The sequence below is a fragment of the Gemmatimonadaceae bacterium genome (genome assembly GCA_035533015.1).
In the GTDB taxonomy this organism is placed as follows: domain Bacteria; phylum Gemmatimonadota; class Gemmatimonadetes; order Gemmatimonadales; family Gemmatimonadaceae; genus JAGWRI01.
In genome coordinates, this window is sequence record DATLUQ010000044.1 from 56,820 (window position 1) to 140,877 (window position 84,058).

Annotated in this window: 85 protein-coding genes and 2 tRNA genes (1 of these 87 running past the window's edge); 53 read left to right on the forward strand and 34 right to left on the reverse strand. The window is 68.8% G+C overall.

The annotated features are described in order from the left end of the window. Positions 1-2,023, forward strand: partial view of a PBP1A family penicillin-binding protein gene (locus VNF92_08245; protein ID HVA57866.1) — the 3' portion only. It extends 26 nt beyond the left edge of the window; 2,023 of the gene's 2,049 nt are visible here — the last part of the coding sequence; its start codon lies beyond the left edge, outside the window; it ends in the stop codon at positions 2,021-2,023. Between the two features lie 52 nt (positions 2,024-2,075). Here the strand turns inward: VNF92_08245 and lon are convergent, their stop codons facing one another. Then, the gene (gene lon / locus VNF92_08250) at positions 2,076-4,667 is read right to left on the reverse strand and encodes an endopeptidase La (protein ID HVA57867.1); all 2,592 of its coding nucleotides are present in this window, start codon (positions 4,665-4,667) and stop codon (positions 2,076-2,078) included. Between the two features lie 305 nt (positions 4,668-4,972). Here lon and VNF92_08255 point away from each other — a divergent pair, with 305 nt between their 5' ends. From VNF92_08255 to VNF92_08265, 3 genes are all read left to right on the forward strand, one after another. Then, positions 4,973-6,949, forward strand: a complete 1,977-nt coding sequence (locus VNF92_08255) for a serine/threonine-protein kinase (protein ID HVA57868.1) — start codon at positions 4,973-4,975, stop codon at positions 6,947-6,949. Beyond that, a complete protein-coding gene (locus VNF92_08260) occupies positions 6,946-8,931 on the forward strand; it encodes a protein kinase (protein ID HVA57869.1) in 1,986 nt (661 codons plus the stop codon). The genes VNF92_08255 and VNF92_08260 overlap by 4 nt, the downstream gene beginning before the upstream one ends. Positions 8,932-9,182: 251 nt before the next feature. After that, positions 9,183-10,199, forward strand: a complete 1,017-nt coding sequence (locus VNF92_08265; GenBank protein ID HVA57870.1) for a putative glycoside hydrolase — start codon at positions 9,183-9,185, stop codon at positions 10,197-10,199. Here the strand turns inward: VNF92_08265 and VNF92_08270 are convergent. Together VNF92_08270 and VNF92_08275 are read right to left on the reverse strand one after the other, a co-directional pair. Then, a complete protein-coding gene (locus VNF92_08270; GenBank protein HVA57871.1) occupies positions 10,196-11,020 on the reverse strand; it encodes an alpha/beta hydrolase in 825 nt (274 codons plus the stop codon). The two genes, VNF92_08265 and VNF92_08270, sit on opposite strands and share 4 nt — an antisense overlap. 146 nt (positions 11,021-11,166) lie before the next feature. After that, entirely contained in the window at positions 11,167-11,562 is a 396-nt protein-coding gene (locus tag VNF92_08275) for a hypothetical protein (GenBank protein HVA57872.1), read from the reverse strand. A 255-nt stretch (positions 11,563-11,817) separates the two neighbouring features. Between VNF92_08275 and VNF92_08280 the strand changes: the two genes are divergently transcribed. From VNF92_08280 to VNF92_08290, 3 genes are read left to right on the forward strand one after another with little or no spacing between them, the layout of a single operon-like run. After that, positions 11,818-12,891 (forward strand): hypothetical protein, encoded by a 1,074-nt coding sequence (locus tag VNF92_08280; protein ID HVA57873.1) that lies wholly within the window; start codon positions 11,818-11,820, stop codon positions 12,889-12,891. Positions 12,892-12,935: 44 nt separating this feature from the next. After that, the gene (locus tag VNF92_08285) at positions 12,936-13,745 is read left to right on the forward strand and encodes an alpha/beta hydrolase (protein HVA57874.1); all 810 of its coding nucleotides are present in this window, start codon (positions 12,936-12,938) and stop codon (positions 13,743-13,745) included. Between the two features lie 36 nt (positions 13,746-13,781). Next, on the forward strand, positions 13,782-14,951 hold the full coding sequence (locus tag VNF92_08290; protein ID HVA57875.1) for a DEAD/DEAH box helicase: 1,170 nt from the start codon (positions 13,782-13,784) through the stop codon (positions 14,949-14,951). A gap of 126 nt (positions 14,952-15,077) precedes the next feature. On the opposite strand, the gene VNF92_08295 is transcribed toward VNF92_08290, so the two are convergent. The 5 genes from VNF92_08295 to VNF92_08315 form a co-directional block, all read right to left on the reverse strand. Then, a complete protein-coding gene (locus VNF92_08295) occupies positions 15,078-16,283 on the reverse strand; it encodes a glycogen-binding domain-containing protein (protein HVA57876.1) in 1,206 nt (401 codons plus the stop codon). Positions 16,284-16,320: 37 nt separating this feature from the next. After that, on the reverse strand, positions 16,321-16,944 hold the full coding sequence (locus VNF92_08300) for a hypothetical protein (GenBank protein HVA57877.1): 624 nt from the start codon (positions 16,942-16,944) through the stop codon (positions 16,321-16,323). After that, positions 16,941-17,552 carry an isoamylase early set domain-containing protein gene (locus VNF92_08305; GenBank protein ID HVA57878.1) on the reverse strand — a complete coding sequence of 204 codons (612 nt, stop codon included), beginning with the start codon at positions 17,550-17,552 and terminating at the stop codon, positions 16,941-16,943. The genes VNF92_08300 and VNF92_08305 overlap by 4 nt, the downstream gene beginning before the upstream one ends. After that, positions 17,545-18,087, reverse strand: coding sequence for an RNA polymerase sigma factor (locus tag VNF92_08310; GenBank protein HVA57879.1), 543 nt, complete (start codon positions 18,085-18,087; stop codon positions 17,545-17,547). Before VNF92_08310 ends, VNF92_08305 begins: the two co-directional genes overlap by 8 nt. A 163-nt stretch (positions 18,088-18,250) precedes the next feature. Beyond that, positions 18,251-18,673, reverse strand: a complete 423-nt coding sequence (locus VNF92_08315; GenBank protein ID HVA57880.1) for a GspH/FimT family pseudopilin — start codon at positions 18,671-18,673, stop codon at positions 18,251-18,253. A 140-nt stretch (positions 18,674-18,813) separates the two neighbouring features. Here VNF92_08315 and VNF92_08320 point away from each other — a divergent pair, with 140 nt between their 5' ends. The 5 genes from VNF92_08320 (at position 18,814) to VNF92_08340 (ending at position 23,813) form a co-directional block, all read left to right on the forward strand. Next, positions 18,814-19,065 (forward strand): hypothetical protein, encoded by a 252-nt coding sequence (locus tag VNF92_08320; protein HVA57881.1) that lies wholly within the window; start codon positions 18,814-18,816, stop codon positions 19,063-19,065. Positions 19,066-19,101: 36 nt separating this feature from the next. Continuing rightward, positions 19,102-19,326, forward strand: a complete 225-nt coding sequence (locus VNF92_08325) for a SelT/SelW/SelH family (seleno)protein (protein HVA57882.1) — start codon at positions 19,102-19,104, stop codon at positions 19,324-19,326. A gap of 37 nt (positions 19,327-19,363) precedes the next feature. Continuing rightward, positions 19,364-20,443 (forward strand): ATP-dependent 6-phosphofructokinase, encoded by a 1,080-nt coding sequence (locus tag VNF92_08330; protein HVA57883.1) that lies wholly within the window; start codon positions 19,364-19,366, stop codon positions 20,441-20,443. A 153-nt stretch (positions 20,444-20,596) separates the two neighbouring features. After that, on the forward strand, positions 20,597-21,082 hold the full coding sequence (locus VNF92_08335) for a hypothetical protein (GenBank protein HVA57884.1): 486 nt from the start codon (positions 20,597-20,599) through the stop codon (positions 21,080-21,082). A 49-nt stretch (positions 21,083-21,131) separates the two neighbouring features. Further along, complete coding sequence (locus VNF92_08340; GenBank protein HVA57885.1) at positions 21,132-23,813, forward strand: DEAD/DEAH box helicase; 2,682 nt, start codon at positions 21,132-21,134, stop codon at positions 23,811-23,813. Here the strand turns inward: VNF92_08340 and VNF92_08345 are convergent. Both VNF92_08345 and VNF92_08350 read right to left on the reverse strand, forming a co-directional pair. Continuing rightward, the gene (locus VNF92_08345) at positions 23,810-24,454 is read right to left on the reverse strand and encodes an ABATE domain-containing protein (protein ID HVA57886.1); all 645 of its coding nucleotides are present in this window, start codon (positions 24,452-24,454) and stop codon (positions 23,810-23,812) included. The two genes, VNF92_08340 and VNF92_08345, sit on opposite strands and share 4 nt — an antisense overlap. 101 nt (positions 24,455-24,555) lie before the next feature. Beyond that, complete coding sequence (locus tag VNF92_08350; GenBank protein ID HVA57887.1) at positions 24,556-24,771, reverse strand: hypothetical protein; 216 nt, start codon at positions 24,769-24,771, stop codon at positions 24,556-24,558. Between the two features lie 155 nt (positions 24,772-24,926). On the opposite strand from VNF92_08350, the gene yjjX reads away from it, so the two are divergent. The 6 genes from yjjX to VNF92_08380 all read left to right on the forward strand — a co-directional run bounded on the left by yjjX (position 24,927) and on the right by VNF92_08380 (position 29,682). Next, a complete protein-coding gene (gene yjjX, locus VNF92_08355) occupies positions 24,927-25,496 on the forward strand; it encodes an inosine/xanthosine triphosphatase (GenBank protein ID HVA57888.1) in 570 nt (189 codons plus the stop codon). Positions 25,497-25,637: 141 nt separating this feature from the next. Further along, a complete protein-coding gene (locus VNF92_08360) occupies positions 25,638-26,849 on the forward strand; it encodes a 4-hydroxy-3-methylbut-2-enyl diphosphate reductase (protein HVA57889.1) in 1,212 nt (403 codons plus the stop codon). Between the two features lie 37 nt (positions 26,850-26,886). After that, positions 26,887-27,651 carry a GDSL-type esterase/lipase family protein gene (locus VNF92_08365; protein HVA57890.1) on the forward strand — a complete coding sequence of 255 codons (765 nt, stop codon included), beginning with the start codon at positions 26,887-26,889 and terminating at the stop codon, positions 27,649-27,651. Further along, positions 27,648-28,703, forward strand: coding sequence for an XdhC family protein (locus VNF92_08370; GenBank protein HVA57891.1), 1,056 nt, complete (start codon positions 27,648-27,650; stop codon positions 28,701-28,703). The genes VNF92_08365 and VNF92_08370 overlap by 4 nt, the downstream gene beginning before the upstream one ends. Beyond that, entirely contained in the window at positions 28,700-29,278 is a 579-nt protein-coding gene (locus VNF92_08375) for a nucleotidyltransferase family protein (GenBank protein HVA57892.1), read from the forward strand. The genes VNF92_08370 and VNF92_08375 overlap by 4 nt, the downstream gene beginning before the upstream one ends. Positions 29,279-29,358: 80 nt before the next feature. Next, positions 29,359-29,682: a hypothetical protein gene (locus VNF92_08380; protein HVA57893.1), complete on the forward strand. Its 324-nt coding sequence runs from the start codon at positions 29,359-29,361 to the stop codon at positions 29,680-29,682. Positions 29,683-29,757: 75 nt separating this feature from the next. On the opposite strand, the gene VNF92_08385 is transcribed toward VNF92_08380, so the two are convergent. Continuing rightward, positions 29,758-30,168, reverse strand: a complete 411-nt coding sequence (locus tag VNF92_08385) for a DUF3792 family protein (GenBank protein HVA57894.1) — start codon at positions 30,166-30,168, stop codon at positions 29,758-29,760. A gap of 139 nt (positions 30,169-30,307) precedes the next feature. Between VNF92_08385 and VNF92_08390 the strand changes: the two genes are divergently transcribed. Next, positions 30,308-31,384 (forward strand): ion channel, encoded by a 1,077-nt coding sequence (locus VNF92_08390; protein HVA57895.1) that lies wholly within the window; start codon positions 30,308-30,310, stop codon positions 31,382-31,384. 4 nt (positions 31,385-31,388) lie between these two features. Here VNF92_08390 and VNF92_08395 read toward each other — a convergent pair whose 3' ends face one another. Next, the gene (locus VNF92_08395; GenBank protein ID HVA57896.1) at positions 31,389-31,790 is read right to left on the reverse strand and encodes a hypothetical protein; all 402 of its coding nucleotides are present in this window, start codon (positions 31,788-31,790) and stop codon (positions 31,389-31,391) included. A gap of 111 nt (positions 31,791-31,901) precedes the next feature. Between VNF92_08395 and VNF92_08400 the strand changes: the two genes are divergently transcribed. From VNF92_08400 to VNF92_08415, 4 genes are all read left to right on the forward strand, one after another. Continuing rightward, positions 31,902-33,467, forward strand: coding sequence for a family 10 glycosylhydrolase (locus tag VNF92_08400; GenBank protein ID HVA57897.1), 1,566 nt, complete (start codon positions 31,902-31,904; stop codon positions 33,465-33,467). A gap of 52 nt (positions 33,468-33,519) precedes the next feature. Next, positions 33,520-34,041, forward strand: coding sequence for a DinB family protein (locus VNF92_08405; GenBank protein HVA57898.1), 522 nt, complete (start codon positions 33,520-33,522; stop codon positions 34,039-34,041). Positions 34,042-34,188: 147 nt separating this feature from the next. Continuing rightward, a complete protein-coding gene (locus tag VNF92_08410) occupies positions 34,189-34,890 on the forward strand; it encodes a hypothetical protein (protein HVA57899.1) in 702 nt (233 codons plus the stop codon). Between the two features lie 32 nt (positions 34,891-34,922). Next, complete coding sequence (locus tag VNF92_08415; protein HVA57900.1) at positions 34,923-35,303, forward strand: hypothetical protein; 381 nt, start codon at positions 34,923-34,925, stop codon at positions 35,301-35,303. Here VNF92_08415 and VNF92_08420 read toward each other — a convergent pair. After that, positions 35,267-36,355, reverse strand: a complete 1,089-nt coding sequence (locus tag VNF92_08420) for a radical SAM protein (GenBank protein ID HVA57901.1) — start codon at positions 36,353-36,355, stop codon at positions 35,267-35,269. The genes VNF92_08415 and VNF92_08420 overlap by 37 nt on opposite strands. Before the next feature lie 96 nt (positions 36,356-36,451). On the opposite strand from VNF92_08420, the gene VNF92_08425 reads away from it, so the two are divergent. Together VNF92_08425 and VNF92_08430 are read left to right on the forward strand one after the other, a co-directional pair. After that, positions 36,452-38,038: a hypothetical protein gene (locus VNF92_08425; protein ID HVA57902.1), complete on the forward strand. Its 1,587-nt coding sequence runs from the start codon at positions 36,452-36,454 to the stop codon at positions 38,036-38,038. 139 nt (positions 38,039-38,177) lie between these two features. Beyond that, positions 38,178-38,456, forward strand: a complete 279-nt coding sequence (locus tag VNF92_08430; GenBank protein ID HVA57903.1) for a 4a-hydroxytetrahydrobiopterin dehydratase — start codon at positions 38,178-38,180, stop codon at positions 38,454-38,456. Between the two features lie 48 nt (positions 38,457-38,504). Here the strand turns inward: VNF92_08430 and VNF92_08435 are convergent, their stop codons facing one another. From VNF92_08435 to VNF92_08475, 9 genes are all read right to left on the reverse strand, one after another. Continuing rightward, positions 38,505-39,197 (reverse strand): Bax inhibitor-1/YccA family protein, encoded by a 693-nt coding sequence (locus tag VNF92_08435; GenBank protein ID HVA57904.1) that lies wholly within the window; start codon positions 39,195-39,197, stop codon positions 38,505-38,507. A 108-nt stretch (positions 39,198-39,305) separates the two neighbouring features. Beyond that, entirely contained in the window at positions 39,306-40,106 is an 801-nt protein-coding gene (locus VNF92_08440) for a DUF4097 family beta strand repeat-containing protein (GenBank protein ID HVA57905.1), read from the reverse strand. A gap of 32 nt (positions 40,107-40,138) precedes the next feature. After that, on the reverse strand, positions 40,139-40,912 hold the full coding sequence (locus VNF92_08445) for a DUF4097 family beta strand repeat-containing protein (GenBank protein HVA57906.1): 774 nt from the start codon (positions 40,910-40,912) through the stop codon (positions 40,139-40,141). A gap of 41 nt (positions 40,913-40,953) precedes the next feature. Continuing rightward, positions 40,954-41,871 (reverse strand): DUF4097 family beta strand repeat-containing protein, encoded by a 918-nt coding sequence (locus VNF92_08450; GenBank protein HVA57907.1) that lies wholly within the window; start codon positions 41,869-41,871, stop codon positions 40,954-40,956. An 18-nt stretch (positions 41,872-41,889) separates the two neighbouring features. After that, positions 41,890-42,657, reverse strand: coding sequence for a zf-HC2 domain-containing protein (locus VNF92_08455; protein ID HVA57908.1), 768 nt, complete (start codon positions 42,655-42,657; stop codon positions 41,890-41,892). Further along, positions 42,654-43,223 carry an RNA polymerase sigma factor gene (locus VNF92_08460; protein HVA57909.1) on the reverse strand — a complete coding sequence of 190 codons (570 nt, stop codon included), beginning with the start codon at positions 43,221-43,223 and terminating at the stop codon, positions 42,654-42,656. Before VNF92_08460 ends, VNF92_08455 begins: the two co-directional genes overlap by 4 nt. A gap of 119 nt (positions 43,224-43,342) precedes the next feature. Further along, positions 43,343-44,011 (reverse strand): HAD-IA family hydrolase, encoded by a 669-nt coding sequence (locus VNF92_08465; protein ID HVA57910.1) that lies wholly within the window; start codon positions 44,009-44,011, stop codon positions 43,343-43,345. A gap of 87 nt (positions 44,012-44,098) precedes the next feature. Further along, on the reverse strand, positions 44,099-44,311 hold the full coding sequence (locus VNF92_08470) for a cold-shock protein (protein ID HVA57911.1): 213 nt from the start codon (positions 44,309-44,311) through the stop codon (positions 44,099-44,101). 283 nt (positions 44,312-44,594) lie between these two features. Further along, positions 44,595-44,873, reverse strand: coding sequence for a hypothetical protein (locus VNF92_08475; protein ID HVA57912.1), 279 nt, complete (start codon positions 44,871-44,873; stop codon positions 44,595-44,597). A gap of 209 nt (positions 44,874-45,082) precedes the next feature. Here VNF92_08475 and VNF92_08480 point away from each other — a divergent pair, with 209 nt between their 5' ends. The 10 genes from VNF92_08480 (at position 45,083) to VNF92_08525 (ending at position 53,758) form a co-directional block, all read left to right on the forward strand. Then, positions 45,083-45,469: a hypothetical protein gene (locus VNF92_08480; protein ID HVA57913.1), complete on the forward strand. Its 387-nt coding sequence runs from the start codon at positions 45,083-45,085 to the stop codon at positions 45,467-45,469. A gap of 7 nt (positions 45,470-45,476) precedes the next feature. Continuing rightward, a complete protein-coding gene (locus VNF92_08485; protein HVA57914.1) occupies positions 45,477-46,571 on the forward strand; it encodes a DUF2156 domain-containing protein in 1,095 nt (364 codons plus the stop codon). A 42-nt stretch (positions 46,572-46,613) separates the two neighbouring features. Next, entirely contained in the window at positions 46,614-48,497 is a 1,884-nt protein-coding gene (locus VNF92_08490) for a sodium:solute symporter family protein (GenBank protein ID HVA57915.1), read from the forward strand. Next, a complete protein-coding gene (locus tag VNF92_08495; GenBank protein ID HVA57916.1) occupies positions 48,494-49,324 on the forward strand; it encodes a sugar phosphate nucleotidyltransferase in 831 nt (276 codons plus the stop codon). The genes VNF92_08490 and VNF92_08495 overlap by 4 nt, the downstream gene beginning before the upstream one ends. Beyond that, positions 49,321-50,679 carry a galactokinase family protein gene (locus VNF92_08500; GenBank protein ID HVA57917.1) on the forward strand — a complete coding sequence of 453 codons (1,359 nt, stop codon included), beginning with the start codon at positions 49,321-49,323 and terminating at the stop codon, positions 50,677-50,679. Before VNF92_08495 ends, VNF92_08500 begins: the two co-directional genes overlap by 4 nt. A 219-nt stretch (positions 50,680-50,898) precedes the next feature. Further along, entirely contained in the window at positions 50,899-51,249 is a 351-nt protein-coding gene (locus VNF92_08505) for an MGMT family protein (protein ID HVA57918.1), read from the forward strand. 55 nt (positions 51,250-51,304) lie between these two features. After that, the gene (locus VNF92_08510; protein HVA57919.1) at positions 51,305-51,784 is read left to right on the forward strand and encodes a DinB family protein; all 480 of its coding nucleotides are present in this window, start codon (positions 51,305-51,307) and stop codon (positions 51,782-51,784) included. Positions 51,785-51,947: 163 nt separating this feature from the next. After that, positions 51,948-52,241: a hypothetical protein gene (locus VNF92_08515; protein ID HVA57920.1), complete on the forward strand. Its 294-nt coding sequence runs from the start codon at positions 51,948-51,950 to the stop codon at positions 52,239-52,241. Positions 52,242-52,447: 206 nt separating this feature from the next. Further along, entirely contained in the window at positions 52,448-53,209 is a 762-nt protein-coding gene (locus tag VNF92_08520; GenBank protein ID HVA57921.1) for a phenylalanine 4-monooxygenase, read from the forward strand. A gap of 33 nt (positions 53,210-53,242) precedes the next feature. Next, the gene (locus VNF92_08525) at positions 53,243-53,758 is read left to right on the forward strand and encodes a hypothetical protein (protein ID HVA57922.1); all 516 of its coding nucleotides are present in this window, start codon (positions 53,243-53,245) and stop codon (positions 53,756-53,758) included. Here VNF92_08525 and VNF92_08530 read toward each other — a convergent pair. From VNF92_08530 to VNF92_08545, 4 genes are all read right to left on the reverse strand, one after another. Then, positions 53,718-55,949 (reverse strand): DEAD/DEAH box helicase, encoded by a 2,232-nt coding sequence (locus VNF92_08530; GenBank protein ID HVA57923.1) that lies wholly within the window; start codon positions 55,947-55,949, stop codon positions 53,718-53,720. The two genes, VNF92_08525 and VNF92_08530, sit on opposite strands and share 41 nt — an antisense overlap. Continuing rightward, on the reverse strand, positions 55,946-59,158 hold the full coding sequence (locus tag VNF92_08535; protein ID HVA57924.1) for a DNA methyltransferase: 3,213 nt from the start codon (positions 59,156-59,158) through the stop codon (positions 55,946-55,948). The genes VNF92_08530 and VNF92_08535 overlap by 4 nt, the downstream gene beginning before the upstream one ends. Before the next feature lie 114 nt (positions 59,159-59,272). Further along, positions 59,273-61,390, reverse strand: a complete 2,118-nt coding sequence (locus VNF92_08540; GenBank protein ID HVA57925.1) for a TonB-dependent receptor — start codon at positions 61,388-61,390, stop codon at positions 59,273-59,275. Positions 61,391-61,466: 76 nt separating this feature from the next. Continuing rightward, positions 61,467-62,624, reverse strand: coding sequence for a glycosyltransferase family 2 protein (locus tag VNF92_08545; protein HVA57926.1), 1,158 nt, complete (start codon positions 62,622-62,624; stop codon positions 61,467-61,469). Positions 62,625-62,845: 221 nt separating this feature from the next. On the opposite strand from VNF92_08545, the gene VNF92_08550 reads away from it, so the two are divergent. The 3 genes from VNF92_08550 (at position 62,846) to VNF92_08560 (ending at position 64,890) form a co-directional block, all read left to right on the forward strand. After that, positions 62,846-63,745, forward strand: a complete 900-nt coding sequence (locus VNF92_08550; protein HVA57927.1) for an LD-carboxypeptidase — start codon at positions 62,846-62,848, stop codon at positions 63,743-63,745. Between the two features lie 143 nt (positions 63,746-63,888). After that, positions 63,889-64,245: a rhodanese-like domain-containing protein gene (locus VNF92_08555; GenBank protein HVA57928.1), complete on the forward strand. Its 357-nt coding sequence runs from the start codon at positions 63,889-63,891 to the stop codon at positions 64,243-64,245. An 18-nt stretch (positions 64,246-64,263) separates the two neighbouring features. After that, on the forward strand, positions 64,264-64,890 hold the full coding sequence (locus VNF92_08560) for a CoA pyrophosphatase (protein HVA57929.1): 627 nt from the start codon (positions 64,264-64,266) through the stop codon (positions 64,888-64,890). Here the strand turns inward: VNF92_08560 and VNF92_08565 are convergent. Beyond that, positions 64,887-65,276: a VOC family protein gene (locus VNF92_08565; protein HVA57930.1), complete on the reverse strand. Its 390-nt coding sequence runs from the start codon at positions 65,274-65,276 to the stop codon at positions 64,887-64,889. The genes VNF92_08560 and VNF92_08565 overlap by 4 nt on opposite strands. 197 nt (positions 65,277-65,473) lie before the next feature. Between VNF92_08565 and VNF92_08570 the strand changes: the two genes are divergently transcribed. The 7 genes from VNF92_08570 to VNF92_08600 all read left to right on the forward strand — a co-directional run bounded on the left by VNF92_08570 (position 65,474) and on the right by VNF92_08600 (position 73,216). After that, complete coding sequence (locus tag VNF92_08570; GenBank protein HVA57931.1) at positions 65,474-66,322, forward strand: ABC transporter permease; 849 nt, start codon at positions 65,474-65,476, stop codon at positions 66,320-66,322. A 4-nt stretch (positions 66,323-66,326) separates the two neighbouring features. Further along, a complete protein-coding gene (locus VNF92_08575; GenBank protein ID HVA57932.1) occupies positions 66,327-67,511 on the forward strand; it encodes an FtsX-like permease family protein in 1,185 nt (394 codons plus the stop codon). Further along, complete coding sequence (locus VNF92_08580) at positions 67,508-68,203, forward strand: ABC transporter ATP-binding protein (GenBank protein HVA57933.1); 696 nt, start codon at positions 67,508-67,510, stop codon at positions 68,201-68,203. Before VNF92_08575 ends, VNF92_08580 begins: the two co-directional genes overlap by 4 nt. Positions 68,204-68,206: 3 nt before the next feature. Continuing rightward, positions 68,207-69,700, forward strand: coding sequence for an ABC transporter permease (locus VNF92_08585; GenBank protein HVA57934.1), 1,494 nt, complete (start codon positions 68,207-68,209; stop codon positions 69,698-69,700). After that, a complete protein-coding gene (locus VNF92_08590; GenBank protein ID HVA57935.1) occupies positions 69,697-70,548 on the forward strand; it encodes a DUF72 domain-containing protein in 852 nt (283 codons plus the stop codon). Before VNF92_08585 ends, VNF92_08590 begins: the two co-directional genes overlap by 4 nt. 75 nt (positions 70,549-70,623) lie before the next feature. Further along, positions 70,624-71,355, forward strand: a complete 732-nt coding sequence (locus VNF92_08595) for an SURF1 family protein (protein ID HVA57936.1) — start codon at positions 70,624-70,626, stop codon at positions 71,353-71,355. Position 71,356: 1 nt separating this feature from the next. Next, a complete protein-coding gene (locus tag VNF92_08600; protein HVA57937.1) occupies positions 71,357-73,216 on the forward strand; it encodes an acyl-CoA dehydrogenase family protein in 1,860 nt (619 codons plus the stop codon). Between the two features lie 112 nt (positions 73,217-73,328). Here the strand turns inward: VNF92_08600 and VNF92_08605 are convergent, their stop codons facing one another. The 4 genes from VNF92_08605 to VNF92_08620 all read right to left on the reverse strand — a co-directional run bounded on the left by VNF92_08605 (position 73,329) and on the right by VNF92_08620 (position 75,325). After that, positions 73,329-73,535: a cation transporter gene (locus VNF92_08605; GenBank protein HVA57938.1), complete on the reverse strand. Its 207-nt coding sequence runs from the start codon at positions 73,533-73,535 to the stop codon at positions 73,329-73,331. 80 nt (positions 73,536-73,615) lie between these two features. Next, positions 73,616-74,521, reverse strand: a complete 906-nt coding sequence (locus tag VNF92_08610) for a DMT family transporter (protein HVA57939.1) — start codon at positions 74,519-74,521, stop codon at positions 73,616-73,618. Between the two features lie 28 nt (positions 74,522-74,549). After that, positions 74,550-74,690: a hypothetical protein gene (locus tag VNF92_08615; protein ID HVA57940.1), complete on the reverse strand. Its 141-nt coding sequence runs from the start codon at positions 74,688-74,690 to the stop codon at positions 74,550-74,552. A 410-nt stretch (positions 74,691-75,100) separates the two neighbouring features. Continuing rightward, positions 75,101-75,325, reverse strand: a complete 225-nt coding sequence (locus VNF92_08620; GenBank protein HVA57941.1) for a heavy-metal-associated domain-containing protein — start codon at positions 75,323-75,325, stop codon at positions 75,101-75,103. A gap of 82 nt (positions 75,326-75,407) precedes the next feature. Here VNF92_08620 and VNF92_08625 point away from each other — a divergent pair, with 82 nt between their 5' ends. From VNF92_08625 to VNF92_08650, 6 genes are read left to right on the forward strand one after another with little or no spacing between them, the layout of a single operon-like run. Further along, positions 75,408-76,298, forward strand: coding sequence for an NAD(P)-dependent oxidoreductase (locus VNF92_08625; protein ID HVA57942.1), 891 nt, complete (start codon positions 75,408-75,410; stop codon positions 76,296-76,298). Next, a complete protein-coding gene (locus VNF92_08630; protein ID HVA57943.1) occupies positions 76,295-77,512 on the forward strand; it encodes a cysteine desulfurase-like protein in 1,218 nt (405 codons plus the stop codon). The genes VNF92_08625 and VNF92_08630 overlap by 4 nt, the downstream gene beginning before the upstream one ends. A gap of 33 nt (positions 77,513-77,545) precedes the next feature. Beyond that, positions 77,546-78,775, forward strand: coding sequence for a hypothetical protein (locus VNF92_08635; GenBank protein ID HVA57944.1), 1,230 nt, complete (start codon positions 77,546-77,548; stop codon positions 78,773-78,775). Then, positions 78,772-79,284 carry an acyl-CoA thioesterase gene (locus tag VNF92_08640; protein ID HVA57945.1) on the forward strand — a complete coding sequence of 171 codons (513 nt, stop codon included), beginning with the start codon at positions 78,772-78,774 and terminating at the stop codon, positions 79,282-79,284. The genes VNF92_08635 and VNF92_08640 overlap by 4 nt, the downstream gene beginning before the upstream one ends. A 53-nt stretch (positions 79,285-79,337) precedes the next feature. Then, on the forward strand, positions 79,338-79,739 hold the full coding sequence (locus VNF92_08645) for a DUF2203 domain-containing protein (protein ID HVA57946.1): 402 nt from the start codon (positions 79,338-79,340) through the stop codon (positions 79,737-79,739). A 29-nt stretch (positions 79,740-79,768) separates the two neighbouring features. After that, complete coding sequence (locus tag VNF92_08650; protein ID HVA57947.1) at positions 79,769-80,077, forward strand: hypothetical protein; 309 nt, start codon at positions 79,769-79,771, stop codon at positions 80,075-80,077. Here the strand turns inward: VNF92_08650 and rnz are convergent. Both rnz and VNF92_08660 read right to left on the reverse strand, forming a co-directional pair. After that, positions 80,057-81,007 carry a ribonuclease Z gene (rnz, locus tag VNF92_08655; GenBank protein ID HVA57948.1) on the reverse strand — a complete coding sequence of 317 codons (951 nt, stop codon included), beginning with the start codon at positions 81,005-81,007 and terminating at the stop codon, positions 80,057-80,059. The two genes, VNF92_08650 and rnz, sit on opposite strands and share 21 nt — an antisense overlap. A gap of 98 nt (positions 81,008-81,105) precedes the next feature. Then, positions 81,106-82,065, reverse strand: a complete 960-nt coding sequence (locus tag VNF92_08660; GenBank protein HVA57949.1) for a pyridoxal-phosphate dependent enzyme — start codon at positions 82,063-82,065, stop codon at positions 81,106-81,108. A 249-nt stretch (positions 82,066-82,314) separates the two neighbouring features. Between VNF92_08660 and VNF92_08665 the strand changes: the two genes are divergently transcribed. After that, a tRNA-Ala gene (locus tag VNF92_08665) sits at positions 82,315-82,387 on the forward strand. A gap of 163 nt (positions 82,388-82,550) precedes the next feature. Here the strand turns inward: VNF92_08665 and VNF92_08670 are convergent. Beyond that, positions 82,551-83,882 (reverse strand): hypothetical protein, encoded by a 1,332-nt coding sequence (locus VNF92_08670; GenBank protein HVA57950.1) that lies wholly within the window; start codon positions 83,880-83,882, stop codon positions 82,551-82,553. A 103-nt stretch (positions 83,883-83,985) separates the two neighbouring features. Between VNF92_08670 and VNF92_08675 the strand changes: the two genes are divergently transcribed. Next, positions 83,986-84,058 (forward strand) — tRNA-Gln (locus VNF92_08675).

Here is an 84,058-nt window from a genome sequence, read left to right on the forward strand (position 1 = left end):
GGTCGGCGCGATGATGTTCGTGGCCGGCTCGGCGCGCGCCCAACAGAGCGAGTCGATCGCTTGCGCCCCGCGCCTGGGTCCCACGCCCGGCGAGGCCTGGCAGATCGTGCCGTTACCACAATCGTCGCTCGTGTTCGCGCGCGACGGCTCCCTGATTGGCGAGATCGGCACCGACTGGCGCACCAGCATCGCGCTCTCCACGCTGCCCAAGTACGTCCCCGAAGCGTTCATCGCCGTGGAGGACAAGCGGTTCTACGAGCACAACGGCGTGGACCTCGTGGGAATCGCCGGCGCGCTCAAGGACGTCGTTACCGAAGGGGATGTGCGTGGCGCCAGCACGATCACCCAGCTCGTCGTCGGCAACATGCACCCCAATCTCATCAACCGGCGCGATCGCAGTATCTCGCGCAAGCTTCACGAGCAGGCGGCGGCCCGCGAGATGGAGAAGCACTACAACAAAGCGCAGATTCTCGAGGCCTTTCTCAACAGCATCAACTTCGGGCATCGGTGGTGCGGCATCGAAGAGGCGGCCCGCCACTACTTCGGCAAAGACGCTTCGCAGCTCACCCTGCCCGAGGCGGCTTCGCTGGCCGCGCTGCCCAAGTCGCCGGCCGGTTATGATCCGGCGCGCCATCCCGATCGCAACAAGGATCGGCGCGATCTGATCCTCGGCCTGATGGCTGACCAGGGGTACATCACGCGGCAGGCCGCCGACCAGGCCAGAGCCACGCCGCTCGTCACCGTGCCTGACGCGGGATTCTCGGTGCGCGCCCCGTACTTCGTGGACGCCGTGGAGGAGGCCGCGAGGGCCGCCGGGGTCCCGCTGGCCAGCGGTGGCCTGCGCATCTACACCACCGACAATCCGGCGCTGCAGCGCGACGCGGAGCGGGCACTCGCGGACGGCGCCGCCAAGGTCGAAGCCCGGCCTGGTTACAAGCATCCAAAGTTCGATCCGGCGCATCCTACGCGCACGAACTATCTGCAGGGCATGGTGGTGGCCGTCGATCCCTACACCGGCGATGTCGAAGCGCTCGTCGGCGGACGGGATTACGCGGCGTCGCCGTACGATCGGGCGGTGAATGCCCAGCGCCAGCCGGGCTCGTCGTTCAAGCCGTTCGTGTATGCCAAGGCGCTGGAGGACGGAATCACCGCGAATACGATCGTGCCCGACACGGCGCTCTCCATCACGCTGCCCAATGGCGACGTATACGAGCCCAAGGACGACGACGGGAAGTTCCTGGGTGCGATGACGATCCGCGAGGCGCTGGTCCACTCGCGCAACTCGGTGGCGATCCAGCTCGGTCAGATGATCGGCATGGATTCGGTGGCTGCGCTCGCGCACCGCATGGGAATCGAAACACCCATCGCCGTCGTGCCGTCGAGCGCGATCGGCGCATCGGTGGTGCGGCCGCTCGACTTCGTCACGGCGTATTCGGCCTTCGCGAACAACGGGCTCGCCGTCACCCCGCGGCTGGTGACCCATATCGATGACCGCTACGGCCGCACCGTGTATGCGGCGCCCGACAGCACGCCGGTGCGCGTGCTCGACCCGGCCGTGGCTTACATCGTACGCGACATGATGAAGGATGTCACGGAGCGGGGCACGGGACGCGTGGCCCGCCAGATGGTCCCCGACAATATTCCGATCGCCGGCAAGACGGGCACCACGAACGACAACGTTGACGTATGGTTCGTCGGCATGACGCCGCGCTTGGTGGCCGGTGTGTGGCTGGGCTTCGACCAGAATGAGCCCATCGCGCTCGGCGTGGCCGGTGGGTCGCTTGCCGCGCCGGTGTGGGGCGAGTTGATCAGCGATTACTACGCGGGGAGGAGCGCCGGCCAGTTCCCGCCCGCGCCGGATCTGGTGTTCGCCGACTACAACCGTGCCACTGGACAGCCGGCTGACGATCTCACGCCGCCCGACGACCTCTATACGGAGTTCTTTGTGCCCGGCACCGGGCCCACCGCCACGCGCGACGACCCATGGAAGGTCCCACAGTGGGGGGCGCTCCTCATCCATTGACGGCGCCGCGACTCCGCCGCGCCGCCGTGTGAGGCACGGGCCGGCGGGAGGGTCAGCCCTGCCCGGCCCCTACCATCTCGTCGGCCAGATCTTCCATCGCGTGCACGCTCTCGGCCCCGCCGCCGGCCGGCAGCAGGGCGATCGCGAATACCTCGTCCAGCGTCGTCACCGCGTGGAACGTCATCTGCTCCCGAACATCGGCCGGGATATCCTCGAGATCCGCCTCGTTGTCCTTGGGCAGAATGACGTGCGTGATCCCGGCCCGATGCGCGCCGAGCACCTTCTCCTTGAGCCCGCCGATGGGCATCACCCGGCCGCGCAACGAAGTCTCTCCTGTCATCGCGACGTCCTTGCGCACCGGGCGGTTGGACATGGCGCTCACCAGCGCCGTGGCCATCGTCACGCCGGCCGATGGGCCGTCCTTCGGAATGGCGCCGGCCGGCACGTGGATGTGGACCTCGATCGACCCCAGCTTATCGGCCGGAATGTTGAGCAAGTCGGCGTGCGTGGCGGCGTACGTGAGCGCGGCACGCGCGCTCTCCTTCATGACGTCGCCCAGTTGCCCGGTGAGAATGAGCGACAGGCTGCCCCATCCGCTCACCTGGGTGCGGGCGTCCTCCGGCTGCGCAGGTCCCGCCCCGTACAAGCGGCGGATGGCGGCTTCGACGAACATGATGTCGCCCCCTGCGGGGGTATAGTACATGCCCGTCGCCACCCCGATCTCGCTCTCCTCGGCTGCGTGTTCCGGGTGCACCCGCGGGCGGCCGAGGAGCTGCCGCACCTCGTCGGCATCGATGAGATTGTCGTCGATCAGCGCGGTATCGCCCGCCGCCACGCGGCGGGCCACCTTCCGCGCCACGGCGCCGATCTGCCGCTCCAACTGGCGCACGCCGCTCTCCCGGGTGTACTTGCTGACCACGGCCATCACGGCGTCATCGCTGAACGTGATCCCCTTCTCGCCCAAGCCATTCTCCTCGAGCTGGCGCGGAATGAGGTACTTCTTGGCGATTTCGGCCTTCTCGCGCTCCGTATATCCGGCAAACTCGACCACTTCCATGCGGTCGAGCAGCGGACCCGGAATGTTCTGGATCAGGTTCGCCGTGGCGACGAACAGCACTTCACTCAGGTCGAACGGAATGCCCAAGTAGTGGTCGGTGAACGTGTCGTTCTGCGCCGGATCGAGTACCTCGAGCAACGCGCTCGCCGGATCGCCCTGGAAGCTCACGCCCAGCTTGTCGACTTCGTCTAGTAGGAACACGGGATTCTTGGTGCCGGCCTGCTTCATCCCCTGGACGATACGACCAGGCATGGCGCCCACGTAGGTGCGCCGGTGGCCACGGATGTCGGCCTCATCCCGCGCTCCGCCCAGCGCCGCCCGCACGTATTTGCGGCCGAGCGCGCGCGCGATCGACTTGGCAATCGACGTCTTGCCCACGCCTGGCGGGCCCACGAACAACAGAATTGGGCCCTTGGCCATGGCCCGGGCTTTGGCTTCCTTGGCGTCGGTGATCGTGCGTTCGTCGTCGCCCTTGGCAAGCGACGGGGTCGCGTCTTCCTTGACGGCCTGGATCTTCACGATCGGCATCTCGCCGGTCTTCTTCAGTTCGTCGGCGATCTGCTGCGCGCGCAACTGGCGCACGGCCAGGAACTCGAGCACCCGGTCCTTCACGTCGGGCAGTCCGTAATGGTCCTCTTCGAGGATCGTCGAGGCGTTCTTGAGGTCGAGGTCGTCGTCGGACCGTGCGTTCCATGGCAATTCGGCGATCCACTCGAGATACGTGCGGATGACTTGTGCTTCCATGGACTCGCGACCCGCACGCTCCAAGCGCCCCAGCTCGCGCTCGACCTCGGCCCGCGCTTCCTTGGGTAGCTCGAGTTTGTTCAGCTTCCCGCGCAGTTCCTCGATTTCCTTCGAGGCATCATCGTCGCCCAGTTCCTTCTGGATGGCCTTCATCTGCTCGCGCAGGAACATCTCCCGCTGGCGCTCCCCCAACTCCTCCTGGACCTGCGACTTGATCTCCTCCTGCATCTCGATCATCCCGATCTGCTTCTGCACGTGCACGAGCACGCGGCGCAGCCGCTCCTCGACGCTCAGGATTTCGAGCAGCCCCTGCTTCTCCGCGGTGGGAAGATCGATGTAGCCAGCCACGAGGTCGGCGAACCGGCCCGGATCGGTGACCGAGTCGAGCACCTGATGCACGACCTCTTCCGGAAGTCCGCGTCGTTCGCCGAGTTCACCGGCGCGTTCCCGGATCTCTTTGTACAGTGCGACGAATGCCGGATCTTCTTCGTTCGCCGGCTTCATTTCCTCCACGTCCACGACGACGGCGCTCAGATAGCCCTCGTTGGAACTGTACTGGAGCGCCGTGGCGCGCTGCTCGCCGTTGAGCAGCAATTGCACGCCGCCCAATCCACGCTGGATCTGGCCGATGCGAGCCACCACGCCCATCGCGTACAGAATTTCCGGAGCCGGCTCGTCCGTGTTGTCGCGCTGGGCGACCGCGAACACCAGTCGATCAGCCTTCAAGGCTGCTTCGATCGCCCGTAGCGTCCCTGGCCGGCCGGCGGCGATCGGCGCCGTTAGCCCCGGGAAGATCACGGTCCCGCGAAGCGGCAGAACCGGCAGAGTATGGCGTTGAGCCATGCGAATCACATGCTCCGAGAAGAGGGTAGCGACACTACCAATGATCACTACCGAGTCAATGCACGGTCCGTTCCAGAATTCTGGCGACACGACCTAAGTGAGTGCGGACATGCACTTAGTCACCATTGGCCGCGAGTCCGTCGCCCCACTGTGGGGGCCCGTCCTGTGGAGTTACGACACCCTGGCGGGATTTGCAACTTCGACCCGCTACTCTGACGTAGTGACACTGCCGAACCGGCGCGTCCTTTCCAGAAGTACCCAGTCGTGCTAAGATGCCGTATTCCGCCCTAAAACGAGCTCGCCGAGTGTCTGACCCCGTCCTCCCGTCTGGGGACTCCGAGATGCGTGCGCTCGTGGAGCGCGCCCTGAGCGCCCACTACGAGCTCGATGCCGAAATCGGGCGCGGGGGGATGGGCATCGTGTATCGGGCGCGCGATCGCCGGCTCAAGCGTATGGTTGCGATCAAGGTGCTCCCGCCAGAGCTCGCCTTTCGCAGCGACATCAAGACGCGGTTTCTGCGCGAGGCCGAGACCGCCGCCCAACTCAACCATCCGAACATCGTTCCCATCTACACGGTGGACGAGGTGCATGGGCTGGTCTTCTTCGAGATGGCGTATGTGAGTGGCGACAATCTGGCCAAGCGCCTGCACGACCGCGGCGTGCTGCCGGTGGACGAGGTGCGCCACATTCTCCGCGACGTGGCCGACGCACTTGCCTACGCCCACGAACGCGGGGTGGTGCACCGCGACATCAAACCCGACAACATCCTGCTCGATGCGGAGACTGGCCGTCCCATGGTCACCGACTTCGGCATCGCGCGTGCCGTGAGCGACGGAGACTCGCGACTCACCGCGACGGGCATGGCCATCGGCACGCCGGCGTACATGTCACCGGAGCAGGCGGCGGGCGAGCGCGTGATCGACGGGCGCAGCGACATCTACGCGCTCGGCATCGTGGCCTACCAGATGCTGGCCGGTGAGCCGCCGTTCTCGGCGGGCAGCACGCCCGCCATGCTGGTCAAGCATATCTCGGAAATTCCGGTCCCCGTGGAGCAGCGGCGGGCCGACGTGCCGCCCGACCTGGCGCGCGCCGTGTCGCTCATGCTCCAGAAGGATCCAGCCAATCGCTTTCCATCGGCGGGCGACCTGGTGAAGGCGCTCGACGGCGGCGTGATGCCGCTCCCGCCGTCGAACATCGTGCCGGGGGTCGTAGGGTTACCATCGGCCGCGGCCAGCGCCGCGATTGCGACAGCCATCGGTGGTGTGCCGTCGCATCAGGGCGCTGGCTTCGACCCCGGCCTGTACGTGCCCACCGCCGATGAACTGCGCCGCTGGGACGCGCCGCAGGTGCAGGCATTCCGTCGGCGGGTGTGGCCGTATCTGTACGTGAACGGCGTCATCGTGCTGATGTCGATTCTGTTCCGCTCGAACTTCACATTCTTCACGGTTATCTGGAGCATCTGGCTGGCGTTCAAGTACGCCAAGTTGTGGAGCGACGGCTACGATTGGCGCGACGTGTTCCAGCAGCCGCGCGATCGCACGCTCATGGAAGTATTCGACGATTTCATGGAGCACGTTCGGGCGCTGTCGAGTTCTCAGAAGCGGCGCGCGCTGCTGGACGCGCGCCGCCAGCGCCGGGTGGCTCGGCGCGCGGGCGGTGTGCCGGCCGCGGGCGCCTTTCCCGGCCCGCGGCTGGACGATGGCACGCTGGCGCAATCCGCCGGCCCGTACGCCAATACCGTTCGCCAGGCGATCGGCGACCGTGACGAGATCGTGCGCCTCATCGAGTCCCTGCCACCCGCCGATCGGTCTCGCGTGCCCGACGTGGTGCGCTCCGCGGTCGCCCTCCATGAAAAGGTGCAGGGGCTTGCGATCGGGCTCGCCGACCTCGACAGGCAGACACCTCCCGGGGGGCTCACCGCTTACGAGGCCGAGATTGCGCGATTGGAGAACGAGGCCAACCCACTGGATCACCGCGGGAGCGAGGAGCGAGTGCACCGGCTGGCATACCTCAAGCGCCAGCGCCGCGCGATCATGGACGGCGAGTCCAAGCGCGCCGCCACCGCCGCCCGCCTCGAGACCTGCGCTCTGGCGTTGCGCAACATGAAACTCGACGTGCTGCGCCTGCGAGCCGGCATGCAGACGCACCAGCACATCACCACGCTTGCCATGAACGCGCTCAACCTGGCCGACAGTGTGGACAGCGCGGTATATGTAGCCGACGTGCTCGGGCGGGGCGCCCCCTCTTCCGCAGAGGCCCGCCCGGCGGCTGAGAAGAGGTGAGCGACTACCTCCAGGATCGGCTCGTCGCGGCGGTGGGCGACCATTACTTGATCGAAGCGGAAATCGGACGCGGCGGCATGGCGGCCGTCTACCGGGCGCTCGATCTCCGGCTCAATCGCCACGTCGCGATCAAACTGCTGCCGCCCGACCTCGCGTTCAACGCCGACGTCAAGACACGCTTCCTGCGCGAGGCACAGATGGCGGCGCAGCTCAACCACCCCAACATCGTGCCGATCTACTCGGTGGACGAGCGCGACGGCGTGGTGTACTTCGTGATGGCCCTCGTTGAGGGCACGACGCTCGCCCTGCACCTCCACGAATCACCGCGGTCGAGCTTCGACGAGGTGCGCCGCGTGATCGGCGATGTGGCCGACGCCCTCGACTACGCCCACCACAAGGGCGTCGTGCACCGCGACATCAAGCCCGACAACATCATGCTCGACCGGGGCAGTGGCCGCACGATGGTGACCGATTTCGGCATCGCGCGCGCCGCCGCTGGCGACTCCCGCCTCACCGTCACCGGGGTTGCCGTGGGCACGCCGGCGTACATGTCACCTGAGCAGGCATTGGGTGAACGTGATGTGGACGGGCGCAGCGACATCTATTCCCTCGGGGTCGTCGCCTACCAGATGCTCACCGGCGAGCAGCCGTTCAAGGCAGCCAACACCCCGGCCATGCTCGTCAAGCACGTGTCGGAAGTGCCGCGCCCGGTTCACGAGAAGCGTCCGGACGTACCAGCACCCATCGCCCGCGCCGTCGAGATCGCGCTCGCCAAGGACCCGGCGGCACGTTGGCCCACCGGCGCCGCCTTCCGCGACGCCATCCGAGCCGCCGCCGTGGCCGACGCGCCCGCGCCGCCGCCGCGCCTCGAGCAACTGTCGTCCACCGGTTACGTGAACTCCCCAGTCAGCGGTGGGCGACCGGGCACTCCGGGCGCCTCGGCTCCGCCACCGGTGGGAATACCCGGCTTCATCCTGCCGGCTCCCCCCATCAGCTACGACCGTGACGAGTGGCGCGATTGGCGCGATGAGCTGAAGGGGCGTGCCGTCGACTTTCGTGAGCAGCGCGCGGCGTGGCGCGACCAACGGCGCGCATATCGGCACGGGAGCATCGCCGAGTTCCGCGACGATCCGACGCGCTCGCTCGACGAACGCGTTGCCGGGTTCCGCCGCCGCCTCGTGGGAAACCTCACCACACTGTTGATGCTGTTCGGCATCAACATGCTCACCAGTCCCGAATTCTGGTGGTGGCTCTTTCCGGCGCTCGGCATCGGCATCGGCCTCGTGCGGCGCTGGGGCACTCTCTGGGCGGACGGGGCCACCCTCAAGCAACTGTTCCGACGCGGCCAGCCGGGTCAGCCGCCGGCGGCACGGGGTGCCGTGGGGGACCGAGGGTCCGATTCGGCACCGGCCGCGCCGGGACGTTCGCTCCCCGCTCGTGCCGAGCCCGCCATGGCCAGCGACGTCGTCCTTGCCGGCCCACATGGGGCAGCCGTGCGCCGCGCCGCCGGCGACCGCATCGTCATCCGCGAAGTCCTCGCCGCGCTTACCCCCACCGAGCGCCAGATGCTGCCCGACATCGAGCCCACGGTGAACGCGCTCGGCGAACGCATCGGCACGCTCGCGAGCACATTGCAGAGCCTCGACGCCGATGCCTCGGGCGCCAACCTCGGCGCGCTCGACCAGCGCATTGCCGACCTCAAGCGGGAACCAGAGACCGCGGAGCGCAACCGCCGCTTGAGTCTGCTCGAACGGCAGCGCACCACGGTGCACGATCTGCTCGAACGGCGGCGGGCGCTCCTTCCCAGGCTGGAGAGCGCCTGCATGGCCCTGCAGAATCTCAAGCTCGATCTCCTCAAGCTTCGCTCGGCGGGCCTCGACTCCGCGCTCGGTGACGTCACCAGCGCCACCCAGGAAGCGCGCACGCTGTCGCGCGACATCGGCCACGTGCTCGAGGCGGCGGAAGAAGTGCGGCGCCTCTGAGCGGTTTAGCTTACAGGATGATCGTGAACCGCCTTGCCCCGATCCTGCTCGCGGCACTCGTCTGCGGGTGTTCCGCGGATCGGTCCGCCGCGTCCGCCAAGGCGACGCCGGCATCCCGCCATGCCGCCGCCGTAGAGCACCGGCCGCCCGTTTCCGAGCGCAGGCTCGATTCCACGGCCGCGTCCGCCGGCGCATCCGAGGCGGACGATGCCGATCAGACTGAATCGGCTCCGTCACCGCGGCCACCGCGCATGCACCCGCTTGCGGTTCCCAACCCCGTCCGCGGTCTGTATGCGAATCGCGCCGCGGTCGAAGGGCGGGATATCTGGCAGCTCGTCGACCTCGCGCGGCACTCCGAGGTCAACGCCCTCGTCATCGACATCAAGGACGACCGGGGCCTGCTGCTCTACCCGTCGACCGTGGGGCTCGTGCATGCGATTGGCGCCGACACTGCGCATCCCATGGCGGTGGCGCGGGTTCATGCGCTTCTGGATTCCCTGCGCGCCCACCGGATCTTTCCCATTGCGCGCATCGTCGTCGCCCGCGATCCGCTGCTCGCCGCGCGGCGGCCGGAGTGGGCGCTGCCCCGCGACTCGGGTGGGGGGTCCTGGGTGAACCCCGCGCGCCCCGAAGTCTGGGCCTACGCCGCCGATCTCGCGTCGGAGGCGGCGGCGCGCGGGTTCAGCGAGGTCCTGTTTGACGATCTGGAATACCCGGGCGCCACCGCCGCACCGCCGATGGACCATTCGCCGGGCGGGGCGCGGGCCCGCGCCCGGGTCCTCCGCAACGCGCTGAACTTCCTCCGTTCGCGGCTCGACATTCCGATCGCCGTCGGGATCGCCGGCGCCGCAGCCGGCGACACTACCGACCCGCAGTGGGAGACGATCGCCGAGCGTGCCGACGTCATCATGCCGGTCACGTTTCCCTCGGCGTTCGTGGACGGCTATGATGGCGTCGCCGATCCCGCCGCACATCCATACGAGATAGCAAATCGCGTTCTCATGGCGGCGCGCCGGCGCAATGCGTCCATCCGCGGCGCTGCCGACATCGTCCCGTGGTATCAGGGGTTCACGCGCGGCGCGCCAACGTACGATTCCGCCGAGGTGCGGGCGCAGATCCAGGCGGGGTACGACAACGGCATTCACAGTTGGATGCTCTGGAATCCGGCCAGCACGTATCCCGCCGCCGCGCTGCATGAGCCCGTACGCCGCGATACGGCGAAGGCGAAGAAACCCCGGCCGGCCCGCCCGGCGCACCGCCGGCACTAGTGGCGCGCCAACAACTGCGCGATCACCGCGCTCAATGCGGCCGGCGTGTCCTCGGGCAGGTAATGGCGCGCGCTCGGTACCACGTCCAGTGTCGCGCCTGGAATCGCATCCCGCAGGCGCTCGCCCACCGAGACCGAGAAGAACGGGTCGCCCCGGCCCCAGACCACGGCCGTCGGGCAGGCGATCCGCCCGAGTTGCGGGACCAGCGCCTCGGTTTCGGCGTTGTCCATCGCGCGCAGGTGGCGCATCAGCGCGTCCCGCCCATCGGTGCCGGCGAACGCGCGCGCGTACAACTCGAGGGAGTGCGCTCCCCGTGAGCTATTAGCATATCCAGATTGCAGCGCAGTGCGCAGGATGGATTGCAGCCATGCCGGGGGCACGAGGCGCCCCAAAGGAGCCAGACGCCGCCAGAACCGCCCGCGGTGCGTGGGCCAGGCGTCGAACGCTGCGGCGCTCACCAGGCACAATCGCGACACCCGCGCCGGGAATCGCACGGCGATCGACTGCGCGACGGCACCCCCCAGGCCATGCCCCACCAGCGCCGCTTCGCGCATGCCCAGCGCGTCCATCAACGCCAGCACGCGATCGGCATGGGCGGACACGCCGAGGGCCGAAGGGCCCGGCCGGTCGCTGCGCCCATAGCCGAGCAAATCGAGCACGACCACGCGATGGCCCGGCGGCAGGAGCGGCACCACTTCACTCCACATGTGCCCCGAGGTGGGGAAGCCGTGCACGAGGACCACCGGCGCACCGGCGCCACGCGTTCCGGCCGCGTAGTAGTACAGGCGAACACCGCCGACGTCGACGAATTCACCGCGCATGGCGGCCTGCGCTCAGGAACGGGCGGCGGGTGGGAAGCGGCATCGCGGCTCAAGATCGCCGCTCGCGCTCCGATCGGCCAGCATCAACGCATACGGGCCGCCCCCGAAGGAGCGGCCCGCTGCGTCATGCGTGTTGCCCGGCGATGTTACACACCACCACCACGACGACCGCGCATCGGCATGGCCGCGACGTTCGCGTCGAACACCTTCTGCTGATCCGGCGTCAGAACCGCACGCACGGCATCCTGATACTTCTTGTTCATCGTCTGCATCTTGCCCATTACCTCGCTCCGATCACCACCGTTCTGCATTTCCTCGCGCAGGCCCTGCATGTCGGTGGTCATCGCGGTCTTGAGACTGTCGACCGTCTTCTGCTGATCGGCCGTGAGTGTGATGGCCGTGGGCTGGGTCAACACGCGATCGATCATCGAGCCGCGGCCGCCCCTGCCACCCATGCCGCCACCACCGCCCTGAGCGGCGGCCAGCGAGGCCGTGCCGCCCAGACACATCACTGCCAGTGTCACCATCGCCAACTTACGCATGAAACGCTCCTATAAAGAATGGGATTCCAACACTCAAGTGACTGCCAGAAAATCACTTAGTACGTGCCCTCTAGCGCATCACCCGAAAAACGCTATGCTTACGCGCCCGAAGTCTTGGGCGGTACGACATCGCCTTCCCACACTGTCTCCCGCGACGCCGTGACCCTGCCATCTACTACGCATCTTGAACCCGACGCTGGCCCAGACGTTCCGGCGCAGCCTCCTGCTCCACTGCCGCCACCCCCGCCGCAGCCCGTGCGCTTTCCGCTGGGCTGGCTGCTGGAACACGCTGCGCCGGCCATCCAGTACCGCTCCGTCACCGATGTGGCGCGCCTGGAGCCGGCTGAGGGGCCAGGTCCCACGATACTCCCCTATACGTATCGACCCGCCGTGCTGTTGGCGCTGTCCCAAGCCGGGGATGGCACCTGGTCCCATATGATGCTCACCCTCCCGTCAGCACGCGCGTCCGGGTTCGAAGGCGTGGGCACGATCAATGCGGTCCAGCGTCTGCTCGAGTACGGCTGGGACAAGGAGTCGCCGCCGCTCATGCAGGCGCGCCGAGTACTCTTCCGACTGCTCGCGGAGGATGACGACCCAGAATTTCTATACGAATTCGGCGGCAGGGCCGCGCCCGACGAGGACACGGTCCACCGCGGCCGCACGATCCTGCGCGAGGCGGCGGCCGCCGCCCTGGCTCAGGCCGGCTATCAGGGCGACCCCCGCCTGCGCGGGGCCGCCCGGCGGATTCTCGACCGCATCAATGACTTCCTGCGGTCGCCGCTTGCCGAGAAGCCGTGGATCCGCGTGGGCAATCAGCACCTCCTCGCTCCCGAGGCGGCCCCGCCCTCGATCTATGCGCTCACCATGCTCGCCTACATGCCGCTCTTCTGCACCGAGCATGCCGAGGTGATGGATCGCATCTACTCGTGGCTCTCCCAGTCGCTGCCGCGCCAGGACGTGAAGCAGCTTCTCGGCCGCCGCGTCGCGGCCCAGCCCCACCTCGTCATGGGCGACCAACTGCCGCACCGCAACGCCGCCGACGCCGACGTGGTGAGTGCGCTCGCTTGGCTGGAATTGATGGCGCGGCTCGGCTTCCTCAAGGTCAATGACAACTGGTCCAGACTCTTCGATCGTTTTCTCGACGATCGCGATGCCGACGCCGTGTGGCATCCGCACAAGGGACTGCACGCCGTGAAGACCCCCAACCCCTTCGTCTGGGCCAGGTATCCGCTCGAGGACGAATTGGTCGACGACGCCCGATGGACCGACGTGACCTTCCGTCTGGGGCTCATTGCGCGATTGGCCGGGCGGCCGATCGAATTCGTCTGATCGCCGCTGCTGAGATCTACCCCGCACGCGAGCCCGGCATCGCCGTGCGCTTCGTCCCGGTGCACGACGGCGTGCGTTTGCGGGTGCTTGAAGCGGGGCTGCGCGAGGGCCGGCCGATCGTGCTGCTCCACGGCTGGGGGGCGTCGGTATATTCGTACCGCGCCGCTATTCCGCCGCTCGCGGCGGCGGGCTTCCGCGTGATCGCTGCGGACCTGCCGGGGCATGGGCTGAGCGACAAGCCACCCGAACTGGAGCAGTACACGCGCGAGGCGATGATCGCCGCGGCGAACGCGCTTCTCGACGCGCTCGACGTGCGCGACGCCGTGGTGGTGGGGGTGAGCATGGGCGGCGCCATCGCCGCCGGGCTCGCCATCGAGCACCACCCGCGGGTGGGACGCGTGGCCCTCATCGATCCCGTAGGATTCGCCCCCGTGCGATTCGTGTCCGTGGCCCAGATGGTCGCGCCGCTCGCGCTGCGCGACTACGCGTCGTTCATCGTCGCCAAGCCGCTCGTGGGCTGGTTTGTCCATCTCGCCTACTGGGACCAGTCGCGCGTCACCGACGACGATGTGGAGCAGTACTGGGCCACCGCTGCGCAGCCCGGCTTCGGCGCGGCGGTCGGCGCGTGCCTGCACTGCTTTTCGTGGGAACCGTTCGCCAAGGAGCAGCTCGCCGGCGTGCGGTGCCCCGTGCTCCTCGTGCTCGGCACGCACGATCATCTCATCGTGGGCAGCGAAGCGCGGGCACGCCACATCCCGCACCTCACCGTCGTGTCGATGAACGGTGGGCACGCCGTGAACGAGGAGCGCCCCGAAGAGACGAACGCCGCGCTCCTCGCCTTCGCGCGTGAGTAGCGACCGGCGGTGCCTGACGTTAGGGTTCACCGAACAATGCCACGCAACAAGAAGACGAACGAAGATCCCACCGAACCGTCGGTGACATTCGCGGCGCTGGGGCTTTCCGAGCCCGTGCTGCGCGCCGTGAGCGACGCAGGCTACCGCGAGCCCACGCCCATCCAGGCGCAGGCCATCCCGCTGATCCTGAAAGGGCGCGACATCATCGGTCTCGCGCAGACCGGCACCGGCAAGACAGCCGCGTTCACGCTCCCCGTGGTCGACCGACTCATCGATGGCCCGCGCCGTACCCGCGTCCTCATCCTCACCCCGACGCGCGAACTGTGCGTGCAGGTCGAGGAGAGCGTGCGGAAGTACGCCAAGCACGCCGAACTCGAGGTGGCCCCCGTCTACGGCGGGGTGCCGCTCGACCCGCAGCAGAAGGCGCTGCGGGCCGGCGTCGACGTCGTGGTCGCCACCCCGGGCCGCATGATCGACCATCTCGAGCGCCAGAACGTGGTGTTCGATGATCTCGAAGTGCTCGTGCTCGACGAGGCCGACCGCATGCTCGACATGGGATTCGCGCCCCAGATCAACCGCATCGTGGCTCAGATTCCGCCCTATCGGCAGACGCTGCTGTTCAGCGCCACGATGCCGCCCGAAGTCGAAGCCCTGGCCCGCAAGTATCTGCGCAAGCCCGAAGTGGTGCAGATCGGCCTGCGCTCGTCGGCAGCCAGCACGGTTACCCACGCGGTCTACCCCGTACCCACCGACCGGAAATCGGCCCTCCTCGGCCAACTCCTCCAGGAAGCCGGCATGGATTCGGTGCTCGTGTTCACGCGCACCAAGTACGGCGCCGACCGCGTGGTGCGCCATCTCGAACACGACGGCATCGATGCCACCGCGATGCACGCCGACAAGACGCAGGCGCAGCGCACCAAAGCGCTCGACGACTTCAAGCACGGCAAGATCCGCGTCCTCGTGGCCACCGATATCGCCCAGCGTGGACTAGACATCTCGGGCATCTCGCACGTCATCAATTACGACGTGCCTCAGCATCCCGAAGACTACGTGCACCGCATTGGCCGTACCGGCCGCGCCGAGAGCACTGGCGACGCGTTCACGTTCATGGCCCCCGACGAGATCGCGATGGTGCGCACCATCGAGCGCATGATCGGCGAGCCCATTCCCCGGATCTCCGTACCGGGTTTCGACTTCGGAACCTGAGCAAACGCGGGCTGCGGAGCGCCCCCGGTTGCGCCGAACAGGGGACCGTCGCCTAGACACCTCCCCGGGAAAACACGACGGCTGGCCGCGCGTCGCGCGGCCAGCCGTTTCTCCCGGATTGGGCGGTTACTCGTGGACGACGAGCATCCCCACTTCGCCGTTGAACCCATCGCGCATCGTCGGCGTGCCAGGTGGGGGCAGCCACTTGCCGCCGTCAACACGGACATTGATCTGGTGGACGCCATCGGCGATTGGCAGGAGGGCCTCCCAGAGGTCGCGTCCGCGCTGCACCATCTCCACCGGCTGCCAGTCCGTGAAGTCGCCCATCACCTCCACGCTCTGCACGCCGGCGATGTGCACTTGCACCCGTTCCAGCGAGGGGCCCGCCGCGGCGACCGCGAACTTGCTGATCGCGCTGGCTCGTGCTTCGATGGGCACCGCGCCGGCCGTCATCGCCGGCCAGGCTGCGAACATCATGCCTAGATTGGCGTAGTTGCGGGCCGGCAGTCCGCGTGCCGGGTTGGATGGCTGGCGACCGGCGCCGACCACCATCGCGACGTCACTGGTAAGCCAGACGACGGCATTCGCCGCCGCCCAACGCCGCGAGTCGGGCGTCACGTCGGTGGCGTCGCCGAACCGGTACCCCGATTGCGCGTCCAACTCCACGGGGCCCTTCTCGAAGTGCACCGACCCCTGCACGTCGCTGAAGTGCGACTGCCGCAGGCAGCGACTGTTGTCGGTGGTTGCCACGCACGTCTGGAGCGAACTGGTCGAGTCGCTGGCGCTGGCGATGCGGGTGAACGCGAAGTTGGTATACGTCCCGGTGAGGGTTGCCGGGCCGACCTGCGTCCAGGCGCCGGCTCCCGCCACGTCCACCGCCGAGACCACTGCCACGCGCCAGGGCCGTGCCACGCCGGTCTCCAGCCACATGCCGCCGGCCTGCGAGAACACGAGGTGTACGCGCGCTTCGGCGGCGACCTGCTGGTTCTGGTTGATCCGGTCGTAGTACGCCCGGCTGGCATTGGCCATCAGTTGGGCGCTCAGGTGGTGGCGCACTGGCGTGGTCACCGATCCCGAGAGCCGCGCGTCGGCGAAGTCCCACGAGTTGCCGTCGAGCCAGGCCGAACCACGCGCCGAGAGCTTCACATTCTGCCCCTCGTAGCGCAGGTCGGGGGTGAGGCTGAGCGCGCTGGACGGCACGAAGCCCGGCGTCGAGCTGGTGACGGCCCCGGCTTCCAGCCGTGAGACGACCTGTGCCGAGGCTGCGCCCTGCGGTAGGCACAGGGCGGCGGCGACGGCAATTAGGACGGATGGTCGGTTCAGCGCGAACATCGCGATACGCGCTCGGCGTTCGGGAAACCGCGAGCCGCTATTCGGGGACCTTCGCTGGCGGCAGCCGTATCGGGATCGTTCGGGCACGGTTGACGAGTGCGTCACCCGGTGCGGCTCCCGATACTATGTCTTGTTCGACCGCCTTGGGCAAGCCCAACAGGTCGGCGTCCCCCGCCCCCCCCATCCACAGCTGCAGGATGGTGTGTGATGCCATGTCGCGCGGCACGCCGCGCGTGACGAGATCTGCCAGCACCACGAGCGGCACCGTAATCGACTTCCCGTGACCGCTGGCCCTCAGGTCGGCGAGCGCGGATGCCGGGATTCCCGCCTGCAACGCCGCCGCCGCTGCCGTCAACTCGTCCCGGCTGGCTTTGGGGCCCAGGGTGTTGCGGGCCTGACGCAGCGACAGGAAGACGGTACGCACGGCGCGGGCGATGGCTGGGTTGGGGGCGTGCTTGGCCACCCCCTCCTGCGCCTTGGACAGCACCGGCTCGCTTGGCAGCCCCTCGGCGCGCGCCGAATCGACCAGCGATCGCACCAGTGCCCGGCCGGCGGTGTCGAGCTTGGCCAGCGGGTCAGGGCCCTGTGCGAAGAGCGATGGTGCAGCAGCGGCGAGTGCGATCAACGCGACCAGTCCGCGACGTCCGGCGAGGCGCTTCATGTGGCCGACCCCTGTCCGATCAGCACCACGGAGTTCGCCGTACCGAATCCGTCGTCCGGCGCGCGCAACGCCGCCGGGTCGGGCACCCACTTGCTCCCTTTCGCCCCATCCACCACGAACGCATACACGTGGCGGCCCGCCGGCAGTTTGACCGTCACCGTCCACGCCGTGCCGTCGGCGCTCCGGGTCATCGGTGTGGCGGCCAGGCTCCAGTTGTTGAAGTCCCCCACCAGAGCCACTCGCGACGCGTGTGGGGCCTCGAGTTCGAACCGATGCACCTGCAGCGTATCGTGAACCGGGAGCTGCGCAGTCGCAGCCACAGCGGTGGGCTGTTCGGTCGGCAGGCGACCGTCCCGGTTGGTCACGGCGAGTCCGAGCAGTAGCCCGATCCCGACCAGCCCCGCAGCGAGCAAAGTGCTGCCCAGCGGGGACAGCGCCAACGGCCTGGGGGCCGTGAGCCACCCCATCCCGCGGCGCGGCCGAACCGGTAAGGGCGTCGACCGCACGGCGTCCATCACGCGCGCGCGCACACCGGCCGACGACTCCACCGGCCGCCGCGCTTCACGCGCGATCCATTCGACGTTGGGATCCCTCTCGGACTCAGTCATGCTTGATCAACTCCCATCGCTCGCGCAGGCGATCACATGCGCGCTTGACTCTCATCTTCAACGCGGAAACGCCCACGCCGGTCAGCGCCGCCATCTCCTCGTAGCTCAACTCCTCGATGTACTTCAGCAGGAACGCCTCGCGCAGCAGTGGATCCAACTCGCTCAACACCCGCTGCACGAACTCCTCGTCCTCCCCCGTCCACCCGGCTTCCCGCTCATCCGCCGCATTGAGCAGCGCCGCCTCTTCGCGCACGAACACGCGCTCGTGCTGCGACCGCCGCGCCGCCAGGCTCCTGCACTGATTCACCAGGATGCGATACAGCCACGCGCTGAACTTGTCGCGCTCCTGATATCTGCCCAGCGCCCGATACGCCCGCAAAAACGTCGCCTGCAACGCGTCTTCCGCGTCATCGCGGTTTCCCAGCATCCGAACCGCGTACCGCGCGCATTGATCGTAGTATCGATCAACCAGCGCCGCGTATGCCTCAACGTCACCGCTGAGCACACGTCGGACGTCGGCCGCGTCGTCGGTCATCTCATGAGGAATAACTCACCCCCATCGGTGGACCGTCACATTTCTGCGTGATAGTGATCACGGTTGGCACCAATCCGTGACCTCGCGCGCGAACGGCGGCAATCTAGCGCGGCCCCGGCGTGGGTGTCTCTCCTCCCGCGGGCACGGCGTACCCGCACTACCCCTACCGGCGGACGCGCCCCAGCCGGGACACGACCAGCGTCTCCCGAGCTCGCCCGCGCACCACCACCACCGTGAGGTTCGCCCCACCGTGCCCCAGCCCCCGCCCGTCGTAGCTCATGGAGTCGCGACTGCTGCTGAACGCTACTCCATACAGTGACCCCACCGCCCGGGTCCGGGTTCCCGTGCCGGGTACTCGCAGGCGCACCATGCCGGCTACACTGTCGAACCGGACCCACGCGCCGGCCCCCCGGGCCAGCGCCTCCGCACGCGCCTCGACGAACAGGGCCTCGATGTCCCGCGCCGCCGCGCGCACCGCCGCCCGGTCGGCCGACGCGGCGGCCGGCGGCACAGCGAGCGCCAAGAGCGTGCCGATCATCGCCAGCACGAGCAGGAGTTCGGGGAGGGTCATGGCGGCACGGCGCATGCGGCAACCTGCGTCGTCGACCATGGTTCCTCACCATCATCTGATTGCCACGCGCATCCGTCCCCCACCGGCGTCGGTCGGGGTCGACGCGCGGCGCATGCGGCCCCATCTTCGGCGTACAACCTCAACTCCGACATCCCATGCGCATCGCTCCATTCACCGCGCCCTTCGCCGCCCTGCTCGCCCTGGGGAGCTGCATGAGCCCCCGCGCCCAGACGAACATGGCCCAGACCGTGATGGACATGGGGACCGCCGTGCAGAACATGCAGGGCGATCTGCAGGACGCCATGGCCACGGTCGATTCCCTCAAAGCCGTGGTGGCGTACCAGGACACGCTCATCCAGCGCCTCGCCACACTCACCCACGTGCCCTGGCCCCCACCGCGCAATTAGCTGCCGCGGCCGCCCGGCGCTGGTTACAATTCGACGATGCACATCACGATCGAATACTGCACGGTTTGAAACTACGAGCCGCGCGCCGCCGGTCTGGCGGCCGAAATTCGCACCCGGCACCCGGACGCCGAGATCACCATGGTACCCTCACGTGGCGGCCGTTTCGAAGTGCTGCGCGACGGGCGTCCGTTATTCGAAAAATCTAAGCTCGGCCGCCACGCGCGGCCGGGCGAGGTCCTGGAACTGCTCGACGCCCCCTAGCCGGCCCGCGCCCCCGCGCCATACCGCCCGCTTCCCTATGCGCATCGCCCTGTCCACCGGCGGCGGAGACGCCCCGGGTCTCAATGCCGTCATCCACGCCGCCGTCCTCTCGGCCCTCGACCGCGGGTGGGAGGTGCTGGGCATCAAGCGGGGCTACTTCGGACTGCTCGGAGAGGACGATGTGGTCACCCTGAATGCCGATTCCGTGCGCGGCATCGCGCACCTCGGCGGAACGATCCTGCGCACGACCACTCGCGGCAATCCCTTCTCCTGGCCCATTCCCCAGCCGGACGGCTCGGTGATCGAGGCCGACCGCTCGTCCGAGCTCATCGAGAACGCCCGGCAACTCGGGATAGACGCCATCGTCGCCATCGGCGGCGATGGCTCGCTCCACCTGGCCCACAGGCTGCACGAGAAGGGCCTCCATATCGTGGGCGTCCCCAAGACGATCGACAACGACGTGAGCGGCACGATCAGTACGTTCGGCTTCGACACCGCGGTCACCACGGCCCTCGAAGCGATCGACCGCCTGCACACCACCGCCGAGAGCCACGACCGTGTGATGGTCATGGAGGTGATGGGCCGCCACGCGGGATTCATCGCACTGCACGCCGGCTTCGCCGGAACAGCCGACGTCATCCTCATCCCGGAGATCCCCTACGACATCGAGCGCGTGTGCGAAAAGATCCGCAGCCGCGACCGTGCGGGGCGTCATTTCTCCATCGTCGTGGCCGCGGAGGGCGCGTTCCCGCAGGGCGGCACCCCCTACGTGCGCGAACGCAGCGAATCGGGCGGCGAGGGCCGCTTGGGCGGCATCGGCGAAATCGTCGCCAGCGCCATTGAAGCGCGCACCGGCAAGGAAACGCGTTCGCTGGTGCTCGGCCACCTCCAACGCGGCGGCCAGCCCACCGGCTACGACCGCGTACTCGCCACCCGGTTCGGCGGCGCCGCCGTAGTCGCCGTCGCGAATGGAAAGTGGGGGCACATGGTCGCGCTCCAGTCACCCCATATCGTGACCATTCCCATCGTCGAGGCGCTGGCTCGACCCAAACGCGTGGAACTCGATCACGACGTGGTCCAGACGGCGCGAGCGACTGGGATCAGTTTCGGCGACTGACCCGCCCGTTAACCCGGGTGAGATTGGGTTTAGGAGATCGGCCGCCTGGACCGAACTCCGGTGCGAACCTCGGCCCCCAGTCCGTGTATGACTTGCTGCCCGGACGGTCGTCGTTCTGGTGCCGCAGTATTGAATTCGTCGTCCCCACAGTCCATGAAGTCGCTGATCTCACCCCGCACCATCGCCATTGTCGTCGGCGTACTGATCGCGTCCTCCGCCCAGGCCCAGCGGCCCCGGTCGGACGGCCAGTCAGTGCCCGACAACCTGCGCCCCCCCGCCGGCATGTGCCGCGTGTGGGTGGACGGCGTCCCGCCTGACCGGCAGCCGGCACCCACCGACTGCGCGTCGGCGCTGCGCAATCGACCCTCCAAGGGAAGGGTGCTGTTCGGCGACGACTACGTGCGCACCGACTCCAACCGCCACCGGACCCGCGCCGACGATCCCGCCGCCGACTCGCCGCTCAAGGGCCTGGCACCGCTACCCAAGTCGCTCGAGCCCAAGTCGGCGGACGCCAATTCACCCGGCAAGCGGGCGGCCAATGAAAAGAAGAATCCCGACGCCCACCGGCCGCCGGGCCACAAGCCCGACTCGACGGGCGTGATGCCCCCGAACGCCAGCACTCGCAAATCCACGGTCTGAGCGCCCCCGGGGTTCCGGCGGAGCGCACCTGCGTGCAGCTTCCGCCTCCGTGACACGCCCCGTCCACGATCGCTCGCTCCCGCCCGATCACGACGCCTTCGTCCGCGCCGAGCCGCCCACGGGGCGGGTGATCATAATCGCGCCCACGCGCGCCGCCTGCGAGACGATCGAGATCGCGCTCGGCCTCCATATCCAGACGTTTCTCGAACAACACCACGGCGAGCGCGTGCGCGAACTGGCTCGCGCCCGCCGCGGATTCGGGATCGTCGCGGGCACGGGCACTGGCAAGACCCTTGCCGTGCGGCCGATTGCCGAGGAGCTGCTCGGCACCACGGAACTGCACGTCGGCGTGGTGAACCGAGAGCGCGAAGCGACCCCCGAAACGCCCACCTGGAACGTCGTGATCGTCACGACGGGCATCGCCCGCCGCTGGTTCGAGGCGGGGGACATCCTGGCCGGCGACACACTCGTCGTCGACGAGATCCACCAGACGTCGGCCGAGTTGGAGCTGTGCCTGGCACTCGGAAAACGCACGGGCTGCCGCTTCGTCTGGCTCTCCGCCACTGTCGACCCGTCGTTCTACGCGCACTACCTGGACAGTGCCGACGTGCTCGAGGTGTACGCGTTCGATCCCGACAAGGCGGCCGATGTGCGTGTCGTGAACCGGCGATTGCGCGATTTTCTGGACTTCCGGACGGTGCAGCAGTTCCAGAAGCAGCGGCGCGGCGTCGGTGTATTCGTGCCTACGCGGCGGGGGGTGGAAGAAGCCGCGGCGCGCGTTTCGGAACTCTCGCCGCGCATGAACGTCGCCTTCTACCACGGCGGCGAGCCCATCCGCGTGATTCGACCGTTCCTCGACGGTAGCGAACGCAAGCCGTTCCTGCTCGCGATGACGGCGGCGGGCCAGAGCGCGCTCAACATCCATGGGCTGGACACGGTGATCATCGACGACGTGCGCTTTGCCAACCTGATCGACCGCGGGCGGAACGTGCTCACCCAACGGCATCTGGGAGCCAACGAGATCCTGCAAATGGCGGGGCGCGTGCACGGTCGCGTGGCCGGCGGGCGCGTCTACATCCTGTCCGACCGCGACGTCGATTTCGCCTCGCTGCGCCCCACCGAGCCCGAGTTCCAATTGGCCGGGGACTCGGAACGCGTGGCGATCACCTGCGCGGCACTGGGGGTGCGCGCCGACGAACTCGACCTGCCCGTGCCGCTCGATCGCACCGCCTATCGGGAGGCCGTGGCGCTGCTCGAGCGCCGCGGCGTGGTCGAGCACGGGCGGCTCACGCCGTACGGCCGCGCGGTGGAGGCGATGCCGGTCGAACGGGCGTGGGCCGAACTGATCGTCAATGCGGAGGACGACCTCCTACCGTTCCTCGCCGTGATGAGTTCGGTGGAATCGCTGCACCGCATGACGCGCGAGGAGCGTGATCTGGCGGGCCTGGTGGTGGCCGGCAGCGACCACCTCACGGCATACAACGTGTACGCCGAGGCTTTCGCGCGGGCCGGATACGTGGGCGAGGTCTACGGGCTGCCGCGGCACCGCTTCGACGAGGGGGGATTGGAAGCGTGGGCCGACCGGCGCGGCGTGCTCGTCAAGTCGATCGAGGATGCCGCGCTGGGCATGGCCAGCGTGTATCGGTCGGTGGGCGTGGCCTTACCCGACCGCCTGCCTCGGGCCGGCGATGCCGTGCTCCGTCGGTTCCAGGAACTGCTGGGCCGGTTCATGCCGTTCACCCTCGTGATCGACGAGCGCACCGCGGCTGGCGACGAGGCCCGGGTTTCCAAGACGAGTGTGTGCGGCAGTTGGGGCGCGATCGCCGGGGAGCTGCGGTACTTCGCGGACAAGTTCGGCGTACCGCGCGCCGGCATCGAGGGCACGCAGATCCCCTCCGATCTCATCCGGCAATACGCCACGCGCAGCGAGCCCGAACTGGCGTACGACCCACGTCACCGGCAGGGGACGCTGGTGCTCGTGCGCCGCGTGGACTACTTCGGTTTCGAGTTGGAACGAGACACCGAAGAGGTCGACGAATTTCCGCCCGCCTTGGCGGACCGCGCGCGGACCCTGCTCGCCGACGCGGTGGCGCGCGGCGAATCGCGGCATCCGGCGGCTCGGCGCAATCACGCGGCCATTGAGAGCGTACGCGAGGCGTGGCGCCGTTCGGGCGGCCGCACCCCGCGGCTGGGGCTGGCGGAGCTGACCGCGTTCTACGCCCGGCAGCTGGCCGACGTGCACGCGATGCGGGACTTTCAGCGCGTCCCGCTGCACCTCGACGCTGACGACTTTGTGAGCCCCGACGAGCGCCGGCGGCTGGCGGCGCTGCCGGCGCGCCTCGACTTGCGGGGACAGCCGGTGGAGATCCACTACGACGTGGAGGACGCGCCTGACGGCCCCCTGGGTGTGGCGCGCCTGCGCTTGCCGGAGAAGATGGCGCGCACGCTGGTGGCCGAGGAGCTGCCCATTCTCGACCGGCCACTGCGGTTCGTGGTCACCCGCGGCAAGCGCGGAGCGGTGCGCGCGGCGTCGCTGGACGAGTTGCAGGAACTGCTGGCGCGGCCGTTCAGCCCCGGCGAGGATACATTCGCCCGACCTCGTACACCGGCAGGCGACCACGATATACGCCGTGAAGTGCGGCGCGACGACCGCCGCGATGGCGGGCGCCGCGGGGACGGTGGACGCAAGGGACGCGGGCGCCGCGGCGGCGGCCCGCGCCGGAGTCGCTAGCCCTTGCGGCGGGCCCGGTGGCGCGCTGCCTTGGCCCGATTGCCGCACGTCGCCATGTCACACCACCGGCGGCCGCGGTTCTTAGTGGCATCGTAGAACACGCGGCGGCATTGTGCGCCCGCGCATTGCCTCACGCGCGAGAACTCGGCGTGAATCAGCGAATCGGCGGCCGATTCGACGAGCGGGATCATGAGTCCGGCAAAGGCGTCGCCTCCCGGCACGAATGACCGCGCGAAAGTGCCGTCGCTGCGCATCTCGAGGCGCCGCGTGCCGGCACTTCGCCCCAGCACCCGGTTGATCTCACTCACGGCTTCGGCGCGCTCGCCGGGGACGCGGGCGCCGCCCTCAGCGAGCGTGCGGAGCGCGGCGCGCACGCGGCGGGCGTCGACCAGGGCGGCGGCTGCGCCGGCCGGCTGCTGCTGCGCACGGCGGCGCATTCCCGCCCCGCGGTCGGCGTCGATGACGCCCGCCCGTTCGAGCCAGTGCACCAAGCCTTCGAAGTCCTCGAGCGCGTCGGCATCCGTCGCGGTCGCTTCGGAATTCACGAAGTCGAGCCAGAGCCGCTCGGCCACGAACACGAACGCCTCGCCGCGAGCGGGAGGCGCGTGGGTAACAGGAGCGCGGGCGGACGGAGGGTTCACGGGGGCGGAACGGGCCGAATGACGGGACAAACATGCGGGGGAAGGACCGGACGGGCAAGGAAGCGCGAGGCGACGAGGGACACGGCGATCGACCGCGCGGCCTATCGCGGCGCCGGCCCCTCGGCCACGCGCGTTTCGCGCAGGAAGCGCTCGCGCAACTCCTCTCGGACGGCCAACTCGGGCGGGAGCACCTTGATCGCGACGGGGCGTTCGAGGCGGAGGTCCTGGGCGAGGTACACCGCACCCATGCCGCCCTTGCCCAACTCCCGTTCAATGACGTAGCGGCCGGCGAGGGCGGACTCGAGCAGTTCGCGCATGGGTCGACTGGATGAGGGCGCTCGATGCACGCGTCGGTGTTCGTGTCGGTCGTGACATCCGAGGTGCCGCGTGGGGGGATCGGCGCCACACACGACACGCCGGCGCCGAGGAGGAGAACACTGACGAGATCCGGCCCCAGCGCGCAAGTTTCGGCATGCTGCCACGTGTCACGCCAGCGCCGCTCTCGACGGTCCACCGGGTTGCCGTCGGGTCCACGAACCCGGTGAAGATCAATGCCGTTCGCGCGGTGTTGTCGCGTGCCGGGTGCCAGGCCGCGGTCGACGGGCGCGCGGTGCCGTCGTCGGTGCGCGATCAGCCGGTGGGCGACGACGAGACCATTCGTGGGGCGGTGGCGCGCGCGTGCGCCGCGCTGGCGGCGGCCGACGCCGATCTCGGCGTGGGGATCGAGGGCGGGGTGGTGGAGGAGCCGGGCGGCGCCATGCGGACGTGCGCCTGGGCGGCCGTCGTTTCGCGGGACGGGCGCCGGGGGGTGGGCGGGTCGCTGGCGATGCCGCTGCCGCCGGTGGTGGCCAACGCGGTGCGCGGCGGGCTGGAGTTGGGCCACGCGATGGACCGGCTCACCGGCGAGCACGACACCAAGCGCGGGGCCGGCGCGGTGGGGATCCTGACGGCCGGGTTGGTGGACCGGCAGGCGGCGTACGAGGCGCTCGTGGCCTACGCTCTGGCGCCGTTCCTCACGCCGGAATACTGGGCGGCGGTCTAAACAATTAGGTTTTTGATATGGCGGGGTGGGTGCAGCCCGCCGGACGGCCGTGGCCGCCGCTGGCGGCTGCTGAAAACGGCATCGCAACCAAGCGTCGGGTCAGAATAGGCCCGGCTGCCGCGGCGTGCTAGATTTCCTCCCATGGGCACGCCCTCAGACGCTCCCACGTATTACCGGAAAGGCTTCGGGCTGAAGACCGAAGTCCTGGGCGATCTGGCGTCCGACTACGACGGCCGCCTCGTGGACTACATGCGCGCCCACGATTACACGCTGACGGTGGGCGACGTCACGATCCGACTGGCCCGCGAATTCGGCTTCTGTTACGGGGTGGAGCGCGCGGTCGAATACGCGTACCAGACCCGCCGCAAGTTTCCCGACAAACGCATCTACCTCGTCGGCGAGATCATCCACAACCCGCACGTCAACGCGCGCCTCGGCGAGATGGGGATCCAGATCCTGATGCCGGGCCCCGGCGGCTTCGACTTCAGCGGCGTGCGCGCCGATGACGTGGTGATCATGCCGGCATTCGGCGTCACGATCGGCGATTTCGAGGCGCTGCGCGCCGTCGGCTGCGTCCTCGTGGATACGACCTGCGGCTCGGTCCTCAACGTCTGGAAGCGCGTCGAGAGCTACGCGCGCGACGGATTCACGGCGCTCATCCATGGCAAGTACTTCCACGAGGAAACCCGCGCCACCGCGTCGCAGGTGAGCAAGTACCCCGATGGCCAGTATCTGGTGGTGCGGAACATGGAAGACGCCCGACTGGTGTGCGGCTACATCGAGGGCTCCGTCGATGCGGCGACCATCGTGGATCACTTCCGCGCTTCGATCTCGTCCGGGTTCGATCCCGAGCGCCACCTGCAGCGCATCGGCGTCGCCAACCAAACCACCATGCTGGCCCGCGAGTCGCTGGCCATCGGCGAGGCGGTGGGCGCCGCCATCGCACGGGCTCGCGGCGCCGACGCCCGTGAGCGCGACTTCCGTACGTTCGACACGATCTGCAGCGCCACCCAAGAGCGGCAGGACGCCGTGACCGAGCTACTGAAGGAACCGCTCGATGCCATGGTCGTGATCGGCGGTTTCAATTCCAGCAACACCATCTCACTGGCCGCGCTGTGCGCCGAGCGCGTGCCCACGTACCACATCGATACCGCCACCGGCATCGATCCCGAGGCGGGCACGGTTCAGTTCCGAACCGTCGGCATCCACCACCACGAAGCCGAGCGGGCCGGCTGGCTGCCCGGCGGTCCGGTGCGGGTCGGCATTACCGCGGGCGCCAGCACGCCGAACAATAAGATCGGCGAAACGGTGGCGCGCATCCTCGCCACACGCGGCCTCGTCGCCGAGGTGTGAATCGCCGCCGGCCCCGTCCGGCAGGGAGAACCTGCACGTGGAGTTTGCCGAGTACGTCGCCTTGGGCGACGCGTTTTCCGGTGATGTCTTTCCGGCGCTCGATGCAGGCGCTACGAGTGTCGCAGTAGCGCTCGAGCGCGAGCCCCGAGCCGGCGACGTCGCACCCCTCGGCGCGGCGGCCCTGCTGTACCGGAACGACGACGATCGGTGGCCCGAGTTCGCCGGCCTCGACCTCACGACGGTGAACCCTGACCTTGCATTCCACTCGCTCGTCGCGGAAAGCGCAACGATCGGCGATGTGTTCGGCGACCAACTCGCCATGGTCGCGGCGAGCGAAGCGCCCACGCTCGTCACCCTCACCATCGGCGCGGCCGATCTCATGAGCCTGCTCGTGCGCCGTCCGAGTCTCGCGATAGCGCGGAAGGCGGCGCACGACATCGGCGAAGCCTACGAGTTCCTCGTCGATGCCATCCGCCGCGCGCGCCCCACGGGGATGCTCCTGCTGGCCACCGTCTGCGATCCCTCCGATGGCACGGCCCTCATGCCGGGAGTGGATGCTGCCACGCGACCGGTGCCGCTCGCCGCGCTCGACGTCGTGAACGCCCGAATTCGCACGATCGCCGCCGGAACCCCCGGTGCTCGACTGGCAGACCTGCACTCCCACTTTCTGGGTCACGGCGCCAGCGCCGACGAGAAGGACCGCTGGTACTGGCGCCGCTCGCCGCTCGACCCCAACGCCGTGGGAGCGAGTGAGGTGCGGCGCCTCTGGCTGGACGCCATGGGATATGGGCCCGAGCCGTGACGCATCCCACGCTCGCCCGCTTCGACGAACTCCGCCGCTGCGAGCCGCGGTTGGCCATGGCCACGCTCGTGTCGGCCACCGGGTCGAGTTCAAGCATCGTCGGCGCCAAGACCTTTGTTGGTGAGTCGGGACAGATCGTGGGTTCGGTGACCATCGGCGGGTGTCTGGATGCGCGCGCCGCCGAGACGGCCGATCGTGTGCTGGCATCGAACTACGCCGAGTTGCTCGACATTCCGCTCGCTGACGAGGAAGCCTGGGATCTCGGGCTCGCATGCGGCGGAAATGTGCGACTACTCGTCGAGCCCGTGGGCAGCGGGTCGGCCACCGATCCGGTTGTCGTGGCGTACGCCGCAGCCGACCAGATGGTGGCCGCGGGCCGCCGCGCACTCGTCGTCCGCGCGCTCTCCGGCGATTCGGCACGGCTCGTGCTCGATGCCGATGGTAGCAGCCGAGGCTCGCTCGGCGACCCGGCGCGCGACGCTCGTCTCGCGTCGCTGGTGAAGGCCAGCGGTGCCCCCGCCGTCGTCGTGGACGAAACCGACGGCGCGGCTTACTTCGTCGAAGCATTCGCGCCGCCGCTCACGGTGGCTATTTTCGGCGCTGGCGAGGTGGCCGCGGTGCTCACGCGCGTGGCGGGGGATTTGGGGCTGCACACGGTGGTCGTGGACCCCCGGGCGCGGTACGCGTCGCGCGAGCGGTTCCCGGGCGCGAGCGAGATCCGGGTGGGCGATCCCGGTGCGATCGCCGCTGAACTGCCGGCCACGGCCGACACTTTCGTGGTGATCGTGTCACACGACTACAAGTTCGAACTTCCGGTGCTGCGACACATGCTGCGCGCCCCGGTAGGCTACATCGGCCTCATGTCGAGCCGTAAACGCATAGCCGCGCTACGCGGATTCCTGGCCGACGAAGGGTTCGCCGCGGAGGAGTTGGATCGGATTCATGCCCCGATCGGCATCGATATTGGAGCTCGCACCCCGGCCCAGGTGGCGGTGAGTATCGCCGCCCAACTCGTAGCCATACGGGCTGGCCGCGACCCCACGGTACTGTGATCGCTGCCCTGGTGCTCGCCGCGGGCGCCGCGCGGCGGTTTGGTTCGCCGAAGCTGGTGCAGCCGGTGCGGGGTGAGCCGCTCGTGCGGGCGAGCGTCGAGCGGGTGCTTGCCGCCGGTCCCGAGCGCACGATCGTGGTGGTGGGGCATGGTGCGACAGCCGTGCGGCGAGCGTTAGCCGGGCTCGACGTCCAGATCGTGACCAACCCCCGGCCGGACGATGGGCTGAGTTCGTCGCTGCGCGCCGGCCTCGCGGCCGTGCCGTCGAACGCGGTGGCAGTGCTGATCGCGCTTGGCGACCAGCCAATTACACACGATGAAGTAATTCCGGCGTTAATAGCGCGTTTTGGTGGCACTGATGTTGCTATAGTGGCGCCAAAATACAGTGGAGATCAAGGACTTCCAGTTGTCTTTTCCAGGGCTGTGTTCCCGGAATTGGAGGCGCTCACCGGTGATCGTGGGGCCCGATCTGTGGTGGAAGCCGATCCCGCACGGGTCGCCTATGTGGAGTTCGACTTTCCCATGCCGCCGGACGTGGACACTCCCGGAGACCTCGAATTTCTGATGAATTCCTGACGCTCGGGGTCTGGCTCGCGATTGCGGGCCCGCCTTTCGGCCCGGTCGAACGCAGCTGCGAGCTCGCTCGAGGTGAGGCCGTGGGCGAATGCGTCGCTCCGCGCACGCTCGGCCACGTCATCGGCCAGAACTCGGCGCTCTGCGTCACCCAGTGGACGGCTGTTTACGAAAGTGCCTACGCCGCGCCGACCTTTCACGGCACCTCCTGCGGCGAGCTCGCGGTAAGCCTGGAGGATCGTATTGGCGTGGACCCCGAACCGGGTGGCGAGCGTGCGGATCGGAGGCAGTGCATCGCCGGGCGCGAAGTCGCCGCAGGCAATGGCGGCACGAACCGCGTCGGCGACCTGGAGGAAGAGAGGGCGACGGTCGTTCGGATGGAGTTCGAAGTGCATGTGCAAATCTAGTGCTCTAGGACACTAGAGCACAACTATTGCGCGGACCGGATTCTGCAACACCTCGCGGGGGCAAGCGGACGCTGCCTACGCGCGCTGGCGTCCGCTCTCGTCTCGCGCGGCGCCGCCGAGGGCAGCTCCCGCCAGCACAATGGCCATACTGGCGGCTGTGAACCAGAGCGGCTGCGCCGCCGCAGGAAACGCGAGGTTGGTCAGCGACGGCGGCGCGAGTTGCATCAGGAGCACGTACGATATCCCCACTGCCAGACCATGGGTGCGCGGACGCCGGCGGGCGAGGGCCGCCGCGGTGTACCCGCCAGCGATGGCTGCTAGCCCATTCATCACCAGCAAGAACGCCGCCAGCGGCAGCACCGGGAGAGCCTCCGGCGGGCCCCCGTGGAACACCACGGCATCAGCCATCGCGCTCAGCACGAAAGCCAGTGCGCACCCGACCGCGATTCCCGTCACCGTTCGCACCACGCCTCGCCTCCTGAGCATTCGCCTCAACTTACGGACGAGGGCCGTTGGCAGAAAGCGCACTCCACGCCGCGCCCGCGCGTGGAAAGCGGCCTGACCCGGTGCTACATTCGGCCGATTCGCCAACCGGCCGAATCTCACCACCCCAGGAGCTGAAGCAATGACGACGGCCGAGCCACGTCTCACCGCGGCGGAGGAACCAAAGGATCTTGGGTTCGGGACCGTCGTCGGCCAAGCGAACACCCAGCGGCTGCTGAATCGCGACGGATCGTTCAACGTCCGGCGCGATGGATTGCCACGGCTGTCGTCGCTCAGCCTGTACCATGCATTGCTGGGGCTCAGCTGGCCGCAGTTCATCGGGCTGCTCGTGGGCGGCTACCTCGTGGTGAATGTGCTGTTCGCGTTGGCATACTCGGCGTGCGGGCCGGGCGCATTGATGGGTACGGCGGCATCGACGATGGGTGGTGGGTTCTTGCGGGCGTTCTTCTTCAGCGTGCACACCTTTGCCACCATCGGCTACGGCAACGTGGTGCCGATGGGACTACCGGCGAATCTGCTGGTGACGCTGGAAACAATCGTCGGTCTGCTCGGGTTCGCGGTCAGCACCGGCGTCCTCTTCGCGCGGTTCGCGCGGCCCACGGCGCGGGTGCTATTCAGTGCGCGCGCCGTGGTGGCGCCGTATCGTGGCCGCACGGGCTTCATGTTCCGCCTCGTGAACGGGCGTTCCAACCAGCTCATCGAGCTCGATGTGAAAGTGCTGTTCAGCCGCATCGAAGAGCGACAGGGGGCGAGGCAACGAGTGTACGATCAGCTCAAGCTGGAGCGCACGCACGTCGTGTTCTTTCCATTGGCGTGGACAGTGGTGCACCCGATCGACGAATCGAGCCCGATGTGGGGGTTCACGGAGTCGGAGTTCCAGGCGTGCGAGACCGAGTTCCTGATCCTGCTGAGCGCCATCGACGAGACGTTCGCGCAGACCGTCCATGCCCGCACGTCGTACCGAGCCGATGAGATCGCAGTGGGAGCCAAGTTCGTGAACATCTACAATCCGCGGGCTTCCGATGGGTCCGAGAGCATCGACATCTCGCGGCTGAGCGAGATCGAGCGGGTAGCGAGGGACGCGGCCGAGATGCACGACACCGCCACCTGGCACCACACGGGGCACTTCACGGGGTTCGCTCCCCCGGCGCCGCCGGATCGGCGTTCCGGAACGGCGGGCCCGCCGCCCGTGAGCTAATGCCTCAGAGTGCCGGGTTGGTGGGGAAGTCGGAGACCTGATCGGAATTGCCGGCGCGCTGCACTTCCTCGGCGCGTGCGGCCGACACGGGGAGCTTCTTGAGCACTGCGTCGCGGCACGCGGCGAGCACGGCCTCGAGCGCCTCGATGCCGTCGTCGGTGGCTTCGTAGAATAGATCGTTCACCGCAGACTCGGCGCGCTCCAGCTGCTGCACGAGTGCCTTGGCGTGGCCCCGGCTCGGCATCACGCCGCAGACCTTGGGCGTGGCGCGATTGCCGCACGCCTTCCGTAGGACGATCACCGCGCCGCGCTTGCCCGGCTGCACGTAGTACGCAGAGCCCGCGCCCTTGGGCCGGGCCCGCTTGACGCCTCGCTTCTTCGCTGATTTGGGACGCTGTCTGGCCATATCAGTGATCGGATCGTGGCGGAATTCCTGAACAATACTCTGGCGCTCCGCATGAACCTAGTCCGGGACATCGTGCGATGACAACCGGCGGTGGCGCGTTAGGTTGCACGCATGTCGAGAATCCGTACCGTCGCGATCGTGATTGGCGCACTGGTCGGCGCCGCCCCGCCGGTGGCGGGACAACGCAGTGCCGGGCCGTTGCCGGTCACCGCCGAGTGGTCCGCTACCACGACGGTCGCGCCACCGCCCGTGGCCCGCGAATTCCGCGGTGTTTGGGTGGCGACGGTGGGCAACATCGATTGGCCCTCGGCGCCGGGTCTGTCCACCGCGCAGCAGCAGGCCGAGTTGACGGCGATCCTCGACCGCGCGGCGGCGCTCCACCTCAATGCGGTGATCTTCCAGGTGCGGCCGTCGGCCGACGCGATGTATGCGTCGAGGCTCGAGCCGTGGTCGTCGTTCCTCACAGGCCGCATGGGCCGGGCCCCCGATCCCCCGTGGGATCCGCTCGCCTTCGCGGTGCGGGCCGCGCACGCGCGGGGGTTGGAACTCCATGCCTGGTTCAATCCATTTCGCGCTCGCTATCCCGGAGACGACAGCCCTGCGGCGCGCAGCCACGTGAGCCGTCGCGATCCGCGCGTCGTCCATCACTATGGACGCTATCTGTGGATGGATCCCGGCAGTGTCGAGGCACGGCACCAGGCAATTCGTGTGATCCTCGACGTGGTCAAGCGCTACGACATCGACGGCGTGCACCTTGATGACACCTTCTATCCGTACCCGGTGATGGAGGGCGGCAAAGAAGTGCCGTTCCCCGACGGGGCGACGTTCCGCGCGTATCGAGCACGCGGCGGCAAACTCGACCGCGACGACTGGCGCCGGCACAACGTCGATCTGTTCGTGCAGCAGTTGTACGTCGCGGTCAAGCGCGAGAAGCGCTGGGTGAAGGTGGGCATCAGTCCATTCGGGATCTGGCGTCCTGGCAATCCGCCGGGCGTGCGGGGATTCGACGCGTACGCCAAGTTGTTCACCGATTCGCGTAAGTGGCTGGCCGAGGGGTGGGTGGACTATCTGGCACCACAATTGTACTGGCCCATCGCGCGGCCCCAGCAGAGCTACGCCGATCTGCTCGCCTGGTGGGTGAACCAGAACACGAAGAGCCGCAATCTGTGGGCGGGCAACTACGCGGCGCGCGCGGCGGGCACGGCCGGCGGAAGCGAAGTGTGGCCATCGGCGGAGATTCTCGATCAGATCCGGCTCACCCGTGAGGAGCCGGGTGCCTCGGGCGACATCTTCTTCAGCATGGCGGCCCTGTTGAGCGATCCCGACAGTCTCGACGAGCGGTTGCTCGCCGGTCCGTACGCCGCGCCGGCGCTCGTACCCGACTTTCCCTGGTTGAGCGCCGGCACGCCGGCACGCCCCGGTGTGATGCTGGCGCGTGCGCCGCGGACGGGAGCCCTGGTGGCACACCTGACGCCCGGGGGGAAGCGGGTGCCGTGGCAGTGGGTATTGCAGGCGCGCGTGGACGGTGCATGGCGGAGCGTCATCCTACCGGGCACGGCGCGCGAGTATACCTTGGCCGATGGCTTCGGGAACGCCGATGCCGTAAGCCTGATTGCCGTAGATCGCGTGGGCGGCGAGAGTGCGCCCGCGGTGATCGTCCAGGCGACCGATTTCTGAGCGCAGGGCATGGAATGCGCTCCACCTCACGTCAAGCAGGGAGAGTTTCGGCATGAGCACCATCCAGCGTCCGGCCCCGGACGAGTTCGCGCCATTCTATGCCGGGTACGTGAACGGCGTCCCCGACGGCGACGTGGTCGCTGTGCTCGAGCAGCAGGCCCGCGATCTCACGGCGCTGCTCTCGGGGTTGAGCGACGAACGGGCCGGGCATCGGTACGCGCCGGACAAGTGGAGCGTGAAGGAGGTGGTGGGGCACGTCGCGGACGCCGAACGGATCTTCGCGTACCGGGCGCTGCGCATCTCGCGGGGCGACGCGACGCCACTCGCCGGATTCGACCAGGACGCCTACGTCGCGCGGGGGCAGTTCGACCGGCGGGCGTTGAGCGATCTGTTGACCGAGTACGCGGCCGTGAGCGCTGCCACCGTCTCCCTGTTCCGCGCGATGAGCGACGAGGAGTCGCGGCGCGCCGGGTCGGCCAACGGCGTTCCGGTCACGGCGCGCGCGCTGGCGTACGTGGCGGCCGGGCACGAACGGCATCATGCGCGCATCCTCCGCGAGCGCTACCTGCCGTGACATCAAGGGGATAGCGGCGAGGACCAGCCGCCGCTCGGCGGGGCCGAACACAAGTTCACCGTTTCCGTACTTGCTGCGGTTGCCCGAAACCGCGTAGAGTAGGAGGACGGCCCAGTGGCGCCCCGGGCGTAATGCACGGGAGGTCCAATGATGCGGTTGTGGATGGCCACATATGCCGAGCCCTCGCGGCTCGCCAGCAGCGCAGCGGTGAGCGCCGCGGTCCACGGCGGAGTCATCTTCGCGGCGATCGTGAGCACGCTTGGCGCGCCGCAGCGGCTGAAGGAGAAGATCGCGCAGGAGGTGCAGTTCTTGCCGCCCCCCGACCGCATGCTTCCGGCGCGCGGCCCCACCGAAACACTCCACTTCGTGCTGTTGTCGCCCAAGGACAACATGGAATTTGCCAAGCCGCAGCCAAGCCGGCGGGCGGTCGCTGCGTTGCAGGACGCGGGTGACGGCCACAGGCCCGTGATCGTGCCGGTGAAAGAGACGGCATGGAATGAGGACTCCGTGGCATCGGCGTTGGACGTGGACTCGACCGTTCGGCGGTATCCGGAGAGTGCGGCGCCGGCCTATCCGCCGGCCCTCCTCGCCAAACACATTGAAGGATCGGTGGCGACCACCTACATCGTGGACACGACCGGGCTCGCTGACACGGCTTCGTTGGTGATCATGGGGGCCACGGATACGGGGTTCGCCCGATCGGTGCGCGAAGCATTACCATACATGCGCTTCCGTCCGGCCATCCGCTCCAATCGCAAGGTGCGGCAACTGGTGAGCCAGGTATTCCTGTTCAGAATCCTGCATCCGGCGCCGGACACCACCGCGATCAAGAAGTCGGGAAACGAGTGAGTCCTCATTTCAATGCGCCGCCGCCGAGTCGCGTGCGCCACATCGTGCGGCTAGCCGGTGTCGTGATCGGCTATTCGGAGTTGGAACTGGCGTGGCCGGGCGAAGGCCGGGCTCGCGGGACGTTCCGCCCCGGGATCGGGTACGAACTGGTGGAACCGGTGTTCCGCCTGTTCGCAGACGCGGTGCCGCCGGCCGAAGGCGCCGTGGCCGACGCCGTCAAGCTCGAGCGGTACCACCAATCACGCGACGCGCTGGGGCTGCGGCTCGAAGAAGCCGACGGGACGGTGGTGCGGACGGCGGCCATCCATATCGCCGACTACTCGCGTGAGGGCGGGCCTGCGGCCCGCCACCTGGACGTGCTGATTCCCGACGACGGCTACTGGGTGCGGCGCGCAGCTCGCGAGGGCGCGTAACCCGGGAGCGTGGCGTGTGCTTCCGCGGCCGGCGGGCCGGCCACCTCGTCACCGTCGCCGTAAGCCAGGCCGTGGCGCGCGCAGAGCACTCGCATCGTGGCCTTGAGCCCAGCGCGGTAGCGCGCGCCCAACATGTGAGAGCGGGCGAAGGTGGCACGGTAGCGCAGGGCGAGGGCGGGGAACTCCTGCTCGATGAACGGAAGGTACCGCTGCCGTGCCGTGGCGCGGAGCGCGAGCGAACCGGCCACGATCGAATCGGCGCCCGACGCCGTCACGCGCGCCACGAGCTCATCCAGTTGCGCAGTCCCGTCGGTGATGCCCGGCAACACCGGCATTGCGTTCACCCGCACACGGATGCCGGCCGCGTGCAGCCGCGCGACGGCGCGCAGCCGCGCTTCCGGCGTCGGCGCCCGCGGCTCCAAGCGCCGGGCCAGCTCGCGATCCACCGTGATGAGCGATACGTGCACCTCGATCTGCGAGTGGCGGGCGACGCTGGCGAGAACGTCCACGTCGCGCGTGACCAGCGGACTCTTGGTGATGATGATGACGTGCAATCCGGGATGCTGCGCGAGGACCTCGAGGATTCCGCGCGTGATGCGGAACCGGCGTTCCGCCGGCTGGTATGGGTCGGTGGCCGTTCCGATGACGATGCGGTGGCCGCGCGCCAGGTCGGCCAGCCGTTCGGGGCCATGCCAGAGCGCGCGCGCCAGCACGTCGGGTGCGTTGCGCTTGACGACGATTGCCCGCTCGAACGCAAGCCACGGCGGCAGTTCCCGCGCCATGTGCTGGAGGGGGGGGTGCGACGGGTCGGCGGCAAGGGCGCGCTCGAGCACGTACCGGTGGGCGTAGCGGGCGTAGCAGTACGCGCACCCGAACGCGCAGCCCACGTAGGGGTTGATGGACCAGAACCCGTCGAAGCCGGTCGTGGTCGGATCGTTGAGCACCCTGCGTGCCCGGGTCGCGAAGTAGCGGATGTCGCTCTGCTGCCCGATGGCGGGAAGTACGCGCTCGCGCGTGAGCGCGTCGGGGAAGAGTGAGAGTTGGCGCGCCATGGCGGTGGGGTGATTGCGGAGATATACCGAACAAAACCCGAAAAGGCAAGACGAATTGGTTCGGCTAATCGTCGTCATTGGCATATGTTTGTCGGCGTGAAGTTTCTCCTCGGTCTCAGTCGCGACGCCACCACGATCTGGCGGAGTTCGCTGTTTGCCGTGCGCCTCACGGCGCTGGTCATGGCGAGTGTGGCCTTTTCGGGTGTGCTGTTCGTGACGGAACCGCCGGGTCCCGGCCTGCAGGAATCGTCGGCATCCTATCTGGGGGCCGCCGAATCGGTGGCGCGAGGGGACGGGTTCCGCGCGCCGGTGGCCCCCTGGTTCTCGGCCGACAGCAGTTCGAGCCTGGCGGGCTATCCTCCGGGCTATTCGGCCGCGCTCGCGCTCCCCGTGGCGATGGGGTTTCCTGCGGTGCAGGCGGCGCGGCTGGTCGAAGCGCTGTCGGCGTTCGTCGCCATGGCGACACTGATCGCGATGGTGGGGGATGCCGTCGGCGCCGGTGCGGCAGTTCTGCTCGGACTCGCCCTGCTGGTGACGCCTCCGTTGGTGAACGTGCACCTCTTCGTGTTGAGCGAACCGCTGTTCTTGGCGTGCCTGGCGTTGACCCTGGCGACCATGGTGGCGATGCCGGAACAGCCGCTGGCCGCGGGGGTGTGCGCCGGTGCCGCCCTGCTGGTGCAGTACGCGGGTATCGGCGCGGTGATTGCCGTGGTGGTGTGGACGCTCGGGCGGCGGGGCACATGGCGGGTGCGCGTGAAGCACACGGCGCTCGCGATGCTTCCCAGCGTGCTGCTCGCCGCCGCGTGGTGTGTCTCGACGCACGGCGTCGGGGCAGCTATCGGACCGCGCCTGGGCGCATATCCGGGGCTGGCGCACGCCCTCGCGAATGGCGGCGCCACGCTGACGCGCTGGCTCGTGCCCAGGTCGCACGCGGTGTGGTGGGGGCGTTGGATCGCCCTCCTGGCGGCGGTCGGCGTGGTGGCGATGCTGGTGAGTGGAAGCCGCCGTGCCTATCGGCTGTGGCGCCTGCTGCCCGAGGGGCTGTCGACGCAGAGTTCGAGAACGGTTCCGCAGTTGATTGCAGCGCGCGTGCTCGCGGACTCGGCGCTCCTGGCCGGATCGTACGCTGCCGTGCTTATCGGGGCGCGGCTGTTCGCGAACGGTCAGATCGTGTTCGACTACCGGCTGTTGTCTCCGTTGGTGATGTTGGCGTCGGTGGCGTTCGCGGTGGCGGCGGCCAATTGGTGGCGTTTGGCGGTGCGCCCGGCGCGGGTGGTGTTGGCGGTGCTGCTGGTTGTGTGGGGCGGCGCGGCGGCGGCAGCGTCGTGGCGCCAAGCGCACGAAGCATTGGAGTACGGCGCGGGACTTGCCCATGAAACGTGGCGTCGCTCGGCGATGCTGGAGTGGACTCGCAACGACGGCGCGCGCTACGCGCTCTACTCCAACTGGCCCAGCCTGGGCTACTTCTACCTCGGGCGGCCGGCACGCGGCCTACCGGAGGCGGATGATCCGGCGACGTTGCGCGCCTTCGCTGATACGCTCGCGTCGCGCGGCGGCGTGGTGCTTGCATTCTCGGCGCGCAACGCCCGCTACCCGTTGCCCGACGCGCTCGTCCGCGCCGGGGGATTGCGTGTGATCGCCACGTTTCCCAACGGCCGCGTGCTGGGACCCGCCGTGCCGTGATGGTCAGCGCCCGTCGCACTCGACGGGCATGTGGCGCATTACGTTGCCCCCGCCGGCCATTTCGCGAATCCGCCCGGATGCGTACTATCCGGAGACCCCGGCCGTGTGCGGTCGACCGACCGCACGGAGGAGAGGAGCCATGCCCGAAAAGCTATCGGATGTCGAGATTCAGCGTGCGCTCGGCGCGATGCCTGGATGGTCCCGGCGCGGCGAAACGCTGGTGAAGAGTTACACGTTCGCACGGTTCGCGGACGGCATCGCCTTCGTGAACAAGGTGGCCGGCATCGCCGATGCCATGGACCACCATCCCGACATCGACATTCGCTACACCAAGGTGACGTTGACGCTGGCCACCCATTCGGCGGGTGGCATCACATCGCTGGATCTCGACCTGGCGGGGAAGATCGAGAGACGGTAGACAGCGAACCGTTGACGGCTCGCTGCCCACCACGGCCGGCGAGGGCCCTCAGCGCCGGTCGCGACCGCCGCTCACCAGGCTCAGCATGAACAGGAACAGGTTGAGCAGGTCGAGAAAGATCGTGACTGCAGCGATGACGTAGTCCTGGTCGCTCAACTGCCCGGAGCGCGTGATACGCCAGGTGTCGAAGACGAGCAGGCCGGCGAACACGAAGACCCCTGCGCCGGCGATCCAGGTCGACCCGCCCACGCTAGGAAAGAAGACCCCGATGAGCATGGTGAGGAACAGCACCACCAACCCGACGGCAAAGAACCCGCCCCACGCGCTGAAGTCGCGCCGGCTGAACGTGGCGTACAGGGTCAGCGCACCGAAGGTCGCAAAGGTGAGCAGCCCTGCCTCGCCGATGGCTCCGGGCTGCATCTTGGCGTAGAACAGCAGGATGGGCGCGATCCACACGCCGATCACGAACGTGTAGAGCAACGTGAGAATGATGTTGCGAGGGAAGTTCCTCGCCTGCGACTGGGCCATGAACAACGGCGCCAGCGTGCAGAAGAAGCTGATGAACGGATGGGCCGCCACCGCGCTCAGCAGCGCCGGCTGCGTGAACGTGAACGCGGCGCCGATCAACGACACGACAATGCCCAGGAAGACCAGCCCGTACGTGCGGCGCACCAGTGTCGCGCGCTCGACACCCGAGAGAACGCGAGGGGTGGCAGCGACCGAGTATCGCGAGAAACCCATGATTCGATCCGACTCCTGAAAGAGAAAAGACCCTACCTCCAAGTTTACCCGGCAGCGGGTGCCGAGTGCCAGTGGTGGTAGGGAGTGGTGGCGGAACGCGAAGCGCAATCAGTGCTTGCGCAGTTCGACGTTTCCGTTGATGGTGTGCATGACGATGCGCGGGCCGCCCTGGCCAAGCTGGGCGTGAAGATGCCGGGGATCGATATGCCCGTTCAGGGTGACCGGAAAGTCTGTCGTGAAGCGGCCATTCACGGTGCTCAGCTCGACGTCGGCGTTCACGTCGTTGGCCAACTCGACGATCACCGACCCGTTGACGCTCGTGAAGCGCATGCCTTCGGTGGGGTGATAGTGGAGTAGCGAGGCGTGGACCATGCCGTTGACGCTGCTGGCCGACACGGGCCCGCCGTCGGTCTCGACGTTCACGCTGCCGTTGACGGTGCCGACGCGTACCTCCGAGGTCACGCCGGTGACGGACACGTCGGAGTTGACGGTGTGCACGTTGACCTTCACGCCTGCCGGCACGGCCACCTGGAAGTCGACACGGATGTCGTTGTCGCGTCTGCGGCTGCCCCCCTCGGAGTCGTAGCCGGCGGGCGTGCAGCGGGCGTCGGGGCCCCAGAGCGCGCAGACGAGCACGTCCTGGTTGTCGGTCCCGTACCGTTGGACGTCGTACCGCACGTAATGCGGATCGCCGCGGCGCACGTGCATCGTGGCGCTGACCGTGACGCTATCGCCGGTTGCTTTCTGCACGACGATGCGGCCGTTGAGGTTGCGGATCGTGATCCAGCGCCCGTCGGGCACCTTCCACGCCCAATGCGCGGGAGTCTGGTCGGGCGCGCCCTGGGCCTGCACCGTGGCCGCGGACAGCCCGGCGGCGACGGCAGCGGTAATGGCGAGCAGTCGGCGCATATGGAGAATCCTACTCATCGGGAGATCATCTGTCACTTGGCGGAGCGCAGGCGCACGTCGCCGCTCACGGTGGAGACGGAGAGCGTCCGGCCGCCCTTGCCGATGCGGGCGCTGATGTGGCGGCGCCCCATGCGGCCGCTGAGGGTGAGCGGGAAGTCAGTGTCGAGGTCGCCGCTCACCGTGGCCATGGAGAAGTCAGCGTCGAGCCCAGGCGGGACAGACACGGTGACGTCACCGCTCACGCTGCGGAACGTGAGATCCCCACTGCCCGACAGCGCGGTGATGCCGACGTCCACGTCACCGCTCACCGACGTGGCGCTCACACCGGTGGCAGCCAGGTTGCGTAGCGTGACGTCGCCGCTCACGCTGGCCGCCCGCACGTCGCCATGGGCGCCGTCAATGTGGATGTCGCCGCTCACCGAGTGGGCGTCGGCGAACATCGAGGTGGGGAGGTGCACCGTCACGTCGATCGTCCCGTCGTGGTCCGCGTGGCGGCCGTGCGAGTGCATCTGCGCGCCGTCCTCATCGCACGACGCGTCGCTGTCGCGATAGAGCACGCAGACCACGATGTGGTGTGAGTACTCCTTGACCGTGGCGTAGACGTCGTCGTCCGATCCGCCGTGGCGCCGCGTCGTGACCTCGACGGTGTTGCCGGCGGCCGGCAGATACGTCACGTCACCCGTGATGTCGTGCACCGAGACGACGGTGCCCGCGTCTTCGGCCTTGGACCATGGAAAGTCGGTGCGTTGGGCGCTGGCTGCGGAGGCGGTGAGGGCCACGAACGTGAGACCGAGGAGTGTGCGCATGGAGGGGACCGGTGAGAGGACTCGAGAGAACAGGTGGCGGCTCACTTGCCGCCGCGGCGCCGGATGACGACGTCGCCGCTGAAGGTCTGGGCGGAGATGCGCGCCGCGCCCCCGCCAATGGTGAACGTGAACCGCTTACTGGTGCCGGCGCCGATGCCGTGTTCGCCGGGCTCGAGCGTGATCGGGAATTCGCTGTCGATCGAGCCGTTCCAGGTGGACACGGTGAGCTGGGCGCTGGCGTCGGCCGGGATGGTGAGCGTGACGTCGCCGGAATGCGAGCCGAGGTCATAGCGCCCGTCGGCGGCGATGGCGCCGTCGAAGCCCACGTCGCCGCTCGTGCTCTGCGCGCTCACGCTCTGCGAGGTGACGCGTGACAGGGTCACGTCGCCGCTCACCGACGCGGCGCTCACGTTGCCGGTGACGCCGGTGAGTCTGATCTCGCCGCTCACGCTGCTCGCGCTCACGTCGCCCCGGAGATCGGAGGCCGTGATGTCGCCCGAGAGTGTACTGAGATCGACGTGGCCCGAAGCGTTCTGGACGGTCACGTCGCCGGTCTGGCTATGCACCGAGACGTCCCCGCCGGTGCCGCTCACCGAAACATCCCCGCCTTGGGATTGCGACGACACGCGGGCGCCCAGCGGCACGGTGATGTCGAATCGCACGTCGCCTCCCAGGTCTGACGCGTCCACCGCCACTCGGTCGCGCGACGCGTCGAACCTGATGCGGCCCCGCTCCGCGGTGGCGTGCACGACGACGGTGTTTGCGGGGCCGGTGTGCACGCGGACATCGCCATGCCGCGTGGTGAGCGCCACCAGCCCGCCGCGGTCGAGGGTGACCGTCGTGTCGAGCCGTCCGCCGCGGTCGCGGTCATAGAGGAGGCCGTCGTCGCGGCGCTGCTGCGCCGCAGCGGGCACTGCCGCGGCGAGCAGAAGGAACGCAACCAGAAGGGATGAACGCATGGGAATGGGTGTCATGTCCTAGGTGCTCGCGGGAAGCCCCGCGGCGATGCGCAGGAGCTGCACTTTCGTATCGAGCGATTGGCTGAGCGACCGCATGAGGTAACGGCTGGCAGGATCCTTGGTCAGCGCGGCCCGGCACTGCACGATGGCCGAGTCGATGACGGCGAGATTCTTCTCGATCACGGCCACCGTGGTCGTGTCGAGCTGACTGCGGCGCGCGTCGAGTATGGCGCGCAGACCTGAGATTTCGGAGTCGTACGATTCCTGCACGGCGGCCGGCGTGGCGTCGGCGGCTCGGTTCGCGGCGAGCACGGCACCGCGCGACGGGGCCGGTGCGGCGGCGCCGTCGACCGGCCGTCGGACGTCGGGCACCGGCTGTTGCATTACAGGGCCAGCGGAAGCGGAAGGCGCACCCGGCTGCGGCGCGCCGCGCCGCGCGGTCTCGTAACCGAGCGCGGCGGCGAGCACCAACGCCGCCGCCAGGCCGGCGGTGACGATGCGTGGCGACCGCCAACTCAGTCGACGTGGAGCGAGCGGCACGACCGGCGCCTCGATGCGCGCCGCGATGCCGCTACCCCATAGATCACGCGACGGAGTGAGCGTGGGGAGCCGCGATGCCTCGGCGCTCAGGCGCCGCAGGTCGGCGAGGAGTGCGCCACACGCGGCGCATTGGCGCGCGTGCGCCTCGAGCGCGTTGCGGGGCGCCCCGTCCAGGTCGCCCTCCAGGAAATCCATCAGCCGTTGGCTGAAGACCTCGCAGGTGATGCTGGAACTCTCACCGGTCATCGATTCAACGCCTCCCGCAGAAGGAGCCGGGCCCGGTGCAACTGGGCCTTGGTGGCTCCGGTGGTCACGCCGAGCATGTCGGCGATCTCCTCGTGCTTATACCCCTCCACGTCGTGCAGCGTGAAGACCCGGCGTGCGCCCGGAGGCAGCCGCGTCATCGCCTCTTCGAGGTCGAGCAGGTCGCCCGGCTGAAGGGTCGAGCCCACCACGCTGGCGTGGGCATCCATGCCGCAATCCTCGTCCTCCTCCTCGAACCGCGCCTGCCGTCGCGAATCGGTCCTGCGCTCGTTGAGCACGACGTTCACGGCCAGCCGGTGCAGCCACGTGGGGAAGGAACTCTCCCCTCGGAAGAGATGCAGCTTCTCCCAAGCGCGGACGAAGACATCTTGTGTGAGTTCCTCGGCGCGAGCGCGGTTGGCGACCATGCGCGCGCAGAGGGAGAACACCCGGTCGACGTGTTTCCGGTACAGCCTCTCGAACGCCGTCCGATCCCCCGCCGCGGCCTGGGCCACGTCGGCATCGGACGGATTGGAATTCGGCGAGTCGAGTATGGCCACAGCGGTCATGCGTCGTCGGTCTCCGTCCGTACGCTGGATGGGATACCTGACGGGAGCAAAAGGTTTGAACCCCGGACGGAAGGCGGTTTCCGGCCGGGTGGGTGCCGTGGGGCCTACGCCAGGCGGCGCTAAGGGGTTTCGGGGGAGGCCTCGAGGCCGGCCACGAGCGCCGGAAGGTCGGCCAACCGATCGGCAAAGAAGCGTGGGGCCGACGGGGCGAGTTCCTGTCGCGAGAACGGGCCCCAGAGCGCGGCCACGGTGCCGATGCCTGCAGCGTTGCCGGCGTGCATGTCGTGCAGCGAGTCGCCTACGAACAGCGCGCGATCAGCGCGACCGCCGAGGCGCTCGAGCGCCACGCGGACGGGCTCGGGATCGGGCTTGTGGCGCTCGGTGGAGTCGAAGCCGACGATCGTGTCGACGTAGCGGCGCAGGCCGACGTGAGTGAGGCCGCGTTCGGAGAGCTCCACCGACTTGCTGGTCACGATGCCGATAGCGTGGCCTCGCTCGCGGAGCTCGGCAAGCGACGCGTCAGCGCCTTCGTAGGCGTGCACGAGGCGGTCGTGGTGGGCCAGTTGAAATTCGCGGTAGGCGGCGATGAAGCGCTCGACCTCGGTCTCATCGTCGGTGTAGCGCTGGAACATGGAGCGGAGCGGGGTGCCGATCCAGTTCAGCCACTCCCGGTCGGGTGGCGCGGTGAGCCCGCGCGCCTCGAACGCGTACGACTTGGAGCGCTGGATGAGTTCGATCGAATCGATGAGGGTGCCATCGAGATCGAACAGCAGGGTGAAGCGGGTCATAGGCGAATGCACGAGTGGCAACAAGACAATGGCCGGCTCGGGTTACCCGGGCCGGCCATTGTGGTGACGCCCGAAGGCGCCCTGGCCTTAGCGGCCGAGCTTGACGACGTTCTCGGCGGCCGGGCCCTTCTGGCCCTGGACGATGTCGAACTCGACGCGCTCACCCTCGGCCAACGACTTGAAGCCGCTGCCCTGGATGGCGGAGTGGTGAACGAAGCAATCCTTCTGGCCGTTCTCCGGCGTAATAAAGCCGAAGCCCTTCGCGTCGTTGAACCACTTCACGGTGCCGGTCGTACGCATAACGGTACTCCTGTGTGTTGTTGTGGTCGGAGTCCGGTATGGCCGTACGTGCCGACGACAATCTTGTTCGTGACCAGAGCCCTCACGATGGGCGTTGTTCCCATATCGCCGGACACTTGCCGGACGCTACGCGCGATATCGGACGAAAAAAAGACCCAGCGAATGCCAGGCCCCAGGTCGTCCGTGGAACGTGCCCGCACCGACGGTGCGGAAATCGCTAGGGAATTCTACCCCCAGCCCGAAAAACGCGCAACGGGGAAACGGGGGGGCCGGCGAACGGCGGTCAGCCGCCCGGAGGGCGGGGGGCGGCCGGCTGACTGGCGCGGTCGGCCAGCAGTCGGGTGGTGAATCGCTGGCCTTCGGAGATCCGTTCGGTTTCGATGGCGATGGAGTCCACCGCCTGCTCGATGCGGGCCAGGCGCTCCTCGATCTGGCGCAACTCGGCGGGCGCCACCCCCTCGGAAGGGCGCCGGTTCACGAAGATCCGGGCGAGCGAGATGACGGTTCCGGCCACGATGGCAAGGCCGGCGAGGACGAATGGGAGATCGGGGTCGATGGCCATGGGGTGGGACGGGGTGGGGGCTGATCGGGCGAACGGGCGGGTGTGCTCCCTTTAAGGATACGGGGAGCGCCCGACAGGGGTGTCATGTCATGGAGGATGGCGAACGCGGGCCCCAACGACCCATAATACATATGGATTGCCAAGGCCCGAGGGGGTTGGGCCCGCGATGGACATGCGGGCCTGTCCGGGAAAACCATACGGAGGCGCGCATGGCGCACCACACATCGTCCGATACGGCACGCGGGATTGACGCGTTTGCGGCGGACGGTCACAAGGGGTTCGCGGCCTCGGCCTCGCGCACCGTGGGTGTGGCCGTGGATCTGGTGTATGCCGCGTGGACCGATGACACGCGGCGGCGCGAATGGCTGCGCGACGACCAGTTGGTGGTGGTCGACACGACGTCGGGTGTATCACTGCACGGTGAGTGGGCCGGCACGCGGCTAAGGGTGTTCTTCATGCCACGTGGCAATGGGCGCGCTCATGTGATGGTGGACCATGACGGCTTGCCGACGGCGCGGCGCGCCGAGCAGATGAAGAAATTCTGGCAGGCGCGATTGGGACGTCTGGCCGCGCTGGTGGAACGGCCGGGTCGTTGACCGGCGCGTGATCGGTCCGATCGCCGAGCCCGAAACGGCCCGGGCTCGGTTGTTGGTGCTCCGCCACGGCTGGAACGCCACGGCCTATCAGATTCTGAATCCGGGCATCGCCCACTGGTTTGCGGCGAGCGGCGATGCGGTGATCGGGTACGCCCGCTACCACGGTGTGTATGTGGTGGCGGGCGATCCGGTATGCGCCGCCGAGCGCGTGGCTGGGGTGGTGGACGAATTCGAGCATGAGGCGCGCGCCAACGGAAGCCACGTCTGCTATTTCGGCGCGGCCGAGCGTTTCGCGGGGACGTTGCGGGGGGACACCGGGCGCGCGTTCGTGATCCTGGGCGGGAATCCTGTGTGGGATCCGGCGGCATGGTCGTCCATCGTGGCACACCGGGCATCGGTGCGCGCTCAACTGCACCGGGCAGTCAACAAGGGTGTGACGGTCATCGAGTGGCCGGCAGCCCGGGCCAACGGGCACGCGGATCTGTGGCGCTGTCTGCGCGAATGGGGGACCACGCGCGGCCTGCCGCCGATGCACTTCCTGGTGGAGCCGCGCACGCTCGACCGGCTGGACGACCGCCGCGTTTTCGTGGCCGAGCGAGCAGGCCACGGGGTGGCGGGGTTCCTGCTCGCCTCGCCGGTTCCGCAGCGTCGGGGATGGCTGGTGGAGCAACTCATCCGTGGGCGCGGCGCGGCCAACGGCACCAACGAACTGCTGGTCGATGCAGCGATGCGCACGTTCGCGGCCGAGGGCGCGGCCTACGTGACGCTGGGGCTGTCGCCGCTCTCGCGGCGGTCGCACCTGGACGAGATGGTCAATCCGGCGTGGCTGCGCGTGGTGCTGTCGTCGGTCCGGGCGCACGGGCGTCGGTTCTACAACTTCGACGGCCTCGACGCATTCAAGGCCAAGCTCATGCCGCAGGGCTGGGAGCCTGTTTACGCCATCGCCGATAACCGGCGGGTGCTGCCGCGTACGTTGTTCGCGGTCGCCGCGGCATTCAGCGGCGGATCGCCGATCGCATTCGTAGCTCGGGCCATGCTGGGGGCGGCGCGCACCGAGGCGGCCTGGGCGCTGGGGAATGCGCGGAGCACCATTCGCCGATGACTTCCGCTGCCTCGAGCCGATGGTCGTGGACGCTGCCCGGCCGTGGCGGCGGTGCTGGACGCCGCCGGGCGGGTGGTGTTGATTCTCCCCGGTTCGCGCGGATCCGATCGTCACACCCGCCTCTCCGGTTCCATCCACATGCACTTCACGCGACTCGACTGGACCATCATCGCGGTATCGATCGTGGTGTCGTTCCTACCGGCCCTGTTCTTCTACAAACGCGCGGGGTCGAGCACCGCCGAGTTCTTCACGTCGGGGCGGGCGGCGCCATGGTGGCTGGTGGGCGTGTCGATGGTGGCCACGACGTTCAGCACCGACACCCCGAACCTCGTGACCAACATGGTCCGCCAGAACGGTGTGGCGGACAACTGGTTGTGGTGGGCGTTTCTGCTCACCGGCATGATGACGGTGTTCTTCTTTGCGCGCATGTGGCGGCGGTCGCGCGTGCTGACCGATCTCGAGTTCTACGAGTTGCGCTATTCGGGCAGGGCGGCGACGTTCGTGCGCGGGTTCCGGGCCGTGTACCTGGGACTGTTCTTCAACTGCGTGATCATGGCCACGGTGAATCTGGCGGCGGTGAAGATCGCCAGCATCGTGCTTGGCTGGCCGCCCTGGCAGACGCTGTCCATCGCCGCCGTGATCACCATTTTCTTCGCGTCGGTGTCCGGACTGTGGGGCGTGCTGGTGACCGACTCCATCCAATTCACGATCACGATGACGGGCACGTTCGCCGTGGCGTATTTCGCGGTCAAGCAGCCGCAGATCGGCGGCCTGTCCGGCCTGATCCACAAGATCGATCCGAAAACGCTCAATTTGCTCCCCGACTTCGGCAACTGGCCGGTGGCGCTTTCGGTGCTGATCATCCCGGTGACCGTCCAGTGGTGGTCTGTGTGGTATCCCGGCGCCGAGCCTGGGGGCGGCAGTTACATCGCCCAGCGCATGCTGGCGTCGCGCACCGAGAAGGACGCGCTCACCGGCACGCTGCTGTTCAACGTGATGCACTACGCGCTGCGCCCGTGGCCGTGGATCATCGTCGCGCTGGCGAGCACGATCATCTACCCGGATCTGGCGTCCATCCAGCACACCTTTCCGGCGCTCGATCCCAAGCTGCTGGGCGACGACATCGCGTATCCCGCCATGCTGCGCTTCCTGCCGGCGGGATTCCTCGGACTGATGGTGGCGGGCATGCTGGCCGCGTACCGATCGACCATCGAGACGCATCTCAATTGGGGGACGTCGTACCTGGTGCACGATTTCTACCGGCGGTTCATCAAACGCGACCAGTCGGAGAAGCACTACGTGTTCGTGGGGCGGCTGGTCACGGCGGGGCTCATGGTCTGCGCCGCGTTGCTGACGTTTGAACTGGACACGGCCAAGCAGGCGTTCGACCTGATTCTCTCGGTGGGGGCCGGCACCGGATTGATCTACCTACTGCGCTGGTTCTGGTGGCGCATCAACGCGTGGAGCGAGGTGTCAGCGATGGCCAGCTCGTTCCTCGTTGCGCTCGGCTTTTTCGCGGCCGGCAAGATGGGGCACCCGGTGCCGGCGGACGTCTCGCTCGTGATCACGGTGGCCACGACCACCGTGGTGTGGGTGGCCGTGACGTTTCTCACGGAGCCGCACGACCACGCCACGCTGCTCAACTTCTACAGACTGGTGCGGCCCGCAGGCCCTGGGTGGAAGCACATCCGCGACGAGTCGGGTCTGGGCGCGTCGCCCGACAGTTTGCCGCAGGCGATGCTGGGCTGGATGCTCGGCTGTCTATTCGTGTACTCGGCGCTGTTCGGCACGGGCAGCGTTCTCTATGGGCGGCGGCCGCAGGCGATCATGTGGATCGTGCTGTTCGTGATCAGTGGGCTCGGGCTGTGGCGGTTGGTGCCGCGTCTGTGGTCGGGCGCGGGATCGGAGGCGGCCGAAGGCTCATGACCGATCCTCGGCCCGCGGTGGCCAAGGCCGTCGTGCTGGCGCGGGGGCTGGGCACGCGGATGCGAGCCGAGGACGGAACGGCGCTGCTCGACGACGCGCAGCGGGCGGCCGCGGCGCGCGGGATGAAGGCGATGATTCCCGTGGGCCGCCCGTTCCTGGACTACGCGCTGAGCGCGTTGGCCGATGCCGGGTGCACGGAGGTCTGCCTCGTGATCGGCCCCGAACACACGGACGTCCGTGACTATTACATGCGCCAGGCACCGGCGAAGCGGGTGCGGGTGTCGTTCGCGGTGCAGGCCGAGCCGCGGGGCACGGCCGACGCGCTATTGGCGGCCGAAGGGTTCGCGGGCAGTGACCGGGTGTTGATGGTGAATTCCGACAACTACTATCCGGCGCCCGCGCTGGCGGCGCTGCGCGCCCTGCCCGGCGCCGGGCTGCTCGGCTTCGAGCGCGCCGCGCTCATCCGGGAGAGCAACATCGAGGCCGAGCGGGTGCTCAAGTACGCGCTGATCGTCGTGCGCGCCGACGGAACGCTGGTCCGGATCGTCGAGAAACCGGACGCCGACATGGCGCGCGCCCTGGGCGCCGACGCGCTGGTGAGCATGAACGCTTGGGTGTTCACGCCGGCGATCTACGAGGCGTGCCGGCGCACCGTGCCGTCGGCACGAGGTGAGCTGGAACTCCAGGATGCCGTGCGGATCGCGATCGAGGAACTTGGCGAGCGGTTCACCGTGGTTCGCGTGGCCGCGGGCGTGCTCGATCTGTCGAGCCGGGCCGACATCGCGGCGGTCCGTGAACGCCTGGCCGGCGTGGACCCTCGCCCATGAGGTGGGACTATATTAATAGTTTAATAAACGCCGGAATGGCGCCGCCGGCCGCCGAAGCCAAAGCGCCGTTGTTCGCGGCGGCCGGCGCGGCGCTCGGATCGGGGGCGCGGGCAGCGGGGGACCCTGTCGCCCTGTTCGTGCCGGGCCGGATGGAGGTGCTGGGCAAGCACACGGACTACGCCGGCGGCCGGAGTCTGCTGTGCGCCGTGGAGCGTGGCCTCTGCATGCTGGTGTCGCCGCGGCCCGACGACATGATCCGGGTGGTGGACGCCCGCTCCGGCGGACAGGCGTCGTTCGCCTTCTCGCCCGACCTCGACCCAACGGTCGGCCACTGGTCCAACTACCCGATGACCGTGGCCCGGCGGCTGGCGCGCAACTTCCCGGAGTTTCGCGCCGGTGCCGACATCGCGTTCGCCAGCGACCTGCCGGTGGCGGCAGGAGTGAGTAGCTCGAGCGCGCTGGTCGTGGGCGTCTATCTGGCTCTCGACGCGGCGAACGAGTTCGAGCGCAGTGAGGCGTACCGGCGGGAGATCACCGGCCGCGAAACGCTGGCGGCGTACTTGGGGTGCCTGGAGAACGGCGAGAGCTTCGGCACGCTTGCCGGCGACCGCGGCGTGGGAGTGTTCGGGGGAAGCGAAGACCAGACGGCGATCCTCTGTTGCCGCCCGGGCAAGCTCAGCCGGTATTCGTTCTGTCCCGTGCGTGCCGAGGGCGAGGTGGCGGTGCCGCCCGGATATACATTCGTGATCGCCGACAGCGGCATCGTGGCCGAGAAGGCGGGCGCGGCCCGCGACGCGTACAACCGCGCATCGGTGGCGACGCGCGTGATCGTTCGGTTGTGGAACGCGGCGACCGGACGCGACGACGCGACGTTGGCCGCCGCGCTGGCAAGCGGGAGCGACGCGGCCGACCGCATCCGCGCCGTTCTGGGAAGCGCTGCGCACGCCGAATATCCGGCGCACGTGCTGGTGCAGCGGTTCGATCAGTTCGCCGAGGAGAGCGGGCGCATCATTCCGGCGGCGCACGCCGCGTTGGCGGGGGGCGATCTGGCCGGGTTCGGCGCGCTGGTGGACGCGTCGCAGGTCAATGTGGAACGCTGGCTACACAACCAGATCCCCGAGACGATTGCACTGCAGCGCCAAGCGCGAGAGTTGGGCGCCGCGGCCGCGTCGGCGTTCGGCGCGGGCTTCGGCGGGAGCGTCTGGGCGCTGGTAGAGGATCGCGGAGCAGAGGAATTCGCACGCCGGTGGTTGACGCGATATCGTGAATTATTTCCCGCAGCAAGCTCGGGCGCGCAGACGTTCGTGACGGGCGCCGGACCGGCGGCGGTGCGGTTGGCCAATCTCCATTCGTGAGGCGCCCATCGGGACGGGTTGCAGGGATTTCCTGATCAGGCAGAACGCCGTCGCGCTGGCGGTCGCCGTGGGGATCGGTGCCGCGTGGCATGCGGTCGGTCAACGCGATCGTGAACGACATCATCCTGCCGGCCGTGCGGTTGATCTCGCCGACGGTGGCATGGTGTCCGAATGGCACGAGCCAGTGGTCGGCGGCCTGACGGCGCGGCGGCTGTCGCCGTGAAGGCCGGAACCGCTCCGCCCGCGGGCGGCACGTACGCGCGCATCTACGCGGTCACGCGGAAGATTCCGCGCGGCCGCGTGGCGACCTACGGACAGGTGGCGCGGCTGGCCGGCCTCGCCGGTCACGCGCGGCAGGTGGGCTTCGCGATGGCGGCGCTCCGGGCCGGCGTCCGCGTGCCGTGGCACCGCGTGATCAACGCCGAGGGGCGCGTGAGCCTGCGGCGCGACGGGCCCGGCGCCGGCATCCGGCAGCGGCAGCTCCTCGAGCGTGAAGGCGTGGTGTTCAACGCGGCGGGCCGGGTGTCGCTCGTCCGCTATCAATGGCAGCCTCGCGTCCGCCCGCGGTGAGCGCTATCGTCAGGCGATCACGCGATCCTCTTCTCGATCGGGGGACTTCGGCCCGATGATGGACTATTTCAAGCGGCTGTACACGCACGCGCAGTGGGCGGACGCGCGCACCCTGCACTCGATCGTCGACAGTGAGCATCTGCCAGCGCGCGCTCTGGAGTTGTTCGCGCACGTGTTGGGCGCCGAGCACGTATGGTTGAGCCGCGTGCGCGGCACCGCACCGCACGTCACCGTGTCGCCCACACTTTCGGTGGCCGAGTGCGATGCCCTGATGCACGAGAACCACGACGGCTATACCTCCCTGCTCGACCAGTTGGCTCCCGGTGACCTCCAACGGGCGGTCACCTACCGCAATTCGGCGGGCCACGAATTCACGTCCACGCTACAGGACATTCTCACCCAGGTCGCGATGCACGGGTCGTACCACCGCGGACAGGTGGCGGCGCTCGTGCGCGCGGCCGGGGACACGCCACAGCCCACCGACTTCATCGCGTTCGCGCGCGGCGCGCCAGCGCCACCCCGCCAAGGACCATAGAGACCCGATGCCGACCGATGACCCGGTAGAACCGCCCGCTCGCACTTCCACTCCCGCGCCGCCGCGAGCGGCCCCGGCCCGCGCGCCCCGCCGCCGGCATCACCGCTACACGCCGCTTCCGCCACGCGAGACGTTCTATCGCCATTTTGCCCGCAACGCGCTGATGGGGACCGCGATGGTCGGCACGGCATTGATGATCGGTGTCGTGGGGTACCACGTCACGGCGGAACTCGGGTGGCTCGATTCTCTCGTCAACGCGAGCATGATTCTGGGCGGAATGGGTCCTGTGGATCCGGTCAAGCCGGTGGTGGGGAAGTGGTTCGAGTCGTTCTACGCGCTGTTCAGCGGTGTGGTGTTCATTTCCTCGGTGGGGGTATTCCTGGCGCCGGCGGCCAAGCGTTTTCTGCATCGGTTCCATCTGGACATCGAGGCCGACGACGACTCGGCCGATTCCTGACCGACACTTGACAAGTCAATGCTCGGTCGGCATTCTCACCTTCGATGACAACGCACACGCGCGCCTGGTATTGCTACTGGTATTCGACCTCTCACACGGGCCGAACCTGGGGGCGTGCGCGCAAGTAGTCTGACGCAGCAGTCAATCCGCAGGCGGTCCGTGTTTCACACGGGCCGCCTTTTTTATTTCCCGCACCAGAGGTCACCATGCTGGACGTCACCCCGAACCCGCGAACCGACGAATCGCAGTTCATCGAGCAGCGTTGGCACGACTACACGGCCGAACAGCACGACGTGTGGCGCGTGCTGTACGAGCGGCGCATGGGAGACCTACGCGCGCACGGCAGCGCCGTCTACCTGCGGGGTGCGGAGCGCATCGGGCTCTGTCCGGATTGCGTGCCGGATCTGGCCGTGGTGAACCAGAAGCTGGCACCGCTCACGGGCTGGCAGGCAGTGCCGGTAAGCGGATTCCTGCCGGCGCCCGAGTTCTTCCGGTGTCTGGCGGCGCGCCGCTTTCCGACCACGGTGAGCCTGCGGCCCCGCGAACAGCTCGACTACCTGCCCGAGCCCGACATCTTTCACGACGTGTTCGGCCACGTCCCGCTGCACGCCAGCCCGGCGTTCGCCGACTACCTGCAGCAATTCGGGCAGATCGCCTGCCGTGCCGAACGCGAGGAACAGATCCAGGGCATGGCCCGCCTGTTCTGGTTCACCGTGGAGTTCGGTCTGGTCAAGGAGGACGGGCAGGTGAAGGCGTACGGGAGCGGGCTGATCTCGTCGCACGCCGATTGCGCGAATGCCCTGGGCCCGAACTGCGAGCGGCGGCCGTTCTCGGTCGAGGCGGTGATGGGCCAGCCGGTCGAGATCGACCACGTGCAGGACGTGCTGTTCGTGATCGACACGTTCGGACTGCTCTTCCACGCGGCGCAAGAGGCGGCCGACGTCCTGGGGATTCCGAATGCCGTGTGAGCGTGGCATCTTGGCGGCATGATGATCGGACGCATGAAGGACAGGGGGACACGGGCGGGGCCGGCGCTCGCGGCGTTGGCGCTGGTCCTGGTGGCGGCCTGCGACCATGGGCCGCCGCCCGAGCAAGTGCGCGCCGAGCAGGAGCAGGCGGCGCAGGCGGTGGCCAACGAGCCGTGTCCGCCCGACGGCAAGTGGAAGGAATGCAGCCTGGCCGAGCGGCTTCTTCGCTCCGGGCTCGTGGTACGGCGCGATTCGGCGCCGGCGCGTGAGGACTCGGTGGCGATTCCGGGGGTGCTGTACCACATAGGGATCGCCAATCTGGAGGTGTTCTTCTTTGCCGATTCGATGGCGCGCAAGTCCGCCGTGGCCAGGCTGGACACGGCACGGTTCGTCGGCTACGACCAGTCGCAGACCAGCAAAGGCGAGCGATCGCTCATCCAATCGGCCAACCTGCTGGCCCTGCTCGACAGCCGCCGCGACCAGCAGCGCGAGCGCATCGGCGACGCCATCACGGCGGGTCCGCCGCAACCGCCGAAAGGCGCGAAGTAGGGACGAGGAGGAGCAGGGCGCGGACTACCGGCGGCGTTCCGTGGTGGATGTCGCGCACGTGCAATTCGGCGAAGGTGCGCACGGCGGTGAGCCATGCGTCGTCTGGCATGCGGGCGTCGGCCAATGCCTCGAGCACGCGCTCGGCGCCGGCCCCGAAGGTGGCGGTCGCGACGCGCCGCGCGTCGTGGGCCAGCGGCATCTGGCGCGCGCGCAGGTGCCGCGGGCTCCGCGATGCGATGGCATCGATGCGGTGCAGCAGGCGCCGGCGGGCGCGCGCGGCCCCGCCACTGGCCAGATCGAGCACGCCGAGCGCCTCGCCCTCCTCGACCCACGCGGTGATCCGGCGAATTGCGGCCTGCACGGCCGGCGTCTCGACGGGCGCCTCGGTCCCCTCGCCGAGGCGGGCCGCACCGAGCACGGCCTCGGGCGCATCGCTCGCGTCGTGGCCGACGTCGGCCACCAATTCGGCCCGGCCCTGACGCTCGACGAGCGCCAGCCATCCACCCGTCGCGGCATATACGGCGGCGACGCAGGGGCCGTCGGCAGGTTCGCCGGCCGAGCGGTCGCGCAGCCAACCCTCGAGCAAACGGTCGAGGCAAGCGCTGACGCGTTGCGGTGGGGGGACGTGGAACGGGACGCCGGAGAAGAGGGCGGGCATGATAGTTCCTCGCACGCCGACCGCACGAGCGGCGGCCGCGAGCTTGTCGCGCAGCCGGCGTTCCAGACCGAGCAACCGGTCGGCCGGGGCCGGCGGGCGCAGCGCGTACACGTGCACTTCCGCGTGCGGCGAGGCAAGACGGCGCACGCGGCCCACGCGCTGCTCGAATCGCGCCGGGCTCCACGGCAGATCGGCGTGCACCACCACGCTCGCGTCCTGCAGGTTCACGCCCTCGCTCAGCAGGTCGGTGGTGATGAGCATCGACACGCGCTCGGCGGGCGCCGTGGTGGCCTGTCCCCCGGGTGCGAACCGGGCCAGTAGTTCGCGGCGCGTGACACGGCCGCCGGCCACGAATCCGCCGCGGTCGGTGAGCATGGCGATGCCGCCACCGGGACGCAGGCGAGCATACATCGCGGCCACGGTGGCGGCGAACTCGGCGAACACCACGATCCGAGCGCCGGGATGCGCGGACCGGATGCGCCGCAGCGCGGCGGCGCGTGCGGCGTCGGGATCGAGGCCCGACGGGAGCCGATGAAGGAACCCGGCCACCGCGTCGGCATGGCGTTGGCTGGCCCGCCGCAACCGCGCGGCGTGCACGGTGACCGTGTCGGAGGCGAGCTGGGGAAAGGCGAGTTGGAGCACGCCGTCGGCGTAGCTCCAGGCGCGTAGCTCCTGTCGCGACGGGTGACGGCCGGCGCGCAGCGCCTCGCCCAGGGCTTCGGCCTGGGCGAGCCGGCGGCGCAACGCGGCCCGCAGCGCCGCCCGACTCGATGCCCATTGCCGCGCCAGCGAGATCGTGAGCAGGGCGCCGCCATCGCCGCCGTCGCGCGGCGGAAGGGGCGGCGGCAGACGGGTGATTGCCTCGAGCACGGCGGCGTCGTCGCCCACCTCCACCCAGCGCACACGGCCGAGCCGCGGCAATGCCGGCGCTCCATCTTCCGCGCCGCCGTCCGTGCTGTCGCGCTTCACGACGAAGTGCGCCAGTTCCTGCTCGTCGGCCGTCCACGCGCGGTGGCCGAGGAATAGCGCCAGTTCGGCGCGCAGGTCGTCGGTGCGGTTGTGAACCGGAGTGGCCGAGAGGAGCAGGACGGGGGGGCGCGCACACAGCGCGGCGAGGGCACCGTACCGTTTGGTAGCGGGGTTGCGCGCGTGATGCGCCTCGTCGAGGATCACGAAGTCGGCGACGGGAGGAAGAGCGCCGCGGCTCAATGCCTGGTACGAGACGAATCGGGCGTGGACCCCCGCGGCGGCGAGGGCATCGTGCCACATGGTGCGCAGACCGGCCGGCGCGACGACGACGAGTCGGGCCGAACCGCGTGCCACGGAGAGGGCCGTGTAGGTCTTGCCGAGGCCGACTGGATCGGCAAGGAGTGCCCCCCGCGCCTCACCGAGCAGCGTGCGCAGGCGCGCGGCGGCGGCGCGTTGGTGTGGGTGGAGAACGACCGTCCCGAGCGCGTCGCGACCCTGCGCACCGAGCCAGCGCCCGGCGATCGCGGCGCGCACTTCGGGCGCCGGCGTGGCGCGCCAGGTCATGCTGCGGTCCAGGTGAGCAGCGCGGCCAGGTCGGAATGCTCCAGGCGGTAGGCGTGGAGCACTGCGTCGGTGAGCACGCTGTGCGGCACGTGCTCCCGTTCGGGTCGCTCCGCGATGCCGGCCGCCAGCGGGGCGAGCGTCCTGCGCGCGCGGAGCCAGTCGCGCGGCAGCGGCAGGCGGCCCACGGTCCAGGCGAGATAACGGCGGAATCCGCCGCGTGCCGGCTCGGCTAGCGCATTCAACCACGCGGCAGCGACGGCCGAGTTCAGGATCGCCGCCAGCGTGCGAGCGTCGTCGAGGTCCTGGCATCGCGCCACGTAACAGGTGTTGAGGGGCACGCGGCGGTCGCCGGCGTCGAGGATGACGGCGCGCGGACGGCGCCCGAAGTCCGCCCATACCACGCGCGGCCGATCGCACGCCGCGCCCTCGGTGCGAAACAGCGTCCACCAAAGCCGGGCGTTCCGGGCGTCGCTGCGCGCGCGCAGACGGCGCTTGTACCGTCCGAGCCAGCGGGCCGTGCGGGCGGGCAGTTCGGTCAGAGGCGCCCCCCGCGCATCGCAGGTCCAGACGATGTGGTCCATTCCCGTGTCGGCGCTCCAGGCGCGCACGGCTTCGCCGCGTATGGCGGGGCGAAGCAGCGCGGCTTCCACCTCTCCCGTCCGGCCGCCGGCGGCGCGGACGCAGGCCACGCCGCCACGGCGGTCCACGACCTCGACCACGAAGGCGTCATTGCACCCGCTCTTCACGCCGAGCAGCGGGCGACCCACCGCGGTTTCAAGAAATGGTATACCAACGGCCGCCAGGTAGTCGACGGCCTGGCGGACAGGCGGTGGCAACAACAGCCACGGGCTGCCGGGCGTGTGGTCGAGGGCGAGGGAGCCCGACTCGGCGCGCCACTGCACGACCGTCGCGCGCTTCCCCGCGGCGACGGTCACCGTGGGCGGGTGCTCGGTACCACGCTCCGGCGCCCGGGCTGCGACGATCGAGGGATACACCGCCGCGTCGAACAGGGCGGGGGCGTTGGAGAGATCCTCCACGTGGAGGAGCGAGAGCCGCTCGTGCAGCAGCCGTCGCACGCCGCCGCCGGCCAGCGAGCACCAGAGCTTGGCCGGTACGAGGAGCGCCAGCGCACCCCCCGGGCAGAGGAGCGCGGCGCTGCGCTCTACGAACAGCGCTGATAGGTCGACCTGGCCCGCAAAGCCCGAGCCGGCGTGCGCGGCTTGGGCGCCGGAGGCCCACGACGCGTTGCGGAATACGGTGTAATTCCGCCGCAGGGCGGCCCGCTCGTGTGCCGGCACGCGATGAAGTCGCACCCATGGCGGATTGCCGACGATCAGTTGAAAGCCTCCGTCCGCGGCGACATCGGCGAAATGGGCGCCGAACGAGAACGGCAATGCTCCGCCGTCGGCCAGCCGGCGGCGCTCGTGTCGCAACGCTGCGGCGCGCGATCGCAGGTCGGTGAGCGTGCGGCGATCGTCGGCGGTCAGGCCACGTCGCTCACCGAACAGGTCGGGGCCGCGCCCAGCGAGTACCAACTCGCGGCGCGCATGCTGGACCCCGGTGATCGCGCGATCGAGCATGGTGAGCGCTCGGGACCGCTCGGCGCGGTCCAACGCGCGGGCGAGCGCAGCTTTGTGGACGCCCGTGGCCCCGGCGTAGCGGCGCCGGGCCGTCGCGAGTTCCCCCGGTCGCGCGACCAGCGTGGCGCCGGCATCGAAGGGGGTTCCCGATAGCGCGTCACCCACGCGCACGTTGCGGTCGAGATTGGGCAAGGGCGCAACGGCCATCGGGTCGGCAACCTCGCTCTCGATCACCACGGACAGCCACAGCCGCAGCTCGCAGAGCCAGACCGCCATGGGATTCCGGTCCACGCCGAAAACGGAGCGCGTCAGCGCGTCGCGGCGGATCTCGCTCACCGACCGTGGATCGCCGAGCTGGGCGCGCAGGTCCGCGATGCGCTGCAGCGCATGAACGAGAAAGGCGCCCGAGCCGCAGGCCGGATCGAGCAGCGTGAGGCGACCGAGGCGGGTGAGCACCGCCGGCCGGTCGGCCCGGGTGACCTGCTCGCCGGCGAGCAGGCACGCGGTGTCGTCCTCGGCCAGCCCGGCGGTGCGCAGGGCTTCGCCGAGCGCGAGGTCGGTTACGCGGCCCACCAGGGACTGCGGCGTGAAGAACGCCCCGCTGTCGCGCCGGTCGTCCGAGGCCATGAGTGATTCGAAGGCGCGCCCCAGCATTTCCGGATCCACCGCGGCATCGCTCCAGGTGGCGGATTCCTCGCGCGCGGTGAAGCGGTAACGGGCAAACAGATCGCCGAGCAACGCGCCCAAAGCATCGTCGGCAAAGTGGAGCTCGCGGTGACGGCGCTCGAGCGGCGTGGGCGTGAACAGCCCGCCGTTGAGAAACGGCACGTGGCCGAAGGCGAGTGCGGTAGATGCGCGACGCCCGCGAGGCGTGTTGAGCGTGCCGAAGAACAAGGGTCGCAGGGTGCGCGCGTGGAATCCGCCGCCGCGTCCCATGCGCTGGTCGAACAGGCGGGTCAGGAAGTTTCGGTGTCCGTCGAGCCAGCCCTTGGCTTCGAGAAACGCCAGAAAGAGGAGCCGCGACGAGTGGAGCAGGGCCAACTCCCGGCGCTCCGCCGCGGGTGCGGTGCGCGACGCCGAATCCGCGATGGCCGCCACGCGGCGCTCGAGTTCGCGATAGAAGCGACGCCCGAGCGCGTCGCGGCCGAGCACCTCGCACCACCGCAGATGCAGGAGTCCGTCGTCGCCGCAGGCGGCGGCGGCGAGCGTGCACAGCGTTTCGGCGTCGCTGTCGATCACCCGCGCCCGGTCGACGATGAGGGAGCGCACCCGCGGCGGCCGCCGGTCTCCGTTCCAGGCGGCGAAAGCGACGGCGCCGTCGCGATGGTCGGTGAGCGCGAGCAGCCAGAATACGTGCGGGGCGCGCGACTGGAGTCGCGCGGCGATGCGCGGAATCTGTTCGCGTATGGGCGCGCCGTCCCGCACCCGAGCGACGAGCGCGCGGACGGCGCCTGGGCCGGCGGCCACGTGAACCTCACTCAACGTCGACGCGAGACCGATGGCCGATCGCTGGTCGGCATCGAGGGCGCGGGCCGGCCCGCGAACGCCGATCGCGTGGAGCAGTGTGGAGAGGGCGGCGGTGGAATCCGCGCTGGCGAGGAGGACCGCGGCCGTACGAAGCGTGAGCACGCGGCCACGCTACGGACCGGCCGGCGCGTGACCGCCACCAAGGCAACGCGGCCCGGCGCAAAAGGGCGCCGGGCCACAGGCTACATCGCCGGGGTGCCGTCGAGGCGGGCGACGCTAGGGCAGCGGGGAGGCGGTGAACGACACGACCAGCGACCGCGGCATTCCGGGTTCGAAGGCCAGCGGCACCCCGTTTGCCAGGTCGGGATTGAGGAACGCCGAACTGATATATCGACGATTGGCGAGATTCTCCACGGTCACGAAGCCACGAAGCCCGATGCCGCCCGCGCGCAGTACCGGCTGCCGAGCCTCGATCGTGAGATTGACCACTGTATGTCCGGGTATGGGGACCTGGTTGGCATCGTCGGCGTAGTAGGGCCCGGCGTGTTCGATGCCGAGCTTGAGGCGCAGCGCATGTAGCTCGTGCATTTCGACGCCGGCCTCGAGGTTGACCATGACGTCGGGTACGCCCATGACCTTGTGACCGCTGTAGTCCGCGGCCGCGCCGGGGGCGCCCAGGTAGATGGAGTCTACGACGTAGTCCACGTAGCGGTTGTGCGACCAGGTGACCGCGGCGCCGCCGAACAGGCCGCGCGGGCCCTGCGCGGTGAGGCCAAGTTCGGCTCCGCGCCGGCGGGCGCGGCCCGCGGTGAGGTAGAACCGCCCGCCGTTGTACGGCACGATTTCGTTGACGACCTCGGTATCGTACAGCGCGATGTCATACGATATCCAGAATGGCACCAGTTGGGCCAGGGCCTGCTTGTACCCCACTTCGTAGGTCGTGGACCGTATGGGATCGAGCAGCGGGTTGATACCGGGGGCGGGGGATCCGGGTACGGGATCGGTCTCGTTGCCGGCCGGCACCTCGATGCCGCCGCCCACGCTTGCGTACAGGCTCGACGTGGCCGATACCCGCCAGGTCGCCCCCAGTTTGGGTGTCACCCCCACGAACGAGCGGCGGTCGTTGAGGGCGGGATCGACGAAGTTGTTCGCGTAATAGGTGACGTTGTCGAGGCGCGCGCCGGCCGACACGGTGAACCGGTCGTCGAGCGAGAGTTGGGCTTCGCCGAAGACGCCCAGATTATTGGCGCCCTCGCCCTTGTTGTCGCGCAATTCAGTGCCGCGCTGGCCGTCGACCAGCGAATAGAACAGGATGGCGCCGTCCTGGTAGGCTTCGTCGGCGCCGACGGCCACGCGCACGTCGTGCCTCGGGGCCAGCGCGAACGTGTGCCGTCCAACCACGTTGCCGCCCACGTGGTAGCGCGTGAAATCGCGGAACGTGTTACGCTCCGACCGCTGCAGGTACTTGGGACTCGCGAACACCATGCCCGACACCGTCGTTGTCGAGTCGACATCGTGCTCCACCGTGGCGCCGAGTCGGGCGATGCGGTTGTAGCGCCGCTCGTCGTGCGATGCGTAGGTCGCGTTCGCCCGCCGGGGGTCGGCCTGCGCTTCGCCCCACGTGAGCGGGCCCGGAATGCGGAACAGATTGTTCGTCCCCGAGGCATAGAAACCGACCCGCGTGTTCGGGCCGACGTCGCCCACCAGGCCGGCGTTGAACAGTGCGCGCCGCGCCGCCGAGTGGTCACGCCAGCCGTCGAACGAAGTGTTCGTGAAGTTCACGAACGCCACGCCCGTTCCGATCGGGCCCGAGGCCCGCGCCGCGTAGCGTGCCAGCCCGAACGCGCCGAACATCGACTGGACCTCGAGTGCCGGCGCAGTGGATGCCGGGACCGTGCGCACGTTGATCACGCCACCCGCGGCGTTGCCCCAGTCGGCGGAGGCATTGGAGCGAATCACCTCGATGCCTTCGGCAGCGGCGAGATCGATCTGGTCGAACGCCGTGCGTCCATCCGGTTCCGTCTCGGGAATCCCGTCTATGAGGACGCGCACGCCGCGTGACGTGCCGGCATTGGAGCGGTCGCCGGCCCCGCGCGCGCCGAATCCGCGGATGACCAGTCGCACGTCGCTCGTTCCATAGCGTGACTGGGCAACCACGCCCGGAACCAGGGTGAGCGCCTCATCGAGCCCGAATCCGCGCAGCCCCCTCAGTTCGGGTGCCGACACCGTGGTGATCGCGAGCGGCGTCTCGAGGATCAACGACGGCGCGCGGGTCGCCGTGACGGTCACGCCGGGGAGCGTCGCGGTGCTGTCCGGCGTCCGGGGTTTCTGTGCGGAGGCGTCGGGCGCGAACAGCGCGCCCAGGGCCGCCAGCCGCATGGCCAGCGATCGCATTGTCGAATGGGTTGCTTGTGGGGGGACAAGCCCATGCATCCGAACCAGACGGATACGCGAATGATAATCGATGTGGCTAGTGAACGGTGTACCTCCGCCCTTTCCACTCCACCCGCGGTCCGCGGGCGAGCGCCACCACTACTATATAGAGCACCACCGCCAGTCCCAGCGGATACAACAGGGCGTACCAGACCGGCAGCTTGGCGAACCGGTAGAACCCGATCCACATCGGCAGCGAGGCGACGATGCCGAGCACGCCCCAGAGGGACGCGCCCGGCGAGACGATGCCGGCCAGCCCGGCGAGCAGGGCGGCCGCCGGCGCGAGGCCGAACAGTGGCCCGGCCACGAGGACCAGCGGAAACAACGCCCGTCCCCACGGACCTCCGGGCACGGCCTCCCGTCCGCCCGCGTATACGTTCTTGGTCCACCCGCGTACGATCTCGCTCAGCGACGTGTACATGCGCGTGGAGAGCTGGTCGATGCCCAGCACGAGGGCGATGCGCCGCCGTTGCTCCACGAACCGCTGGGCGAGCGCCAGATCCTCCGCCACCTTGTCGCGCACGGCTTCGTGGCCCCCCGACGCGTCGTAGGCGTCGCGCCGAATGAAGATGCATTGGCCGTTGGCAATCACGTCGCTGGGATTCGTCGCCGCATTCACCCGCTCGGTGCCGCCGTAGCGGGCCACGAGCAGGGCGAAGAACTGCGGCTGCACCACGCGTTCCCAGAACGTGCCGAGTTCCTGTCTCCCCGCCACGGTGAGCAGTTCGGAGCCGCGCCCGCGCATGGCGTTCACCGATCGCGGAATCAGGTCGGGGCCGTGCTCGGTGTCGGCATCGGTGAACAGCAGGATCTCGCCCGTGGCGATCGCGGCCCCCGTCGCGCAGGCCCACTGCTTGCCGAACCACCCTTCCGGCAGCGGCGGCGGAACGATCACCCGCACGCGCACATCGCTCTCGGCCACCGCGCGGGCGAGTCCGCCGGTGCCGTCGCTCGAGTGGTCATCCACCACGATCACCTCCAGCGCCGGATGCGAGGTGGCGAGGACGGAGCGCAGGCAGCGCTCAATGTTGCGCGCTTCGTCGCGGGCCGGGATCACCACCGAGAGTAACGGCACCGGCGGCGCAACGACGTCGGACCACTCATCGAGCCGGCGGGAGTGACGCGCGCGCAGCACCATGACCAGCGGCGCGATCGCCCATGGGAGCGCGGCGAGCAACGCGACGCCGAGACTCACAGGGCGGCGGTCGAGGGGGTAGGGCTGGGGGCCCAAATGCGGGGCGATGCGGGCACGCCCGAAAGGTGGGCGCTGCGCGCTGGTTGAGGAAAGGGGGCGCAGGCGCGTCCGGCGGCGTCAGATAGGATCGTTGATGCGTGGCGGTGTGCCGGCTCGCGTTGACCCCACAGCGCCAACCGTCTACGTTCGTCGTTCATGTGGCACTCCACTCGCGTCGCAGCATGAGGCGCCCACCAGCGCTCGCCCCCGGGGCCCGTGTGGCGCTGGTGTGTCCTTCGGGGCCGCTCGCCGGGCCCGACGATCTCGACCGTGCCCAAGCCAACGCCCGCGCCATGGGGTGGGAGCCCGTCCCCGGCCAGTGGGTGCTCGCGCGCGACGGGTACCTCGCGGGTACCGATCAGCAGCGACTCGACGACCTCAACGCCGCGCTGCGCGACGACTCGATCGATGGCATCTGGTGCGTGCGGGGCGGTTACGGCTCCATGCGGCTGCTCGAGGGCATCGAATACAGTGCCTTGCGCCGCCGCCCTCGCGCCCTCATGGGGTATTCCGACATCACAGCGCTGCACTCGGCCATCGGTATGCGTTGCGATCTGGTGACGTATCACGCTCCCGTGGCGCGGGGCGACCTGACGCCGTTCACGCGCGCGTCGCTGGAGCGGGCGGTGGTGCAGCGCGCCGATTCGTGCGGACGGGCCGACGGCGCCCGGACGCTGCGGGGCGGCCGGGTGCGCGGACGCGTGGTGGGGGGCAATCTCGCCTTGCTGGCGGCGCTGGCCGGCACCGCCTTCGCGCCCAACTACGATCGGGCGATCATCGTCATCGAAGACGTGAATGAGGACGTGTACCGCATTGAGCGCATGCTGCTCACCCTCCGTCTGGGCGACGCCTTCGCGACCTGCGTGGGGCTGGTGTTCGGGGCGTTCACCAACACGCCGGCTGAACGCCCCGACCACGGCGGCTCGCGGCCGCTCGATGCGGTGCTGCAGGAGATCGCCGACCAGCTGGGCATTCCGTGCATTTCGGGCGCGCCCGTGGGGCACATCGCCGACCAGTGGACGGTTCCGCTCGGAGCGGAGGCGGAGCTGGACGCGGACTCACAACTGATGGCAGCAGAGTAGGAGGGTAGGAGCGTAGGACGGATACCTGCGAAACGCCGTCTACTCTCCTACTGTCCTACCGTCCTACCATTGACGATCGGGCTCGGTCTTACAACGGGGCCCCTGGGTCCATATTCTTCATCGAGTCCCCCACGCCATCCGGCATGAAGACAGGCCAACAACTCCTCGACGAAGTCAAAGGACGTATCAGCGAGACGTCCGTGGCCAGCGCGCTGGACAGCTACCGACGCCGCGAACACATCGTGTTCCTTGATGTGCGCGATCCGAACGAAACCAGCCTCGGGCGCATTCCGGGTGCACTCGTGATCTCGCGAGGAAATCTCGAGTCGAAGGTCGAGGCTCTCGTGCCGCGCGGCGCGATGATCGTCGCCTACTGTGCCAACGGCAACCGGTCGGCGTTCGCCGCCGAGACCATGGAAGTGATGGGCTACCGGAACGTGACATCGCTGCGCGAAGGCTTCCGCGGCTGGGTCGACGCCGGCGGCGACGTCGAGGACTGAGGGGCCGGAGGCGGTGCCATGAAGCCGCTCGAGGCGCTGCTCGCGCACCGCGACATCGCGCGATTGGCCCGCGCCCTGGCGGCGCATCCCGGACGCGAAGTCGTACCCGAGGGGCACGTCCGGTACGCGGCCACTGCGGCCACGCTACGCATGGGCGCGTCGGAGCCGGAACTGCTGCTCATCCGCCGCGCCGAGCTGGAGCGAGACCCGTGGAGCGGCCACGTGGCGTGGCCCGGCGGGCGCATGGAGCCGGGCGACCCCGATCTCATGGCGACGGCGGTTCGCGAAACACTCGAGGAAACGGGGATCGATCTGGCGTCCGAGGGGCGGATGCTCGGCACGCTTGACGACATCCACCCGCGCACGCCGGCCCTCCCGCCCATCCTGGTGCGACCGTTCGTGGCCGTGGTGGCGGGTGAGGCGCGCCTCACCCCGAGTCGCGAGGTGGCCGGTCATGCGTGGGTGCCGCTGCCGGCATTGCTGGACGAGACCAATTGGGGCACGGCGCCGATCGCCATCCGCACGCTCGGCGTGCAGGTGCGGCCGGTGTTTCGCTTCGCCGGGCTGCAGGTGTGGGGGATGACCGAATACATGCTTCGTCAACTCGTCACGAGGTACCGCGAGACGCCGGGTGTCGACGGCTAGCCCCGCGGAAGCTCCGACATGATGGCCAGCGTGTTGTGGTCCAGGTCCTTGAAGAACGTCATCCAGAGATCGCCCTTGGGCATGGGCGCGACGACGTGGGGTTCGTCCACGAATTGCACGCCGCGCGCCTTCAGCGCCTGATAGGCATCCCGCACATCGGGGACATCGAAGTAAAGAATCGACCCCGGATGATCCTGCTCCGCGTTCTCGGGCCGGCCGAGCATGAGCCGGATGCCGCCGGCGTCGAAGAAGGCGAGGTTGGGGACCGCGAACAGGAGCTTCATGCCGAGCGTGTCGCGGTAGAAGGCGGTGGCCCGGTCGAGGTCGTGGACGGTGACCGCGATCTGGCCGATGCGGGAGAGGCCGGGGTCGTTGGGGATGGACATGGAAGCCTCGGGGAAGGCGGCGCGGAGTGGGACCATGCGCGCGGGTTGTCGCGGGCAGCGCACGGTGTGGTCGAGATACACTAACCAAAGGCCGATCATGCCGTCCAGACGGTCCCCGGCCGATGGCCTGCGGGACGCGCCGCCCAAGACCGCCGCTCGAGCGGGTGCTCCGGGCCGACCGGCGATAGCTTCCAAGCATGCTGGCGCTCCTCGCTCCGCTGCTCGTGTTTCAAACCGCCATGCCGGCCGTCGCTTCGCGTGCGGCGGACGTCGGGGCAACCGGCGGACCGCGGATGATCGCGATTGACGAACGGCTGGCGGCCGACGAGCACCTGCGCGTGGGAGACCGGCTGGTGGTGCGCGCGACACCCACCGGCGTCGGCGACACGGTGGTGGTGGGGGCGATCGTCCGTCGCGCTGCCGATCCGTCGGAAGTGGCCCGCGGTGAATACCGCGTGCTCCTGCACCTCGATCAACTGCAGGCGCTCATCGGCTACGGTGACCGCGTGGACCGCTTCGCGGTCGCCACGCGCGACAGTGCCGCGACCGACGGCGCCATGGCGCTGATCAACGACGCGGCATTCGGCTTCGAGGCCCACCGGTCGCGCGACATCGCGGTGGAGACGTCGCAGACGTTTCTCGTCGTCAGCCGTTTCCACCACGCGATCGGTGTGATCACGATCGTGGCGAGCGCCGTGTTCCTGCTCTGCATCATGCTGCTCAAGGTGGACGAACGGCGGCGCGACGTGGCGGCGCTGCGTCTCATGGGGATCTCGTCGGCGACGGTCCTCCAGTCGATCGTGCTCGAGGCCACGGCCGTCGCGGCGGTGGGGAGCGCCCTCGGCGTGGGGATCGGATGGGCGGCATCAGCGCTCGTGAACGAGCACTACCGCGGCGTGTACCGAACGCCCCTGGCGTTCGCGATCCTCACGCCAGGCGTGGTGGCGTTCTCGGTGGCGCTCTCGCTTGTTCTGGGCGTGCTGGCCGGATACTTCGCGGCGCGGCGGCTCACCCGCGTCCATCCCCTCGTCCTGTTCGGGCGGTGACCGCGTGCTACTGACGCTGGTCCGGGCTTCGCTGTCGCGCCGCCGCACCCGAACCGCGCTCGCCGTGGTGGGCGTGGCGGTGTCGGCGGCGTTGCTGCTCGACATGGTGATGCTGTCGAGCGGGATGCGCGAATCGTTCCGGTCGCTGCTCGAGGTGCGCGGGTTCCAACTGCGACTGGCCCCCAAGGGCACGCTGCCCTTCGACACCGAAGCGACGATCGACAGCGCCGGCGCCATCATGGCCCAACTCCGCGCCGATCCCGACATCGCGGTGGTGAGCCCAGTGCTCGGTGCCCAATTGCACGTGCTGGGAGAGAAGGACGATGTAGCGGCGGTGGCGATCGGCATCGATCCCGCGGTGGAGGGAGACTACGAACTTCGCGCTGGGCGGGACATCCGCGGTCCCGATGACATCGTGGTGAGCGACGCGCTGCTCGCCGCCGCCGGCGTGCGCGTGGGCGACACGCTGCGTGCAGCGGGGGGCTACGACGCACAACTCCGTGTGTCGACGCACGAACGGCGGTTGGCGGTCGTGGGCACGGCCCACTTCATCTATACTCCGGCCAATCCGAAGATCATGGCGATGCACTTGCAGACGTTGCGGGCGATGACCGGAGCCCAGCGCGATCCGGTGTCGCTGTTCATGCTCCGCCTGCGGCCGGGTGCCAATGCGGCAGCGGTGCAGCACTGGGTGGAGCGGGCCGTACCGCGTGTCACCGTGGTGTCGACGGCGGCCGCGCTTCAGCAGGTGGACGAACGGCTGAGCTACTTCCGGCAGTTGGCGTTCATCCTCGGGTCGGTGAGCCTCACGGTGGGGCTGCTGCTCGTGACGACGCTGGTCACCGTGTCCGTGAACGAGCGGTTGGGCGAGATCGCGGTGATGCGCGCGATCGGCGTGTCCAGGCGCTCGATCATTGCGCAGGTGGTGGTGGAAGGGGCGATGATCATGCTTGCCGGCTCGGCGCTCGGCCTCGGCCTGGGGCTCGTGACGGCGCACTATCTCAACGGCATCCTGTCACAGTTCCCGGGGCTGCCGGCGGCGATCGATTTCTTCCTGTTCCAGCCGCGCGACGCGTGGGTGTCGCTGGGGCTGCTGGCCGGGTGCGGGGTACTGGCGGGGATCTATCCCGCGTGGCGCGGCGCCTCGCTTCCCATCGCGGGTACGCTGCGCGAGGAGGCGGTGGCGTGAGCGGAGCGCCGCCCGTGCTGAGCGCGCGCGACCTGCGTCGCGACTACGCCATGGGCGAGTCGCCGGTTCACGCGCTGCAAGGAGTGTCGCTGGACGTGGCGGCGGGCGAGTACGTGGCCATTGTCGGCCCGTCGGGGTGCGGCAAATCCACGCTCCTCAACCTGCTCGGCGCCATCGACCGGCCTACACACGGCGCGGTGCGCATCCAGGGCAGTCCGGTGGAACACCTGTCCGATCGCGACGCGACGAGATTCCGGCTGCTCCACATCGGGTTCGTGTTCCAGCGGTTCTATCTCATGCCGGCGCTCACGGCGGCCGAGAACGTGGAGCTTCCGATGGCCGAGGCGGGACTCGGGCGCGCTAAGCGGCGGGCCCGGGCTGCCGAGTTGCTCTCGTACGTGGGGCTCGGGGCGCGCGCATCGCACCGGCCCATGCAGCTCTCGGGTGGCGAGCAGCAGCGGGTGGCGATCGCCCGCGCGCTGGCCAACGAGCCCGCGCTGCTCCTGTGCGACGAGCCGACCGGCGAACTCGATGCGCATACGGGCGCCGACATGATCGCGCTGTTCCAGCGCCTGAACGACGACGGCACGACGATCGTGGTCGTGACCCACGACGAGGATCTGGCCGCGGCCGCGCGGCGCGTGGTGCACATGAAGGACGGGTGCGTGGTCTCCGATACGCGGACGGCGTGACCGGTGCTCGGCCTGCTGGCGTTCCGGCATCTGCTCCAGCGGCCTTGGCGGACGTTGCTCCTGCTGATCGGGTACGCGCTTGGTGTGGCCGTGATGGTAGTGCTCCTCTCGATTGGCACCGCCATGCTCACCCAGGCGCGGCGTGAGCGGTTGGTGGGGGGTGGCCAGATCACCGTACTTCCCGAGGGCATCGATGTGGAGGTGATGAAGACGGGCGGGCTGGGCGGGATGTTCCTGTCCATCGACCACGCCCGGTTCATCTACCGCCAGTTGCTGGCTTCGCCGCGGCTGGCCCCCGAGGTGCGGGCCGCGGCACCGCAGATTGTTGGTAAACTCATATACATCACGACGCCGAGCGACCGCCAGGTGCCGGTGCTGGCGAGCGGCCAGATCCCGTCGCGCAACGCAGCCGTGGGGGCGGGACCGACCTTGGCCGCTGGCACGTGGACCGACGATACGCTCGACCGGCAGTGGCGCGACCCCACGCCCTTCGAGCTACGCAACGAAATCGACCACTTCCACGTGCCACCAGCCTCGGCTGCGGGCGATCCGTCGTGGGCCGAGTGGCACTATTTCAACGTGGTTTCGGGCGACGGTAGGCAGTGGGCGTTCATCTCGTACATCGTGGCGGGCCAGGTGGCGGATGGACGGTGGGGCGGCCAGGTGTTGGTGACGCTGCACGAACAGGGGGAGCCGGCGCGGCGGTTCGTGGCCGACGCGCCGGCGAGTGCGGTACGGTTCTCGACGACGAACGCCGACCTGCGCATCGGCCAGTCGTGGGTGAGCGTACTCCCCGACGGCCGGTACCGGTTGCGCGCCGTGGCGCGTGCCGAGGCGGACGGTGCACCCCTCACCCTGGATCTCGTCGTGTCGCCGGAGCCGGGGGCGTATTTTCCCGGGGCGTCGTTCACCAGCGACTCGCTCGTTTCGGGGTACGTCGTGCCGGCGTTGCGTGCCGAGGCGAACGGGACGATCTGCGTGCGCGGCGCGTGTGAGCGGTACGATGCCGCCCAGGCCTATCACGACCACAACTGGGGCACCTGGCGGGGAGTGACATGGGAGTGGGGCGCGGGGCGGGCGGGGAAGTTGGGGGTGTTGTACGGTCGGGTCTCCGCTGGCGGCAGTCCTACCGTCCTACGGCCGCTGTTCGTGTATCTCACCGACTCGTTGGGATTCCTCGCGGTGTTCAGACCGAAAGAAATCCAGTACACCGACGGCCGGGTGATAGTCGTGAACGGGCATCGTGTGATGGTCCCGGTGTGCGGCGAGATGACCGACGTGCGCGGCGGCGACACCCTCCACGTGGAGATCGACGTGCAGGACGCGGCGGGCACGGACACCCGCGCACCGCTCATCGAGCGCGGGGAGACAGGAGCAGCGCGGGCCATCGCGCGCCCGTACTTCATTCAAATGAAGGGCTTGATGCACGTCAGCGGCCGGGTGCACGGCCAGGTGATCCGGGGCTCGGGCACCGGTTTCTTCGAGACCTATCGGTGACGCGGCTTGACGTGCCACGGCGGGGCACGCCAATTGATGCCATGTCCGGCTCCGTTCGCATCGGCACCCAAGGGTGGAACTACGACGCCTGGGTAGGCCCGTTCTATCCGCCCCACACCCGTCCCGCGGAGTTCCTCAGCGTGTACGCGCGCGCCTTCGACACGGTGGAGGTGGACTCGACGTTCTACGCGGTGCCGTCGGCCAAGACCGTGCGCGGGTGGGCCGACCGTACACCGTCGCAGTTCAGGTTCGCGCTCAAGATGCCGCAGGAAGTGACCCACGAGCGGCGACTCCGGGAGTGTGCCGGCGTGGCCGCGGAATTTTTCGACCGGGCGCGGGAACTCGAAGGCAAACTGGCCGCTGTGCTGCTGCAGTTCGGGTCCGACTTCACGCCGGCGGAGTTGCCGGCGCTGGCCGAGTTCATTCCCAAGCTTCCGGGCGACATCCGGTTCGCGGTGGAATTCCGCGATAAGGGATGGATCTACGATGGCGTGCTGGCGCTGCTCGCCGAGCACGGCGTGGCGCTGGCGCTCACCGAGGGCAAGTGGATCTCGCGCCGCCAGACGTTCGCGCTCGCCGAACGCCCCACTGCCGATCTCATCTACGTGCGTTGGATGGGCAATCGTGAGATCGTGGACTTCTCGCGCGTGCAGGTGGATCGCACGCGCGAACTCGAGGCGTGGGCCGAGGTGCTGGCGCGCCTGGAGCGAGACGGCCGGACGATCCTCGGCTACTTCAACAATCATTTCTCCGGTCACAGCCCGGCGTCGGCCCGCGATCTGCAGCGCCTGCTGCGTCAGAGCCCGGTCGATCCCGAGCATCTCGGGGAACAGATGTCGCTGTTCTGAGCGTCGAACCGGGCCCCCATTGGCGGGGGACCGTGCAGGCGCCGTCGTACTCCCCGATTCACTAACTTCTGGGCCATGTCCAAGCGGATCGTCCTCTTCTCTGCGTTCGCGCTTGCCGCGGCGGCGCTGTTCGTCCGGCTCGGCTTCTGGCAGATAAGCCGGCTGCATGAGCGCCAGGCGCTGAACGCCTACATCGAATCGCGTATCGATTCGATACCGGTGTCCTTCTTCGCATTGGGCCCGGACAGTGCGGTCACCCACTTCAGGCGCGTCACGGTGAGTGGAACGCCCGATTTCGCGCACGAGTTCTACATGGTGGATCGCACGAGGGACGGAGCGCCGGGCGTGTACGTGCTGACGCCGATCCGCGTGCCGGGGCACGACACCGCCGTGCTCGTGAACCGGGGGTGGGTGTACTCGCCCGATGCGACGACCATCGATCCGTCCCGCTGGCACGCTCCCGACAGCACGTTCGAAGGCTACGTGGACGAGTTCCAGCCGCCGGTGGCGGTGCCGCCGCCCGAGCCCCAACATGTACGGACCATCGACTACCAGCGGATCGCGGCCGCGCTGCCGTACCCGATCGCCGACACGTACGTCGTAGCTCTGGGCAGGGACTCGGTGATCGCGGGGACCCCGTTGCGCATCGATCCACCGCCGCTCGACGAGGGGCCGCACCGCAGCTACGCGGTCCAATGGTTCGCGTTCGCGCTCATTGCGCTGGGCGGTGCGGCGTTCGTGGTCCTCAAAGACCGGGAGGCGCGGCGGGCCGCGGCCCAAGGCGCCGGCCATTCTCGAGCAAGTTGACATGGGGGCGCAGCCGGTGGGGCGGGCCAGCGAGCAGGAAGCGCGCGATGTGGCCGAAGCGGCACGCGAGAGCGAATGGTCGGGTCCGAGCTTCGTGCGGGACCTGTTTCTCGGACGATTCCCACTGCACCTCATTCACCCGGTTGCGGCGCCCGATGCCGAGGAGATGGCCCGCGCCAAGCCATTCCTCGACGCGCTGCGCACATTTCTCGAGCGCGTCGATTCCGACATGATCGACCGTACCGGCGAGGTGCCCGAGGCATACGTGCAGGAATTGCGCGAGATAGGCGCGTTCGGAATCAAGATTCCCCGTGAGTACGGCGGACTGGGGCTGCACTACTCGACCTACGTGAAGGCGATTGCGATGGTGACGTCCAAGGACGGGTCGCTGGCCGCGCTGCTTTCGGCGCACCAGTCCATCGGGTTGCCGCAGCCGCTGGCCTTGTTCGGCACCGAGGAGCAGAAACGCGCATATTTTCCGCGGCTCGCCAAGGGCGCGATCTCCGCGTTCGCGCTCACCGAAGTGGACGTCGGATCGGACCCCGCGAATCTGGCCTCGCACGCGGAGCCGAGCGCCGACGGTACGCAGTGGGTGCTGAACGGCGAGAAGCTCTGGTGCACCAACGGTACGCGCGCCGACCTGTTCGTGGTCATGGCGCGCACGCCGGACCGGGTCGTGAACGGAAAACCGCGGCGTCAGATCACGGCATTCATCGTCGAGGCCAGCTGGCCGGGCGTCGAGGTGGTGCACCGGTGCCGGTTCATGGGGCTCAAGGCGATCGAGAACGGATTGATCCGGTTCACCGACGTGCGCGTGCCCAGAGAGAACATCCTGTGGGCCGAGGGGCGCGGGCTCAAGCTGGCGCTCGTCACCCTGAACACGGGGCGGCTCACGCTGCCGGCCAGCGTAGCGGGGTCGAGCAAGGCGATGCTCGAGATCTCGCGCAAGTGGGCGATGGAACGCGTGCAGTGGGGGCAGCCCGTGGGCCGGCACGAGGCCGTGGCGCGAAAGATCGGTGCGATGGCGGCCGACACCTTCGCCATCGACGCGGTGTCGCGGCTCACGGTGGCGGCGGCCGAGCGCGGCAATTACGACATCCGTCTCGAAGCCGCGATCGCCAAGATGTACAACACGGAGATCGGCTGGCGCATTGTCGACGACACGCTGCAGGTGCGCGGCGGACGCGGCTACGAGACGGCCGACTCGTTGCGCGAGCGCGGCGAGCGGCCGGTAGCAGTGGAGCGCGCGATGCGCGATGCGCGCATCAATCTGATCTTCGAGGGGTCGTCGGAGATCATGCGACTGTTCATTGCCCGTGAAGCGGTGGACCACCACTTCAAGCTGGCGTTCCCGATCGTCAACCCCGACTCCACGCTCGGCCAGCGGCTGCGCGCCGCGGTGCGGGCCGCGCCGTTCTATGCCGGGTGGTATCCGGCGCTCTGGCTTCCCCGGGTGGGGGGATTCGGTGAGTTCGGCCGCCTGGCCCACCATCTGCGGTTCGCGGAGCGTCGGGCGCGCAAGCTGGCACGCGCGATCTTCCACGCCATGGTGCGGTTCGGACCCAAGCTGGAACGCAAGCAGGCGGTGCTGTTCCGCGGCGTGGAGATCGGGGCGGAGCTATTCGCGATGACGGCGGCTTGCGTGTACGCACACGACGAGGCCGAGCGGGGGAACGACGGGGCGGTGGCCCTGGCCGACGTCTTCTGCCGCGAGGCCGCGCGGCGGGTGGACGACCGATTCCGCGAGTTCTACGGGCCGAACGACGCGGCGATGTATCGGTTGAGCCAGCAGGTGTTGAGCGGGGAGTTCGCGTGGATGGAGGAGGGGATTATCAGCGGTTGGGAAAGTGCGGACACCTGAACCCACGCCGGCGAGCATGGCGCCGACAGCGGATCCGAGGCCGAAGGCCCCACCAAATTCCCGTCGCTTCGGCGTTGCGCCGTCCTGACCGCCGCTCTACCTGTTGGCGCCCCTATTCCGTAAAAGCCGTATACCCCTCGTCGGCGATGGCTTCCTCGATCGCGTCGATCGTCGCCACGGCCGGATCATGATGAATCGTGGCCGAGCCGATCTGCACGTCGTCCACCTTCACGCCCTGCATCTTGGACAGGCGGCCCTTCACCGCGTGCACGCAGTGCTGGCACGTCATGCCTTCGATCTTCAGTGTAATCTGCTCCATGGTTCGCTCCCGTTGCGTCTCGTAACAAGATAATCGACGCCCCGAGGGTCGCGCGGGAGGGGGCGGTGGCGGTGGTGGGGCTACTCGACCGTCATCCGGCGCAGCTGCAACAGCACGACCGCGGCGGCGATCAGCACGCCTCCGCCGAGCACGGCCGGCGTGACCCCCTGGCCCAGTACCCAGGCGCCGAGTAGGGCCGTCCAGAAGGGTTCGATCGTTGAGACGATGGCCGTGCGCACCGGCCCCAGCACGCGCAGGCCGCGCAGGAAGGCGGTGAACGCGATAGCCGTGGACCAGAGCGCGAGCACGCCGATGGCCAGCCACGCCTCGTGGCTGAGCGCGACGGTGGCGCGGCTCGTGGAATAGTCGAAGGCGATCAGAATCACGCCGGCCCCGAGGGCCGAGTAGACCGCGGCGATCGACTCCGACAGCTGCTCCTGATAGTGGCCGATGAGCGGGATGTACATGGCGTAGGCCACGGCCGACACCAGGGCCAGCATCACGCCCATCGGATGCAGCTGCCCCATGCTGGGCGTTCCCACCATGATGCCGATGCCGGTGAGCGAGAGCACGAGCGCCAGCAGACGCGCGGGTGTGAGCCGTTCGGTGCCGCGCAGGGCGGCGATCACGGCCACCCAGGCGGGGTACGTGTAGAAGAGAAAGCTGAGCGGCGCCGCGGGGATGTAGGCGAGTGCCGACAGGCTCACGAACGCGATGAACGCCTGGGCGCCGCCGGCGAGCACGAACACCGGCGCCAAGCGGCGCCATGGCGCGCGGAGTGACGCGGCCCGGCCGGCGAGCAGCGCCAGAAGCACCGTCCCCAGCAGGTAGCGCCAGGAAAGCACGTTGAGCAGCGACGCGCCCGACCGAGTGGCGAGCGACGTGAGAATCGGGATCGCACCGAATCCCGTGGCGCTCACCACGATCAGCCCGGTCGCCCGCCACCCCGAGGCCCGCGTCGTCGCGGTGGACTCGACTACCGTCATCGTCAGTCCCCGCGGGCCAGCGGCGCGGTCAGAGGAGCGTGCCCTGGCGGAAGGTCTGCGCGACCGTGAAGACGATCACGAGGCTGGTGACGTCCACCAACCCCGCCACCTGCGGCGCGAGCACCGCCGCGACCAGGCGGTCTTCCGGAGTGTACTGAGTTGGCGTCATGGCCTGGTCTCCCCCGAACGGGCAGGGCGTCGTGTGGGCGACGAACGAGGGCGCGGGCGGTTCATCCCGCGCGGTGGTCCTTCTACATGGCGGGCGTCAAGGTACGTCCCCGCTGCTACAGGGACAAGGCGCGTGCGTGTGCGCGGTGCACGACGCACTGGACGGTCCCGCCGCGCGTGCCGGAGCCCGTTCGGCGCGCGGCCCGGGAACACTTTTCCGATCAAGGGGTCCTACCAGGTGAGCTTCCGACGCGGTGCGAGAATAAGGTCCCCGCCAAGAGCTCGAGGGAGTAAGGGGAAGAGTCTGCGGGGGGTTCGCACCGGGAAGGGGGCGGGCCCCTCGCACTTTTTTCCCCGCCCGACCCCACACACTCGTAGGAACGTAGGAGAGTCAGACGCCGAAATCTGCCCCTACACCAACCGCCGGCGCTCTTCAATCACCTCGACGACGTCGTATCCAGCCACGGCGATCGCGGCCCGCAGCGCTTCGGCGGTCGCGCGGCCGTCGTGCTCGATCGTCGCTCCGCCGATCGTGACGTCGGCCTGCCAAATGCCTTCCACGGCGGTGAGCGCGGTGTACACGGCGGTCACGCAGTAATTGCTGCGCATGCCCGGAATGGTGAGACGGGAAATCATCGTCCACAAGTTACTCGGCCGGGCCCTCCGTTGACGCCCCCCCGCGCGTCCGCGAACTTCCCAACGCCCTCACCCACACTCCATGACCCAAGTCGCATTTCTCGGGCTCGGCGCAATCGGCTGGCCCATGGCACGCCGCGTGGCCGACGCCGGATTCGAACTCACCGTCTGGAATCGCACGGCCGCGCGGACGCGCGATTTTGCCGCCGCCACGAAAGCCCGAGCCGCCACCAGCCCGGCCGATGCCGTGCGGGGGGCCGAGGTCGTCGTGACCTGCCTCTCCACGTCCAAGCACGTCGCGTCGCTGCTCGACGGCGCCGACGGTCTACTCGCTGGGCTCGCGCGCGGCGCGCTGTTCGTGGACTGCACGTCCGGCGATCCGGCCACCTCCGCTCGGATAGCCGAGCGGTTGGCCGCGCAGGGGGTGGCGTATATCGATGCACCGGTGAGCGGCGGCACGAGCGGCGCCGAGCAGGGCACGCTGACGGTCATGGTCGGAGGCGATCGCGCGGCGCTCGACCGCGCGCGGCCGGTTCTCGCGTCGTTCGGCAAGAAGATCGTACACTGTGGGGGCGTCGGGGCCGGTGACGCCGTGAAGGCGATGAACAATGCCATGCTCGCCATCCATGTGTGGTCCACTGGTGAGTGCCTCGCGGCGCTGTCGCGGATGGGGGTCGACCCCAGGGTGGCGCTCGACGTCGTGAACGCATCGAGCGGCCGCTCCAACACCTCGGAGAACCTCTTTCCCCAGCGCGTGCTGACGCGCGCCTTCCCTCGCACGTTCCGCCTGGCGCTGCTCGACAAAGACCTCGGGATCGCCGCCGCCGTGGCCCGCGAGCAGAATGTCCCGTCGCCCATTCTGCAGCTGACGGCCGAACTGTTTCGCATGGCGCATGCCGAGTTGGGCGAGGAGGCCGATCACGTGGAGGCCGTGCGGGTGATCGAGCGGCTGGCCGGCCAGGAGATCGCGTGAAGACGGTGGCCGAGATCCGCGCCGCCTTCCCGGCGCTGGAGCGCATGCACGCCGGATTCCCCGTGGCGTACTTCGACGGTCCCGGCGGCACCCAGGTGCCGCGCCCCGTGGGCGAAGCCATAATTGATTACATATACCACCACAACGCCAACACGCACTGGGCATATCCGACGAGCACCGAGACCGACGCCCTGATTGCCGCGGCGCGGCAGACGCTGGCCGAATTTCTGAACGGCAGGCCCGACGAGATCGCCTTCGGCCAGAACATGACGTCGCTCACGTTCCACCTGGCGCGCGGGCTGGGCCGGGCGTGGGGTCCGGGCGACGAGGTCGTGGTCACGGAACTCGACCACCACGCCAACGTGGCTCCGTGGCGCGCGCTGGCCGTGGATCGCGGCGTGACCATCCGCACCGTGCGCATGCGTCCGGCGACCGGGACGCTCGACTGGGACGATCTCGAACGTGCCGTGGGACCGCGCACCAGGCTGCTCGCCATCGGCGCCGCGTCCAATGCACTCGGTACGATCACCGACGTGCGCGCGGCCACGGCGCTGGCCCACGCGCACGGCGCCCTGGCGTTCGTGGACGCCGTACACTACGCGCCGCACCAGCTGGTGGACGTGCAGGCGATAGGCTGCGACTTCCTGGCCTGTTCGGCGTACAAGTTCTATGGGCCGCACATCGGCATTCTGTGGGGGCGCCGCGCGCTCATCGAATCCACCGACGTGCCTCGCCTCGACCCCGCGCCGCAGGAATCGCCCGAGCGGCTGGAAACCGGAACCCAGAACCACGAGGGCATGGTGGGCGCCGCGGCGGCGGTGGACTTCCTGGCCGGGCTCGCGGGGGCGGAAGGCGCCGGGGGTCGCCGCAACGCACTGCAGGCTGGCTACGCCGAGTTGCATCGCCGCGGCGAGACGCTGCTGGCGCAACTCTGGGCCGGGCTCGAAGCGATTGCCGGGATCACGCTGTTCGGGCCACGCCCGGGGCAGCCGCGTACGCCCACCGTGTCGTTCGTGATGAAGGGACGGGCGACGACCGAGATCGCGCGGAAGTTGGCGGGGCAAGGGCTGTTCGTGTCGAACGGCGATTTCTATGCGGCGACCGTGATCGAGCGGCTGGGGCAGAGTCCTGATGGCGTGGTGAGGATCGGGGCGAGTTGCTATACGACCAATGAGGAAGTCGACCGCCTCCTTCACGCGTTGGCTGCGCTGTAACGACGCCGACGCCCTTTGGCTGTATCTTGCACCATGACCCGCCGCCCAGGCGTCACCCTCCTCCTCTTCGTCGTCCTCGCGTCCGGCTGCGCCGCGCCGCGCCGGGATTCCCCGCCGGTCGCGGACTTCCTGCTCGTCGCTGGGGATTCCACGTATTGGGTAACCGCCCAGCCGGCCGGATTCCGGATGCGCGGCGAGCCGCTCATCCTGGCGCGCTTTGGCGGTCGATTCCACGAGGTCTACGTCGCCGACGATGACCATTCCTACGAGGACGCGCTCCTCGTGGGGCAGTTCGTCTTTTCGCGTGACCTGATCACCGACGATTCCACGATCGTGTTCGTGGACACGCTCGTCGACCGCGTGGCGCGGGCCTACGCCGCAGCGCATCCCGACGAAGCGCCACTCGACCCCGACGACCCGGTGGACGACCTGCCGATAGTTACCGCCACATCGGAGGTCACGCTGCTCGACGTGGACGGGCCGTACCTGTCGCTCGAATACCACGCCGACACCCGGCGTCGACCGGAACCGGGGTTTCACACCACATGGCGCACCGTGGTGGACATGCGCACTGGCAACCCGGTACGGCTCGACGACCTCATCGGGCCCGCGGCGGCTTCGCGGGTCGTCGACCAGGGTCGGCGGTCCTACACCGCGCTCCTCGATTCGGCGCGCGGCAGGATGAGCGAGCTGCCCGACATCGTGCCCCTCGTGCTCGCGGAAGTCAGCTTCGACCCGGGAAGCTTCACCCTGGTCCAGTTGCACGGCCGGCCCGCGGTGGAGTTCGCCGGGCGCATGTCGGGCCGTCAGGACGTGCTGAACGTGCTGCATTTGCCGGTGCTGCCCATCGACTCCGAGGCGTGGTGGGCCGAGGTGCGCCCCACGCTTCCCATGCCAACGGCCGACGGCCGTGAACAGTGGGTCCGGCCCGGATACACCGTGCGCGCCGCGGCCGACACGATGGACGGCTCGATCGACGTTACGCTCGTCGATTCCACCCATCACGTATGGGCGCTGGGCCGGGTGCACGCGCCGCTGCGCCACGTCTTCTGGCTGGATCGTCCCCGCATCGACTCCACCACGCGCCTCGCGCTGCGGCGCGCCTTCGATGATGCGGTGTCGTACGGCGAAGACGTGCGCGTGGCGAGGCTGCGACTTCCCCTGGCGCTTGGGTCGCGCGTGCGCGCCGCTTCGAATGTTCGTATCTCTTCCCCACGTCCCGCCGTGCGGCGCCCCGTGCGCCGACGCCCCGCCACGCCATGAGCCACCAACATCACCACCGCGAGATCAAGACCGTCAAGGAGAGCCACCACGAGTCGTCGCAGCTCATGATGCCGCAGGACGCGAACAACATGGGCAACGTGTTCGGCGGCGTCGTGCTCTCCATGATGGACAAGACCGCCGCGATCGCGGCCTTCCGCCACTGCCGGATGCCTGTGGTCACCGCGTCGATCGACCGTGTGGACTTTCGCGAACCGATTCACCTTGGGGACCTGCTCGTCATGAAGGCGAGCGTCAACTACGTGGGACGCACGTCGCTGGAAGTGGGTGTGCGGGTGGAGGCGGAGGATCTCCTGACCGGGAAACGCCGACACACGAACTCGTGCTATCTCACCTTCGTGGCCGTCGACCGCGCGGGCCATCCGGTGGAGATCCCGGCGCTCAAACCGGAGTCGCCGGAGGAGATGCGGCGCTTCGAGGCGGCGGAAGCCCGGCGGCGCCTGCGGCTCCAGGAGCGCGAATCGGAGCGCCGCCTCGATGAACGGGCGTAACGGCGTGGCGTCCGGCGTTGTGGTGCCGCGGCGTTTCTGACTATACTCCAGACATGAAGCTCTTCACGGTCGACCAGGCCAACGCCACGCTGCCTCTCGTGCGCAAGATCGTGGCTGACGTCGTGCGCCAACACTCGGCGTGGCGCGAGAAGATCCTCGAACTCGACCTCGCCTCGTCCAACGCGCAGGGTGAGGGTGAGCACGGGAGCGCCCAGCGGCTGGAACGCGAGGTGCAGGCCCTGGCCCGCGAGATCGCGGGATTCCAGCGCGAACTCGACGCGCTGGGCATCGAACTGAAGGACCCGCGGCTCGGCCTGGTGGACTTTCCGGGCGAGACGAATGGCCGGCGCATCCTGTTGTGCTGGCGCCTGGGCGAACCCGAGGTTCAGTTCTGGCACGAAGTGGACGCCGGCTATTCGGGCCGCCAGCCGTTGGCGCCGCTGCTCGTCGGCTGACACCACCTCCTCACCACCCCCGCACCAACATGCTCAGCTATCGCGATCCCGACGGCGTGGAATACGCCGTCGAGGTGACCAATCCCGCGTCCAGCAATGCCGTGGTGTTCTTCCGCCACCCCGACGGCCGGCACGTGCGGCTCGACCGCTATAACTGGTACATCAGTCACGGGCCCGAGGCGCGGAGCGTGACGTCGCGACTCGATCCCAAGCTCGTCGCGCAATCGCTGGACCAGCAGACGCTGGCCCGGCTGTTTCGCCGCTCGATGCCCGTGTGGCGGCCCGATCCGGTCGCGAACCTCTGGCGGTCGCCGGCCTCAAGCGTCGGGCGTCGCTGATCCATCGAGGGTGTCGCGGTACGGCACGTCGATCTCCATTCCATCGCGCGCCACCACCACGTTGGGGAACACCTCTTTCGCCTCGCGCGCCAGTTCCGCGGGATCGCGCGAGTAACGTGCCGAGAAGTGCGTGAGTACGAGCTTCCGCACTCCCGCTCGCGCCGCCACGCCAGCTGCTTCGCGTGCCGTCGAGTGTCCGGTCTCGCGGGCCCGTTCGGCCTCCTCGTCGGCGAACGTGGCTTCGTGCAACAGCAGGTCCGCGTTGCGCGACATCTCCACCGTGGCGTCGCAGGGGCGCGTGTCGCCGGTGATCACCACGGTGCGCCCCGGGCGCGGCGGTCCCACCAGATCACTCGGCGCCAGCGTGCGGCCGTCGGCGAGCGTGATGTTCTCGCCGCGGTGGATCTGCCCCCACAACGGGCCTTCGGGAATCCCCAGTTCGCGGGCGCGGTCGGGGTGAAAGCGTCCCTTGCGTTCCGGCTCGACCAGGGCGTAGCCCATGGAGAGCGCCGGGCCGTGGTCCACGGGAAAGGGCACGACGGCGTAGTCGCCGTAGTCCACGCGCGTCATCGGGTCGAGTTCGATGATCTCCACCGGAAAGCTGATGCGGTCCACGCCGAACTCCTTGGCCCGCTTGAGGTGGCGTCCACCGCCCTTGGGTCCGAGCAACCGCATCGGCTCGGTGCGTCCCTGAAGCGCCATCGTGCGCATGAGGCCGATCACGCCGATCACGTGGTCGGAGTGGAAATGCGTGAAGTAGATGTCGCGCAGCGCGAAGCTCACGCCGTACCGCATCATCTGTCGCTGCGTGCCCTCGCCGCAGTCGAACATGAGCGTCTCACCCTCGCGCACGAGCACGACAGAGGCGACGTTGCGCTCCACCGTGGGGCGCGACGCGGACGTGCCGAGGAGGCCGAGGGAGAGGGACATGGCGGGGGAATATACGGTAGGACCGTAAGAGAGTAGGAGGGTAGGACGGGAGACTGCAATACGCCGTTTACCCACGACCCTCCCACTGTCCTACCCTCCTACGCTGCACCGGCCAGCACGGCTCTCCACCGCACCTCGTCAACGTTGCCGCCGCTCACGATCACGCTGGCGGGAAAGGTGAGCGGCGTCTTGCCGAACAGCACCGCGCCGGCGGCAACTGCCCCCGCCCCCTCTACCTTGATGTCGTGCTCGCGGTGGAGCCAGGCGATGGCGCGGGCGATCTCGACTTCCGTGAGCAGCACGATGTCGTCGAGTGCGTGGCGTCCGATGTCGAGCGCCTCTTCGTCGATCTGGCCGGCCAGTCCGTCGGCGAGCGTAGGTGTCACCGGGATCTCGACCACGTGGCCGGCGGCGATCGATCGCGCCATGGCCGCCGTCTGGTCGCTCTGCGCTCCGATGATCCGCACACTGGGCGCGTCGTGCCGCACGAGCGACGCGCAGCCGCCGAGCAGGCCGCCGCCTCCCACGCACACGACGAGCGTGCGCAGGTCGGGGAGTTGGTCGAGGATCTCCAGCGCCACCGTGCCCTGGCCCGCGAGCAGCATGTCGCCGAGGCACGGATTGATGAACGCCAAGCCATGCTCCTCACCGTATGCCTTGGCGGCCGTCATCGCGGCGTCGTAGTCGGGTTGCGTGTCGTCGAGCATGGCGCCCAGCGCGCGGATGCCGGACTTCTTCACGTCGGGCGCGGTGCTCGGGACGAAGATCTTGGCCGGGACGCCGAGCACTTTGGCGGCGTAGGCCACGCCGAGCCCGTGATTGCCGGCCGACGACGCCACCACGCCGCGGCGGCTGTCGAGGACGAGCGTGGCCAACGCGTTGAGCGCTCCGCGAAGCTTGAACGAGCCGGTGATCTGGCGGTTCTCGAGCTTGAGGTACACGTCGCCGCCGGCAAGGCGCGACAGCGGCGCGCTCTTGATGAGCGGAGTGCGGACGACGTGGCTGGCGATGCGCTGGGCGGCCTCGCGCACGGCCTCGGGGCGAAGGTCCTTGAACATGGGGCCATGCTACCGGCGACGACGGGCGCGGGCAAGGGCGCTGCAGACGCTCATCCGGAATCTCGCGCGGAAGTCAAAACCGTTTGCGCCGCGGACCGTTACCTGAATCTGGGAATGCTCGTCTCCTTGACTGGAAGGGGTGGCCTGGCTAGGATTCATCTAGTCGAGCGGCCCCGCACGCGGGGCCGTTTGAGTAGGGAACCCGGGTGCGAACGGGCAGCAGCTTCTTTCCGGCGTCTCGGGCCTTTCGGGGCTGTAGCTCAGCTGGGAGAGCGCTGCAATCGCACTGCAGAGGTCAGGGGTTCGATCCCCCTCAGCTCCATTCGCGAGGCGACTCGCGTACAAATAATTGCCCGCCGCCGATCGGTAGGACGGAGAGTTCCAATGACGGCGCGCGTGGCAAACAAACTGGCAACGCCGCGGACCCATGGGTTCGCGGCGTTCGTGCTTCCAGGCGATGGTTCGAGGGTAGGGCCGTACGACGGTCAGTGGGTCGGAAGCAGCGCGGCGAAGTCGACACGCATCGCCTCGAACGTCGAGGCGAAGAACTGCGATTCCTCGCGCTGCACCTCGCCGTCGAGGTCGAGAAGCACGCGCGAGATGAGCCCGCCGATGAAGCGCATGATGGCGCTCTCGTGCACCTCGGCGTGCGATCGTCGGCTCAGGATGGTCTGCGCGCCCGCGCTGTCGCGCACCGCCACCTGATACCACATGCCCGCGCCCTGGAACGGGCGGCGGAGCGGCGAGCGGAGCAGCCGGGCCGTGACAAAGGGGAGCTGCCAGGCGGGCTCCTGGCCGAAATGCACGGTCCATGAACGGACATGCGCCGAGCGGCCGATCACGAAGTCCGATGTGAAGTGGTGCACCCCCACGTGAAAGAATCGGATCTTGGTGGAGAACGAACCCGAGAGGACGAGCGAATCGGGCAGCGGGATCTCGCCGCCGGCAAGCGGCAGGAACTCGCGCCCGCGCACGCGGGCGTGCACCACCACCGGCGGTCCCTGTGCCACGACATTGAAGTATTCCGCGCCCGCATGGTCCGTCATATGCAAATCGTAAACAGTGCCGCCGACGTATTTGGCCACATAGGCCGCGAACGCCGGATACCGTGGCTGGAGCCCGTCGGGGTGCAGGGTGACCTGGAGCGTGACGAGCGACGAGCCGTCGGGCTGGGGCAGGGCGCGCAGCGTGTCGAGCGTGAACAGCTGTGACAGCACGGCCGTCGTGTGCGGGAACGCGGCCCGGTAGTCGGCGCGCAGGTCGGCGTCGCTGCGCGGCGTGGCGGAGGTGAGCAGGGCCACGAGGCCGGCGGCCACCTCCTGGGCGCTGATCGTGCCGATGGCGATCGCCACGTCGGTGGTCCAGGCGTAGTCGCCGCCGCCAAGCTTGCGCAGGTCCACCTGGTGCCGTGCGTCGCCGACGACGGTGGGCCAGGGTGCGGTGGCCGCGGCTTCCTGGTCGATGAAGCCGCCGGGAGCCGCAACCTCGCCGAGCACGAGACGCCGGTGAGTGGAATCGGGCATCGACGTCCAGACCGCGGTGTCGTTGAACACGCGCGACGGGACGAGCGCCGCGCTGGCGAGTCGCTTTCGCGCGTACTCGTATCGCGAGCCCTCGTGCACGTCGGCGTAGCGGTCGTAGAGGGCCGTGACGGCCTGGTCGACGCGGTCGCGACCGCCCGCTTTAGAGCCGGCGAAGGGAACGGCGGCCTCGCGGCAGCCGCCTAGCGCGAGGGCGAAAGCCAGGGCGGAGGCAACGGTGACGGCAGCGCAACGTGGGTGTGGACAGCGGCGCGTAAGTATAGGCGTGGAATGCACTAAGCTCAGGTGGCGCGAGCGGGGAACAGGGTTGCCTTTGGGTCTCCCGAAAACTAACTTTGGTGGCCCTGGCGCGCTGAGCACGTGTGCGTTGCGGAATCGATGCCCCTTGGTGTAACTGGCAACACGCCTGACTCTGGATCAGGAGAGTCCTGGTTCGATCCCAGGAGGGGCAA

What these genes read in the sequence shown, in the direction of transcription:
- VNF92_08330 (HVA57883.1), top strand. Translation starts at nt 19,364, where the DNA reads ATGCGCATCGCCCTGTCCACCGGCGGCGGAGACGCCCCGGGTCTCAAT.
- VNF92_08360 (HVA57889.1), top strand. Translation starts at nt 25,638, where the DNA reads ATGGGCACGCCCTCAGACGCTCCCACGTATTACCGGAAAGGCTTCGGG.
- VNF92_08320 (HVA57881.1), top strand. Translation starts at nt 18,814, where the DNA reads ATGCGCATCGCTCCATTCACCGCGCCCTTCGCCGCCCTGCTCGCCCTG.
- VNF92_08445 (HVA57906.1), bottom strand. Translation starts at nt 40,912, where the DNA reads ATGCGCACACTCCTCGGTCTCACGTTCGTGGCCCTCACCGCCTCCGCA.
- VNF92_08615 (HVA57940.1), bottom strand. Translation starts at nt 74,690, where the DNA reads ATGACGCCAACTCAGTACACTCCGGAAGACCGCCTGGTCGCGGCGGTG.
- VNF92_08310 (HVA57879.1), bottom strand. Translation starts at nt 18,087, where the DNA reads ATGACCGACGACGCGGCCGACGTCCGACGTGTGCTCAGCGGTGACGTT.
- VNF92_08300 (HVA57877.1), bottom strand. Translation starts at nt 16,944, where the DNA reads ATGAAGCGCCTCGCCGGACGTCGCGGACTGGTCGCGTTGATCGCACTC.
- VNF92_08550 (HVA57927.1), top strand. Translation starts at nt 62,846, where the DNA reads ATGAGGCGCCCACCAGCGCTCGCCCCCGGGGCCCGTGTGGCGCTGGTG.
- lon (HVA57867.1), bottom strand. Translation starts at nt 4,667, where the DNA reads ATGGCTCAACGCCATACTCTGCCGGTTCTGCCGCTTCGCGGGACCGTG.
- VNF92_08350 (HVA57887.1), bottom strand. Translation starts at nt 24,771, where the DNA reads ATGCGCGAACTGCTCGAGTCCGCCCTCGCCGGCCGCTACGTCATTGAA.
- VNF92_08560 (HVA57929.1), top strand. Translation starts at nt 64,264, where the DNA reads ATGAAGCCGCTCGAGGCGCTGCTCGCGCACCGCGACATCGCGCGATTG.
- VNF92_08570 (HVA57931.1), top strand. Translation starts at nt 65,474, where the DNA reads ATGCTGGCGCTCCTCGCTCCGCTGCTCGTGTTTCAAACCGCCATGCCG.
- VNF92_08385 (HVA57894.1), bottom strand. Translation starts at nt 30,168, where the DNA reads ATGCTCAGGAGGCGAGGCGTGGTGCGAACGGTGACGGGAATCGCGGTC.
- VNF92_08270 (HVA57871.1), bottom strand. Translation starts at nt 11,020, where the DNA reads ATGCGCGGTGAATTCGTCGACGTCGGCGGTGTTCGCCTGTACTACTAC.
- VNF92_08275 (HVA57872.1), bottom strand. Translation starts at nt 11,562, where the DNA reads ATGCGTAAGTTGGCGATGGTGACACTGGCAGTGATGTGTCTGGGCGGC.
- VNF92_08645 (HVA57946.1), top strand. Translation starts at nt 79,338, where the DNA reads ATGAAGCTCTTCACGGTCGACCAGGCCAACGCCACGCTGCCTCTCGTG.
- VNF92_08520 (HVA57921.1), top strand. Translation starts at nt 52,448, where the DNA reads ATGCTGGACGTCACCCCGAACCCGCGAACCGACGAATCGCAGTTCATC.
- VNF92_08510 (HVA57919.1), top strand. Translation starts at nt 51,305, where the DNA reads ATGATGGACTATTTCAAGCGGCTGTACACGCACGCGCAGTGGGCGGAC.
- VNF92_08660 (HVA57949.1), bottom strand. Translation starts at nt 82,065, where the DNA reads ATGTTCAAGGACCTTCGCCCCGAGGCCGTGCGCGAGGCCGCCCAGCGC.
- VNF92_08335 (HVA57884.1), top strand. Translation starts at nt 20,597, where the DNA reads ATGAAGTCGCTGATCTCACCCCGCACCATCGCCATTGTCGTCGGCGTA.
- VNF92_08640 (HVA57945.1), top strand. Translation starts at nt 78,772, where the DNA reads ATGAGCCACCAACATCACCACCGCGAGATCAAGACCGTCAAGGAGAGC.
- VNF92_08395 (HVA57896.1), bottom strand. Translation starts at nt 31,790, where the DNA reads ATGGCCAGACAGCGTCCCAAATCAGCGAAGAAGCGAGGCGTCAAGCGG.
- VNF92_08420 (HVA57901.1), bottom strand. Translation starts at nt 36,355, where the DNA reads ATGGCGCGCCAACTCTCACTCTTCCCCGACGCGCTCACGCGCGAGCGC.
- VNF92_08435 (HVA57904.1), bottom strand. Translation starts at nt 39,197, where the DNA reads ATGGGTTTCTCGCGATACTCGGTCGCTGCCACCCCTCGCGTTCTCTCG.
- VNF92_08495 (HVA57916.1), top strand. Translation starts at nt 48,494, where the DNA reads ATGACCGATCCTCGGCCCGCGGTGGCCAAGGCCGTCGTGCTGGCGCGG.
- VNF92_08650 (HVA57947.1), top strand. Translation starts at nt 79,769, where the DNA reads ATGCTCAGCTATCGCGATCCCGACGGCGTGGAATACGCCGTCGAGGTG.
- VNF92_08515 (HVA57920.1), top strand. Translation starts at nt 51,948, where the DNA reads ATGGGGACCGCGATGGTCGGCACGGCATTGATGATCGGTGTCGTGGGG.
- VNF92_08530 (HVA57923.1), bottom strand. Translation starts at nt 55,949, where the DNA reads ATGACCTGGCGCGCCACGCCGGCGCCCGAAGTGCGCGCCGCGATCGCC.
- VNF92_08480 (HVA57913.1), top strand. Translation starts at nt 45,083, where the DNA reads ATGGCGCACCACACATCGTCCGATACGGCACGCGGGATTGACGCGTTT.
- VNF92_08440 (HVA57905.1), bottom strand. Translation starts at nt 40,106, where the DNA reads ATGCGCCGACTGCTCGCCATTACCGCTGCCGTCGCCGCCGGGCTGTCC.
- VNF92_08610 (HVA57939.1), bottom strand. Translation starts at nt 74,521, where the DNA reads ATGACGGTAGTCGAGTCCACCGCGACGACGCGGGCCTCGGGGTGGCGG.
- VNF92_08465 (HVA57910.1), bottom strand. Translation starts at nt 44,011, where the DNA reads ATGACCCGCTTCACCCTGCTGTTCGATCTCGATGGCACCCTCATCGAT.
- VNF92_08525 (HVA57922.1), top strand. Translation starts at nt 53,243, where the DNA reads ATGAAGGACAGGGGGACACGGGCGGGGCCGGCGCTCGCGGCGTTGGCG.
- VNF92_08290 (HVA57875.1), top strand. Translation starts at nt 13,782, where the DNA reads ATGCCACGCAACAAGAAGACGAACGAAGATCCCACCGAACCGTCGGTG.
- VNF92_08400 (HVA57897.1), top strand. Translation starts at nt 31,902, where the DNA reads ATGTCGAGAATCCGTACCGTCGCGATCGTGATTGGCGCACTGGTCGGC.
- rnz (HVA57948.1), bottom strand. Translation starts at nt 81,007, where the DNA reads ATGTCCCTCTCCCTCGGCCTCCTCGGCACGTCCGCGTCGCGCCCCACG.
- VNF92_08555 (HVA57928.1), top strand. Translation starts at nt 63,889, where the DNA reads ATGAAGACAGGCCAACAACTCCTCGACGAAGTCAAAGGACGTATCAGC.
- VNF92_08470 (HVA57911.1), bottom strand. Translation starts at nt 44,311, where the DNA reads ATGCGTACGACCGGCACCGTGAAGTGGTTCAACGACGCGAAGGGCTTC.
- VNF92_08265 (HVA57870.1), top strand. Translation starts at nt 9,183, where the DNA reads ATGCACCCGCTTGCGGTTCCCAACCCCGTCCGCGGTCTGTATGCGAAT.
- VNF92_08390 (HVA57895.1), top strand. Translation starts at nt 30,308, where the DNA reads ATGACGACGGCCGAGCCACGTCTCACCGCGGCGGAGGAACCAAAGGAT.
- VNF92_08315 (HVA57880.1), bottom strand. Translation starts at nt 18,673, where the DNA reads ATGCGCCGTGCCGCCATGACCCTCCCCGAACTCCTGCTCGTGCTGGCG.
- VNF92_08625 (HVA57942.1), top strand. Translation starts at nt 75,408, where the DNA reads ATGACCCAAGTCGCATTTCTCGGGCTCGGCGCAATCGGCTGGCCCATG.
- VNF92_08540 (HVA57925.1), bottom strand. Translation starts at nt 61,390, where the DNA reads ATGCGATCGCTGGCCATGCGGCTGGCGGCCCTGGGCGCGCTGTTCGCG.
- VNF92_08295 (HVA57876.1), bottom strand. Translation starts at nt 16,283, where the DNA reads ATGTTCGCGCTGAACCGACCATCCGTCCTAATTGCCGTCGCCGCCGCC.
- VNF92_08430 (HVA57903.1), top strand. Translation starts at nt 38,178, where the DNA reads ATGCCCGAAAAGCTATCGGATGTCGAGATTCAGCGTGCGCTCGGCGCG.
- VNF92_08620 (HVA57941.1), bottom strand. Translation starts at nt 75,325, where the DNA reads ATGATTTCCCGTCTCACCATTCCGGGCATGCGCAGCAATTACTGCGTG.
- VNF92_08605 (HVA57938.1), bottom strand. Translation starts at nt 73,535, where the DNA reads ATGGAGCAGATTACACTGAAGATCGAAGGCATGACGTGCCAGCACTGC.
- VNF92_08460 (HVA57909.1), bottom strand. Translation starts at nt 43,223, where the DNA reads ATGACCGCTGTGGCCATACTCGACTCGCCGAATTCCAATCCGTCCGAT.
- VNF92_08475 (HVA57912.1), bottom strand. Translation starts at nt 44,873, where the DNA reads ATGGCCATCGACCCCGATCTCCCATTCGTCCTCGCCGGCCTTGCCATC.
- VNF92_08405 (HVA57898.1), top strand. Translation starts at nt 33,520, where the DNA reads ATGAGCACCATCCAGCGTCCGGCCCCGGACGAGTTCGCGCCATTCTAT.
- yjjX (HVA57888.1), top strand. Translation starts at nt 24,927, where the DNA reads ATGCTGCCACGTGTCACGCCAGCGCCGCTCTCGACGGTCCACCGGGTT.
- VNF92_08565 (HVA57930.1), bottom strand. Translation starts at nt 65,276, where the DNA reads ATGTCCATCCCCAACGACCCCGGCCTCTCCCGCATCGGCCAGATCGCG.
- VNF92_08450 (HVA57907.1), bottom strand. Translation starts at nt 41,871, where the DNA reads ATGCGTTCATCCCTTCTGGTTGCGTTCCTTCTGCTCGCCGCGGCAGTG.
- VNF92_08635 (HVA57944.1), top strand. Translation starts at nt 77,546, where the DNA reads ATGACCCGCCGCCCAGGCGTCACCCTCCTCCTCTTCGTCGTCCTCGCG.
- VNF92_08600 (HVA57937.1), top strand. Translation starts at nt 71,357, where the DNA reads ATGGGGGCGCAGCCGGTGGGGCGGGCCAGCGAGCAGGAAGCGCGCGAT.
- VNF92_08500 (HVA57917.1), top strand. Translation starts at nt 49,321, where the DNA reads ATGAGGTGGGACTATATTAATAGTTTAATAAACGCCGGAATGGCGCCG.
- VNF92_08305 (HVA57878.1), bottom strand. Translation starts at nt 17,552, where the DNA reads ATGACTGAGTCCGAGAGGGATCCCAACGTCGAATGGATCGCGCGTGAA.
- VNF92_08595 (HVA57936.1), top strand. Translation starts at nt 70,624, where the DNA reads ATGTCCAAGCGGATCGTCCTCTTCTCTGCGTTCGCGCTTGCCGCGGCG.
- VNF92_08410 (HVA57899.1), top strand. Translation starts at nt 34,189, where the DNA reads ATGATGCGGTTGTGGATGGCCACATATGCCGAGCCCTCGCGGCTCGCC.
- VNF92_08455 (HVA57908.1), bottom strand. Translation starts at nt 42,657, where the DNA reads ATGACCGGTGAGAGTTCCAGCATCACCTGCGAGGTCTTCAGCCAACGG.